At 63.4% G+C, this 112817-nt stretch carries 103 protein-coding genes and 2 tRNA genes (1 of these 105 cut by a window edge); 64 read left to right on the top strand and 41 right to left on the bottom strand.

The window, feature by feature from the left end; all coding sequences use genetic code 11:
• Positions 1-593, top strand: the 3' portion of a protein-coding gene (gene phhA, locus EIC84_RS09850) for a phenylalanine 4-monooxygenase (RefSeq protein ID WP_003068006.1). It extends 292 nt beyond the left edge of the window; 593 of the gene's 885 nt are visible here — the last part of the coding sequence; the start codon falls outside the window, past its left edge; it ends in the stop codon at positions 591-593.
• A gap of 241 nt (positions 594-834) precedes the next feature.
• Entirely contained in the window at positions 835-3282 is a 2448-nt protein-coding gene (locus EIC84_RS09845; RefSeq protein WP_003068003.1) for a DUF3772 domain-containing protein, read from the top strand.
• Here EIC84_RS09845 and EIC84_RS09840 read toward each other — a convergent pair.
• Positions 3222-4229, bottom strand: coding sequence for a triacylglycerol lipase (locus EIC84_RS09840; RefSeq protein WP_050788994.1), 1008 nt, complete (start codon positions 4227-4229; stop codon positions 3222-3224). The genes EIC84_RS09845 and EIC84_RS09840 overlap by 61 nt on opposite strands.
• 185 nt (positions 4230-4414) lie before the next feature.
• On the opposite strand from EIC84_RS09840, the gene EIC84_RS09835 reads away from it, so the two are divergent.
• The 5 genes from EIC84_RS09835 to EIC84_RS09815 all read left to right on the top strand — a co-directional run bounded on the left by EIC84_RS09835 (position 4415) and on the right by EIC84_RS09815 (position 8002).
• Positions 4415-6124: an AMP-binding protein gene (locus tag EIC84_RS09835; protein ID WP_003067999.1), complete on the top strand. Its 1710-nt coding sequence runs from the start codon at positions 4415-4417 to the stop codon at positions 6122-6124.
• A gap of 66 nt (positions 6125-6190) precedes the next feature.
• Positions 6191-6265: transfer RNA gene (locus tag EIC84_RS09830), tRNA-Val, on the top strand.
• Between the two features lie 6 nt (positions 6266-6271).
• Positions 6272-6346 (top strand) — tRNA-Val (locus EIC84_RS09825).
• Between the two features lie 159 nt (positions 6347-6505).
• Entirely contained in the window at positions 6506-6958 is a 453-nt protein-coding gene (locus EIC84_RS09820; RefSeq protein ID WP_003067997.1) for a bacteriohemerythrin, read from the top strand.
• Positions 6959-7039: 81 nt separating this feature from the next.
• Complete coding sequence (locus tag EIC84_RS09815) at positions 7040-8002, top strand: MBL fold metallo-hydrolase (RefSeq protein WP_003067995.1); 963 nt, start codon at positions 7040-7042, stop codon at positions 8000-8002.
• Positions 8003-8009: 7 nt separating this feature from the next.
• Here the strand turns inward: EIC84_RS09815 and EIC84_RS09810 are convergent, their stop codons facing one another.
• Complete coding sequence (locus EIC84_RS09810) at positions 8010-8285, bottom strand: DUF2798 domain-containing protein (RefSeq protein ID WP_003067994.1); 276 nt, start codon at positions 8283-8285, stop codon at positions 8010-8012.
• Complete coding sequence (locus EIC84_RS09805; protein ID WP_003067993.1) at positions 8278-9078, bottom strand: siderophore-interacting protein; 801 nt, start codon at positions 9076-9078, stop codon at positions 8278-8280. Before EIC84_RS09805 ends, EIC84_RS09810 begins: the two co-directional genes overlap by 8 nt.
• Positions 9079-9145: 67 nt before the next feature.
• On the opposite strand from EIC84_RS09805, the gene EIC84_RS09800 reads away from it, so the two are divergent.
• From EIC84_RS09800 to EIC84_RS09790, 3 genes are all read left to right on the top strand, one after another.
• Positions 9146-9589 (top strand): MarR family winged helix-turn-helix transcriptional regulator, encoded by a 444-nt coding sequence (locus EIC84_RS09800; RefSeq protein WP_003067992.1) that lies wholly within the window; start codon positions 9146-9148, stop codon positions 9587-9589.
• A 337-nt stretch (positions 9590-9926) separates the two neighbouring features.
• Complete coding sequence (locus EIC84_RS09795) at positions 9927-12284, top strand: catecholate siderophore receptor Fiu (protein WP_003067991.1); 2358 nt, start codon at positions 9927-9929, stop codon at positions 12282-12284.
• Between the two features lie 198 nt (positions 12285-12482).
• A complete protein-coding gene (locus EIC84_RS09790) occupies positions 12483-13163 on the top strand; it encodes a Fe2+-dependent dioxygenase (RefSeq protein ID WP_003067989.1) in 681 nt (226 codons plus the stop codon).
• A gap of 28 nt (positions 13164-13191) precedes the next feature.
• Here EIC84_RS09790 and EIC84_RS09785 read toward each other — a convergent pair whose 3' ends face one another.
• The 3 genes from EIC84_RS09785 to EIC84_RS09775 form a co-directional block, all read right to left on the bottom strand.
• Complete coding sequence (locus EIC84_RS09785; protein ID WP_003067988.1) at positions 13192-13764, bottom strand: DUF4124 domain-containing protein; 573 nt, start codon at positions 13762-13764, stop codon at positions 13192-13194.
• A 207-nt stretch (positions 13765-13971) separates the two neighbouring features.
• On the bottom strand, positions 13972-16170 hold the full coding sequence (locus tag EIC84_RS09780; protein WP_003067987.1) for a TonB-dependent receptor domain-containing protein: 2199 nt from the start codon (positions 16168-16170) through the stop codon (positions 13972-13974).
• Positions 16171-16526: 356 nt separating this feature from the next.
• Positions 16527-18506: a lytic transglycosylase domain-containing protein gene (locus tag EIC84_RS09775; protein WP_003067986.1), complete on the bottom strand. Its 1980-nt coding sequence runs from the start codon at positions 18504-18506 to the stop codon at positions 16527-16529.
• Positions 18507-18521: 15 nt separating this feature from the next.
• Between EIC84_RS09775 and EIC84_RS09770 the strand changes: the two genes are divergently transcribed.
• Positions 18522-19094: a 5-formyltetrahydrofolate cyclo-ligase gene (locus tag EIC84_RS09770; protein ID WP_003067985.1), complete on the top strand. Its 573-nt coding sequence runs from the start codon at positions 18522-18524 to the stop codon at positions 19092-19094.
• Between the two features lie 18 nt (positions 19095-19112).
• Positions 19113-19373, top strand: coding sequence for a hypothetical protein (locus tag EIC84_RS09765; RefSeq protein ID WP_003067984.1), 261 nt, complete (start codon positions 19113-19115; stop codon positions 19371-19373).
• A 116-nt stretch (positions 19374-19489) separates the two neighbouring features.
• Here EIC84_RS09765 and queC read toward each other — a convergent pair whose 3' ends face one another.
• Positions 19490-20251, bottom strand: coding sequence for a 7-cyano-7-deazaguanine synthase QueC (queC, locus tag EIC84_RS09760; RefSeq protein WP_003067983.1), 762 nt, complete (start codon positions 20249-20251; stop codon positions 19490-19492).
• Positions 20252-20366: 115 nt separating this feature from the next.
• Here queC and EIC84_RS09755 point away from each other — a divergent pair, with 115 nt between their 5' ends.
• From EIC84_RS09755 to adhP, 3 genes are all read left to right on the top strand, one after another.
• Positions 20367-21047 (top strand): glutathione S-transferase family protein, encoded by a 681-nt coding sequence (locus tag EIC84_RS09755; protein WP_003067981.1) that lies wholly within the window; start codon positions 20367-20369, stop codon positions 21045-21047.
• A 59-nt stretch (positions 21048-21106) separates the two neighbouring features.
• Positions 21107-22369: a multifunctional CCA addition/repair protein gene (locus tag EIC84_RS09750; RefSeq protein WP_003067980.1), complete on the top strand. Its 1263-nt coding sequence runs from the start codon at positions 21107-21109 to the stop codon at positions 22367-22369.
• Positions 22370-22606: 237 nt separating this feature from the next.
• Complete coding sequence (adhP, locus tag EIC84_RS09745; RefSeq protein WP_003067979.1) at positions 22607-23641, top strand: alcohol dehydrogenase AdhP; 1035 nt, start codon at positions 22607-22609, stop codon at positions 23639-23641.
• Positions 23642-23703: 62 nt separating this feature from the next.
• Here the strand turns inward: adhP and trxC are convergent, their stop codons facing one another.
• Both trxC and EIC84_RS09735 read right to left on the bottom strand, forming a co-directional pair.
• On the bottom strand, positions 23704-24138 hold the full coding sequence (gene trxC, locus EIC84_RS09740) for a thioredoxin TrxC (protein ID WP_003067978.1): 435 nt from the start codon (positions 24136-24138) through the stop codon (positions 23704-23706).
• Positions 24139-24347: 209 nt separating this feature from the next.
• A complete protein-coding gene (locus EIC84_RS09735; RefSeq protein WP_003067977.1) occupies positions 24348-24548 on the bottom strand; it encodes a DUF2905 domain-containing protein in 201 nt (66 codons plus the stop codon).
• 208 nt (positions 24549-24756) lie between these two features.
• Here EIC84_RS09735 and EIC84_RS09730 point away from each other — a divergent pair, with 208 nt between their 5' ends.
• Positions 24757-25743 (top strand): tripartite tricarboxylate transporter substrate binding protein, encoded by a 987-nt coding sequence (locus EIC84_RS09730; protein WP_003067976.1) that lies wholly within the window; start codon positions 24757-24759, stop codon positions 25741-25743.
• Positions 25744-25763: 20 nt separating this feature from the next.
• On the opposite strand, the gene EIC84_RS09725 is transcribed toward EIC84_RS09730, so the two are convergent.
• Complete coding sequence (locus tag EIC84_RS09725) at positions 25764-26891, bottom strand: class I SAM-dependent methyltransferase (protein ID WP_171832547.1); 1128 nt, start codon at positions 26889-26891, stop codon at positions 25764-25766.
• Positions 26892-26900: 9 nt separating this feature from the next.
• On the opposite strand from EIC84_RS09725, the gene EIC84_RS09720 reads away from it, so the two are divergent.
• The 7 genes from EIC84_RS09720 to EIC84_RS09690 all read left to right on the top strand — a co-directional run bounded on the left by EIC84_RS09720 (position 26901) and on the right by EIC84_RS09690 (position 32493).
• A complete protein-coding gene (locus EIC84_RS09720; protein WP_003067974.1) occupies positions 26901-27686 on the top strand; it encodes an SDR family oxidoreductase in 786 nt (261 codons plus the stop codon).
• 25 nt (positions 27687-27711) lie between these two features.
• Positions 27712-28083, top strand: a complete 372-nt coding sequence (locus EIC84_RS09715; RefSeq protein WP_003050921.1) for a dihydroneopterin aldolase — start codon at positions 27712-27714, stop codon at positions 28081-28083.
• Entirely contained in the window at positions 28077-29072 is a 996-nt protein-coding gene (gene ttcA / locus EIC84_RS09710; RefSeq protein WP_003067973.1) for a tRNA 2-thiocytidine(32) synthetase TtcA, read from the top strand. Before EIC84_RS09715 ends, ttcA begins: the two co-directional genes overlap by 7 nt.
• 83 nt (positions 29073-29155) lie before the next feature.
• Positions 29156-29887 carry a DUF4136 domain-containing protein gene (locus EIC84_RS09705; protein WP_134737309.1) on the top strand — a complete coding sequence of 244 codons (732 nt, stop codon included), beginning with the start codon at positions 29156-29158 and terminating at the stop codon, positions 29885-29887.
• Positions 29888-29989: 102 nt separating this feature from the next.
• Positions 29990-30472, top strand: coding sequence for a DUF2501 domain-containing protein (locus EIC84_RS09700; RefSeq protein ID WP_003068777.1), 483 nt, complete (start codon positions 29990-29992; stop codon positions 30470-30472).
• A gap of 211 nt (positions 30473-30683) precedes the next feature.
• Positions 30684-31325, top strand: a complete 642-nt coding sequence (locus tag EIC84_RS09695) for a histidine phosphatase family protein (protein ID WP_003068775.1) — start codon at positions 30684-30686, stop codon at positions 31323-31325.
• Positions 31309-32493, top strand: a complete 1185-nt coding sequence (locus tag EIC84_RS09690) for a DSD1 family PLP-dependent enzyme (RefSeq protein WP_003068773.1) — start codon at positions 31309-31311, stop codon at positions 32491-32493. Before EIC84_RS09695 ends, EIC84_RS09690 begins: the two co-directional genes overlap by 17 nt.
• A gap of 121 nt (positions 32494-32614) precedes the next feature.
• Here EIC84_RS09690 and EIC84_RS09685 read toward each other — a convergent pair whose 3' ends face one another.
• The 4 genes from EIC84_RS09685 to EIC84_RS09670 form a co-directional block, all read right to left on the bottom strand.
• Complete coding sequence (locus EIC84_RS09685; RefSeq protein WP_003068771.1) at positions 32615-33358, bottom strand: phosphoribosyltransferase; 744 nt, start codon at positions 33356-33358, stop codon at positions 32615-32617.
• Positions 33359-33365: 7 nt separating this feature from the next.
• Positions 33366-34595, bottom strand: a complete 1230-nt coding sequence (locus EIC84_RS09680) for a M20 aminoacylase family protein (RefSeq protein ID WP_003068769.1) — start codon at positions 34593-34595, stop codon at positions 33366-33368.
• Between the two features lie 3 nt (positions 34596-34598).
• Complete coding sequence (locus EIC84_RS09675) at positions 34599-35591, bottom strand: tripartite tricarboxylate transporter substrate binding protein (RefSeq protein ID WP_034362878.1); 993 nt, start codon at positions 35589-35591, stop codon at positions 34599-34601.
• Positions 35592-35783: 192 nt separating this feature from the next.
• Positions 35784-36749: a LysR family transcriptional regulator gene (locus EIC84_RS09670; RefSeq protein WP_237704505.1), complete on the bottom strand. Its 966-nt coding sequence runs from the start codon at positions 36747-36749 to the stop codon at positions 35784-35786.
• Positions 36750-36853: 104 nt separating this feature from the next.
• Here EIC84_RS09670 and EIC84_RS09665 point away from each other — a divergent pair, with 104 nt between their 5' ends.
• The 9 genes from EIC84_RS09665 to EIC84_RS09625 all read left to right on the top strand — a co-directional run bounded on the left by EIC84_RS09665 (position 36854) and on the right by EIC84_RS09625 (position 48008).
• Positions 36854-38050, top strand: a complete 1197-nt coding sequence (locus tag EIC84_RS09665; RefSeq protein WP_003068761.1) for a CaiB/BaiF CoA-transferase family protein — start codon at positions 36854-36856, stop codon at positions 38048-38050.
• Positions 38051-38076: 26 nt separating this feature from the next.
• Entirely contained in the window at positions 38077-39303 is a 1227-nt protein-coding gene (locus EIC84_RS09660; RefSeq protein ID WP_003068759.1) for an acyl-CoA dehydrogenase family protein, read from the top strand.
• Complete coding sequence (locus EIC84_RS09655; RefSeq protein ID WP_003068756.1) at positions 39300-40394, top strand: nitronate monooxygenase family protein; 1095 nt, start codon at positions 39300-39302, stop codon at positions 40392-40394. The genes EIC84_RS09660 and EIC84_RS09655 overlap by 4 nt, the downstream gene beginning before the upstream one ends.
• A gap of 16 nt (positions 40395-40410) precedes the next feature.
• Positions 40411-41388, top strand: a complete 978-nt coding sequence (locus EIC84_RS09650; RefSeq protein ID WP_003068754.1) for a tripartite tricarboxylate transporter substrate binding protein — start codon at positions 40411-40413, stop codon at positions 41386-41388.
• Positions 41389-41462: 74 nt separating this feature from the next.
• Positions 41463-43265, top strand: a complete 1803-nt coding sequence (locus EIC84_RS09645) for a lysoplasmalogenase family protein (protein ID WP_034362934.1) — start codon at positions 41463-41465, stop codon at positions 43263-43265.
• Positions 43266-43641: 376 nt separating this feature from the next.
• Entirely contained in the window at positions 43642-43854 is a 213-nt protein-coding gene (locus EIC84_RS09640) for a hypothetical protein (protein WP_034362932.1), read from the top strand.
• 214 nt (positions 43855-44068) lie between these two features.
• Positions 44069-44479 carry a hypothetical protein gene (locus EIC84_RS09635; RefSeq protein ID WP_003068747.1) on the top strand — a complete coding sequence of 137 codons (411 nt, stop codon included), beginning with the start codon at positions 44069-44071 and terminating at the stop codon, positions 44477-44479.
• An 18-nt stretch (positions 44480-44497) separates the two neighbouring features.
• Positions 44498-47251, top strand: coding sequence for a magnesium-translocating P-type ATPase (gene mgtA, locus EIC84_RS09630; protein WP_003068745.1), 2754 nt, complete (start codon positions 44498-44500; stop codon positions 47249-47251).
• A gap of 40 nt (positions 47252-47291) precedes the next feature.
• Positions 47292-48008, top strand: coding sequence for an MgtC/SapB family protein (locus EIC84_RS09625; protein ID WP_003068744.1), 717 nt, complete (start codon positions 47292-47294; stop codon positions 48006-48008).
• Between the two features lie 19 nt (positions 48009-48027).
• Here EIC84_RS09625 and ruvB read toward each other — a convergent pair whose 3' ends face one another.
• Entirely contained in the window at positions 48028-49122 is a 1095-nt protein-coding gene (ruvB, locus tag EIC84_RS09620) for a Holliday junction branch migration DNA helicase RuvB (RefSeq protein ID WP_003068741.1), read from the bottom strand.
• A gap of 142 nt (positions 49123-49264) precedes the next feature.
• Here ruvB and EIC84_RS09615 point away from each other — a divergent pair, with 142 nt between their 5' ends.
• Positions 49265-49798 (top strand): peroxiredoxin, encoded by a 534-nt coding sequence (locus EIC84_RS09615; RefSeq protein ID WP_003068738.1) that lies wholly within the window; start codon positions 49265-49267, stop codon positions 49796-49798.
• An 18-nt stretch (positions 49799-49816) separates the two neighbouring features.
• Here EIC84_RS09615 and EIC84_RS09610 read toward each other — a convergent pair whose 3' ends face one another.
• Positions 49817-51370 carry a serine protease gene (locus EIC84_RS09610; protein ID WP_003068735.1) on the bottom strand — a complete coding sequence of 518 codons (1554 nt, stop codon included), beginning with the start codon at positions 51368-51370 and terminating at the stop codon, positions 49817-49819.
• A gap of 49 nt (positions 51371-51419) precedes the next feature.
• Complete coding sequence (gene ruvA, locus EIC84_RS09605; protein WP_003068733.1) at positions 51420-51995, bottom strand: Holliday junction branch migration protein RuvA; 576 nt, start codon at positions 51993-51995, stop codon at positions 51420-51422.
• 49 nt (positions 51996-52044) lie between these two features.
• Between ruvA and EIC84_RS09600 the strand changes: the two genes are divergently transcribed.
• The 6 genes from EIC84_RS09600 to EIC84_RS09575 all read left to right on the top strand — a co-directional run bounded on the left by EIC84_RS09600 (position 52045) and on the right by EIC84_RS09575 (position 57009).
• On the top strand, positions 52045-53055 hold the full coding sequence (locus tag EIC84_RS09600; protein ID WP_003068731.1) for a PhoH family protein: 1011 nt from the start codon (positions 52045-52047) through the stop codon (positions 53053-53055).
• Positions 53056-53104: 49 nt separating this feature from the next.
• A complete protein-coding gene (gene ybeY, locus EIC84_RS09595; protein ID WP_003068729.1) occupies positions 53105-53563 on the top strand; it encodes an rRNA maturation RNase YbeY in 459 nt (152 codons plus the stop codon).
• Positions 53564-53584: 21 nt separating this feature from the next.
• Positions 53585-55099 carry a sensor histidine kinase gene (locus EIC84_RS09590; protein WP_003068726.1) on the top strand — a complete coding sequence of 505 codons (1515 nt, stop codon included), beginning with the start codon at positions 53585-53587 and terminating at the stop codon, positions 55097-55099.
• Between the two features lie 7 nt (positions 55100-55106).
• Positions 55107-55733 carry a response regulator transcription factor gene (locus tag EIC84_RS09585; protein ID WP_003068724.1) on the top strand — a complete coding sequence of 209 codons (627 nt, stop codon included), beginning with the start codon at positions 55107-55109 and terminating at the stop codon, positions 55731-55733.
• A 91-nt stretch (positions 55734-55824) separates the two neighbouring features.
• Positions 55825-56319: a heme-binding protein gene (locus EIC84_RS09580; protein WP_003068722.1), complete on the top strand. Its 495-nt coding sequence runs from the start codon at positions 55825-55827 to the stop codon at positions 56317-56319.
• An 18-nt stretch (positions 56320-56337) separates the two neighbouring features.
• The gene (locus EIC84_RS09575; protein WP_003068720.1) at positions 56338-57009 is read left to right on the top strand and encodes an outer membrane protein; all 672 of its coding nucleotides are present in this window, start codon (positions 56338-56340) and stop codon (positions 57007-57009) included.
• A 65-nt stretch (positions 57010-57074) separates the two neighbouring features.
• On the opposite strand, the gene EIC84_RS09570 is transcribed toward EIC84_RS09575, so the two are convergent.
• Positions 57075-58058 (bottom strand): tripartite tricarboxylate transporter substrate binding protein, encoded by a 984-nt coding sequence (locus EIC84_RS09570; protein ID WP_003068719.1) that lies wholly within the window; start codon positions 58056-58058, stop codon positions 57075-57077.
• A gap of 192 nt (positions 58059-58250) precedes the next feature.
• On the opposite strand from EIC84_RS09570, the gene EIC84_RS09565 reads away from it, so the two are divergent.
• Positions 58251-59015, top strand: a complete 765-nt coding sequence (locus EIC84_RS09565; protein ID WP_003068717.1) for a sulfite exporter TauE/SafE family protein — start codon at positions 58251-58253, stop codon at positions 59013-59015.
• A gap of 122 nt (positions 59016-59137) precedes the next feature.
• Here the strand turns inward: EIC84_RS09565 and dbpA are convergent, their stop codons facing one another.
• On the bottom strand, positions 59138-60547 hold the full coding sequence (gene dbpA, locus EIC84_RS09560; protein ID WP_003068715.1) for an ATP-dependent RNA helicase DbpA: 1410 nt from the start codon (positions 60545-60547) through the stop codon (positions 59138-59140).
• A 163-nt stretch (positions 60548-60710) separates the two neighbouring features.
• On the opposite strand from dbpA, the gene EIC84_RS09555 reads away from it, so the two are divergent.
• Positions 60711-62036, top strand: a complete 1326-nt coding sequence (locus tag EIC84_RS09555) for an amidohydrolase (RefSeq protein ID WP_003068713.1) — start codon at positions 60711-60713, stop codon at positions 62034-62036.
• Between the two features lie 46 nt (positions 62037-62082).
• Here EIC84_RS09555 and EIC84_RS09550 read toward each other — a convergent pair whose 3' ends face one another.
• The 3 genes from EIC84_RS09550 to EIC84_RS09540 are packed head-to-tail and all read right to left on the bottom strand — an operon-like array spanning position 62083 to position 65339.
• On the bottom strand, positions 62083-63864 hold the full coding sequence (locus EIC84_RS09550) for a dipeptidase (protein WP_003068711.1): 1782 nt from the start codon (positions 63862-63864) through the stop codon (positions 62083-62085).
• 54 nt (positions 63865-63918) lie between these two features.
• Positions 63919-64368: a D-aminoacyl-tRNA deacylase gene (dtd, locus tag EIC84_RS09545; RefSeq protein ID WP_003068709.1), complete on the bottom strand. Its 450-nt coding sequence runs from the start codon at positions 64366-64368 to the stop codon at positions 63919-63921.
• Positions 64365-65339: a cation diffusion facilitator family transporter gene (locus EIC84_RS09540; RefSeq protein ID WP_034362875.1), complete on the bottom strand. Its 975-nt coding sequence runs from the start codon at positions 65337-65339 to the stop codon at positions 64365-64367. Before EIC84_RS09540 ends, dtd begins: the two co-directional genes overlap by 4 nt.
• A 160-nt stretch (positions 65340-65499) precedes the next feature.
• On the opposite strand from EIC84_RS09540, the gene EIC84_RS09535 reads away from it, so the two are divergent.
• The 3 genes from EIC84_RS09535 to EIC84_RS09525 are packed head-to-tail and all read left to right on the top strand — an operon-like array spanning position 65500 to position 70299.
• Positions 65500-67578: a bifunctional diguanylate cyclase/phosphodiesterase gene (locus EIC84_RS09535; RefSeq protein ID WP_034362872.1), complete on the top strand. Its 2079-nt coding sequence runs from the start codon at positions 65500-65502 to the stop codon at positions 67576-67578.
• A gap of 45 nt (positions 67579-67623) precedes the next feature.
• Positions 67624-69075 carry an AMP nucleosidase gene (locus tag EIC84_RS09530; RefSeq protein WP_003068703.1) on the top strand — a complete coding sequence of 484 codons (1452 nt, stop codon included), beginning with the start codon at positions 67624-67626 and terminating at the stop codon, positions 69073-69075.
• A 9-nt stretch (positions 69076-69084) separates the two neighbouring features.
• Positions 69085-70299, top strand: a complete 1215-nt coding sequence (locus EIC84_RS09525) for a GGDEF domain-containing protein (RefSeq protein ID WP_003068701.1) — start codon at positions 69085-69087, stop codon at positions 70297-70299.
• Between the two features lies 1 nt (position 70300).
• On the opposite strand, the gene EIC84_RS09520 is transcribed toward EIC84_RS09525, so the two are convergent.
• Positions 70301-71893: a GMC family oxidoreductase gene (locus EIC84_RS09520; protein WP_003068698.1), complete on the bottom strand. Its 1593-nt coding sequence runs from the start codon at positions 71891-71893 to the stop codon at positions 70301-70303.
• A 195-nt stretch (positions 71894-72088) separates the two neighbouring features.
• Here EIC84_RS09520 and EIC84_RS09515 point away from each other — a divergent pair, with 195 nt between their 5' ends.
• The 5 genes from EIC84_RS09515 to EIC84_RS09495 all read left to right on the top strand — a co-directional run bounded on the left by EIC84_RS09515 (position 72089) and on the right by EIC84_RS09495 (position 76272).
• A complete protein-coding gene (locus EIC84_RS09515) occupies positions 72089-72937 on the top strand; it encodes a 3-hydroxybutyryl-CoA dehydrogenase (protein ID WP_003068696.1) in 849 nt (282 codons plus the stop codon).
• Positions 72938-73012: 75 nt separating this feature from the next.
• A complete protein-coding gene (locus EIC84_RS09510) occupies positions 73013-73828 on the top strand; it encodes a crotonase/enoyl-CoA hydratase family protein (RefSeq protein WP_003068694.1) in 816 nt (271 codons plus the stop codon).
• Between the two features lie 21 nt (positions 73829-73849).
• A complete protein-coding gene (locus EIC84_RS09505) occupies positions 73850-75175 on the top strand; it encodes a serine hydrolase (RefSeq protein WP_003068692.1) in 1326 nt (441 codons plus the stop codon).
• Between the two features lie 154 nt (positions 75176-75329).
• Positions 75330-75803, top strand: a complete 474-nt coding sequence (locus tag EIC84_RS09500) for a MarR family winged helix-turn-helix transcriptional regulator (protein WP_003068690.1) — start codon at positions 75330-75332, stop codon at positions 75801-75803.
• A 52-nt stretch (positions 75804-75855) separates the two neighbouring features.
• Complete coding sequence (locus EIC84_RS09495) at positions 75856-76272, top strand: organic hydroperoxide resistance protein (protein WP_003068688.1); 417 nt, start codon at positions 75856-75858, stop codon at positions 76270-76272.
• On the opposite strand, the gene EIC84_RS09490 is transcribed toward EIC84_RS09495, so the two are convergent.
• On the bottom strand, positions 76269-76934 hold the full coding sequence (locus EIC84_RS09490) for a 2'-5' RNA ligase family protein (protein WP_003068686.1): 666 nt from the start codon (positions 76932-76934) through the stop codon (positions 76269-76271). The genes EIC84_RS09495 and EIC84_RS09490 overlap by 4 nt on opposite strands.
• Before the next feature lie 178 nt (positions 76935-77112).
• On the opposite strand from EIC84_RS09490, the gene EIC84_RS09485 reads away from it, so the two are divergent.
• On the top strand, positions 77113-78147 hold the full coding sequence (locus tag EIC84_RS09485; protein ID WP_003068683.1) for a serine/threonine protein kinase: 1035 nt from the start codon (positions 77113-77115) through the stop codon (positions 78145-78147).
• Positions 78148-78169: 22 nt separating this feature from the next.
• On the opposite strand, the gene EIC84_RS09480 is transcribed toward EIC84_RS09485, so the two are convergent.
• A complete protein-coding gene (locus tag EIC84_RS09480; protein WP_085960384.1) occupies positions 78170-78640 on the bottom strand; it encodes a hypothetical protein in 471 nt (156 codons plus the stop codon).
• A gap of 20 nt (positions 78641-78660) precedes the next feature.
• Entirely contained in the window at positions 78661-79368 is a 708-nt protein-coding gene (locus EIC84_RS09475; protein ID WP_003068679.1) for a TetR/AcrR family transcriptional regulator, read from the bottom strand.
• A gap of 120 nt (positions 79369-79488) precedes the next feature.
• Here EIC84_RS09475 and EIC84_RS09470 point away from each other — a divergent pair, with 120 nt between their 5' ends.
• Positions 79489-80697, top strand: coding sequence for an MFS transporter (locus EIC84_RS09470; RefSeq protein WP_003068676.1), 1209 nt, complete (start codon positions 79489-79491; stop codon positions 80695-80697).
• A 6-nt stretch (positions 80698-80703) separates the two neighbouring features.
• Here the strand turns inward: EIC84_RS09470 and soxR are convergent, their stop codons facing one another.
• Entirely contained in the window at positions 80704-81171 is a 468-nt protein-coding gene (soxR, locus tag EIC84_RS09465) for a redox-sensitive transcriptional activator SoxR (RefSeq protein ID WP_003068674.1), read from the bottom strand.
• 200 nt (positions 81172-81371) lie between these two features.
• Between soxR and EIC84_RS09460 the strand changes: the two genes are divergently transcribed.
• Both EIC84_RS09460 and EIC84_RS09455 read left to right on the top strand, forming a co-directional pair.
• The gene (locus tag EIC84_RS09460) at positions 81372-81866 is read left to right on the top strand and encodes a RidA family protein (protein WP_003068672.1); all 495 of its coding nucleotides are present in this window, start codon (positions 81372-81374) and stop codon (positions 81864-81866) included.
• Between the two features lie 21 nt (positions 81867-81887).
• Positions 81888-83096 (top strand): MFS transporter, encoded by a 1209-nt coding sequence (locus EIC84_RS09455; RefSeq protein ID WP_034362868.1) that lies wholly within the window; start codon positions 81888-81890, stop codon positions 83094-83096.
• A gap of 113 nt (positions 83097-83209) precedes the next feature.
• On the opposite strand, the gene htpG is transcribed toward EIC84_RS09455, so the two are convergent.
• The 3 genes from htpG to EIC84_RS09435 form a co-directional block, all read right to left on the bottom strand.
• On the bottom strand, positions 83210-85159 hold the full coding sequence (gene htpG, locus EIC84_RS09450) for a molecular chaperone HtpG (RefSeq protein ID WP_003068668.1): 1950 nt from the start codon (positions 85157-85159) through the stop codon (positions 83210-83212).
• Between the two features lie 313 nt (positions 85160-85472).
• Positions 85473-87416: a pseudouridine synthase gene (locus EIC84_RS26320; protein WP_237704504.1), complete on the bottom strand. Its 1944-nt coding sequence runs from the start codon at positions 87414-87416 to the stop codon at positions 85473-85475.
• Between the two features lie 84 nt (positions 87417-87500).
• Complete coding sequence (locus EIC84_RS09435; protein WP_003068662.1) at positions 87501-88232, bottom strand: Crp/Fnr family transcriptional regulator; 732 nt, start codon at positions 88230-88232, stop codon at positions 87501-87503.
• Between the two features lie 226 nt (positions 88233-88458).
• Between EIC84_RS09435 and EIC84_RS09430 the strand changes: the two genes are divergently transcribed.
• The 8 genes from EIC84_RS09430 to EIC84_RS09395 all read left to right on the top strand — a co-directional run bounded on the left by EIC84_RS09430 (position 88459) and on the right by EIC84_RS09395 (position 98440).
• Positions 88459-90384 (top strand): long-chain fatty acid--CoA ligase, encoded by a 1926-nt coding sequence (locus EIC84_RS09430; protein WP_003068660.1) that lies wholly within the window; start codon positions 88459-88461, stop codon positions 90382-90384.
• An 11-nt stretch (positions 90385-90395) separates the two neighbouring features.
• The gene (locus EIC84_RS09425) at positions 90396-91181 is read left to right on the top strand and encodes an ABC transporter ATP-binding protein (protein ID WP_003068658.1); all 786 of its coding nucleotides are present in this window, start codon (positions 90396-90398) and stop codon (positions 91179-91181) included.
• Between the two features lie 10 nt (positions 91182-91191).
• Positions 91192-92121, top strand: coding sequence for a branched-chain amino acid ABC transporter permease (locus tag EIC84_RS09420; protein ID WP_034362866.1), 930 nt, complete (start codon positions 91192-91194; stop codon positions 92119-92121).
• Between the two features lie 17 nt (positions 92122-92138).
• Positions 92139-93203: a branched-chain amino acid ABC transporter permease gene (locus EIC84_RS09415; RefSeq protein WP_003068654.1), complete on the top strand. Its 1065-nt coding sequence runs from the start codon at positions 92139-92141 to the stop codon at positions 93201-93203.
• Positions 93204-93425: 222 nt separating this feature from the next.
• Complete coding sequence (locus EIC84_RS09410) at positions 93426-94742, top strand: ABC transporter substrate-binding protein (protein ID WP_003068651.1); 1317 nt, start codon at positions 93426-93428, stop codon at positions 94740-94742.
• Positions 94743-94930: 188 nt separating this feature from the next.
• The gene (locus tag EIC84_RS09405; RefSeq protein WP_003068648.1) at positions 94931-95770 is read left to right on the top strand and encodes an ABC transporter ATP-binding protein; all 840 of its coding nucleotides are present in this window, start codon (positions 94931-94933) and stop codon (positions 95768-95770) included.
• A gap of 158 nt (positions 95771-95928) precedes the next feature.
• Entirely contained in the window at positions 95929-97176 is a 1248-nt protein-coding gene (locus tag EIC84_RS09400; protein ID WP_003068645.1) for a phenylacetate--CoA ligase family protein, read from the top strand.
• Between the two features lie 274 nt (positions 97177-97450).
• Entirely contained in the window at positions 97451-98440 is a 990-nt protein-coding gene (locus tag EIC84_RS09395; RefSeq protein ID WP_003068642.1) for a tripartite tricarboxylate transporter substrate-binding protein, read from the top strand.
• A gap of 74 nt (positions 98441-98514) precedes the next feature.
• Here EIC84_RS09395 and EIC84_RS09390 read toward each other — a convergent pair whose 3' ends face one another.
• The 3 genes from EIC84_RS09390 to EIC84_RS09380 all read right to left on the bottom strand — a co-directional run bounded on the left by EIC84_RS09390 (position 98515) and on the right by EIC84_RS09380 (position 100811).
• Positions 98515-98835 (bottom strand): DUF1840 domain-containing protein, encoded by a 321-nt coding sequence (locus EIC84_RS09390; RefSeq protein WP_003068640.1) that lies wholly within the window; start codon positions 98833-98835, stop codon positions 98515-98517.
• Positions 98836-98847: 12 nt separating this feature from the next.
• Positions 98848-100119 carry a cyclopropane-fatty-acyl-phospholipid synthase family protein gene (locus EIC84_RS09385; RefSeq protein WP_080554226.1) on the bottom strand — a complete coding sequence of 424 codons (1272 nt, stop codon included), beginning with the start codon at positions 100117-100119 and terminating at the stop codon, positions 98848-98850.
• 74 nt (positions 100120-100193) lie between these two features.
• Positions 100194-100811 carry a hypothetical protein gene (locus EIC84_RS09380; protein WP_003068635.1) on the bottom strand — a complete coding sequence of 206 codons (618 nt, stop codon included), beginning with the start codon at positions 100809-100811 and terminating at the stop codon, positions 100194-100196.
• A gap of 42 nt (positions 100812-100853) precedes the next feature.
• Here EIC84_RS09380 and EIC84_RS09375 point away from each other — a divergent pair, with 42 nt between their 5' ends.
• Together EIC84_RS09375 and EIC84_RS09370 are read left to right on the top strand one after the other, a co-directional pair.
• Positions 100854-102035 carry an aminopeptidase gene (locus EIC84_RS09375; protein ID WP_003068633.1) on the top strand — a complete coding sequence of 394 codons (1182 nt, stop codon included), beginning with the start codon at positions 100854-100856 and terminating at the stop codon, positions 102033-102035.
• Between the two features lie 115 nt (positions 102036-102150).
• The gene (locus EIC84_RS09370) at positions 102151-103836 is read left to right on the top strand and encodes a phosphoethanolamine--lipid A transferase (RefSeq protein WP_237704503.1); all 1686 of its coding nucleotides are present in this window, start codon (positions 102151-102153) and stop codon (positions 103834-103836) included.
• Positions 103837-103912: 76 nt separating this feature from the next.
• On the opposite strand, the gene EIC84_RS09365 is transcribed toward EIC84_RS09370, so the two are convergent.
• The 5 genes from EIC84_RS09365 to EIC84_RS09345 are packed head-to-tail and all read right to left on the bottom strand — an operon-like array spanning position 103913 to position 108210.
• Positions 103913-104683, bottom strand: a complete 771-nt coding sequence (locus EIC84_RS09365) for an ABC transporter permease (protein WP_003068629.1) — start codon at positions 104681-104683, stop codon at positions 103913-103915.
• An 8-nt stretch (positions 104684-104691) separates the two neighbouring features.
• On the bottom strand, positions 104692-105540 hold the full coding sequence (locus EIC84_RS09360; protein ID WP_003068627.1) for an ABC transporter ATP-binding protein: 849 nt from the start codon (positions 105538-105540) through the stop codon (positions 104692-104694).
• A gap of 57 nt (positions 105541-105597) precedes the next feature.
• Complete coding sequence (locus EIC84_RS09355) at positions 105598-106626, bottom strand: ABC transporter substrate-binding protein (protein WP_003068626.1); 1029 nt, start codon at positions 106624-106626, stop codon at positions 105598-105600.
• 53 nt (positions 106627-106679) lie between these two features.
• The gene (locus tag EIC84_RS09350) at positions 106680-107180 is read right to left on the bottom strand and encodes a nucleoside deaminase (RefSeq protein WP_003068623.1); all 501 of its coding nucleotides are present in this window, start codon (positions 107178-107180) and stop codon (positions 106680-106682) included.
• 13 nt (positions 107181-107193) lie between these two features.
• Entirely contained in the window at positions 107194-108210 is a 1017-nt protein-coding gene (locus EIC84_RS09345) for an ABC transporter substrate-binding protein (RefSeq protein WP_003068621.1), read from the bottom strand.
• Positions 108211-108684: 474 nt separating this feature from the next.
• Here EIC84_RS09345 and EIC84_RS09340 point away from each other — a divergent pair, with 474 nt between their 5' ends.
• Positions 108685-109683: an isopenicillin N synthase family oxygenase gene (locus EIC84_RS09340; RefSeq protein ID WP_003068619.1), complete on the top strand. Its 999-nt coding sequence runs from the start codon at positions 108685-108687 to the stop codon at positions 109681-109683.
• 189 nt (positions 109684-109872) lie between these two features.
• Here the strand turns inward: EIC84_RS09340 and EIC84_RS09335 are convergent, their stop codons facing one another.
• The 3 genes from EIC84_RS09335 to EIC84_RS09325 all read right to left on the bottom strand — a co-directional run bounded on the left by EIC84_RS09335 (position 109873) and on the right by EIC84_RS09325 (position 112738).
• Positions 109873-110127 carry an acyl-CoA-binding protein gene (locus EIC84_RS09335; RefSeq protein ID WP_003050754.1) on the bottom strand — a complete coding sequence of 85 codons (255 nt, stop codon included), beginning with the start codon at positions 110125-110127 and terminating at the stop codon, positions 109873-109875.
• A 183-nt stretch (positions 110128-110310) separates the two neighbouring features.
• Positions 110311-111516 (bottom strand): porin, encoded by a 1206-nt coding sequence (locus EIC84_RS09330; protein WP_003068617.1) that lies wholly within the window; start codon positions 111514-111516, stop codon positions 110311-110313.
• Positions 111517-111766: 250 nt separating this feature from the next.
• Positions 111767-112738: a quinone oxidoreductase gene (locus EIC84_RS09325; RefSeq protein WP_003068616.1), complete on the bottom strand. Its 972-nt coding sequence runs from the start codon at positions 112736-112738 to the stop codon at positions 111767-111769.
• Positions 112739-112817 lie beyond the last annotated feature (79 nt).

Here is a 112817-nt window from a genome sequence, read left to right as displayed (position 1 = left end):
TATTCAAGGCAACGGGCTGGGAGATCGTCGGCGTTCCAGGTCTGATTCCCGAGGTACCGTTCTTCTCGCTGCTGGCCCAGCGCAAATTCCCGGTCACGGACTGGATACGCAAGCCCGAGGAGTTTGAATACATCGTCGAGCCCGACATCTTTCACGACCTCTTCGGCCATGTGCCGCTGCTGTTCAACCCCGTCATGGCCGATTTCATCCAGGCCTACGGACAGGGCGGCCTCAAGGCCGCCGAGCTCGGCGCCTGCGAGATGCTGTCGCGCCTGTACTGGTACACGGTGGAATTCGGTCTGATCCGTGAGAGCGGCGGCGTGCGCGCCTATGGCGCAGGCATTCTCAGCTCCGTGGGCGAGCTGGAGTACAGCGTCAACAGCCCGCAGCCGCATCGTCTGCCGCTGCAACTGGAGCGCACCATGCGCACGCTCTACAAGATCGACACCTATCAACAGACCTATTTCGTGATTGATGACATGCCCCACCTGCTGAACCTGGCCGATGCCGACTTTGCGCCGCTGTACGAGCAGCTGCGTCAGCTGCCCACCATTGGCGCCAAGGAGTTGCTGCCCGGCGAGCAGCTGATTTAGTCAGCGGATGTATACCGGCACGCGCCATGGCAAGCGCGAGGTCAAGAGCCGAATTGTCAGATGAGAATTCGGCTCTATTCCTTTCCAGAAAAGCGTATAAAGCTCCATTTTCAATAGCATCCGACGCAGAATATCCAGGCTGCAAGCCCTGCCAGGCTTGGCTGCGCCCTGAAACCCTGCCCGCCGCATTGCACCTATAGTGAGCGCCAGAGGCAAACTGCCGCCCACTCACTTCTTCACAATGCATTACCGCTGCAACCGACTGCTGCGCTGGCTTTTAGCGCTCCAACTTTGCATAGGTCTGGCCGTCGCGGCCGAGCTGCCTGCCAATGGCGATATCCAGACCACCTCCATCGCCCAGATTCAACAGGCATCGAACACGCTGGACAAGGTACGCCAGTCGCTCGATGACGCCGACACCTCCGAAACGCTGCAGGCACTGTCCGAAAAAGCCCTGCAGTCCAAACGCGATGCCGACAATGCCGTCACGGCGCTGGAGCCGCTGCTCAAGCAGATCGACGCCCGCATTGCCCAGTTGGGGCCGGTGGCCGAAGGCAGCGAGGAATCCCCCGAGCTGAGTCTGCAGCGCAAGGATCTGGCGCAACAGCACAGCGAGCTGGACTCCGCGCTCAAGCGCGGCAAGCTGTTGTCCATGGAGGCCAAGCAGACCACGGACAGCATCGAGAAAATCCGCACCCAGCAGTTCAACGCACAGATCGCCCGCAAGGTGGCATCGCCGCTGTCGCCCTCGCTGTGGAAGCAGTTTGCAGAGCATCTGCCGACCGACCTGCAGCGCATTGCGGCCCTGACACGCCAGGGCCAGGCCAGCTTTGCGGCAGCCATTGCCGAACATGGCTGGTCGGCCACGCTGAACGGCATCGCCCTGGCGCTGTTCGTGATGTTTCCGCTGCGTATCGGCCTGCGCTATGCGGGCCGAAAATTTGCGTCCTCCGAACGCGCGCCCAACGGACGGCTGCGCCGCACGGGTCTGGCTGTCTGGATGCTGGTAGTGGGCACGGCCCTACCCGGCCTGGCCAGCCTGGTATTCATCGAGAGCCTGCGCTCCATAGACGCGATTGCACCGCGCCTGCAGACCGTGGCCGATGCCTGGATTCAATCCTCATTTGTCGCCGCCTTCTTCCTCTCCGTCAGCGCCTGCCTGCTGGTGCCCAAGCGTCCGACCTGGCGGCTGCTCAACATCGACGACATCGCCGCCCCTGCGCTCACACGCTTTGCCTGGGGAGCCGCCGGTCTGACCTGGTTCTCCATGATGCTCAACGCGGTAGACATTGCCGCACGCACCAGTGCCGTCAGCAGCGTGGCCCTGGACGGACTGATTGCGCTCGTCTATGCATTGCTCATCATGTCGGTGCTGATGGTCATCAACAAGCAACGCAAGCGCCAGCAACTGGCCGAGCGTGAGAAGGCCGCTCATCATGGTGACGATTACCGGCCTGCGGCAACCAGTCGCTGGCTGATGCTGGCCTGGCTGGGCGGGCATCTGACGGTGCTGGCCGCGCTCATCGCAGCGCTGATCGGTTATCTGAACTTCTCGGTATTCGCAGCCACGCAAATGGTCTGGATCACCGTGGTGGTTCTGGCCACCTCGCTGCTGATGAAGTTTGCCGACGACGTCTTTACCTGGCTGTGCTCCAGCGAGAGCCGTATCGGCCAGGGCTTCGCTGCCGGCACGGGGCTCAAGCCCTCGCGCCTGGAACAGATCGGCGTTCTGCTATCGGCTCTCACGCGTGTCTGTCTGCTGTTGCTGGGGCTGATGGCGCTGATCGCGCCCTTTGGCAACTCCAGCAGCCTGATCGTGCTGGCCGATACGCTGACCAACGGTCTGCCCGTTGGCGACTCCTTCCTGCGCCCCATGACGATCTTGCGCGGCCTGCTGGTGCTGGTGGCGGGGCTGACGCTGTTTGGTGCCTTGCAGCACTGGCTGGTGGAGACCTTTCTGCCCAAGACCGAGCTGGATATAGGCGCACGCAACTCCATCAGCACCGTGGCCCGCTATATGGGCATTTTGCTGTCCGGCCTATGGACGCTGGCCGCCCTGGGCATAGGCTTTGAAAAAGTGGCTCTGCTGGCCAGCGCTTTGTCCGTCGGCATCGGCTTCGGTCTGCAGGCCATCACGCAGAACTTCGTCTCGGGCCTGATTCTGCTGGCCGAGCGCCCCGTGAAGCTGGGCGACCGCGTGCGCATCGGCGATCAGGTCGGCGACATCCGCCGCATCAGCGTGCGCGCCACCGAGATCCAGACCGATGACAAATCCACCGTCATCGTGCCCAACTCGGAGTTCATCACCAAGTCCGTGCAGAACCTGACCATGGATGGCGCGCTGGGCCGCATCTCGATCGCGTTCTCGGTGCCGCTGAACACCGATATCGTCAAGCTGCGCGAGGTGCTGCTGGGCCTTTATGCCGAGCATGAGGCCGTGCTGAGCACCCCGGCCCCCTCAATGTATGTGGACTCCATCAATGGCAGCGTGGTCAACATCACCAGCTTCGGCCATGTCTCCAGTTCGCGCAATGTCTACAGCACGCGCAGCGACCTGCTATTCGGCCTGTTGCAGCGCTGCGCCGAGCAGAAGATCGCCCTGGTTTCCGCGACCGACATCCACCTGATTCAGGACCCGCAGGCCCGTGCCCCGGCGTCGGCTGCGGAGGCGCCCACCTCGGCTGCCTGATACCGCTCCTGCGATCGCTCTTGAGGTCGCGCCTGCAGTTGCGCCTGCAGCTGCAGGCAGTGCTGCCAGACCCGCTGGTCAAACAGCAGCTGCATATGCGCTGCATCGTCGACCTGACGACACTGCGCATTCGGCAAGATCGCAAGGTCGGGGGGGAAGACGATATTGTCGCTGCTGCTGCACCAGCAGCTGAATGGCACATCCTGGGGCGGCGGCCCCAGCCGCTGCAGCCAGTCGCTGCCTTCGCGCATCTCCACGGCCGGCAGGCGCTGCGCAAACCGCGCCAGCCAGGCGCCACCATGCGGCGTGGCCACCGTGACCACATGGGCTGCAAAACGCGCACGCTCACCGGCATCGAGCCGCTTGAGCCAGGCCCGCACCACCAGACCGCCCATGCTGTGCGCAACCAGAAGCGGGGCACGGCCGGTTTGCTGGACCATGGCTTTCACGCATCTGTCGAGATCGTCCACCATGGCATCGACAGGACTGCCATGAGCCGGCTCCAGCGTCACGGCCATGCAGGGAATGCCACGTGCCTTGAGCCTGCGCAGCCAGACGGTCCACACGCCACGGTTGCAGAAATAGCCATGCACCAGTACCACGCCCACCTGCCCTTGCACCTGCTTGCCCTCGCGATCCACAGGCACTCCATCGTGCTCTGCATGCTCGCCAAAAGGAATCTGCCAGCCGAACAGCCGCCAGGCCCAGCGCCACTCGGCAAACCAGGCCCGCAACGCAACCATGGCAGGCGGCAGCGGCAATCCACGACCGCGCAGCACCGCACGCATCATCAGCATCTGCGTGCCGAGCTGCAGCCCGGCTCCGCTCGCAATCAGCCCCGCACCCAGCAGTGCCACAGCCACTGAGCGCGGCCACCAATAGCTGCACCAGAGCAACAGCGCCAGCCAGCTTCCCATCACCACACAGCGCCAGAACCAAGTATTCAAAGCCTGCACCTCCAAGCGCAAGCGTAGCAAGCATGCCGCTCAACGCCTAGGACAAGCCCCCGTAGACCCTGACAGACCGCATCCGCAGAATCAGCCGCAGCGCAGGTTTTTCACGCTGGCCTTCTTTGTTCAACCCGCCGCCCTCTTCCCTGGACGACGAGCGGCTTCTGCAAGGTACCTCTTCTATGGACGCTGCCGCTCCCTGGTTCAAGAACTATCCGCCCAATGTGCCGCACGATGTGCAGCCCGAGCAGTACCGCTCGCTGGTGCACCTGCTCGAAGAAGCCTTCAGCCAGCATGCAGAGCGGCCGTTTTCGGTCTGCATGGACCGCTGGATGAGCTATGCCGAGCTGGACAGGTTATCCGCACAGATGGGGGCCTGGCTGCAGAGTCTGGGTCTGGAGCCAGGAGCGCGCGTGGCCATCATGCTGCCCAATGTGCCGCAGTTCGCCGTCAGCATGGCCGGCGTGCTGCGTGCAGGCTTTACCTGCGTCAACGTCAACCCGCTCTACACCGCGCGCGAGCTCGAGCATCAGCTCAAGGACTCGGGCGCCACGGCCATCATCATTCTGGAGAACTTTGCCCACACCCTGGCCCAGGTGCTGGAGCGCAGCCATATCCGCCATATCTGCCTGACCAGCATGGGCGATCTGCTCGGCGGCCTGTACGGCAGCTGGATCACCTTTGCCGTGCGCCATCTGGCCAAGATGGTGCCGGCCTTCGACCTGCCCCTTGGCTCGGATTCAGGCGCCGGCAGCCAGCAGCGCCAGGTCACCCAGTTCAGCAAGGCGCTGACCGAGGGCGCAGGACGCAAGCTCATCCCCAGCACGGCCACGCTGGACTCGATCGCCTTTCTGCAATACACGGGCGGCACCACAGGCCTGTCCAAGGGGGCGGTACTGACCCATCGCAACATCGTCGCCGCCACGCTGCAGGCCCATACCTGGTTCACCCCTGCGCTGGAAGGCAGGGTCAAGGCCAATGAAACCCATATCGTGGCGGCCTTGCCGCTCTATCACATCTTCGCGCTCACCGTGAGCCTGTTCGCCATGCGACTGGGCGGCAGTCTGAGTCTGATTCCCAACCCACGCGATATCCCGAAATTTGTGAAGGTGCTCAAGAAGCGGCCCTTCCATGTGCTGCCAGCCGTGAACACCTTGTTCAATGCGCTGCTCAACAACCCGGAGTTCCGCCAGCTCGATTTCTCGCAGTTGTTCATCTCCCAGGCCGGCGGCATGGCGGCGTCCGAAGGCACGGCGCGTCAGTGGCAACAGACCACGGGCTGCGCCATGATTGAAGGCTGGGGCATGAGCGAGACCTGTGCCATAGGCACGAACAATCCCGTGACCAACAAGGAGTTCACCGGCACCATAGGCCTGCCTCTGCCCGGCATCTCGATCGCCATCAAGGACGATGAAGGCCACGACCTGCCGAACGGCCAGGCGGGAGAGCTCTGCATCAAGGGCCCCAACGTCATGCACAGCTACTACAACCAGCCTGCAGAGACCGCCAAGGCCTTCACGGCCGACGGCTATATGCGCACCGGCGATATCGGTGTGCTGGACGACGAGGGATACACCCGCATCATCGACCGCAAGAAGGACATGATGGTGGTCAGCGGCTTCAACGTCTATCCAAACGAGCTGGAGAACGTCATCTCCATGTGCCCCGGCGTGCTCGAATGCGCAGCCGTGGGCGTCAAGGACGATCAGCAGGGCGAATCGATCAAGGTCTATGTGGTGCGCAGCGACCCCTCGTTGACGGAAGACCGGGTCATGCGCTACTGCCAGGAGCAGTTGACCGGCTACAAACGGCCACGCTATATCGAGTTCCGCGACGAGCTGCCCAAGACCAATGTGGGCAAGATCCTGCGGCGCGAGCTGCGGTCGAACTGAGTTTTTTCAGAAAATTTACGAGTTTTCCCGAAGACTTCCAAAGTTGCTGCTAGAATTGCGGTCTTCGGGTGATTAGCTCAGCGGTAGAGCACTGCCTTCACACGGCAGGGGTCACATGTTCGATCCATGTATCACCCACCAGTTAAAGCGCGATTAGCTCAGCGGTAGAGCACTGCCTTCACACGGCAGGGGTCACATGTTCGATCCATGTATCGCGCACCAGACAAAGCCTCTTGGATTTCGGTTCAAGAGGCTTTTTCTTTGCCCGCACGGCAGACCGCCCCCCTCTTTTGGAGGATGCCTGCCCACCGATACGGCTTGCATAATGGTCTTCAGAGACAAGCTGCGCACACTCCGAAGCATTCACAAGAAGACATTGCCATGAGCCACTCCGCCACCCTGGTCTGGGGAGACCATCTGCTCATGGGCCACGGGCCCATGGACGAGCTGCACGAGGAATTCGTCGAGCTGATTGCCCTGCTGCAAACCGCCGAAGACAGCGAGTTGCCCAGTCTGCTGCAAGCCATGCAGACCCATCTGCAGCACCACTTTGCCGAAGAGGACCAGTGGATGCTGAGCACCGGCTTCCCGCCACGCGACTGCCATATCGACGAGCATGCGGCCGTGCTCAAGTCAGTGGCAGAGGTCCGCGTCAAGCTCGCCGACGGCGATGTCGCGCTCTGCCGCGATTTGACCAAGGCCCTGGTGGACTGGTTTCCCGGCCACGCTACGCATCTCGACTCGGCCCTGGCGCACTGGCTGTCCAAGCAACGCTTTGGCGGCAAACCCGTGGTGATTCGCCGCAACATCCTGTCTTCGGCCGAATCGCACTGAGCAGCCCGCCCGCGCGACAGCTGCGTGATGAGCGGTCTGCTAGGCTTGTGCAAACAAAGCACCGCACAGGAGACCAGTCCGATGAATGCATCCCCGGCAATGCATGTCCCACTGCCGCCCGGCATGACCGTGCTGGAGCGCGGCTGGCTGTCAGCCAACAATATCGTCTTTGCCGCACAGGCCGGCGATGCCGAAGGTGCTGCCGTCATCGACACCGGCTATGTCACGCACTCCGCACAAACACTGGCGCTGATCGACAGCACGCTGGAAGGTCAGCCGCTGGCGCGCATTCTCAACACCCATCTGCACAGCGACCATTGCGGCGGCAATGCTGCACTACAGCAGGCTTATCCACAGGTGCAGACCTTTATCGCACCAGGCCAGGCCGAGCAGGTGCGCAACTGGGACGAAGCCGCCCTCAGCTACGCCCCCACGGGCCAGGAATGCCCGCGCTTTGCCGTCACGGGCCTGCTGCAGCCCGGCAGCACGGTGCGCCTGTCGGGCCGCGACTGGCAGATCCATGCAGCCCCCGGCCATGATCCGCATTCTGTGATTCTGTTCGAGCCCGACAGCCGCATCCTGATCTCTGCCGATGCACTATGGGAAAACGGCTTTGGCGTGGTCTTCCCCGAGATCGAAGGCATTGCCGCCTTTGACGAGGTCGCCGCGACCCTGGACGTGATCGAGCGCCTGGAGCCTCGCCTTGTCGTGCCCGGACACGGCGGCTTGTTTGGCGATGTGCAGGCGGCTCTGGGCATTGCCCGCAAGCGGCTGGCCGGGTTTGTAAAGGCGCCGGAACGCCATGCCAGCTATGCCGCCAAGGTGCTGCTCAAATACAAGCTGCTGGAGTGGCAAAGCATCAGGGTGCAAGAGCTGAAGAACTGGGTTCATGCCACCCCCTACTTCGGCACTCTGCACCAAGGCTACTTCGATGCCCAAACGGCGCAGCAATGGCTGGACAGCCTGATCGAGAGCCTGGTGGCCAGCGGCGCGGCCGAGCTGCGGCGCGATGCGACCGGCGCCCCCGTCCTGCTCAATCAATAAGGCACGCTCAGTGCTGCACGGTGGCTGCAACCAGCCGCATGACCAGCGGACGCACCAACACCACGCATGCAAGGGCCGAAGGCATGGCCAGTACATAGGCCTTGAGCACCCGCCACCCATAGCCTGCGCCCAGACCGCCGTTGGCAGCCACGATGATGCAGCACATGAGAAACGCCATGATCAGCGCCATGTAGAAGGCAAACACCAGGGGCGTGTAGCGCTTGTGCAGCTTGCGTCGCCATATTGCTGCGGATCGGGAAGGCCTGTCTCCATCTTCAGTCATTCGCGCTCAGTTCCTCGTGGTGGGCAGCCTCGCCCTGCTTCCAGTAGGACGCAATCCGCATGCGCTTGGGATTGGCACCGGGCTTGGCCAGAATGCGCTTGCGCAGATCGGCCATGGCACGATTCTCGCCCGCCGCCCAGACAAAGCCCTCGCCTTCGGGCAGTTCCAGCGCATCCACCGCATCGGCCAGCGAACTCACCCACTGCAGGTCCAGCGCAGCAGCGCTGCTCCAGCGGCGTTGATCGACCTGATTGCCGATCTGCACCCGCACGATGGCGCGGCTGCCGGCCGGCAATTCCGCCAGGCGGCGCTCCATGGCGGGCATGGCGCTTTCATCGCCCAGCAGCACATGCCAGTCCAGATCGGCGGGCACGACCAGGCTGCCGCGCGGGCCGGCCAGACCCAGCCACTGACCGATGGAGGCTGTGCGCGCCCATTCCACGGCGGGGCCCGAGCCATGCTCGGCGAACTCCAGCTGCAGCGTGTTGCGGGTGGCGTCGTAGTTCAGCGGCGTGTAGTCGCGCATGGTGGGGCGCTCGCCGGCTATATGCGGGCGACCGTCGACCATCTGCGGCAGATTGGGCCTGTCCATCCCGGCCTGCGGCAGGATGAGTTTGGTATGGTCGTCAAAGCCCGCACTGGCAAAGCCTGCCAGTTCGGGGCCACCCACAGTCAGGCGTATAAAGCCGGGGCTGAGCTGCTCGCGCGCCAGCAGTTGCACATGGCGCGAGCGGAATTCGTGGCGTACACGCTGCATGATGGACACTGTCTCGGTGTTGGACATGATTTTCATTAAGTTGATAAAGTCCACGAAATATCCATTAATAAGTTGACTAAGTCAACAAACAACCTTTCCCACCATGAGTTCATCCATCGCCGCCGATGTGTTCGAGGTGCTGCACGATCTGCTGCACCTGTTTCGCGCGCGCCTGCTTGAGTCGCTTGAAGCGGTGCAACCGGGGCTGACCTTCAACGAATTCCGCATCCTCATGCACACCGGTCGCCACCCCGGCATCACGCAAAAGGAACTGGTCGAACACAGCCACACCGACAAGGCCCAGATGGCGCGCACCCTGGCCCAGTTGCAGGACAAGGGCTGGCTGGAGCGCTCGGCCAGCGAAGCCGACAAGCGCGTGCGCTGCCTGCAGCTCAGCGCCCGGGGACAGCAGCTGTTCGATCAGCTCAGACACCGGCGCGAGCAGATAGCCACCGAGCTGCTCAGCGACTTTCCCGCGGCCCAGCAAGGCTTGCTGCATGATTTGCTGCTGCAGGCCAGGGACAGCGCCCAGGCTACGCGACCGTAAATACTCTAAAAAGAAGCAGCCAACGCATGCTGCTCGATGATTTCAATGCTCTATCACCTTGAAATACAGATAGAAAAGGCGGTAGTAGCTCTCATATTCGAAGTGAAGCGAGCGCCCGCCTACCCCGACCATGTTGCTATGCAACAACGCCGAGCATGATTCTCCGTAAACTTTCACAAAGTTATATTAAGAATCATTATCATTCGCTGCATTCGTACCCGAGTACGCTTTAGCCAGCCAGGACTTCGCCCGGACGCCACCCGCGTCCGCGCTCGCATCACAAGTGCGGACAGCCCGTACCAGCCAGCCAACTGTCTTCACTTCCAGTCCTTTCAACATGGCTCAATCCAACATCTATATCCAAAGCCGCAAGCATTCCGCGGGCCGCTTGCCTTCCTCCGCCGGCCTGGTCGCCTGTGCCACCGTGCTGGCCGGCGCCACGTTGGCACTGCCAGCGCAAGCCCAGTCCACAGAAACCACGCTCAAGGAAGTCAAGGTGGAAGGCAAGGCCGACACCGGCTACACGCCCGGCCAGCTGTCTTCGCCCAAGTTCACACAGCCGCTGGTCAACACCACACAGACCGTCAACGTCATCAAGGAGCAGCTGCTGCAGGAGCAAGGCGCCACCACGCTGACCGAGGCGCTGCGCAATGTGCCCGGCGCCGGCACCTTCTACGCGGGCGAGAACGGCAACACCAGCACGGGCGACGCCGTCTATATGCGCGGCTTTGACAGCTCCAGCAGCATCTATGTGGACGGCGTGCGTGACATAGGCTCGATCTCGCGCGATATGTTCAACATCGACCAGGTCGAAGTCACCAAGGGCCCGGCCGGCACCGACTACGGCCGCAGCGCCCCCACGGGGGCCATCAACCTGGTGAGCAAGCAGGCCAATCTGAACAACAGCTTCGGCGGCTCGCTGGGCCTGGGCTCGGCCAGCTACAAGCGCGCCAGCATCGACCTGAATCGCGTCGTCAATGCCGAGACCGGCACGGCCGTGCGCCTGAACGCCATGGCGCAGGACGCCAATGTGGCGGGCCGCAACGGCATCGAGAACAACCGCTGGGGCATTGCGCCCTCGTTCGCCTTCGGCCTGAACTCGCCCACCCGCGTGTTCGTGAACCTGTTGCACATCAAGCAGAGCAATGTGCCCGACGGCGGCGTTGCCACCATCGGCCTGCCTGGCTACACCTCCCCCGACGCTGCAGGCTATGCAGGCCGCCGCGCCTTTCTGGATTCGGCAGCACGCGTCAACAGCAAGAACTTCTACGGCACGGCCTCCGATCACGACGATGTGACGGCCACCATGGCCACGCTGAAGGTGGAACATGACTTCACATCCACCACCAAGCTGCGCAACACCACGCGCTGGGGCGAGACCAAGCAGGACTATCTGCTCTCGGCCATCATGGGCCAGGGCTATTCTGCGAGTGGAGTACTGGGCAGCAATGGTCTGCAGACGCCCAACCCCGCCGATCCATCCACATGGTCGATGGCGCGCCTCATCAACACCAAGGATCAGGTCAACCGCATCCTGACCAACCAGACCAATCTGAACACCAGCCTTGCCACCGGCAGCGTGCAGCATGATCTGAGCCTGGGCCTGGAGCTGACACGCGAGGAACAGACCAATTACGGCCTGGCCACCTCGGGCTCGGTACCCAGCCGGGTCAGCGTATACAACCCCGACGCCAGCGTCACTTTGCCTGCCTATGTACGCAACGGCGCCGACAGCAAGGGCAAGACCGACACCGTGGCGCTGTATGCCTTCGACACGCTGAAGTTCAACGACCAGTGGCAGGCCAATCTGGGTCTGCGTCTGGACCGCTACAAGACCTCGTACAACGCCATGGCGGTCTGCGCGGCCACCTCGACCACCCAGCCCTGCGGCAGCAACCCCGTGGGCACCGTGGTGCCCACCACGTCGGACGGCCTGAGCAAATCCGGCACCTTGCTGAGCTGGAAGGCCGGCGTGCTCTACAAGCCAGCCCCCAATGGCAGCGTCTATCTGAACTACGCTCTCTCGCAGCAGCCACCGGGCGGCAGCAACTTTGCGCTGTCGGCCGCGGTGAACAATGCCGCCAACCCCAATATGGACCCGCAAAAGGCCAAGACGCTGGAGCTGGGCAGCAAATGGGAGCTGGCGGAAAAGAATCTGATGCTCAGCGGCGCGCTGTTCCGCACCGAGGTGACCAATGAGATCGTCACCAACTCCGACGGCACCGTGGGCCAGACCGGCAAGAAGATCGTGCAGGGCCTGGAGCTGGGCGTGATCGGCCAGATCAACAAGGCCTGGGGCGTGAGCGCGGGCTACACCGTGCAGAACACCAAGGTCGACACCGGCGCCCTGGTGGCAGCCGACGCCAGCAACGGCCTGACCTATACGCCCAAGAATGCCTTCAGCCTGTGGAGCACCTACCAGTTGCCCTTCGGCCTGACGATTGGCGGCGGCGCGCGCTATGCGGGCGGCCTCAAGCGCGGCACGGACGGTGCCGTGGGCACGCCCAACCACACGGACGCCTACTGGGTGTTTGACGCCATGGCCAGCTACCGCGTGAACAAGAATCTGGACATCCAGCTCAATGTCTTCAATCTGTTCGACAAGGACTATGTGGCGGCCATCAACAAGAGCGGCTACCGCTACTTCCCCGGTATTGCACGCTCGGCCCGTCTGACGGCAAACTTCAAGTTCTGATTGGAAGTTCTCCCCCTGAGGCGCTCCGCGCCTTCCCCCTCTCTGGCGCTGAGCGCCGGAGGGGGACGACATCTTCGCTGCGGGGCGGCCCTTGCTTGATGTCCCTGGCTTGGGCCATGCCAGCTTGAAGGCTGTGCCCTCTTTTTACGCTTTCAGCCCCGCGCCTGCGGGGCTTTCCCGTCCAAGGAAATTCAAGAAATGATGCTGCATATCCCCCAGGTCCTGAGCCGCGAGCAGGTCGCCAGCATGCGTGCCGCCATAGCTGCCGCGGACTGGGTCGACGGCCGCGCCACCGTGGGCAGCCAGGGCGCCCAGGTCAAGCGCAACCGGCAACTGCCCGAGCACTCGCCCGTGGCCCAGGAGCAGGGCCGCATCATCTTGCAGGCGCTGGCAGCCAGCCCGCTGTTCTTCAGCGCCGCCCTGCCCGCGCGCACCATGCCGCCGCTGTTCAACCGCTACAGCGACAGCGAAACCTACGGCCTGCATGTGGACGGTGCGGCACGCCGCGTCGCGGGCTCCGAGCAGTGGCTGCGCACCGATGTGTCCTGCACGCTGTTTCTCTGCGAGCCCGAGGACTACGAGGGCGGCGAGCTGGTCGTGGTCGACACCTACGGCACGCACGAGGTCAAGCTGCCTGCGGGCGACCTCATTCTCTACCCGTCAACCAGCCTGCACCGGGTCGAGCCAGTGACACGCGGCGAGCGGGTCTGCTCCTTCTTCTGGGCCCAGAGCATGGTGCGCGACGATGCACGCCGGGCCATGCTGTTCGAGATGGATCAGGCCATCACGAGCCTGCGCGGAAAGTTCGGCGAAACCGAGGAAACCGTCAGTCTGACCGGCCACTATCACAACCTGCTGCGCATGTGGGCCGAGACCTGAGAGCGTGTTCTGAAACCGGCCGAGCTGCTCAGGGCCTGTGCTTTTCGGCGCAGCCGACCAGGTGGTTGTGCATGCTGGTCATGCACTGGTACATATCGCGCGAGCGGCCCGTAGCGGCCTTGCAGTCGCTGACCGTGGCCTGGGAGCGCAGCTTCACGAAGTTGCCCGCCGAGCTGTCGTACTGAGCCTGGGTGATATAGCCGCCCCTGAGGTTTTTCTGGCCGTTTTCCAGCATGGTCTCGATCTGGCTGCGGATGTTGTCCACCGCCAGCGCGCAGTTCAGCGCCACCTCCTTGCCGTCGACCTTTCTCAGGCCCTGGGCCAGGCCGTCGGCCATTTCCTGAGCGCCCTTGGGCAGCTTCCTGGTGCCGTCGGGATTGCGTGTCTCCGGTCCTTCGCCAAAGCGCCCCGCGCCCGCACCGGAGCTGCCGTTGGGCGAGACCTTTACCTGCGATGCATCCGCCTGCTGCGGCGGCAGCTGCGAGCCGTAATGCGTCTGCCCTTGCACATCCACCCATTTGTAGACGGGCTGTGCCACCAGGGCACCGGCCCAGACCAGTCCCAGCGTGGCCATGAGCACGCGGCCTTTTGCTGCTGACATTGCGACTTCTCCTAACTCACTGCTGGCCTGCCATGCGCAGAACCGGTATTTGTAAAGAAGTGTAAACAATAATCAGAAATATGAAAACAGGAGCTGCCTGCGCTTTTTCGTCCATGGTTTCAGACATAAAACAGTTTGAAACCTATGATTGAACTGCGCTGACAGCTCCTGATTCAGAAGCTCATGCCGCTTGTAAAGCGCTCAGCCTCAGAACTTCATGTTCGCCGTGATCCAGAAGGTACGACCGGCCTGGGTCACGCCCGACACACTCTGGCCGCCCTGGAAATAGCTGTTCACCCAGGTCGGCGTGCCGTTGACGCTCACCTGCTGATACTTGCGGAAGTCCTTGTCGAACAGATTGAAGATGCTGGCGTTGATGCTCAGGCTCTTGTTGACCTGATAGCTGCCTCCCAGATGGAACAGCGCATAGCCCTTGATATCGCCCACGGCGTCATACACGTCCCTGTTGGCCTTGCTCAAGTTGTCGTAGGAGCCGCTGAAGCGCGGACTCTTGCCGCGGTACTCGCCGCGTGCCCACAGACGCCACTGGCTGCTCGGCGTCCAGTCCAGCTGGGCGCTGGCAATATGCTTGGCGGTGTTGGCCAACTGGCCGTTCTTGACGCCTTTTTCGATCACCTCGCTATTGGTCCAGGTGTAGCCGGCCTTGACGGCCCAGTCCTTGGCCAGCTGGGCGCGGCTGCTCAGTTCCAGACCCCAGGTCTTGGCCTTGTCCACATTGATGGAGTAATCGGCCGTGGGGTTGTAAGCGCAGCTGGAGATGTAGACTGAGCCAGGCTTTTTAGGATCACAAGAGCCGCCCGAGGCGATCTTGTCCTTGACATCGTTGTGGAAGAAGGTGGCCGCGCTGGTCCAGCCCGCCTTGTTGTCGAACAGGGCCGACAGCTCCACATTGGTGCTGGTCTCGGGCTTGAGGTTGGGGTTGCCGATGCTGATGGTCTGGCCCTGGCCGGTCACGCCGCTGACACCGTCGATCAGCTGATTCAAACGCGGGGCTTTGAAGCCCTGGCTCACGCCGCCCTTGAAGGTCCAGTTCGTCGTCGCATCCCAGACCAGATAGGCGCGCGGGCTGAACTGGCCGCCAAAGGCATCATGGTGGTCATAGCGGCCGCCCAGCGTGGCGGCCAGACCCTGGCGCAGACGCCATTCGTCCTCGACAAACAGCGACCACATGGTCTGCTTGTGGCTTTGCGGCAGCAGGCCGTCCTTGAGCTTGGCATCCCAGAACTGGCCACCCACGGTCAGCATATGGGCATCGCCCACGGGGGCCACCAGCTTGCTGTCCAGCACCAGATTGGTGGTCTTGAGCTCGCGATCGGCGCCAGCACGCGGGTCGCCCTTGGGCACCGACGCGCCGGGGATGGTGCGGCCAATGGTCTCGGTTTCGGTATGCATCAGGCTGCTTTCCAGCGTGCCGAAGCCCAGGCGGCCGGTATGGCCGATGCTGACCTGATCGCGGTTGAAGCGCAGGGCGTCGCGGTAGCCGGGCAGCTTGGTGGGGTCAGTGATGACCGCATCACGACTGCCCAGACGGCCATCTTCGTTGTTGTACCAGGTGCGGGCCTGGTCCACGTCCAGCCAGATGTCGTGATAACGGCTGGGCGTCAGTGTCAGCTTGGCACCCAGGCTGTGCTGGCGGCTTTGCGCAGGCGCGGGGTTGCGCGCCTGTGCAGGCTGGGCGGCACCAGGAGCCAGCACCCAGTCGGCGGCATCGCGGTTGAAGGTGCTGCCGCGCACGGCCAGACCCAGCAGATCCTGCTTGATGGGGCCGTTGATGTAGAAGCTGCTCTTGTACTGGTTGCCCCATTCGCTGTCTTGCGGAATGCCGGCGCCCACGCTGACTTCGCCGCCCCACTCCTTGCTGACCTTGCGCGTGATGATGTTGATCACGCCGCCCATGGCGTCCGAGCCATAGAGCGTGGACATGGGGCCGCGAATGACTTCGATACGCTCGATGGCCGACATGGGCGGCATGAAGCTGGTCAGTGCGGCGCCGAAGCCGTTGGGCGTGACGTCGCCCGCCACGTTCTGGCGGCGCCCGTCGATCAGGATCAGCGTGTAGTCGCTGGGCATGCCACGGATGCTGATGTCGAGGCCGCCGGTCTTGCCGGTTCCGCCCATCACATCGATGCCTTCCACGCCCTGCAAGGCTTCGGCCAGATCGCGGAAGTTCTTGGTCTCAAGCTCCTGGCGCGTCACGACGGAGATGGAGGCCGGGGCATTTTTCAGCTCTTGCTCGAAGCCGGAGGCCGAGACCACCACCTCCTCCATGGTGGACTCCTTGGCTTGCGCAAAAGCATTGCCCGCGCATGCGGCGGCAGCGGCCAGGGCCAGTAAACGGGGTTGCCAGCGAATATGGCGGGCGCGGCTGAGAGCTGCGTTGGACATGATGACTCCTCGGCCTGCCTCGGGCAGGTCGTTCACAGATACGGGTAGGAAGCGGCGGCCCGGTGGGCCTTCTGGACAGCTGGCAGGCAGCTAAAGGGAGACAAAGCCGAGGTTGTATGTGACGTTATGGGCTCTGACGGTTGCAATTATGTACTTTTGTAAACGCAAACCAGTCTCATTCGCCATCTGTTTGTAGGTTATTCACCTACATGGGTCTTTGCATGCTATTTCACGCGCGCCTCGGCGCGGGCTTTGTTTGAGCACTTGAAGAGTTCAATAAAAAAGCGCTCTACACCTTTCGGGTAGAGCGCTTTTTACTATTAATAAATGAGCAATCAGCTCATCGAAACACCCGCTTATGGCAAGTCCTTCATGGTCTCGGGATCATTGGCCGGGCGCGGGCCTATGGTGCCCAGTCGGCTTTTGAGCGACTGAGGCTGGCCGGTGATCAGCGCCGCATAGTTGGTGGTGTTGGAGAGCACCTTCTTCACATAGTCGCGGGTCTCGCTGAAGGGCACGTTTTCGGCCCAGATGGCGGCATCCAGCGTGGGGCCGTTGCGCCAGTTGCGCGGGCGGCCCGGGCCGGCGTTGTAACCCGCGGCAGCCAGCGCCATAGAACCCTCGAAGTCGTCCAGCGCCAGCTTGAGATAGGAGGTGCCGATGGTGATATTGGTGTCGCGGTCGTTGATCATGTCGGGCGTGAAGCCCGTCATGCCGATCTTTTTAGCCGTCCAGCGCGCCGTGGCCGGCATCACCTGCATCAGCCCCGAAGCGCCCACGCCCGAGCGTGCATCCATGATAAAGCGGCTCTCCTGACGGATCAGGCCGTAGACATAGGCCGGGTCCAGCCCGATATTGCGCGACTTGGCCAGCACCGTATCGTGATAGGGCATGGGAAAGCGCTGCTTCCAGTCGGCAAAAGTCTTGGTGCGCTCGCTGGTGTTGATGCAGCGATCCCAGACCTGGCGCTCGCAGGCTAGATCGGCCGCCGCGTACAGTTCGCGATCTTCCATGCCGCCGGGCTGGTGCAGATTGGTGGAATAGTTCCACTCGCGCACGCCTTCGCTGCGCAGCCCCATGCCGATGGCATACAGGCTGCGGCTCAGGCCGGGGTTGCTGCGCGCCGCCGCTTTTTCCTGCGCCGTCAACGGTGCGGGCGCGGGCGGCACGGTGATGCGCTGACCGATTTCCTCCAGCGCCAGCTGCTCGTAGAAGCTGTGGCTGCCGGCCGTGTCCTCCAGCAGTTGGCGGGCTTCGGCCTTTTCCTCGGCATTGGGGCGGCCCGCCAGCATGGCCTTGGCTTTCCAGTAGGCCCAGGTCGGGTCGGTGCGCTCCGGGCCCATGGCGTCGATGGCGCGACGCACGGCCTTCCAGTCGCCGGCACGCAAGGCGGCACGGGCCTTCCAGCCCAGCAGGTCGTCGCTCAGGTCTTCGTTGCGGCGCACCTTGCCGAAATAGCTATTGGCATCGGGCGAGAGCTTGAAGGCAGCCTGCTTGCCGGCCACAGCCCAGGCCCAGTTGCGCTCCTCGCCGTTGAGCTGGGCGCCCCAGCCGCCGTCGATCTGCGTGGCGGCCGCATCGGGGTCGCTGGCCGCCATGCGGATCAGGGCCAGCAGGGCCAGCTCCTTGCGTTCGCGGCCGCGTGCCTTGCTCTGGCCTGCCAGGTATTTGACGGGCGAGGCAAAGACCTGCGCCACCTGGTCGGCGGCCTCGGGGGCGACGATGGCCACCGCATCACGGGCCGCCTTCTGGCGATTGTTTTCGGTAGCCACACGGGCACGGCGCCAGACATCGGCGTCGGTGATCAGCTTGTTCGCATACAGCTGGCCGGCGGCCGTGGTGCAGCCGTCATCGGCATCCTTCTGTGCCAGCCACAGATCGCGTACCTGCTGGCCCACATTGGGCGCGCCCCGGCCTTGCAAGGCATCGGCGAGCAGGGCGTAACAGGTGACGGACTTGTCGTCGCGCATGCGGAACTTGGGATAGACCTGGCTGAAGGTGTTCCAGTCGCGCTGCTTGCCCAGCAGCAGCAGCCAGTCGTTGCGCAAGCGGTCTTCCTGATAGGTGCCGGCATAGCGGTTCAGAAAGCCCTGGATTTCATCGGGCGAGGCGGTTTCCAGACGGTTCTTGAGTTCCCAGTAAGCGGCCCAAGGTTCGAGGGGGTGACCGGCAGCCTGAGGCAGGAGCTGGGTCAGCGCCGTCTGATTGCGACTGCGGAATGCTTTTTGCATATCCAGCAACACGGCGTCGCCCGGGTTTTGTGCCTGCGCAAAGGGAGCAGCTACAGTCAACAGGGAAGCCGCACAAAGCGGTGTCAAAATCTTCAGCCAGTGCATGGAGGAAATTATCCGATGGACAAAGCAGCGTTACGCCGCAAGTTGATTGAACTGCGCCTCAACCTTCCAGATCGCCTACAACGCGCCGATGCGCTGCAGCAGGTGATGCGCTTTTGGCTGATGGAGCGGCCCGATACCGTGATTGGTGCCTACTGGCCCATCAAGGGTGAATTCGATCCGCTGCCAGCCCTGCATCGCTGGAAGGAAGATGGCGAGCTACAGGGTACTCCACAAAGGCGCAGGATCGGGCTGCCGGTGATAGACAAACAGCGCAAGACGCTGAGTTTTCACGCCTGGTACCCCGGTTGCCCGATGGAGGAGGACGCCTATGGCATTCCCAAGCCCAAGGATACCGAACTGCTGGTGCCCACGCTGCTGTTTGTCCCCTGCGTAGGTTATGCGGCCGGCGGCTACCGTCTCGGCTATGGCGGCGGTTTCTATGACCGTACACTGGCCGAGCTGAGCCCGCGCCCCTTCACCGTGGGCCTGGGCTACACCAATGGCTATGTCGATGACTTCCAGCCCGAGGCCCATGACCAGCCGCTGGACGCCATCCTCAACGACAACGGCGTGGTCTGGCCCGTCTAACCTTTGAATCGCTTTGCCATGAGTCGTCACCGCAAGAACATTCCCCAGCGCCGCTACCGCCAGCGCCCGCCACTGACCGTGATGCAGCTGCCGCTCACGCACCCCGAGGTGCTGCGGCTGCAAGCACATATGCGCCGCCATGGCGCGCTTGGCCTGACACCGCGCCAGCACGATGCCATCTGGGACTTTCTGTTCGAGCGCCCCGAGAGCCAGGCCTGGCTCAGCCAGATGACGGCGCAGATTCAGGCCGGGCAGATCGCCACGCGGCCCAGCGCCTGATCGCGTTCATCGAAAAAATGCTCCTTATTAAGGAGCATTTACTGCATTCAATTAAAGGACTTCATAGCTTTATCAGCCTGAAGTCCTTTTTTATCAAGCGCAAGAAGCTATCAATTTCAAGCTGACTGGCTGGCGCGCCAGTTGTGCCAGCCCGATGCACGCAGCTCGCAAGCCGGGCAGCTGCCACAGCCATAGCCCCACTCGTGCAGCGCATCGCGCGTGCCCTGATAGCAGGTATGGGTCTCGGTGCGGATCAGCTCCACCAGTTCGCTGCCGCCCAGATCCTGGGCCAGTTGCCAGGTCTGGGCCTTGTCCAGCCACATCAGCGGCGTATCGATGCGCAGCCGGCGTTCCAGGCCCAGGTTCAGCGCCAGTTGCTGGGCCTTCATGGTGTCGTCGCGGCAATCGGGGTAGCCCGAGTAATCGGTCTCGCAGACGCCGGTGACGATCACCGTCAGCCCGCGGCGATAGGCCAGCGCGCCGGCCAGCGTCAGAAACAGCAGGTTGCGGCCCGGCACAAAGGTGTTGGGCAGGCCGTCGGCCTGCATGGCAAAAGCCACATCCTCGGTCAGGGACGAGCCGCCAATCTGCTTGAGCACGTCGAGCGACAGCACATGGTCCTCGCCCAGACGAGGCGCCCACAGGGGAAAACGCTCAGCCAGCTGCTCGCGCACACCGGCGCGCACCTGCATCTCCACGCTGTGGCGCTGGCCGTAGTCAAAGCCCAGCGTCTCCACGCGCTCGAACATGGCCAGGGCCTGGGCCAGGCAGGTGGTCGAGTCCTGGCCGCCCGAGAACAGCACCAGCGCGCCCTTGTGGTGACCGGCCCCGGCCACCTGAGCGGCCGGGCTTGCAGAAGAAGTCGAAGTATTTGCCATAGTGCTGCAATTACATCATCCGCCGTGCCACCGAGACATGACTGTGGAATCAAAACACACAGACCGTCAGGCCCAAGCTTGATAAGCTGCTCGACAAACCACACAGGAGTCCGCCATGAAGCTCTATATCGGCAACAAGAATTACTCGTCCTGGTCCATGCGTCCCTGGGTGCTGATGCGCCAAAGCGGCATCAGCTTCGAAGAGCTCACGCTGCGCTTTGACAGCTTTGCACCCGACTCCAGCTTCAAGCTGCAGGCGCTGGCACTCGCACCGACCGGCAAGGTGCCGCTGCTGGTCGACGAGGGACTGATCATCTGGGACAGCCTGGCCATCTGCGAATACCTGGCCGAGCGTTTTCCCGACAAGCATCTGTGGCCGCAGACCGTGGCCCAGCGCGCCCGCGCGCGCAGCCTGGTGGCGCAGATGCACAGCGGCTTCGGCGCGCTGCGCAGCTTCTGCCCCATGAATATCGAAGCCCAGTTGCAGGAAACCGGAGCCCGGCTCTGGGCCGAGCATGCCGATCTGCGCAGCGATATCCAGCAACTCGAAGAGCTCTGGACCCCGCTGCTGAGCGCTGCCAGCGGCCCCATGCTGTTTGGCCAGTTCAGCATTGCCGATGCGTTTTTTGCGCCGGTGTGCATGCGCATCAACAGCTACGGCCTGCCGACCTCGGCCCCGGTACGCGCCTATGTGCAGCGCGTCACCCAGTTGCCAGCCACCCAGGAATGGATTCAGGCAGCGCTGGCCGAGCACGACTTTCTGCAGTTTGAAGAGCCCTATCGCCAGCAGCGCTGAGGCTTGGCTCCCGCGATTGCGGTATCTGCAGGCCGGCTCGCAGCCACTACCATTGCAGCATGAGTGAATTCAAGGTTTTCAAGGTAGGCGGTGCGGTGCGCGATGCATTGCTGGGCCTGCCCGTCAACGATACGGACTGGGTGGTGGTTGGCGCCACGCCGGAGCAGATGAGCGCGCGCGGCTTCGTGCCCGTGGGGCGCGACTTTCCGGTGTTTCTGCACCCCCGGACCCATGAGGAATATGCGCTGGCACGCACCGAGCGCAAGAACGGCATGGGCTATCGCGGCTTTGTGGTCCACACCGCCGCCGATGTGACACTGGAAGAAGACCTGGCGCGGCGCGATCTCACCATCAACTCCATCGCTGCTCCCGCAGACTGGACAGGCAACGGCGACCTCGAAGATCTGGTCGACCCCTACCACGGCCAGCAGGATCTGAAGAATCGCGTGCTGCGCCATGTGACCGATGCCTTCCGCGAAGACCCGGTACGCATTCTGCGTCTGGCCCGCTTTGCGGCGCGCTTCACCGATTTTTCCGTCGCGCCCGAGACCATGGAACTCATGCGCGAGATGGTGGCGGCCGGCGAGGTCGATGCCCTGGTGCCCGAGCGCGTGTGGCAGGAAATCAGCCGCGGCCTGATGGAGGCCCAGCCCTCGCGCATGTTCGAGATCCTGCGCGAATGCGGGGCGCTGGTCCGGCTGCTGCCCGAACTCGACAAGCTCTGGGGCGTGCCCCAGCGCGCCGAATACCACCCCGAGATCGATTGCGGCGTGCATGCCATGATGGTGCTGGACATGTCGGCGCGCCTGCAGGCACCGCTGTCCGTGCGTTTTGCCTGCCTCTGCCATGACTTCGGCAAGGGCAGCACGCCGGCCGATGTGCTGCCCCGCCATATCGGCCATGAGCAGCGCAGCGCCCGCCTGCTGCTACAGGTCTGCGAGCGCTGGCGCGTACCCAACGACTGCAAGGAGCTGGCCGAGGTCGTGGCGCGCGAGCATGGCAACATCCACCGCAGCCATGAACTCAATGCCGCCGCCCTGCTGCGGCTGCTCGAGCGCTGCGATGCCATCCGCAAGCCCCAGCGCTTCGAGGAAGCCCTGCAGGCCTGCGAATGCGACGCGCGCGGACGGCAGGGTTTTGAAGATGCGGCCTATCCGCAGCGCCAGCGCCTGGGCAATGCCCTGAAAGCGGCTCTGGCCGTGGAAACCGGCCCGGTCGCCCAGGCCGCAGCACAGCGCGGCCTCAAGGGCAAGGCCATCGGCGACGCAGTGAGCAAGGCGCGCGAGCAGGCGATTGCCGCCTATCTGGAAGGCGGCGCCTAGCAGCTCGCGCGCCGAGGTCCAGAAGGCAAGGATGTGCGCGGTTTGAGTTAAGTCAAAGAAGCTATGCTGCAGCCATTGCACAGTACGAGACGGCTGCGGCGGTTCGCTCCGCCCGGGCCATGCAGCGGGTCACGAAGCCCGCTGCAACACCCATTCCATACCGGTATGGTTCTTTGACGGGCAAGTGTCCGGCCCACAGGCCACGGCCTTGCCCTCTTGCTTCAAGGAGGTGCTCTGATGTCCTTACCCCAGACCATGAAAGCCGCCGTGGTGCGTTCCTTCGGGAAGCCGCTCACGATCGAAGAAATGCCGGTACCTCGACCGGCAGACGATCAGATCCTGGTCAAGATTGCCGCTTCCGGCGTCTGCCACACCGATCTGCATGCGGCCGAAGGCGACTGGCCCGTCAAACCCCAGCCGCCCTTCATTCCCGGCCACGAGGGCGTGGGCTATGTGGCCGCGGCGGGCAAGAACGTCAAGCATGTCAAGGAAGGCGATCGCGTGGGCGTGCCCTGGCTGCACAGCGCCTGCGGCTTCTGCCGCCACTGCATAGGCGGCTGGGAAACCTTGTGCGAATCTCAGACCAATACCGGCTATTCGGTCAACGGCGGCTTTGCCGATTACGCACTGGCCGACCCCGACTATGTGGGCCATCTGCCGTCCAATGTGAGCTTTATCGACGTCGCTCCCGTGCTCTGCGCCGGGGTCACGGTGTACAAGGGCCTGAAGGTCACCGACGCCAAGCCCGGCGACTGGGTGGTGATTTCCGGCATCGGCGGCCTGGGCCATATGGCTGTGCAATATGCCAAGGCCATGGGCTTCAATGTCGCGGCGGTCGACATCGACGACAGCAAGCTCGCGCTGGCGCGCCAGCTGGGCGCCACCGTCACCGTCAACGCCATGAACACCGACCCGGCGGCCTATCTGCAAAGAGAGATCGAAGGCGCCCACGGCGTGCTGGTCACGGCCGTGTCGCCCAAGGCTTTCGAGCAGGCTCTGGGCATGGTGCGTCGCGGCGGCACGATTTCGCTCAACGGTCTGCCACCTGGCGATTTTCCGCTGCCGATTTTCTCCATGGTGCTCAAGGGCATCACGGTGCGCGGCTCCATCGTCGGCACGCGCCTGGACCTGCAGGAGTCGCTGGACTTTGCCGCCCAGGGCAAGGTCAAGGCCACCGTATCCACCGACAAGCTGGAAAACATCAACGACATCTTTGCCCGCATGCACGAAGGCAAGATCGAAGGCCGCGTGGTGCTGGACATCGCCGCCTGAGCAAGGCTAACCGGCCCCGAACCGGGGCCGGGTGAGCGGGCCGGCTCGCGCGAAGCCGCCGCTCAGATCACCGAGCGCACCCAGCGCACGATCTCCGAGGCAGGCAGTGCCCCGGAGATGCGTGCCAGTTCCTTGCCTTCCTTGAAGACCACCATGGTCGGAATGCTGCGAATGCCCAGCGGTGCTGCAGCCTGTGGATAAGCCTCGGTATCGAGCTTGGCCAGTTGCGCCTGCCCCGCCAGTTGCTGGGCCGCCTGGGCAAAGGCCGGCGCCATCATGCGGCAGGGGCCGCACCAGGGGGCCCAGAAATCCACGACCACGGGCAACTGGCTGCGGCCGGTGTGCCGGGCAAAGCTGTCGTTGTCCAGCGCCACGGGCTCGCCCGTCACCAGCGCCTGGTGGCAGCTGCCGCAATCGGGCTGATTGCCCAGCTGGTCGCTGGCAATGCGATTGGTGGTGTGGCAATGAGGACAGACGTAGTGCAGGGATTCGGACACAGGGGCAACCTTTCTAGGATTTACGCAAACAAGAATGCGACAACGGCCTGCCTTCTGGGACAGTCGCCTTGCCTGAACCCGCTTTGCGTAAGTCGTACTTTCTTTGGCAATGCCTGACGGTGCCAGCAGGCACTGCTCGGGCTCAGGTCCGTATGTGCAGCCAAAGCCTGCAGATTCAAGTCGGCCAGCCTCAGAACGTATTTACGATCTCAGAGCTTCACAAAGCGGGCAATCAGCGCCGCCACCATGCTGAGCAGCACCGTACTGGCCACGGGCAGAAAAAATTCCTTGCCGAACAGCCGAAAGCGGAAGTCGCCGGGCAGACGCCCCAGCCCTATGCGCTGCAGCCAGCCGTGCAGCCCGTTGACGAGCAACAGGGCCAGAAAAATGACGATCAACCAGCGAATCATGAGACTGCAAGTATAGGGGCGCACCGCCCTGGCTACCTGCGCGCCCATGCTGTCAGGCAGCCATTCCGTTTATGCATGACATGCTTCCCAAAGATTGATTGACCTCAATTCCCCCCTCTGCCCATGATGTCCAAGCCCTGCGCCATGCAGGGATCGGGCCCATGCGTCTGCCGTCACGGCCCGCCAACTACAAACAACGAGACATACCGTGCCCCAGACCTTTTCACGCAAACAGTTTCTCCTGACCGTGGCGCTGCTAGGCGCCAGCCTGGCCCTGCCGGCCGCGGCCGACAGCTTCCCCAATCGCCCGCTCAAGCTGGTCGTGCCTTTCTCGCCCGGCGGCAACACCGATGTCGTGGCACGCCTGGTCGGCCAGGGTCTGGCCGAGGCCCTGGGCCAGCCGGTCGTGGTGGAAAACGTCCCCGGCGCCAACGGAGCCATCGGAGCCAGCCGCGTCGCAGCCGCCGCCAATGACGGCTACACGCTGCTGTTCGGCACGGCAGGCACGCAGGCCATCAATCCCAGCCTGTACCGCAATCTCAGCGAGAAAAGCCTGGACGACTTCGAGTACGTAGCTCTGGTGACCTCGATTCCCAATGTGCTGGTGATCAACGAATCAAAAACACCGGTCAAATCGGTGGCCGAGCTGGTGAGCTACGCGCGCGAGCGCCGCACCGGCATGAGCTATGGCTCGCCGGGCATGGGCTCCACCGTGCATCTCTCGGGCGAGCTGCTCAAGAGCGCCGCCAAACTGGACCTGGTTCACGCACCTTACAAGGGCAGCGCTCCGGCACTGACTGATCTGATCGGCGGCCAGATCGATTTCATCTTCGAGAACATCACGCCGGCACTACCCTTCATCCAGGGCGGCAAGCTCAAGGCGCTGGCCGTGACCTCGGCCGAGCGTCTGCCGCAGCTGCCCCAGGTCCCGACCATGAAGGAAAGCGGCTTTCCGTCCTTTGTCACCGCCACCTGGAACGGCGTGCTGGCCCCCAAGGGGACACCACGCGCCGTGGTCCAGCGACTTGAAGCCGCCACGCTCAAGGTGGCCAGCAGCCCCGAGTTCAAGGCCAGAGTCGCGGCCCTGGGCGGCGAGCCCCGCCTGCTCGGCTCGACCGCCTTCCGCGACTTCACGCGCACCGAGTACAAGCACTGGGGCAGCATCATCCAGGCCGCCAAGCTCGAAAAGCAGTGAGCTCGGCGGGCACGCAGACGCTATAGCCGGTGCGTGCGGTCACCCTGCACAAAGCCCAGCGGCGTCCAGGGCTCCACGCCCTTGGACAGGGCAACGACCTTGAACAGCTCGCCCATCTCGTGCTCCATGACCAGCTTGGAGGCCATGGATCTGGCCTTGATGCCGACCGCATCGAGCTTGGGTGCAAGTCCGCAGTTGATGAGAAAGTGCGCCTGATTGGTATAGCCCAGCACGTCGAAGCCCGCATCCTGGGCCGCCACGGCCGTGCCCGTGAAATTGACGTGGGCCGTGATGTCCTTGAGGCCGACCAGCACCAGAGGGTCGTTGTCCACCTGATGCTGGTAGTGGCAGACCAGGGTCCCCATATGGCGCTGCTCGTGGTAGTACTCGCTCTCGCCAAAACCGTAATCGATAAAGAAGGCGGCACCGCGAATCAGGCGCTCGCCCAGGGTGTGGATAAATGCCTCGCCCTGGCGGTGGATTTCGGTCAGAAAATCATGCGGGCCACCGATATCCACAGGCGGGCGCAGTTCGGTGGGACGGTCTTCCCAGGCAAAAGCCGCCTCATCGCCGCCTGCGCCGAGCACCACGCCGCGCTCATGCCATTGGCCTGCGGTGCGCTGCAGCAGTTGCACCGGCATGGCATCCAGCACCTCGTTGCCGATGATCACGCCTTCCATGGCTTCGGGCAGCGCATCCACCCAGCGCACCAGATGTTCGTACTTGGCCAGCGCCAGCTTCTGGCGCGCGCGCAGCGTTCCCGAGAGATCGACGATGGTGTAGCGCTCTGGCAACGCACCCTGAGCCGCCAGCTCGTCGAGGATCTGCAGCGCCAGCGCGCCGGTTCCCGCGCCAAACTCCCAGATCTCGCGGGTATTCGTTTTTTGTAGCGCCTCCCGTAACTGGGACGCCACCAGCTGGCCAAAAATAGGCGAAATCTCCGGCGCCGTCACAAAGTCGCTGCCCGACTCCGGCATGGCACCGAACTTGGCCGTTTCATTGGCGTAATAGCCCAGGCCCGGCGCATAGAGCGCCAGCTCCATGAAACGGTCGAAAGGCAGCCAGCCGCCCACGGCGGCAATCTCCTTGGCAATGCGGGATTGCAAGGCGCTCGTTAAACTTGAGGGTTCTGTCGTCACAACCCGCATTTTCCACGAATGTCCTCACCCGCCCGACCACGCACAGTATTGGTGACCGGTTCCGCCCGTCGCCTTGGACGTGACATGGCCCTGGCCCTGGCCCGCGCGGGCTGGCAAGTGGCTGTGCACTATCGCGACTCCCGCGAGCAAGCCATGCAGACCGTGGCTTCCTGCGCGCAGTTGTCGGGCGACAGCGCGGCTTTTGACGCGGACTTCTTTGACGAGGAGTCGGTGCGCTCGCTGGTGCCGCGTGTGGTGGAGCGCTTTGGCCGCATCGACGCCGTGGTCAATAACGCTTCGCTGTTCGAGCATGACGATGCCCAGAGCTTCAGCTATGTGGCGCTGGAAGCGCACCTGCGCAGCAACACGGGTGCGCCCATATTGCTGTCCCAGGCTCTGCACGCCCATGTGCAGGAGCGCGTGGCGGCGGGCGAAGAGTCGGCCCAGGGCGCCGTGGTCAATGTGCTGGACCAGAAGCTCTGGAACCAGAACCCCGATTTCCTGAGCTACACCCTCTCCAAGGCGGCTCTGGAAGCCGCCAACACCATGCTGGCCCTGGCGCTGGCTCCACGCGTGCGCGTGGTGGGCGTGGCGCCGGGCCTGACACTGACCAGCCATATGCTGAGCCAGGAAAAGTTCGAGGCCCTGCACGCCATGAGCCCGCTGGGACGCTCCTCCTCGTCCGAGGACATTGCCGCCGCCGTGTGCTTTGCACTGGAAAACCGATCCATGACGGGTACCACCATGCTGGTGGACGGCGGCCAACATTTACAGCGCTTCGAGCGCGATTTTTCGATGATGTGAGCCCGTCGAGGCCGCACCCTTTTCCATGACATCCACTTCCGGACAACAGATTCTCACGCTCACCGGGCTGCGCTTCGACGCGAGCCTGGGGATTCTTGCGCATGAGAAACAAGAGCCTCAGCCGATCCAGGTCGACGCCGAACTCAATCTCGGCCCCCAGCCCCTGGCTCCGCGCGATGACGACATCCTCCATGTGCTGGACTACCGCAAGGTGCGCCAGATCATCATCGACGAATGCACCTCAGAGCATGTGAACCTGCTCGAGAGCCTGATCGGCAAGCTGGCCCAGCGCCTGCTGCAGCTGCCCGGCGTGCGCGGCGTGCGTGTGAAAATTGCGAAGCTGGAAATTTTTGACGACTGCGAAGTAGCCATTCGCATCGAAACCGGACAATGGTGAACCCCATGAATGCAGTAAACGACAACCCCTGGATTGCCGAAGAGGCAGAAGCCGCCGATGCTGCGGCCGCAGAGAACGCCAACGGCGAAGAAGCCGCCAAGCCCGGCAAGATCAAGATCGAGCGCGAACAGATCAAGCTCGAGAAGCGCCTGTGCCGCGAAGTGGGCAAGGCCATCCTCGACTACAACATGATCGAGGAAGGCGACAAGGTCATGGTCTGCATGTCCGGCGGCAAGGACAGCTACACCCTGCTCGACATTCTGCGCAAGCTGCAAAAGCGTGCACCCGTGAAGTTCGACATCGTGGCCGTGAACCTGGACCAGAAGCAGCCCGGCTTCCCCGAGCATGTGCTGCCCGAGTACTTCCAGAGCATCGGTGTGGACTACCACATCGAGAACCAGGACACCTACAGCGTCGTCAAGCGCGTCGTGCCCGAAGGCAAGACCACCTGCGGCCTGTGCTCGCGCCTGCGCCGCGCCATCCTGTACAAGGTGGCCGACCAGCTGGGCTGCACCAAGGTGGCCCTGGGCCATCACCGCGACGACATCGTGCAGACCATGATGCTCAATATGTTCTACGGCGGCCGCATGAAGGGCATGCCGCCCAAGCTGGTCAGCGACGACGGCAAGCATGTGGTGATCCGCCCCCTGTGCTATGTGCCCGAGAAGGACACGACGCGCTGGGCCCAGTACCAGAACTTCCCCATCATTCCCTGCAACCTCTGCGGCAGCCAGGACGGCCTGCAGCGCGTGGCCGTGGGCAATATGCTGCGCGAGTGGGACAAGAAGTTCCCCGGCCGCATCGAGAGCATGTTCCGCGCCATGGGCAATATCGTGACCACGCACATGATGGACCCCCAGCTGCACGACTTCAGGAACGCCAAGGCCACGGGCATTGCCGATCCCAACGGCGACATGGCCTTTGACCATGAAGAGCTGCCAACCATGGCCGCCCTGCCCGGCGGGGTACAAGTGGTACAACTGTCCTGAGCGGACTTTTGAACTAAAACCGGACCCTGCAGTCCAATCAAAGGCCCATCCCATGGGCCTTTGTCGTTCTCAGAGAAATCATCATGAACCTGCGCAAAATCTCCTTACGCTGGATCGGCCTTGCGGCCCTGACTGCGACGGCTCTGCTGGCCGGCTGCAGCACGGTGCGTGAGGTCAACAGCACGGTGCAGAGTTTTTCCGCACTGAACACCATCCCTGTACCGGCCACCTACCGGCTGGAGACCCTGCCCTCGCAACAAGGTCAGGTGAACTTCGCGGCCGTGGAAGCCCAGGCCCAGCATGCGCTGGCCCGCGTCGGCCTGACACGCGATGACTCGCGTGCCAGCCTGGTGGTGCAGATCAGCGCCATGGCCCGCTATGCGCGCGACTGGGCCAGCTGGCCCTATTACGACCCCTACTGGGGCCCGCGCTGGGGCTGGGGCATGAGCTACGGGCGCGGCTTCGGCTGGGGCTTCGGCGGCAGCATGATGTTCAACGAGCCGCCGCTGGAGTATTACCGCGCCGTGAGCATCGTCATGCGCGACATCAAGACCCAGCAGATCGTCTACGAAACCTCGGCCCAGCGCCAGGATGTGTGGACCGACGACCCGGCCATCTTCGGCATTCTGTTTGATGCCGCGCTGACGGGCTTCCCCAAGCCGCCGCAGGGCCCGCGCAATGTGCGCACCGTCATCCAGCCGCCGGCAGCGCAGCCTGCCAGCGGCGCGCCTGCAGCCCCCGCGCAGCCCGCCGCACCGGTCACGCCAGCCACCCCGGCCAACGTGGCACCGGCCACCGTGGCGCCGGCACGTTGATTTGCAATCTTCAACAGTTGCCCGGCCTGCCGCGTGCTAACGTGCAGCTCGCTTTGAACCAGGGCGTCTTCCCTGAGCCCTCGCCATGAAAAGGATGAAGTCATGAAGAAATTTGCTCTCTCCAGCCTGCTTTGCGCCACCGTGGCCGCGGGCGCCTTCAGCGCCCATGCCAGCGGCCTCGGCGACGCCTTGCGCGGTCAACTGGGCGGCGGCGCGGCCGAGAGCAGCTCCAGCGCCTCGGGCCTGGGCGGCATGCTCGGCGGCTCCGGAGGCTCTTCGGCACTGTCGGCCCTGGGCCTGGGCAACCTGAGCTCCGGCACGGCCAGCAATGCCGCCGGTGTCCTCACCTACTGCATGAAGAACAACTACCTCAACGCCGACAAGGCCGCCCAGGTCAAGAATCAGCTGCTGGGCAAGCTGGGCCTGGGCCAGAAGGAAGAACCCAAGGATCAGGGCTACCAGAACGGGCTGATGGGCATGGTCACGGGCGCCGACGGCAAGAGCTTCAGCCTGGACAAGGTCAAGAGCAACCTCAAGGAAAAGGCCTGCGACTTTGTGCTGGACAATGCCAAATCGCTGATCTGACACCGAAAGACATGGCAGCCGGCGCTTGAAGCGCAAGCGCTGCAATAGCTAAAGGCTTGCAACCATGGTTGCAGGCCTTTTTTCTTGCCGGCTGCGCCACGATGCAGGCCGAGCGTCGAAAAGTCTGTAACAACAGACCGGGGTACAGGCACACTTTGTTTGCAAGACAATGACTGTTCAATAAAACAACCTACGCTGAACGAGCCAAGACATGCACGCCACGCGCATCATTGCCATCCGGCACGGAGAGACAACCTGGAATGTCGATGGACGCATCCAGGGGCATCTGGATATCCCCTTGAACGACACCGGCCTGTGGCAGGCCGAACAGGCGGCCCAGGCGCTGGCCGACGAGAGCATTGCCGCCATCTACAGCAGCGACCTGCAGCGTGCCCATGTCACCGCACAGGCGATTGCCCAGAGATCCGGTGCACCTCTGCACACCACCGCAGGCCTGCGCGAGCGCTGCTTCGGCGATTTTCAGGGCCGCACCTTCAAGGATGTGGAAGCCACCCAGCCCGAGGACGCCCAGCTCTGGCGCACACGCAATCCGGCCTATGCCCCGCCCGGAGGTGGCGACTCGCTGCAGGCCTTGCGCGAACGCATCTTTGCCACCGTGGACCGGATTGCACGCCAGCATGAGGGCGAGCAGATCGTGCTGGTCGCCCATGGCGGCGTGATGGATGTGCTCTACCGCCTGGCCACGCGCCAGGATTTCCAGACGCCACGCACCTGGGAGCTGAGCAACTGCGCCATCAATCGCCTGCTCTGGACGCCCGACGGCCTGTCTTTGGTAGGCTGGGCAGATACCGCACACCTTCAGCAAGGCAGCCGAGATGAAGCACATTCCTGAGCATTTGCAGACCCTGGTCGGCCAGGCCGTCAAACGCATAGACACGCCCGCGCTGGTCATAGACCTGGACGCCATGGACCGCAATATCGAGCGCATGGCCCGCTTTGCCCAGCAGCATGGCGTGCTCTGGCGCCCGCATGCCAAGCTGCACAAAAGCGCTCATATCGCCCATCTGCTCGAGCATGCCGGCGCCTGCGGCCACTGCGTGCAGAAAGTCAGCGAGGCCGAGGCACTGGCCCAGGGCGGCATCACCAATATCTTCATCAGCAACGAAGTCATCTCCCAAACCAAGCTGGTGCGCGTGGCGGCTCTGGCCAAGGCACTGAATGCCCAGGGCGGACGACTGGCCCTGGCCGTCGATTGCGAGGAAGGCATCACGCGGCTGGCGCGGGCCCTGCAAGATGCGCAGGCAGGCGATGCAGCCATGGATGTGCTGGTGGAAATCAATGTCGGCCAGAACCGCTGCGGCGCAGAGCCCGGCGAAGCCGCCCTGGTTCTGGCACAGGCGATTGCAGCCCAGCCCGTGCTGCGCTTTGCGGGCCTGCAGGCTTATCACGGCGGCGCCCAGCATCTGCGCAGCGCCGAGGAGCGCAAGACCGCCATCGAGCAGGTGCTCAAGCTCGTCAACCGCACGCGCCATGAGTTCGACCGCGCCGGCCTGACCATTCCGCTGATCACGGGTGCCGGTACGGGCACCATGGTCAACGAGGCTGCCAGCGGCATCTATGGCGAAATCCAGCCCGGCTCCTTCCTCTTCATGGACGCCGACTACGCGGCCAACCAGCGCGATGCGGCCCAGCCCCTGTTCGAGCATGCGCTCTACGTCAAGACCCAGGTCATGTCGCTCAGCGGCGATCACGCCGTCTGCGACGCCGGCCACAAGGCCCATGCCATAGACTCCGGCCTGCCCAGGCTGCATGCGCTGGCGCCCGAGAACGCACTGCGCTTTGCCAACGGCGGCGACGAGCATGGCGTGCTGCACCCCGATGCCGACGCGGGCAACCACAGCGGCTGGCTGCCCGCGCTGGGCGAGAGCCTGTGGCTGATTCCCGGCCACTGCGACCCCACGGTCAATCTGCACGACCATCTGATCGGCGTGCGCGGCGGCCGGCTCAAGGGCGTGGTCGAGCGCATCTTCACCGTCGACGGGCGCGGTGCGCTGACCTGATTCGCTCCTGCTCCGGGCCTTGATTGCTATATAAACAAGAGCTTACAACGCATTTCTTAAAATAATTTCAAGGCATAAACAGCATGAAACTCATATATGAAAGGCGCCAGAAGCTCTCTTTTTATGAGCATTCAGGCCACCAGCCGTCGGCACGGCGCTCCATGCGCGGGCAGTCGTAGGCCGCGACCACGGGGATGGCGCTGCCATCGGCACGCACCAATTTCTGCTGCCACTGCGTGCCCTGGCGCATGGCCACGGCAATGGCGGTCACGTTGGCGCCGCAACGCTCCAGCAGTTTGAGGCCGGACACCATGGTCGTGCCCGAACTCACGGCATCGTCCACCACCAGCACGCGCTTGCCAGTGATCAGACTCAGCTGATTGGGGTCGATATAGAGCAGCTTGCCCTTGCCCGGCGTGGTGATGGAGCTGACGGGCTCGCAGAGCTCGTCGCGATACCAGTACTTGCGCGAGTAACCCAGCGGCACATAGCGGCTGCGGCCCAGGTGGCGCGCCACCAGCGGCGCAAAGGCCAGGCCCAGCGTGGGCAGACCGACAACCACATCGAAGTCGTGCGCCCCGGCGCCTTGCGCCATGTGCAACGCCAGTTGCTCAACCACTTCAATGGAAGCCTGGTTGGCAATCAGCGACGCCACGCAGCGGTCGGGGGCGGAGCCGTCGGCCGTGGGCATGCCGCGCAGCGGCAGCAGCAGATAGCGGCCGTCGGGCAATCGGGCCGGATAGCTCTTCGCATAGGGCGGCAGCGGCGACTGGCTCAGCTCGGCCTCGGTGGCGGTGGCTTGCCAGTAGTCGGTCGTGGTATCGAAGCCGGGCAGATCCTGGCCGGAGAGGTTGATTTCACTCATACAAAACTCAGTCGCGGCCCAGATAGCTCTCGGCCAGCTTCACCCAAAACGAGGCAGTGACGGGCAGCAGGTTGTCGTTGAAGTCATAGGCCGCGCTGTGCACCATGCAGCCGCCCTCGCCCATGCCGTTGCCGACGATGAAATAGTTGCCCGGCACGGAATTGAGCATGATGGCGAAGTCGTCGCTGGCCTGCAGCGGCTGCAGATCGGGAATCAACCATGCTTCGCCGAGGAATTCGCGGGCCACACCGACTGCGAAATCGGTAGCCGCCTTGTCGTTCATGACGGGCGGATAACGCCATTTGTAGTCCACCTCGGCCGTGGCGCGGTGCACTGCGGCCTGGGCATGGGCCATGGCCGTGATGCGCTCGCGCAGCTGCTGACGCACCTCGGGGCAGCGCGCGCGAATGGTCACGCGCAGCTCGCAGGTTTCCGGAATCACATTGGGCGCATCGCCCGCATGGATGGCACCGATGGTGACCACGGCCATGTCGTTGGGGTCGATCTCGCGCGAGCGTATGGTCTGCAAAGCCAGCACCAGATGCGAAGCCACGACGATGGGGTCCACGGCCACATGGGGCATGGCGCCATGGCCGCCCTTGCCGCGGATGGTGATGATGGCCGTGTCCGAGCTGGAATACATCACGCCCGAGCGAAAGCCGAACTGCCCGGCCGGGTAGCCAGGCTCGTTGTGAAACGCATAGAGCGCATCACAGGGAAACAGCTCGAACAGGCCCTGCTCCACCATCTTCTGCGCGCCGCCATGGCCTTCCTCGGCGGGCTGAAAGATCAGATGGAGCGTGCCCTGGAGCTGTTCCTTGCGCGCGGCCAGCACCCTGGCTGCGGCCAGCAGCGTGGCCGTGTGCCCGTCGTGGCCGCAGGCATGCATCTTGCCGTCGTGACGGCTGGCATAGGGCAGGCCCGTGGCTTCACGGATAGGCAGCGCATCCATGTCGGCGCGCAGGCCAAGACGTTTGCCGATGTGCTTGCCATTCGGGTGGTCGCAGCAGCGCAGCGTCCCCACCACGCCGGTGTCGCCCAGGCCGCGATGGACCTCGTAGCCCCATTCGGCCAGCCTGGCCGCCACGATATCGCCGGTGCGATGCTCTTCGTAGGCCAGCTCGGGATGGGCATGCAGATCGTGACGCAGGACCAGCATTTCCTGCGCAATGGCTGCCACTTCGGGCAGCACGGGCGGATGGATTTCGGCGTGGACAGGGTTCAGCGGCGCAGCCATGGCTTATTCCGCCTGGATGTTGGCCGACTTCACGATCTGGGCATAGCCGGCTTTTTCCTTCTTCAGGAACTGGACGAAGCTGGCCTGGGTGCCGGAGCCGGGCGTGGCGCCGCCGTCTTCCAGGCGCTTGCGCACATCGGGCATCTTGAGCACGGCATCGAGTTCGGTAGCCAGGCGCGTGACCACGGCCTGAGGCGTCTTGGCGGGCACGAACAGCCCCGTCCAGGTGTTGAGGTCAAAGCCCTTGAGTTCGGCCGTCTCGCCAAAGGTGGGCACGGCGTGGATGGCATCGATGCGCTTGGCCGATGTCACACCCAGACCTTCGAGCTTTTTCTGCTGGATCATGGGCACGGCGCTCACGGTGGTGAGCATGCCCACATCGACCTGACCGCCCATCACGTCGCTGGTGATCTGGGCACCGCCGCGGTAGGGCACATGCACCAGCTTGATCTTGGCACGCTCCTGCAGCATTTCCATGGCCAGATGCAGCATGGTGCCCACGCCCGAAGTGGCGTAGGTCAGCGATCCAGGCTTGGAACGCGCCAGCGCAATCAGCTCGTTGAGATTGTGCGCCGGCAGGCCGGGACGGGCCACGGCGACCACGGGGGCGATGGTGGTCAGCCCCACAGGGGTCAGATCCTTTTCTGCGTCGTACTTGACGGCGGAATTCACCAGCTGGGCAATGCTGATGGGGCCGTCAAAGCCCATGAGCAAGGTGTAGCCGTCGGCCGGTGCCTTGACGGCCTTGCTCACCCCGAGCACACCGCCGGCGCCAGGCACGTTGTCCACCACGATGGACTGGTGCAGGCGCTCGCCCAGCTTCTGGCCGATCAGACGTGCCGTGGTGTCCACATTGCCACCGGCGCTGAACGGCACGATCAGCGTGATGGGCTTGGTGGCGGGCCAGGCATCGGCGGCGGCAAAAACGGGAGCGGAAAAACCGGCCGCAGCCATCAGGGCGGCGGTCGCGACAAGAGAGCGGCGTGGTATGGACATGTACAGGCAGCAGTGGGTCACGAGCACCTTGCCGCAGCATGCGGACGGCAGAGTGCCCGTGCAGGCCGGCGGGTCAAGACAGCTTGCCGACCGGGGAGATGCGCGAAATTATCGGCTCGCTTCTCGCGAAATCTCATAAATAAAACTACTTAGCAATCGATGCTTACCCCTGGAAACCTCTGATCCACAACCTCAAAGCACTGCCTGTCGGGCCATCAAGGCACCGGCGGTCTCGGCTACCAGGGTCGCCACCGCCTTGCCTGCCAGAGTGAAAGGACGCTGACTGCTGGTAGCCAGCACCACATGCTGACGAAATACCCGCTCCGCCAGCGGAACGGCGGCGAGGCTGCCACAGGCCAGCTCCTCGCTGACGGCATGGCGCGGCAGCAGCGTGGCGCAGTCGTGCCGAGCCAGCATGCTCTTGAGGATCACCGAGGAGCTGGCCTCCAGGATCACGTTCAGGCGCACTCCATGTCGGCCTGCGTGCTCATCGAGCAGGTTGCGGATGGCGTTGGGAGGCACCGGCAGCACCAGCGGCAGGCGCTCGAGCGTCTGCAGGGCCATGCTGACCGGCAGGGCCGTATCCGCCGGCGCCAGCATGCGCTGCAGCACACGCTGGCGACCCACCACGCAGATCTGCGCATCGGCAAGCTTGCGGTAGCTGTTGCTGCCTCTGGCCCGGTAGCGGTTCAGGATCGCCATGTCGATGCGGCCCTGGCTCAGCGCCACCTCCATGTCTCCGCTATAGCCCTCTATGACGCGCAGCCGGATCTCGGGAAAGCGCTGCGCCACCTCGCCATACAGTGCCGCAGCCATGAAGCCGGCCACACCCGGCACCAGGCCCAGCGTAACCAGGCCGCTGGGCACACCGGTCAGCTCCTTGCCCAGGCGCACCAGCGCCTCGGCCTCGGACAGCAAAGCCGAAACGCGCGGCAGCATCTGCTCGGCCAGTGCCGTGGGCTTGACGCCGCGTCCCGTGCGATAGAAGAGCGCGCCACCCAGCGCGCGCTCCAGTTCGGCGATCTGCCGGCTCACGGCCGACTGCGCCAGTCCACGCTCGACGGCCGCGCGTGTCAGGCTGCCGCCCTGGATCGCGGCGGCCAGCGTCCTCAGCGACTTCAGTGTCAGCAACTCCAGGGCTTCGGTGGCGTGGGTCATGGCAGCTTCTGCATCCATCTGAAAGCGAGATATCTGATTCTCATATTTCTGGTTGGCTCGCGGCTAGCTGTTTTCTACATTGACCTTCAGGAGACATGCACACCATGAACGGACCTCTCACCGGACTGCGCGTCCTGGACATCGCCACCATCATTGCCGCGCCCTCGGCTGCGGCCCTCCTTGCCGACTACGGCGCCAGCGTCGTCAAGGCCGAGCTGCCCGGCGCAGGCGACGGCATGCGCGACTTCCCACCGCACAAGGACGGCAAGCCTCTGTGGTGGAAAGTGACCAACCGCGGCAAACGCCTGGTCACGCTCGACCTGCGCAAGCCCGAGGGCGCCGCGCTGCTGCTGCGCATGCTGCCCCAGTTCGATGTGCTGATCGAGAACTTCCGCCCCGGCACGCTGGACCGCTGGGGCCTGACCAAAGAGGCCTTGTGGCAGGCCCAGCCCAGCCTGGTGATACTGCGCACCACGGGCTTCGGCCAGAGCGGCCCCTACCGCGACCGGCCGGGCTTTGCACGCTTGTTCGAAGCCATGGGCGGCCTGACCTACATCAGCGGCGAAGCCCAGGGAGCGCCCATGCACTCAGGCTACCCACTGGCCGACAACGTCGGCGGACTGTTCGGCGCAGTAGGCGTGCTGGCTGCGCTGTGGCGCCGCTCCCGCGACCCGCAGGCCCCGGGCGAGGAAATCGACCTATCGCTGACCGAGGCCACGCTCAAGCTGCTCGAGTTCCTGCCCATCCAGCACGAGCAGCTAGGCACCGTGTATCAGCGTTCGGGCAATGCCAACCAGTACTCTGCACCGGCCGCGGTCTACCGCACTGCAGACGGGCAATGGGTATCGCTGTCGGGCAGCACCAATGCCATGTTTGCCAACAACTGCCGCGCCATAGGCCGGCCCGAGCTGATAGACGAGCCATGCTTCGCCAACAACCGTAACCGCGTGCAGCATGCCCAGGAGCTGAACGGCATCTTCGCGGCCTGGTGCGCAGCACATCCGCTGGCGGCGGTACTGGCCGCCTTCGAAGCGGCGCAGGGCACCATCGCCCCGGTCTACGGCATTGACCAGATCGAGGCCGACCCGCACATGCGCGCTCGCCAGGCCCTTTGCGACGTGCCCGACCGGGACTTCGGCAGCGTGCGCATGGCCAATGTCGTGCCGCGGTTTGCCCGATCGCCCGGCAGCATCCGCCACGCCGGCGGTTCACTGGGGCAGGACAACGAAGCGTTCTACCAGGGCGAGCTGGCAATGCCTGCCGCCGAACTGGCCCGCCTGCGCGAGGCAGGCGTCATCTGAGGCAGATCTGAAACAAAGGAGACCCCATGTCGATTCCCGAACCCCACCACCCGCTTGTGCGCCTGTCGCCCGATGAAGCCGCTCTGCTTGAGCGCGTGAAAACTCTGGTGGCCGAGCGCATCGGCCCGGACGCCGACCGCGTAGCGCAGCAGGACGTCTTCGCCTGGGATACCTTCCGGCTGCTATGTCGCGAAGGCATAGTCGCCACCGCGTTCCCGCGCGCGCACGGCGGCAGCGAGGCGTCGATGATGCTGCGCGTGCGCATCATCGAGGAAGTAGCGTCCGTGTGTTCGACGGCCGCTTCGCTGGTCACAGGCACCGACCTGTCCTCGCGCCCCATCGTGGCCGGCGGCAGCGAAGCGCTGCGCAGCGCGCTGATCCCCGACCTGGCCAGCGGCGCACGCCAGTCAGCCTTCGCACTGACCGAACCCGGCGCAGGCAGCGACGTGTCGCGGCTGGGAGCCCACTATGCGCCGGCGCCGCAGGGCGGCTGGACGCTCAATGGCCAGAAGAAGTTCATCACGCGCGCCAACGTAGCCGACATGTTCGTGGTGGTGGCGCGCCAGGCCGACGGACCCGGCGGCGGCCGCGGACTGAGCGCCTTCGTCGTGCCGCGCGACACGCCCGGCATCACGGTATCGCCGGTGATTCCCAAGCTGGGCTGGTACGGCGTGCCGATTGCGCTGGTCAGCTTCGACGACGTGCACATCGCGCCGGAGCACCTGCTCGGCAAGGAAGGCGAAGGCATGGCGCTGGCTCAGGACACATTGCTGCGCGCACGTATCGGCCACGCTGCGATCGCGCTGGGCCGCGCCGCAGGTGCGCTGCAGATTGCCGCCCAGTACGCCAACCAGCGCCAGGTCTTCGGGCAGCCGGTGGGTGCGCACCAGGGCATCCAGTGGATGGTGGCCGAGATGGCGGCCCAGATCGAGGCCGCACGCTGCCTGGTCTACAGCACCGCGCAGCGCTACGACGCGGGCGATGCCGACGTGGCCATCCATGCATCGATCGCCAAGCTGCATGCCACCGACCTGTGCATGCGCATCGTGGTCGACTGCCTGCAACTGCTGGGCGGCAACGGCTACCTCAAGGCCTTCCCGCTGGAGCGCTTCCTGCGCGACGCCAAGATGAACCAGATCGGCGAAGGTACCAGCGAGATTCACAAGACGCTGATCGGCCGCCATGTGCTGCGGCGCGCCGCCGCGCTGCCGCAGCACCCTTGCCTGGACATGGAGCCGGAGCTGTGGACATGAGCAATGCACTGACCAACGACCTCTGCCGCCGGCTGGGCATACTCCTGCCCATCTTTGGTCTGGCCCACCGCATCGAAGTGGCCGCAGCGATCTCACGGGCCGGCGGGCTGGGCGTCTATGCCGCCGCGCGTGACGGCCCGCACGAGCTGCAGAAGAAGCTGCGCCAGCTGCGCGAACTGTGCCCGGACCACCCGGTGGGCGTGGACCTGCTGCTGCCCACCGGCCTGCCCGAACACGACGACCGCGTAGCCGTGGCTGCCGCGCTGCCGCAGGAGCACAGGGATTTCGTGCAGGGCCTGTTCAGGCAATACGACGTGCCGCCGGCCACCGAGGGCAACTTCTTCTCGCAATACGTACGCTCGCAAAGCCTGTTCGAGGAACAGGTGGACGCCATTGCGGGTAGCGATATCGATGTATTTGCCGCCGGCGTCGGCACGCCGGTGGAGGCGCTGACACGCATCAAGGCGCGCGGCCTGCACACCATCGCCCTGGTCGGCAGCGTGCGCCATGCGCAGAAGGCGATCGCAGCCGGGGCCGACATCCTGGTGGCCCAGGGCTATGACGCGGGCGGCCACACAGGGCCCATCGGCACCTTCACGCTGGTGCCGCAGATCGTGGCGGCAGCCGAGGGCCGGCCAGTCATCGCGGCCGGCGGCATCGGTACCGGGGCACAGGTGGCGGCCTCGCTGGCCCTGGGCGCGCAGGGTGCCTGGCTGGGCACGCTATGGCTGGGCACGCGCGAGCACGAGATGCCGCAGGCGCTGGCGAAGAAGCTGATCGCGGCCGACAGCGAAGACACGGTGATCACGCGCGCCCACAGCGGCAAGCCCTGCCGCGTGCTGCGCAGCGCGTTCAGCGACGCCTGGGCACAGCCCGGAGCACCCGAGCCACTGTCCATGCCCTACCAGCAGGCTCTCACCGGCGATCTGCTGGCGGCGGTGGAACAGCACCAGATCGGGCCGCTGATGTACGAGGCCGCGGGGCAGAGCGTGCACTGGCTGCGCGGAATCGAGCCCGTGGCCGCCGTGATGGACCGCCTGGTGACCGAGACACGCCAGGCCCTGCAATCAATGGCGGGTTACATCGCCTAGAACCGGAGAGACAAGCATGGACCGTCGGCAATTCCACCTTCACCTGTTGCTGGCCGGCCTGGTGCCCGGCATGGCCCGCGCCGGCATCGCGCCGAGCCCGGACGGCTACCCCGATCGACCGATCCGCATCGTGGTGCCCTACCCCGCAGGCGGCGTCGTCGACGTGGTGCTGCGCGCCGTCTGCGACCCGCTGTCCAACGCACTGCCGCAACGCATCGTGATCGAGAACCGTCCCGGTGCCGATGGTCGCATCGGCCTGGATGCAGTGGCCAAGGCCCCGACCGATGGCTACACGCTGCTGGGCGTAGCGCCGATCCTCGCGGTGGGCGAGCACCTGATGCCCGAGATGAAGGCGCGCAGCAAGGACTTCGTGGGAGTGTGCGGCGTGGCCGCGCCGCCGACGGTGTTCGTGGTGCACGACACGGTGCCTGCCAGGACGCTGAAGGAGTTCGTCGCGCTGGCTGCCGCCAGACCGGGCGAGTTCAACGCAGCCAACCCCGGCACCGGCAGCTCCATCCACCTGGCACAGGAACTGTTCTTCGAGCGCACCGGCATCCGCTTGACCAACGTGAGCTACAAGGGCCAGCCGCCGGCGCTGCTGGACCTGGGCTCCGGCCTGCTGCAGTTCGCGCTGATCTCGCAGAGTCTGGTGCTGCCGCTGATCCAGTCCGGCAAGGTACGGGCTCTGGCTGTCAACGCCGCAGCGCGCACGCGCTCGCTGCCCGAGGTGCCCACCATCGCACAGGCCGGCTATCCCGATATCCTGGTGCAGTCCTGGTACGGCATTGCCGCACCGGCGAAGACGCCCACACCGGTGGTCGAGTGGCTGAGCCAGCAGTTCCAGCGCGCGCTGGCGATGCCTGAAGTGCGCGCGCGGCTGGCAGCCACCGATGCGGAAATCCTGGCGCTGGATGCGGCACGCTTCACCGAGCTTATCGCCGTGGAGACCAGGCGCTGGGGTGCGTTGATCCACAAGCGCGGCATACGGTTGTGAGCGCCTGCGCCAAGAGCCGCAACTAGGGAAGATGCGAGGCGCCGTGCGCCACGCCCTGCCCACAATCGATGACCATGCTCTCCCCCAGCCAAGTCATCGTTTTGGCCACGCCGGTCTTTTTCGCACTGATTGCCGTGGAATGGATCATCAGCCTCAGACGCGGGCGCAATGCCTATGCGCTGGCCGATGCCATCAGCTCGCTGAACCTGGGCATCCTGAGCCAGACCAGCGCCGTCTTCACCAAGCTGCTGACGCTGGGCATCTACACCGTCGTGGCCAGCCATGTGGCTCTGATCGAGGCCGATGCCTTCTGGCTCAGCCTGCCGGGCTGGCTGCTGGCCCTGCTGTTCTACGACCTCTGCTACTACTGGCTGCACCGCATGGGCCACGAAGTGGGCGTGCTCTGGGCCGCCCATGCCGTGCACCACCAAAGCCAGGCCTACAACCTCTCCACCGCGCTACGCCAGACCAGCTCCGGCGCGCTGCTGGGCTGGATCTTCTACCTGCCCATGGCCTTGGCAGGCGTGCCGCCACTGGTGTTTGCCGTGGTCGGGCTGATCGACCTGCTCTACCAGTTCTGGGTGCATACCGAGCAGGTCAGGAAGCTGGGCTGGTTCGACCGCTGGTTCTGCGCGCCCAGCAATCACCGCGTGCACCATGCCGTCAACGAGCGCTATCTGGACCGGAACTACGGCGGCATTCTCATCGTCTGGGACCGGCTCTTCGGCACTTACAAGACCGAGGACGACGAGGAGCCCTGCGTCTACGGCACACGCGGCCTGCTCAAGAGCTGGGACCCGCTCTGGGCCAACTTCAGCGTCTACCGCCAGCTGGCGCATGACAGCTGGCATGCACGCAGCTGGCTGGACAAGCTTCGCGTCTGGTTCAAGCCGCCGGGCTGGCGGCCAGCCGATGTGGCTCAGCGATTTCCCAGGCCCGTCTTCGATCTGGACGAGCACCGAATCATCTATTCGCCTCCCATGAGCACTGCGCTGCGCTGGTTTGCCGGCCTGCAGTTTGCAGCACTGGTTGCGGGCACCTCGGTCTTTCTCTGGCATGCCGACCAGTCACCGCTGGCCGCCAATCTGATCTGGTTCGGCGTGCTCCTCACTGGGCAATGGGCTCTGGGCGCTGCCATGCAGGGACGCATCAGTCTGTGGCTGGCACTGATGCTGCAAAGCGGCGCACTGGCCACGGCCACGGCAGCGCTCGGTCTGCAGCAATGGCATTGGCTGTTCAAGCCTACCACCATGGCTTTTGCTCTTATATACATAGCTTCCTGCGCAATTCAGACAATGAAATCAATGCAAAACCTGCCTCAAAAGCATGTTCAACTGCTGCTGGCAGCTATTGTTTTTTCCATGGCTGGCGATGTCTTCCTGATGCTGGACGGACAGCTGCCATCCAGTCTGTTCATTCCCGGTCTGGTCAGCTTTTTGCTGGCCCATGTCTGCTACGTTGCGCTATTCAAGTTCGATATGCCCTGGTTTGCCGACCGCCGCGCTCTACTGCTGGTGGCTGCGATCGGCGCAGCCATGTATGTCTTTCTCTGGACCCATGGCCTGCCTGCCGCCCTGCGTCTGCCCGTGGCCGCCTATGTCGGCGTCATCGCCTTGATGGCGACGCAGGCCTGGGGACGCTACCAACTCCTGCAAAGCCGTCCCGCACTACTGACCGCACTGGGCGCCAGCTTTTTCATGCTCAGCGACTCCATCCTGGCCATCAATCGTTTTGTGCAGCCGCTGCCCTGGTCGTCGGTGAGCGTGCTCGGCAGCTATTACACCGCACAGGCCCTGATCGTCTGGGGCTGTGTGCGCCAATGGGCCGAGCCTGCAAGCCGCCAGGCCCAGCCGCAATTGCAACTGAAAACCACCTAGGGTTGACCCTGAACCCGGTCTGGGCCGATAATTGCCAGATCGCAATTTCAGGAGTCCCCCGTGGACAGTGCCAGTTCAACCAGTGACAAACAGCGCGCCGCAATGGCTTCGCTGCAGGCTGACTGACCGACTCCCGTGATGGGGGCGGCCATGTCGGTCGGCTCTCATCCATTGCTGCGTTTCCCCTTGGATCCTTGCGCCCGGCCGGCGCATCAGGGTCATGGCGCGTGCCTACAGCATGCCGCTCATGCACCTCAGACTCCAGGCGCTGCTTTTCACTGACCGCGTGCCTGTGGCTGCCTTGATGCTGCCCCTGCTCACGCCGCTTGACGGCCCTGCTTCACGGCGGTCCTCCTGGTTCGCCAAGGAGAAAGCCATGACCACACCGTTCGTTCGCCCCGCCATGCATCGCCTGCAGCCTGCTGCGGCCGCACCTCGCCCTGGCGCCGCCGGCCCGTGCATGGCTGCGCCCCAGGCACAGATGCAGGCACAGGCCCCATCTGCCATGGAGCATGCCATGCACCTGGACCTACAGACCAGCTGGCCCACGCACCGCATCCGCAGCTTCCTGAGCCTGCAGCCACGCTGAGCGCGCGCAGCCGCCCTCCCCGCCCATCCGTCAGAAAGGAGTTCCGCCATGGACCCTGATCCGAGTCGATCTTGCCCTGACTTCGCCCCTGATGTCCGGCCGCGCACGCCTGCGGCCTGTCCATTCCTTCCCAAGGCCCCGGCCGGGAGGCCCGTGCACGTCCATTGACGGACAAGTGCCGGGCTTCTTTCGGCCGCAATGAAAGAAGCCCGCCATGCAACACATCATCACCCCGCTGCGCGCCACTCCCGCCGCTCCCGCCACTCCCGCCACTCCCGCCGCCCCACGCGCCAGCACGTCCCGCACCAGCACACTACAGCTGGCACTGCAAGCCGCCATTGCGGCACGCCACACCGGACAACTGCACACCCTGCTGCAGCAGCACGGTCCCGACCTCTTCGCCCATGCCCTCGTGGCGCTCACGCAGCGCCAGCAGGCCGACGTTCTGTCCCTGCTGGCGGCGCAGGAGCGCGCCGAGGTGTACCGCCATCTGCCCGTCCATGCCCGGCGCCAATGGCTGCAGTCGGCCACCGTGGCCCGCCTGCCACTGCGCCGCCGCCTGCTGTGCGCCTGCCAGCGCAACTGGCACTGGCTGCGCACCACCCTTCGTTCGAGCCAGGCCTGAGCCACCGGGGAGGTCGCCATGAAAAACCTCAAGCACCTGTTCCAGGCCTTTCTGCGCAGCCGCCACGCCCTGGGGCTGTTTCGGCGCAACGCCCTGCCCTCGGGCACGGCTGTGCACCGCTCGGTGTCTCCCGCCCTCACGCGGGAGTTGCTGCGCGCCTCGCGCGACGACATCGCCACCGTGCTGGCGCGCACCGGCTCCAGCGAGGACGGATTGACGCGCGAGCAGGCCCGTGCTGCGCTCACGCGCTTCGGTCCCAACGAGGTGGAGCACGAAAAGCCCCTGCCCGCCTGGCTGCACCTGTGGTACTGCTACCGCAACCCCTTCAACCTGCTGCTGACGCTGCTGGCCGTGGTCTCTTATGTCACCGAGGACATGAAGGCCACGGTGGTCATCGCCTCCATGGTGCTGCTATCCACGCTGCTGCGCTTTGTGCAGGAAGGCCGCTCCAACCGCGCCGCCGCGCGGCTCAAGGCCATGGTCAGCAGCACGGCCACGGTGCTGCGCCGCAACGGCGGCCCCCATCTGCCAGCCGACGCCGAGGCCCCCGACGCCCAGCACAGCGGCTTCGGCCAGCAGGCGCGTCGCTACGAGGTGCCGCTGTGCGAGGTCGTGCCCGGCGACTTCGTGGTGCTGTCGGCCGGCGACATGATTCCCGCCGACTGCCGCGTGCTCAGCGCCAAGGACCTGTTCGTGAGCCAGTCCGCCATGACCGGCGAATCCTTGCCTGTGGAAAAGCGCGCCGACGCGGGAGCCTCGAATGGCGCAGGCGTGCTCGATGCCAGCAACCTGCTGTTCATGGGCACCAACGTGGTCTCGGGCACGGCGCTGGCCGTGGTTCTGAGCACGGGCAACCGCAGCTACTTCGGCACCATCGCCACGAGGGTCACGTCCAATGAGCGTGCGCCCACGGCCTTCGAGACCGGCGTCAACAGCGTCAGCTGGCTGCTGATCCGCTTCGCGGCCGTGATGGTGCCCGTGGTGCTGCTCATCAACGGCTACACCAAGGGCGACTGGGCCGAGGCCTTCCTGTTCGCGCTGTCCGTGGCCGTGGGCCTGACGCCCGAGATGCTGCCCATGATCGTCACCTCCACGCTGGCCAAGGGCGCCGTGGTGCTGTCGCGCCGCAAGGTCGTGGTCAAGCGGCTGGACGCCATCCAGAACTTCGGCGCCATGGACGTGCTGTGCACCGACAAGACCGGCACGCTGACCCAGGACCGCATCGTGCTGGAACGTCACACCGACGCCTTTGGCCAGCCCTGCGACGAGACGCTGCGCTTTGCCTTCCTCAACAGCCACTACCAGACCGGCCTGAAGAACCTGCTGGACCGGGCCGTGCTCGAGCATGTGGAACTGCACACCCAGATGCGCGTGGCCGAGGACTACCGCAAGGTGGACGAAATCCCCTTCGACTTCGAACGCCGCCGCATGTCCGTGGTGGTGGCCGAGCGCAACCACCACCACGAGCTGATCTGCAAGGGCGCGGTCGAGGAAATCCTGGGCGCCTGCACCCACCTGCGCGAGGGCGACAGCACACGTCCGCTGGACGAGGAGCAGTTGGCCCGCGTGCGCCGCGTGACGCGCGAGCTCAACCGAGAGGGCCTGCGCGTGGTCGCTGTGGCCATGAAAGAAGTGCCACCGCAGAAGAGCGACTACGGCGTGGCCGACGAGTCGGAGCTGACCCTGATCGGCTACATCGCCTTCCTGGACCCACCGAAGGAAACCACGGCCGAGGCGCTGGCCGCCCTGGCCGCGCACGGCGTGGCCGTCAAACTGCTGACCGGCGACAACGAGCTGGTGGCCGCCAAGGTCTGCCGCGATGTGGGCCTGCCCGCAGACCACATCATCCTGGGCACACAGATCGAGCACATGAGCGACGAGAAGCTGCGCCAGACAGTGGAGCAGTTCCAGCTGTTCGCCAAGCTCACGCCGCTGCACAAGGAGCGCGTCGTGCACGCGCTGCGCGCCAACGGCCACATCACGGGCTTCATGGGTGACGGCATCAACGACGCCCCGGCCCTGCGTGCGGCCGACATCGGCATCAGCGTGGACAGCGCCGTGGACATCGCCAAGGAAGCCGCCGACATCATCCTGCTGGAGAAAAGCCTGATGGTGCTGGAACAGGGCGTGATCGAGGGCCGGCGCACCTTCAGCAACATGCTGAAATACATCCGCATGACGGCCAGCTCCAACTTCGGCAACGTGTTCTCGGTGATGGTGGCCTCGGCCTTCATCCCCTTCCTGCCCATGCTGCCGCTGCACCTGCTGGTGCAGAACCTGCTGTACGACCTCTCGCAGATCGCCATCCCCTTCGACAACGTGGACGACGAGCTGGTGCGCCAGCCGCTGCGCTGGAACCCTCAGGACCTGGGTCGCTTCATGCTCTTCTTCGGGCCCATCAGCTCGCTGTTCGACATCCTGACCTTCGCGCTGATGTGGTTTGTCTTCGCGGCCAACACGCCCGAGCAGCAGACGCTGTTCCAGTCGGGCTGGTTCGTCATCGGGCTGCTCACGCAGACGCTGATCGTGCACATGATCCGCACGCCCAGGATCCCCTTCCTGCAAAGCCGCCCGTCCTGGCCGCTGCTGCTGGCCACGGCGGCCGTGATGGCGGCTGGCATCTTCCTGCCGATGGGGCCGCTGGCCGGCTACTTCAAGCTGGAGGCGCTGCCGCCGGCCTACTTCCCGTGGATGATTGCCATATTGCTGGGATACGCTTGTCTGGCCACGCTGCTCAAGCGCGTCTACATCCGCCGCTACGGCTGGCAGTGATGCCCCCTTCAACACATTCACCAGGAAAGCCCGGAACCCCATGCAGGCCCTCCAGAACTTCAACCCCGGCGCCATGCTGGACACCTTCGTCAGCCTGACCACGGCCTTCGTGTTCGGCGCCCTCATCGGCCTGGAGCGCCAGGTGCGCCAGCGCACGGCGGGGCTGCGCACCAACACCCTGGTTGCCGTGGGCGCGGCCGTCTTCGTTGACCTGGCCGTGCGCCTGGGCGGGGCCGAGGGCGCCACGCGCGTGGTGGCCTACGTGGTCTCCGGCGTGGGCTTTCTGGGTGCGGGCGCCATCATGAAGGAAGGGGCCAACATCACCGGGCTGAACACGGCGGCCACGCTCTGGGGCTCCGCCGCCGTGGGCGCCTGCGCGGGCGCCAGCCTGGTGGCCGAGGCCGGCCTGGCCACGCTGTTCGTGCTGGCCAGCAACACCTTGCTGCGTCCCGTGGTCAACCGCATCAACCGCCGCCCGGTGAATGACGAATCGACGGAATCGACCTACTACGTCTATGCCATCTGCCACCGGGGGGCTCAGGGCGATGTACGCGAGCAGATGCTGGAGTTGCTGGAGAACGCCAGCTACCCCGTGCGCGGCGTGGAAACCCATGCCTTCGGCCCGCAGGACACCGAGATCGAGGCCATGCTCTACGCCACCTCGGTGGACTCCGACGAGCTGGACAGCGTGATAGCCGCCATCGAGGCCCTGCCCGGCGTGCTCCAGGCCTTCTGGAACGCCGGCACGGAGGAATGAGCCGACAGGCCTGCGACGCTCAGGAAGCGTCGTCGCCCGGCACCGGCAATCCGAGATGGCGGTACGCCGCCTGGGTCGCCATGCGCCCGCGCGGCGTGCGCTGCAAAAAGCCCTGCTGGATCAGATAGGGCTCGATCACGTCCTCGATGGTGCCCGACTCCTCGCCAATGCTGGCGGCGATATTGTCCAGCCCTACCGGGCCGCCGTCGAAACGATGCACCACGGCTTCGAGCAGCTTGCGGTCCATGATGTCAAAGCCCTGGGGGTCCACATCGAGCATGGCCAGCGCCCTGTCGGCAATCTCGCGCGTGATGCGGCCGTCGCCCTTGACATCGGCATAGTCGCGCACGCGGCGCAGCAGGCGATTGGCAATGCGCGGCGTGCCGCGCGAGCGGCGCGCGATCTCGAAGCAGCCTTCCGCGTCAATCGGCGCATTGAGCAGTCCGGCGCTGCGCCTGACGATGCGCGAGAGCTCCTCCGAGGTATAGAACTCCAGCCGCGCCACGATGCCGAAGCGATCGCGCAGCGGGTTGGTGAGCATGCCGGCGCGCGTGGTCGCGCCCACCAGCGTGAATGGCTGGAGATCGAGCTTGATGGAGCGTGCAGCCGGACCTTCGCCGATCATGATGTCTATCTGATAGTCCTCCAGCGCCGGGTAGAGGATTTCCTCGACCACCGGGCTCAGGCGGTGAATCTCGTCGATGAACAGCACATCGTTGGGCTCGAGATTGGTGAGCAGTGCCGCCAGATCCTTGGGTTTTTCCAGCACCGGGCCGCTGGTCTGGCGCAGGTTCACGCCCAACTCGGCAGCGATGATGTGGGACAGCGTGGTCTTGCCCAGGCCCGGCGGGCCGAACAGCAGCACATGATCGAGCGCCTCGCTGCGCTTCTTGGCAGCGCCGATGAAGATCTCGAGCTGCTCTCGCGCCTTGGCCTGGCCCACATATTCGTCGAGCTGCTTGGGGCGCAGGGCACGCTCCAGCGCCTCTTCGCCCTGGGACGAATGCCCGGCCGAGACCATGCGCGGCGCAGCCGCCTCGGGGTCGGCGGCCGCGCTTCTGGCCTTGCGTGCAGGTGCGGGGCTGGCCGCAAATTCGTCCACATGAATCGTCATGGCGGCAATTGTGCCCCAAGCATGACAGGGACACTGATTAAAAATACAGGGGAAAACAAAATCCCACAGTTGCAGTGCCCCACATTGACGGCCGGCCCCTGGCTTTGCGCACAATGACGGCAAAGATCCGAGGAGCTTTTTCATGCGTATTCACACCCTGGCCTGTACGGCCGCCCTGCTTTGCCTGTCCGTCGCTGCCCAGGCTGCGCTCAAGGCCGGCGATGCAGCACCTGGCTTCAAGACGCCCGCAGCCGTTGCCGGCAAGGCTTTTGACTTCGATATGGCCGAGGCGCTCAAGAAAGGGCCGGTGGTGCTGTATTTCTTCCCCAAGGCTTTCACCCAGGGCTGCACGCTGGAAGCCCATGCCTTTGCCGAAGCCACGCCCCAGTTCGCCGCCATGAAAGCCACGGTGGTGGGCATGTCACATGACGATATCGACACCCTCAAGCGCTTTTCCACCGAAGCCTGCCGCGACCAGTTTGCCGTGGCTTCGGACCCTCGGGCCGTCACCATCAAGGCCTATGACGCGGGTGCTGCCGCCAACCCTGCCAGGGCCGACCGCATCTCCTATGTGGTGGGCCAGGACGGCAAGGTGAAGTTCGCCCTTGTCAGCAGCGACCCGCTGGCCCATGTGGAGCAGACCAAGGCGGCCGTCAGGCAGTTGCAGGGGAAATAGGCCCTGCCCGGCCCTCGGTCACTGCGCCAGCCAGTTTCCGATCTGGCTGCTGAAGGTCCGGTCGAAGCGGCTGTAGACGTCGGAGCCCCCGCTGACCGTACACGAGCTGCTGCCGCCGGACAACGTGCCCACGACGCGTCCGCCCGCAAACATGGCCGAGCCACTGCTGCCGCCTTCGGTCACGCCCTTGCTCCAGCCGACGTTCACAAAATCGCTCTGGGCATTGCCCGGGCTGCAGGTGATGCTGCCGGCGCCCAGGCTGCAGTTTCTGTAGCTCTGCACTTGGCCTTCGCTGTATTTGAGCAAGTCGCCCTGCGGGTGATGCAGTCCGTAGATGGCCGTCCCCGTCACCGCCGTTCCTCTCGCATCCCAGCCGGCCAGCGTCGCACCGGCAGGTGGCACCTCATTGAGTCGCATCAGCGTGGCATCGGTCACAGCGGTCGAATACAGCAGCGTGGCACCGCGCTGCAGCGCCAAGGTGCTTGCATTCGGCTCGAAGCTATTGCAGCTTGCCGAACGGAAAAACCAGTCCGTGCGCAGCGAAGTGGCGGCTGCCTGCGTCGAGATGCAGTGACTGGCCGATAGAAAATACGGCGTGTAGTCCCGCTTGGTATTGTTCAGCAGGGAGCCCGTGCAGTAGTAGTAGCGGTTGTCGGGGCCCACATAGGTCATGCGCGCCACGGCATTGCGCTCGACCGCGTACTGATCGGCGCAGCTGGCATCGAGCTCGCAACCCGCGGCATCGCCCACATTTCTGGGCACAAGGCTATCGCGCAGCTCCAGCTCCACGGGCAAAGCCAGGTTGACATAGGCATGGGTGAGCGTGGGTATGGCAATGCGCAGCTGCGATGTCGACAGCCCCGCAGGCAGTGCGATCTCCAGCGTGACCTCATCGGCGCCCAGGTCGGGGGTCCACCAGATGCCAGCCGCCCGGGTGTCGCCGTCGGCGCGACGGTTGCGCGCAATGGCCTCGTTGATGGCCTTGCCCGTGGTCTCGAACCCGGTCTTGCTGCGATCCTTGCGGTACAGCCTGAGCTCGGCGGCATCGGGCATGGCATCGACCACCAGCCCCAGCCGCAGGCCATGGGCGCCGGTCGATGTGATGCTGATCGCCGCCACCTGTCCGCCGTCCGGTGCCCCGGCCCATCGCAACGTACGTGCCATGTCGCCTGCGGACTGCAGCGAAGACAGCGCCCGCGGCGCCCCGATCTGCATGGGCACACCAGGCATGGGCATGACCGGCAAAGGCGCGTCGTTCCACTGCGGCAATGCCAAATCGACGGCCTTGGGTCGCACGGCCACGGATGCCACGGCCACGCCTCTGGCCGAAGCCGCAGTCTGGGCGGCAGGCACTATCAGCGAATCCAGCACATAGGCCGTGGGCGGACCCGGCGGAGGACTGGTCTCTGCGACGCCCGCACCATTGCCGCCGCCGTTACCGACACCTGCGCCGCCAGGGCCTGGGTCCGGAACACTGCCTCCGCCCCCTCCGCCGCCGCAAGCGGTCAGCACCACCAGCATCAGGCTTGCGCATAGAGAGGGAATGCGCCTGCCCTGTATCCACCAATGCATATCGTGTTCTCCTGCAGTTCACGATCAGACTGGCACAGGGCCAGCGAAGCTATTTGGTCAAAGCCTTGAGCGCGAGCTTAATGCCCTCGCTCACCCCTACATCGGGTGGGAGTTTCTTGAGGGCGGCCGAGGCCTCCTTGTCCGAGTAGCCCAGCGCCATCAGTGCCTGCAGAATATCGTTCTGGTCGTTGTTATTGGCAAACAGCGACTGCGCACCGGTATCCGCGCCGATCTTGCCCTTGAGCTCCAGCAGCAGCCGCTCGGCGGTCTTCTTGCCGATGCCGGGCACCTTGACCAATCGCCCTGCTTGCTGCTGCGATACCGCGTCCGCGAGATCATCGATGCTCATGCCGCTGAGCACGGCCAGTGCCATGCGCGGTCCTATGCCGGTGATCTTGATGAGTTCGCGGAAGGTCTGGCGCTCGCGGGCCGTTGCGAAGCCGAACAGCAGCTGGGCGTCTTCCCGCACCACGAAATGGGTCAGCAAGGCTACCTTGGCACCATTGGCAGGCAAGTTGTAGAAGGTGCTCATGGGCACCTGCACCTCATAGCCCACACCGGCACAGTCCACCAGGACTTCGGGCGGGTTTTTTTCCAGCAGCGTTCCAGTCAATTTGCCTATCATTGAAATCCTTTGCCGCACCGTGCGGCGATTCTTTTGAGAAATTATCCGCGTGATCCTGCGCCATACCTTCACACCCCATAACAATACGCGCCTGACCCATCTCTGCGGCCCGGCAGATGCGCATCTGCGCACCATCGAAATCGCGCTGGGCGTCAAGATCGCTCACCGCCACGAGCAGTTCAAGATCGACGGCCCCAAGGCCAAGGCCAATGAGGCGCTGGAGCTGCTTCAGGCTCTCTATGAGATCGCCGACTACGTGATTGCAGAAGATACGCTGCAGCTCATGCTGGCCGGCGATGTCGAGATGCTGGAGGCCGACCTGACGGCTCCGCAGCTGACCACGCGCCGTGCCGATCTGCGCGCCCGCACGCCCAACCAGGCGCTGTATCTGGAAAACATCGCCAATCACGACATCAGCTTCGGCATCGGCCCGGCCGGCACGGGCAAGACCTATCTGGCCGTGGCCTGCGCCGTGGACGCGCTGGAGCGCAGCGCCGTGCAGCGCATCGTGCTGACCCGGCCCGCCGTGGAAGCCGGCGAACGCCTGGGCTTTCTGCCCGGCGACCTGACGCAGAAGGTGGACCCCTATCTGCGCCCGCTGTATGACGCGCTCTACGATCTGATGGGTTACGAGAAAGTGCAGAAGGCCTTCGAGCGCAATGCGCTGGAGATCGCTCCGCTGGCCTTCATGCGCGGACGCACGCTGAACAACGCCTTCGTGATCCTGGACGAGGCGCAGAACACCACGCCCGAGCAGATGAAGATGTTTCTGACCCGCATCGGCTTTGGCGCCAAGGCCGTGGTCACAGGCGACGTGAGCCAGGTCGACCTGCCCAAGGGAGCACCCAGCGGACTTGTCGATGCCGAGCGCGTCCTCAAACGCGTCAAGGGCATCTCCATCAACCACTTCACCAGCGCCGACGTGGTGCGCCACCCGCTGGTGGCCCGCATTGTGGACGCCTATGACGCACGCGGCCGCGTGTCCGAAGGCACTTCGGCGCCCAAGCACCGCAGCAGCCCCCGTTCGGCCCGCCCGCTGCCAACGGCAGACGAACTTTAATCAAAATCAATAGCTACTAGCACTTACCTCATAAGGGCTAAAAGCCAAAATGACCTTAAATCAACTGCAACTATCGCTGCAATTCGGCCCCAGCGCCGAGGCCGCCGCCCATCGCGAACTGCTGAGCCGCAGCCGCGTCACGCGCTGGATCCGCCATGCGCTGGCCGTGGATGCCGAGATCACCGTGCGCATCGTGGATACAGAGGAAGGCCGCAAGCTCAATCGCGAGTACCGCAAAAAGGACTACGCGACCAATGTGCTGACCTTCGACTATCATCAGGAGCCGACCGTGATGGCCGATCTGGTGCTCTGCGCCCCCGTGGTGGAGCGCGAGGCCCAGGAGCAGAACAAGAGCCTGGAAGAGCATTACGCCCACCTGCTGGTGCATGGCACGCTGCATGCCCAGGGCTGGGACCACGAGACCAGCGAGGAAGACGCCGAAGAGATGGAGGCTTACGAGACCGACATCATGAAGGAGATGGGTTACGAAGACCCTTACGCCAAATAATCCGCGACAACACCGGCCATCATGATCATCCCCCACTGGCGCCGCCCCCTGGCCTGGCTGCTAGCCTGGGCCCTGGTGGCCATTGCGGGCGCAGGCTGGCTCATGCATGCGCGGTTGCTGGCCCTGGAGGATGCATTCGTGACGGATGCACGCATCGTGCATCGGCTGCTGAGCCAGCGTGCCGTGCAACACGATGCGGTGATGGCCATGCTGCCCCTGCTACAGCCACCTGCGGAAGGCCGCAGTGCCAAGGCGGCCTTGCCGCTGCCGCGCCTGCCAGCCGCCTATCCGCAGATCATCGAGGTACTGCGCCGCCTGCCGGACAGCAGCTGGCCGGCTGACTGGCCTCATGACCTGGGTGCCGCGCTGGATATGGCAGAGGCCCGCTCGCTGCAAAGCGGCCATGCCGAACTGGCCTGGGCCGACCTGCCCAAAGGCCGGGTATGGCTGGCGCTTGCCGGCCCAGCCGCCGACCACGCCCTGCTGCTGGATCTGCATGCCACCATTCCCTGGGACGAGTGGCCCATGGATGCCCAGACCAGTCCAGTGCGCGTGCGGCTTAAGTATCAGGGCCAAGCCTTTACCGTGCAGGCCGGGCGGCGTCTGGAGCATGGCTGGAATTACGACTTTCACAAGCTGCTGGCCTCGCAGAGCCAGCCCTTCGATGTGGTGCTGGAGCGCGACGTGGGCTGGAGCGAGCTGCCCTGGGCCACCATGCTGGCCTGGGTGGCGGCCAGCGCTGCAGCACTGGCCGCACTGCGCACCCTGCTGCGCCAGCGCGTGACAGCACGCCGGGCAGAAGAGCTGCTGCGTCTGGGCCAGGTCGCCCGTCTCAACCAGCTCGGCGAACTGGCCGCGGGTATGGCGCATGAACTCAACCAGCCGCTGACCGCGCTGCTGGCCAATACCCAGGCGGCACAGCGCCTGCTGGGCGATGAGGAGCCAGATCTGGACATGGCGCGCCATGCCATGAGTCAGGCCGTGGCCCAGGCAAGGCGCGCCAGTGCCGTCGTGGGGCGCCTGCGCCGCGTGGTCGAGCGGCCCGATCTGTCGGGCCAGGTCCAGGCTCTGCCCCTGTCCACCGCCGTGCATGATGCACTGCACCTGCTGGAGCCCGAGCTGCGCCGCCGCAGCATTGCCGTGCAGGTGGATGCACCCACAGACCTGCCGGCCGTGCGTGCCGAGCCTGTGGCCTTGCAACAGATCATCCACAACTTGGTGATGAACGCGCTGCAGGCCATGGAGCAGACCGAGCCCGGCCAGCGCCGCTTGCGCCTCACACTGAGCCCCCAGGGCGCGCGAGTCCTGCTGAGCGTGCGCGACACCGGCCCCGGCGTGGCGCCCGAGGCGCGAGCGCGCCTGTTCACCCCGTTCTACACCACACGCTCCGGCGGCCTGGGATTGGGCTTGTCGCTGTCGGAAAGCCTGGCGCAGGCAATGGGAGGCGAGCTCACTTTGGCGCCCTCCTCTCCTTCGCCTGCCGACGGGCCTGGGGCCGAATTTCATCTGCAGCTCCCGCTGGCCCACCTGCCTTGAACGCGACATGACCTCTTCCCTCTCGCCCCTGATTCACCTTGTGGACGACGATGCCGCCGTGCGCGACAGCCTGGCACTGCTCATAGGCACGGTAGGCCTGCGCGTCCAAACCTGGTCCGACCCGCATGTCTTTCTCGCCGAGTTCGACCGCAGCGACGTGGGCGCCATCGTGCTCGACGTGCGCATGCCCGGCACCAGCGGGCTGGCTGTGCTGGACAGGCTGGTGGCGCAAGGGGTGGATCAGCCTGTGATCATGCTCACGGGCCATGGAACCGTGGAGATGTGCCGCCGCGCCTTCAAGGCCGGGGCTGCAGAATTCCTTGAGAAACCGGTCGATGACGAGCTGCTCATCGAGGCGCTGCAGGCCTCCGTGCGCCAGCATGTGCGCTCGCGCGAGCGCCACCAGGCCGACCGGCAGGCGCGCGAGCGTTATGCACAGCTCTCGAGCCGCGAATGCGAGGTGCTGGGCCTGATCGTGGAGGGGCTCACCAACAAGGAGATCGGCCGCGCGCTGTCGCTCTCGCCGCGCACGGTGGAGACCCACCGCGCCAACCTGTTCGCCAAGCTGGAGACCGACTCGCTGGCCATGCTCATCCGGCGCTACGCGGCCCTGGTCGAGGACGCCGCTCCGTAGTTCTACGGAGGTAGGCGCGTAGCCTGCCGCATGGACGCCCGGGTGGCGTTTTTCTACAGTTGCGTTCATACCCATCCACCCGGAAAAACGTATGAAACACACTCTGACACTTGCCGCCCTGACTCTGGCCATGCTGACCGCCGGCACCGCCAACGCCCAGGGCGTGCGCACGGAAAAGAATATGTCGCTGGAGCTGGCCAACCAGATCGCCGCCCAGTCCGTCTCGGCCTGCGCCGCCAGCAGCTATGCCGTGACCGCCACCGTGGTCGATCGCGCCGGCGGCGTGCGCGCCGTGCAGCGTGCCGACAACGCCGGCCCACACACCGTGGAAGCCAGCCGCGAAAAGGCCTTCACCTCGGCATCGGCCAAGGCGCCAACGCTTGCCATCATGGAAAACTCCCAGAAGAACGCCGGCGCAGCCAACCTCAAGGACATCCCCGGCTTCCTGCTGCTGGGCGGCGGCGTGCCCGTGAAGGTGGGCAATGAGGTGATCGGTGCCGTGGGCGTGGCCGGTGCGCCCGGCGGTCATCTGGACGACCAATGCGCACAGGCCGCCCTGGCCAAGGTGCAAGACCTGCTGAAGTAATCGGATCTAGGATTTTTCGTGAAATTTCAACGCCTTGCCCCCCTGCTGATCCTGGCTGCTTCAGGCAGCGCTTTTGCCGACGATAGCTACTACGGCGCCCTGCGGATCAATTCCGCACGCTACCAGGCCCACGACATGGACTCCAGCGCCCGCCCCGGCCTGGGCCAGTTCGTGCCTGGCGACGAGTCGAATACCGCCACAGGTGGCTCCCTGGCCCTTGGTTATCAGCTCCCGTCGAACTGGCGCGTGGAAGCCGAGTACACCCTGCCCAAGAACAACGAGTTCACCAGCGGCTCTACCCGCTTCCCCACCAGCTTCAACCACCACCAGATCCGCTCGCAGCGCCTGATGGTCAATGCATACAAGGATTTCCCCCTGAACTCCCAGTTCTCGCTGTACGGAATGGCCGGCCTGGGCCTGGCACGTCTGGAGTCTAGCGGCTGGCAGGGCAATCCGGGCCGTCAGTACATCAGCGACACCCAGAACAATCTGGCGTATTCCGTGGGTTTTGGCGTCAGCTATTCGCCTGTCCAGAAGCTCAGCATCGATCTGGGCTGGCGCTATGTCGACATGGGCAAGGCCAAGAGCGGTGCCAACAACTTCGCCAACGTCCGCGGCCTGCAGGACGAGCAGATGCGTGCCAAGCTGACGGCCAGCGAAATCTCGATCGGCCTGCGTTACAGCTTCTGACCCAGTCCTCTAGAGCAAAGAAAAAGCGGCCCTCGGCCGCTTTTTCTGCTGATGCGTAAAGCCGTTTACTCGACGCTCAGGCCAATGCTGCGCACCAGTTGGGCAACGCGCACATCTTCGGTCCTGATCTGTTTGGCAAACACTTGTTGGCCCTCACCCACGGGGGTGATGCCCTGCTGCAGCAGACTCTTGCGCAGCTCGGGGTCCCTGAGCGCCTTGTCCGTGTCCTGGGCAATGGCCTGAACCACGGCAGCGGGCGTGCCCTTGGGTGCGAACAAACCGAACCAGGCACCGGCCTCAAAGCCCTTGTAACTCTCGGCCAGGGTCTGCACCTGGGGCAGCAGTGCATGGCGCTGCAGGCCGGACACGGCCAGCGCCGTGAGCTTGCCGCTCTGGATCTGGGTAAGCGCCGGAGCAACAGCAATCAGCATCACATCGACCTGGCCGGCCAGCACATCCTGCAGGCCCTGAGGGCCGCCGCGATAGGGAATATGCGTGGCGAAAAAGCCTGCGCGCTGCTTGAACTGCTCCATGGCCAGATGCTGGGCGCCCCCCGCGCCCGAGGAGGCATAGTTGATCTTGCCCGGGTGGGTCTTGGCATAAGCCACAAAGTCCTGCAAGGTCTTGAAGCCCTTCCTGGGATTGGCCACCAGCACGAAGTCGGACTGGCCCAGCTTGGTCACCGGCACCAGGTCGTTCTTGACGTCATAGGGAAGGTTGCGCTGCACATTGGGCATGATGGTGATGGCGCTGTCGCCGCCCACCAGCAGGGTGTAGCCATCAGGCTGGGCCTTGACCACGGCATCCACGGCCGAGACACCGCCGGCCGCGCCCTTGTTTTCCACCACGATGGCCTGCTTCCAGTCCCTGCCCACCAGATTGCCCACCTGACGGGCCAGCAGATCCGGGGCGCTGCCGGGGCCGTTGGCCACCACCAGCTTGACGGAGCGCGCAGGAAACTCCGGCTGCTGAGCCATGGCTGCGCCCGATACACAGCTTGCAGCCAGCATGGCCCAGGCGGTGCGGGAAAGGAAACGGGGCAGATTCACGGCAAAACTCCTTAACTAAGGAGTTGATTGTCAAAACAATCACTTATTCCTCAAAATACTGTTTTCACATTCTTTTATTTCCAAAAATAATTAACCACGCAAGAAAAAGAAAAGAGGTGACGCGGGCCAGCGCCTAAGATCGACCCCAACCACAAGGCGCAATGCCGATAGAGAAAATCAGGAGACAAGAACATGGAGAACCTGGGCCACCTCGCCCTTTTGCTGGCCGCCGCTTTCACGGCCGGCGCGCTCAACGCCGTCGCCGGTGGCGGCAGCTTTCTGACCCTTCCCGCACTGGTCTTCACCGGCGTGCCACCCGTGATTGCCAATGCCACGGGAACCGTGGCCCTGCTGCCAGGCTATATGGCGGGCGCCTGGGGTTTCAAGGACGATATGCAATCCCCGCCAGGCCTGTCCATGAAACAGGTGGTGGCGCTGTCCCTGATCGGCGGCTCTGCGGGTGCGGCGCTGCTGCTGTTCACGCCCGACGCCACCTTCCGCAAGGTCGTGCCCTGGCTGCTGCTGGCCGCCACCGCCATGTTCGCCTTCGGCCCGCAGCTGCGCGCCTGGGCTGCGGGCAAGAATTCCGCTCATGCCACCCCATCGATGGCCAAGGCCGCTGCAGGCATGCTGATCGTGGCCATCTATGGCGGCTACTTCAACGGCGGCCTGGGCATTTTGCTGCTGGCCTTGTTCGGCCTGCTGGGCCAGACCTCGCTCAACGCCATGAACGGCATGAAGAACCTGGTCTCGGCCCTGCTGACGGCGATTGCCGTGGTGATCTACGCCGTGGGCGGCATTGTGGAGTGGAAGCTGGCCCTGGTCATGATGGCGGCCGCCACCCTGGGCGGCTATCTGGGAGCGCACGTGGCGCGCAAGATTGCGCCCCATGTCCTGCGCTGGGGCATTGTGGCCACGGGGCTGGTGATGGCAGGGCTGTTCTTCGCCAAAGGCTGAAGCGGCGTCCAAAGCAAAAAGCCTTCTCGTGACCGAGAAGGCTTTTTTGTGAGCATCCCGCGCTTTGTGGGAAAGCGCTGGAGATCAATTTGATGGACGGTGCTTAGAACGTGTTGACGTGCTTAGAGCAGCCGCGCCTTGACGGTCTTGCCCTTGACCTTGCCACCATTGAGCTTGGCGCAGGCCGCCGAGGCGATCTTGCGATCCACGGCCACATAGGTGGAAAAGTCGTTGACGCTGATCTTGCCGATCTGCTCGCGGCTGTAGCCGAAGTCGGCGCACATGGCGCCCATCACGTCGCCTGCGCGGATCTTTTCCTTGCGCCCGCCGATGATCTGGATGGTCATCATGGGCGGCAGCAGCTCGCCACCGGCGGCGGGCGTGAGCTCTTCCACGGGGAAGAACTGCGAAGCCCGGCCTTGCAGCTGCTCGATCTTGCCCACGCTGCCCATCTCGTCCATGGACACCAGATTCAGCGCCAGCCCTTCGGCATCGCCACGGCCCGTGCGGCCGATACGGTGGATATGGACCTCGGGGTCGGGCGTGACATCGACATTGATGACGGCCGACAGATCGGCAATGTCCAGACCGCGCGCCGCCACATCGGTAGCGACCAGCACGCTGCAGCTCTTGTTGGCAAACTGCACCAGCACCTCGTCGCGCTCGCGCTGCTCCAGCTCGCCGAAGAGGGCCAGAGCGCTGAAGCCCTGAGCCTGCAGCTCGCTCACCACGTCGCGGCATTGCTGCTTGGTGTTGCAAAAGGCAATGCTCGACTCGGGGCGGAAGTGCGCCAGCAGCTTGGCAACGGTGTCCACCTTGTCACGAGCGCCAACCTCGTACCAGCGCTGTGCGATCTTGCCGGCGCTGTGCTGGGTCGCGACCTTGACGGTCTGAGGATCGCGCATGAAGCGGCTGGCCAGCGAGGCAATGCCATCGGGGTAGGTCGCCGAGAACAGCAAGGTCTGACGATCCGCCGGGCATTGGCGCACCACGGTTTCGATGTCGCCGAGAAAGCCCATGTCCAGCATGCGATCGGCCTCGTCCAGCACCAGGGTCTTGAGGTTGCCGATGTCGAGCTTGCCGCGCTCCATAAGATCCATCACGCGCCCGGGTGTACCGACGACGATGTGCGCGCCGTTTTCCAGCGAAGCGATCTGGTTGCGCGAGGGCACGCCGCCATAGACGGTGACGACCTTGATGTTGTCCTGCGCACGCGCCAGGCGGCGGATTTCGGTGGCGACCTGGTCGGCCAGTTCGCGCGTGGGACACAGCACCAGGGCCTGGACGGCAAACCAGCGCGGGTTCAGGCGGTCCACCATGGGCAGGCCGAAGGCAGCCGTCTTGCCGCTGCCGGTGCTGGCCTGGGCGATCAGGTCCTTGCCCTGCAGGGTCAACGGCAGGCTGGCGGCCTGGATGGGCGTCATCTGCGCATAGCCGAGCTGCTGGAGGTTGGCCAGCATTTCGGGGGACAGGGGCAGCGCCGAGAAAGCGGTGGAATCAGAGGCCTGGGCGGCGCTGGTGGAGGTATTCATGGGAGCGGATTATCCCGGGCCTGCGCCGCAAAAGCCTTGAGCCATCGCTATTCACGGTGTCGTTTGCGGGTTGCCCCTCTTCAATTCGAGCCGGCCATGCTCCTAGTCTGAAAGCGCGGTCTTCAATGGCCGCCTCTGTTTGAAGCCAACCACAGACCCTCACATGCACCCTAGCCTTACCCGCAAGTTCTGCGCCGTCGCCACGCTGGCCTTCACCCTGGGCTCGACCCAGGCAGCAGAGCTGGATCCCCAGCCGCTCAAACCCCAGCTGCAGCAGCTGATCGCCCAGATGTATCCGCAGTTGCGCGGCATCTACGAAGACCTGCATGCCAACCCCGAGCTGGGTTTTCAGGAAACACGCACCGCCGCCAAGCTGGCTGCCGAGATGCGCAAGCTGGGCTTTGAAGTCACCGAGGGCATTGGCAAGACCGGCCTGGTCGCCATCTACCGCAATGGCGCGGGCCCCACCGTCATGGTACGCACCGAGCTGGACGCCCTGCCCATGGAGGAAAAAACCGGCCTGCCCTATGCGAGCAAGGCCAAGGCCCAGTACAACGGCAAGGAGAGCTTTGTCGCCCATAGCTGCGGCCACGACATGCATATGACCAGCTGGTTGGGCACGGCGCAGGCGCTGCTGGGCCTGAAGAAGCAATGGAAGGGCACGCTGATGTTCGTGGCCCAGCCCTCCGAGGAAACCGTGACCGGAGCCAAGGCCATGCTGGCCGACGGTCTGTTCAAGAAATTCGGCAAACCCGACTACGCTTTTGCTCTGCATACCGGCTCCATGCCCTACGGCATGGTCGGCTATGTGGCCGGGCCGGCGACCTCCAACTCGGACTCGCTGGACATCACGTTTCACGGCCGTGGCAGCCATGGCTCCATGCCCGACAAAGGCATAGACCCCGTGCTCATGGCCTCGCGCTTCGTGGTGGATGTGCAAGGCGTGATCAGCCGCGAGAAAGATCCCATGGAGTTCGGCGTGGTCACCGTGGGCGCCTTCAACTCGGGCAGCGCGGGCAATATCATTCCCGACCAGGCGCGGCTGCTCGGAACAATCCGCAGCTACAAGAGCGAGGTGCGCACCAGAATGCACGAAGGCATTGAGCGCACGGCCAAGGCCGAAGCCGCCATGTCGGGCGCTCCTGCCCCCGAGATCAAACTGACCAAGGGCTCGGATGCAGTGGTCAATGACGCGGCACTGGTAGACCGCACGGTCAAGCTGTTCAAGGCCGCACTCGGCGACCGCAATGTGATCCCCATCTCACCCATCACGGCCAGCGAAGATTTCTCGGACTTCATCAATCAGGGTGTGCCATCCATGTTCTACACCCTGGGCGTGTACGACCCCAAGAAGGTGGCCGAGGCCAGTCAGCCCGGTGGCAAGCCGCTGCCCTTCAATCACTCACCCTTCTTCGCCCCCGAGCCAGAACCCACGTTCAAGACCGGCGTGGAAACCATGACCCTGGCGGTCATGAACGTGATGCAGTAACCGCAAGCCAGCCCCGCCATCGGGGCTGCGCCTTGCCTTCAGCGCGTCACTGCATCTGCTTCAGATTGCCGATGCGCACCAGCATCTCGGTGAACATCTGCATGTCCGTGCGCAGATCCGGCAGCTCCTGGTACTCCAGCGCATTGTGGGCCGTGTACTTCTTGCCGGGCATGGCCGGGCCGAAGTTGATGGCGTTGGGCATGAGCTTGGCCGTGGTGCTGCCTGCGGTCGGCACGGGCCTGGCGTCCAGTCCCGTAGTGTCGCCAAAGATATTGAGCAGGGTGCTCAGCCATGCGCCCTTGGGGTCGCGAGCCATCCAGTTGCCCTGGGTGTACTGCACGCTGACCGGCACCTTGGCCGCCTCACTCCAGCGGGCAATGCCCTGCTCCACCTCGGCGCGCAGCTGCTCCGGCGTCTTGCCCCGCGGCATGCGCGCATTGGCCGTCACCTCCAGCTTGCCGTCCGCGGACTTGATGAGATTGGGCGACAGCGTGAGCGGCCCCATGAAATCATCGGCATAGGCAATGCCCAGCTGCCGGCCCAGATAGTCCAGGCCGAACACGCCATTGATATAGCGCACGGCCTGGCTGTACTGATTGGGCTGCACCAGTGCTGCGCCCTGCTCCGGCATCAGGCTCTGCTGCAGGAACAGCGCCAGGCGCGGCACGGGATTCACCCCCTCCTCAGGGCGCGAGCCGTGAGCGGAAGCACCGCTGACCTTGACTGTGACCTGCCCCTCGGCGCGCTGCACATCGATGGAGAACTTCCCCTGCCCCTCATGCCTGCGCACAAAGTCGTCCTTGTCCTTGGACAGCCGCTGCGCGATCTGATCCAGCGCAGCTGCATCGGTGGCAGAGACGGAGGCGGAGGCCGTCTGCGCAATGGAGTTGGCCGAGGCGGCGCCGGCCATGGCGGTGATGGCGGGCTTGGCGGCATCCACGGGAACATCCGCAAACAAGGCCTTGAGCGCGCCCGTGCCCTTTTCAGCGACCACGGCCGGGTACTTGCTGTCCAGCACGATGTTGTACTGCGGCAGCGAGGTCTTGCTCTGGTAGTACTTCATGGCATCGCCGCCGGTTTCCTCGGTAGTCTCTATCATCAGACGAATGCTGCGCGACAGCGGCAGACCGCTGTCCTTGACCGCCTTCATCGCATACAGCACGGTGGCGATGGAGCCCTTGTCGTCAATCGTGCCGCGCCCATAAAGCCGATCGCCCACGCGGGTGACCTGAAAAGGGTTGATCTGCTTGCCGTCCAGCACCCACTCGGCGGCCACCACCGGCACCACATCGGCATGGGTCAGGATGCCGAACTCGGCGGCCTCGCTGGCGCGGCTCGCCGCATCGGCTGGCAGCGTCACTTCAAAAATGCGGTTGTCCACATTGCGAAAGCGCAGCCCGAACTCGGTGGCCATGGATGCCACGAGCTTGCCGAAGTCCAGGATGGCCGGACTCTCATGCGGGGGCACCTTGGGATCGCGCACCGTGGGCAGCGCCACCATGCGCTGCAGGCTTTCCAGCACCGCTGTCTCCTGTGTCAGACGGTTGTACACACCCAACAATCGCGCGATATCCGCGAGCTCGCCATCCGACAGCGTCTGGCCGCGCGTGTATCGCTGCACGGCTGGCGCCACACCCGGCTCGGCCCTGGCAGCCTGCTGCGCAAAGGCCTTGAAGGATTCGGGCGGGGTCGGGGCGGACGATGCGATCAGTGCGTCCAGCGCGGGTTTCTTCAAGGTCTGCGCCTGGATGGGCAGACTGGCGCTTGCCAGACCCAGAATCAGGCCGGCGGCTATGAGGGACAAAGAGGAATTGCAGGATTGCTTCATGAACAGCTCTTGGTGGAATCGTGGTGACGGATGGGTTCGCAGGCCCGGAACTGCCTAGGCCTGCGGCTCCATGCGCATGGGAATGGTGACGGGTCCGTCATTGACCAGGTGCACCTGCATGTCGGCGGCGAACTCGCCGGTCTGCACCTGAGCGTGGGCAAGCCTGGCCTGGTCCACAAAGTATTCGTAGAGGCGTCGGCCTTCGTCGGGCGCGGCGGCTGCGGTAAAGCTGGGGCGATTGCCGCCTCTGGTGTCGGCCGCCAGCGTGAACTGGCTGACCACCAGCAGTCCTCCGCCAATGTCCTGCAGGCTTTTGTTCATCTTGCCGGCCTCGTCGCTGAAGATGCGCAGCTTGAGCATCTTAGCCAACAGCTTGTCGGCCTCGGCCTCGGTATCGCCGCGCTCGGCACAGACCAGCGCCAGCAAGCCCTGGTCGATCTGGCCCGTAATACGGCCGTCGACCTCCACGCGCGCCTGCTTGACGCGCTGAATCACACTCATCATGTACTCAAACCTTCCTTGGCCGCACCCTGTGCTTCGCCGCCCTGCTCTCCATCGGCCACTTCGCTGACCGTGTTCATGCCCATGGGCAGCAGCTCGATGCGGGCATACAGGCCTGGAATGGCCTGCAGCAGCGCGGCTTCAATCTCGGAGCGCAATTGTGCCGCTCGCTGCACGCTCCACTGGCCGGGAACATGCATGTGAAAGTCCACAAAGCTGCGCTCCCCCGCCTGGCGGCTGGAGATATTGTCAAAGTTCACCCCCTCGTTGCTCTTGACATAGCCGTCCAGCAAAGTGTCAATCTTGAGACGCTGCGGCGCGTCCAGCGCCTGATCCATCAGTCCTTGCGAGGACTGCCAGACCAGTTGCACCCCCTGCACGCAAATATGCACAGCCACTGCCAGAGCCACCAGTGCATCCACCCACAGCCAGCCCGTCAAGGCGGCGGCCAGCAGCCCGACCACCACGCCCACCGAAGTCCAGACATCGGTCAGCAAATGCCGCGCATCGCCCTCCAGCGCCATGGAGCGGTATTTGCGTGAAGAGCGTAGCATGACCCAGGCCAGCAGCCCGTTGAAGACGGTGCTGAGCAGCGACAGCATCAGGCCCCAGCTCAATTGCTCCAGTGGTTGCGGGCTCCACAGCCGCGACAGCGCCGCCCAGGCAATCGCCAGGCTGGCGCCTATGACCAGCACGCCCTCGAAACCGGCCGAGAAGTACTCTGCCTTGTAATGTCCATAAGGGTGCTCGGTATCCGCCGGTCGCTTGGCCACGGTCACCATGGTCAGAGCAAACATGGCTCCGGCCAGGTTCACAAAGGACTCCAGCGCATCGGACAGCAGGCCTACCGAACCGGTCAGCCACCAGGCCAGGGTCTTGAGCACAATGGTGAGCAGTGCCACCACCACGGAGAGGCGCAGCAAATTGTGCGGCTGCAGCCATTGTGAATATGTTGAGACGTCAGATTTGGACATGTTCAGGTTCTACAGCCTCTATATCACCAAGTGCTTTGATACATCAATAGTCTTTGCAAGTTGTCTATAAAGCAACCCAGAATCCCTTATCGTGATGGACATGTCATGGTCGAGGCTGACCTGATTCCTATATAAATACTCCCAGAAAAAAGGGAGGCGCATGCCTGATACGTTGATAGCACAGCAACCGAGGGATGAGGACGCCATTCTTCGACTGGTGGCCGATACAGCGCCCGCTATGCTGGCTTATTTTGATGCCGACACACGCGCCTGTCGTTTTGCCAACGCGCGCTATGCAGAGCACTTTGGCCACACCATGCAAACCATAGTGGGCATGGATGTGCGTGACATTGTGGGCGAGCTGGTCTGGACACAGATCGAACCTTATCTGGACTCCGTGGCCGTCGACAACACTCAGACGCTGCGCTACACCCGCCAGGTCGAAAACGAAATTGGCCGGCTGCAGCACATCGAGGCAGTGCTGCGCCCTCACGAGGAAAAAGGCGTACTCAAGGGCGTTGTGGCGCTGATGACCGATGTCAGCCACCACCATCTGGCGACACAGCAGATACGCGACAGCGAAGAGCGCATGCGCAAGTTCGCTGCCATCACCACCGAGGCCATCGTGCTGCATCGTGACGGCATCATCACGGACGGCAATGACGCACTGGCCCGGCTGGTTGGCTACTCGCTTGGCGAACTGCGCGGCACGCCGGTTCTCGATTACGTGGCACCTGAAGCGCGCCTGCGGGCGCTGCAGAACATGCGCAGCGAGCGAGAAGATCGCCTCGAGTCCGTGATCATGCACAAGAACGGCCAGCTAATCCCCGTAGAGATAGAGGCCTGCACCATGCCTGGAGAAAAGGACAGGCATCGCATCGTCCTGCTGCGCGACCTGACCGCAAGCCTTCAGACCCGGCAGCACATGGACTATCTGACCCAGCATGACCTGCTGACACATCTGCCCAACCGAGCGCGTCTCAACCATTTGCTGGCCGATGCCATCGCCAGGGCTGCCGGCGAGCAATCACGACTGGCGGTGCTGTCACTGGACCTGGACCAGTTCAAGGCGGTGAACGATTCGCTCAGTCATCAGGCAGGGGATCTGCTGCTGTGCGAGCTTGCAAAGCGGCTCCGGAGCACTGTGGGTGCTCAGGACATCGTGGCCCGCACCGGCAGCGACGACTTCGTGGTCGTGCTGCCCGACAACCCCGGCCTGCTGGAGACCGAGGCCCTGCTGACTCGACTTCGGGCCACAGCAGAGGCTCCCTATCTGATCGAGGGTACCCAACTGGTGATTTCCGTGAGTGTCGGCATCGCCATGTATCCCAAGGACGGGAAGTGTCCGGCGTCCCTGCTGAGCAATGCCGAGGCCGCCATGCAGATGGCCAAGAGTCGCGGCCGCAGCTTCTCCCAGTTCTACACTCCTGCACTCGAAAGCCGGGCCACACGCATGCTGATGCAGGAGCAAATGCTGCGCAACGCCGTGGAACGCGGTGAGTTCGAGCTGCATTACCAGCCGCAGACCCTCATGCAGACCGGCGAGCTTTCAGGCTTTGAAGCCCTGGTGCGCTGGAAGCACCCGCACCGCGGCCTAGTCTCGCCCGACGAGTTCATCGGCTTTGCTGAAAACCGGGGGTTGATCGCGGCCGTGGACCGCTGGGTGCTCTATCAGGCCTGTCGTCAAGCCCGTGCCTGGCAGCAACAAGGCTTTCCCGCCATCCCCGTGGCCGTCAACCTGTCGGCACAGGAATTCCGCCAGCGCGATGTAGTCAAGGAAGTGGCGCAGGCACTGGCCGACACGGGGCTGGACGCCTGCTATCTGCACATCGAGGTCACAGAAACCACGCTGATGCTCTCGGGCAATCAGATGCAGCAGACTCTGCATGCCCTCAAGGCACTGGGCGTGGGACTGGCAATCGACGATTTCGGTACCGGCTACTCGTCTCTTGCCTATCTGCGCAAGCACCCCATAGACCGACTCAAGATCGACCGCTCATTCGTGACCGATCTGCCCCACAACCCTGATGCGGCCGCCATTGTCAATGCCATCGTGCAGATGGGCCGTAGCCTGCATCTGGAGATTCTGGCCGAGGGTGTGGAAAGCACTGAACAGCTGCAACTTCTGAGGGAGATGGGCTGTGCCATGATGCAAGGGTTTCTCGTGTCAGCGCCATTATCTGCCGAGCAGGCTTCGGCATGGATGTCGCAACACTGTCAACTGCTACAAAGACAATAGTGCATGGCCTCGAATACACCGACACCCTCTCATAAAAGCAGCAGCATGTTTCATACGGATGCCCCTCAGGCATTGGCCCATGTGCAGCAGCTGTACCGCGAGCAAATCGATCATCTGCGAGCTGCCATGCAGCGTTTCGTGGCGGGTGAAACTCCGGCCGCGCCCATTCATGCCTACTACCCGTTCGTACGCATCAAGACCACCACGGTGGCGCAAGCCGATACCAAGCTGACCTACGGCTTTGTGGAAGGCCCGGGCACCTACGAGGCCACGCTGACCCGGCCCGACCTGTTTGCCAGCTACTTCGGCGAGCAACTGCGCCTGCTGATCCTGCACCACCAGGTCCCCATCGAAGTGGGCCTCAGCGACAACCCCATCCCGATTCATTTCTCGTTCGCCGACAACGACCATATCGAAGGCTCTCTCTCGCCAGAGCGCCGCATGCTGATGCGCGATGTGTTCGATCTGCCCGATCTGGAATCCATGGACGACGGCATCGCCAACGGCACCTGGCGCGCGGCGGCAGGCGAGGCCCTGCCTCTGTCGCTGTTCACCGCCCCGCGCGTGGATTACTCGCTGCACCGCCTGCGCCACTACACAGGCACGGCCCCCGACTGGTTTCAGAACTTCGTGCTGTTCACCAACTACCAGTTCTATATCGACGAATTCATCCGCCTGGGCCACGCCGAAATGGCCAAGGAGGACAGCGAATACATTGCCTTTGTCGAACCCGGCAATGTGGTGACCCGCCGCGCAGGCCTGCCTGCAGAAGCCGTCGACGAACTCGGCACGGCGCCGCCGCGCCTGCCGCAGATGCCGGGATACCACCTGGTGCGCGCGGACAACAGCGGCATCACCATGGTCAATATCGGAGTGGGCCCGGCCAATGCCAAGACCATCACCGACCACATCGCCGTGCTGCGCCCCCATGCCTGGATGATGCTGGGCCATTGCGCAGGCCTGCGCAACAGCCAGCAGCTGGGCGACTATGTGCTGGCCCACGCCTATGTGCGTGAAGACCATGTGCTGGACGAAGAGCTTCCTCTATGGGTGCCGATTCCTGCGCTGGCCGAAATCCAGGTCGCGCTGCAGCAGGCCGTGGCCGATGTGACCCAGATGGAGCGTGCCGATCTCAAGCGCATCATGCGCACCGGTACCGTGGCCAGCACCGACAACCGCAACTGGGAACTGCTGCCCGACAACCTGCCCCAGCGCCGCTTCAGCCAGAGTCGAGCCGTGGCGCTGGATATGGAGTCGGCCACCATTGCCGCCAACGGCTTCCGCTTCCGCGTGCCCTATGGCACCTTGCTGTGCGTGAGCGACAAGCCGCTGCACGGCGAAATCAAGCTGCCTGGCATGGCCAACCATTTCTATCGAGAGCGTGTGGACCAGCACCTGCGCATCGGCATGCGTGCCGTCGACATACTGCGCGAAGGCGGCTCCGACCGCCTGCACAGCCGCAAGCTGCGCAGCTTTGACGAAGTGGCCTTCCAGTAAAGCCCAGCCATGCCGGAAACCGACCCGTTTTCCATGACATTGATGGTGGCCGTCAATTTGATGACGGTCGCTTTTGCACTGCCATGGTTTATGGGTCAGCAAATGAGCCGCGCGACCAGAAATGCTCAGCAATTCCTGCTTTTGCAGGGGCTGGCCTGGTTGCTCGTCTTCTGCGCCGGGCATGTACTCCCCTTCACATGGAATGCGCTGCTGTCGATATCCAGTGCCGCTGCTGCAACCGGCGCACTGTGGCAGCTGCATAAAGCACTCAAGGGTTGGCTTGGACCTCGCAACAAGATACTCACCCGCTCCCTGGCCGTTCTGTGCCTGCTGACACTTGCGGGCGTGCTGGTTCTGATCGAGAGCAAGCCCTACCGGTTGGCCTGGTTCAATATCAGCTACGGCTTGAGCCTTGTCACTCTGGTCTGCCTGACCTTATCGCCTCAAACCAACTCGGCCACGGCCTGGCGTTATCTGCTATTGGGTGCTGGCCTTTGCATCGCAAGCATTCTGCTCATACGCGGCTACTTCACCTTGAACGCTCCCTGGCTGCGCAGCTTTGCAGAGGAACCCAGCCCACATATGCTGCTTTCGTGGCTGATCCCCATGGGTTCCGCCATTCTTTTCGTATCGATCCTGATGGCCTGCCGTGACGAAGAAGTCCGCCAGCGATCCGCAAACGCACCAGAAGACAGCCTGACCGGCCTGCCGCTGCGCCAGGCCATCAAGAACCAGGCCCGCTTCATGCTGAACAGAGCTCGACGCGAAGGCCTGCCGCTGGCCTTGATTCTGATCGACATGGATCACTTTTCCCGGGTCAACAGCCGCCATGGCTATCAGGCCGGAGACGCGGCGCTGCAGCTCATGTCACGCACTCTGCGAAAGCAGATGCGCGGCGACGAGGTCGTGGCCAGATGGCAGGGTGAATCCTTTTGCCTGCTGATTCACGCCGATCAATTGGGTGCCAGGTCGCTGCTGACCCGCATCCAGTCCGCATTCCAGATCGGCGCGCAGTACGAACTGCAGATGGATCTGGACTTCAGTGCGGGTTGTGCCCTGGTCCCCTCAGCCTGGAAGAGCCTGAGCCTCAACGAGCTGGCCAGCCATGCCGGCACCGCCCTGCAACATGCCAAGAATCAGGGCCGGGGAAGGGTGGAATGCACCACTCTGACGCCTCCGCCCGGCGAGGATCATGCCCCCTCCGACTTGGCTCCGCTGGCCTGAGTCAGCACTCGGCCTTGATCAGATCTGCCGCCTTCTCGGCGATCATGATGGTCGGCGCATTCGTATTGCCGCTCACGATGCGCGGCATGACCGATGCGTCGACCACGCGCAGCCCTTGCACGCCATGCACCCGCAAGCGTGCATCGACCACATCCTTCACGCCAGGCCCCATGCGACAGCTTCCCACAGGGTGATAGATGGTGTCGGCGTAATTGCGGATGAACTGCTCGATCTCCGCATCGCTGCGCGCCTGTGCCGAATACTCCAGCTCCCGCCCCTCGAAACGGGCCAGCGCAGGCTGCCCGAGAATTTCGCGCATGCGGCGTACGCCGCGCACCAGGCGCTGCATATCGTCGGCCTCGGCAAAGAAGGCAGGGTCTATGAGCGGCATGGCTCTGGCATCGGCAGAGGCCAGCTTCACGCTGCCCCGGCTCCTTGGCTGCAGCAGACAGACATGGCAGGAATAACCGTGACCCAGCACCGTCTTGCGACCGTGGTCGACCAGCTTGCCCACCACAAAATGCAGCTGCAGATCGGGTGCACGCTCCTGCGGCCCGCTGCGGACAAAGCCGCCGGCCTCGGCAAAGTTGCTGGTCAGCATGCCCCGGCGCTCATTGCGCCAGCGTCCCATGCCCTGCCAGACATTCCTGAGGCCGGCAAACGACAGGCCAAAGCTGTCCGTCATCTGCGGGCCGTCCACCACCTGCACCACATCGGGGTGGTCATGCAAATGCTCGCCCACACCGGGAAGGTGATGCACGACATCAACGCCTGTTTGCTGCAGGTGCTCGCCCGGCCCTATGCCAGAGAGCATCAGCAGCTGCGGCGACTGCAGCGCCCCCGCACAAAGCAAGACCTCGCGCCGGCAGCGCAGCTGCCGGGTCTGACCACCCTGCACATACTCCACTCCGACAGCTCGGCGACCTTCCATCAGCACCCGCAGCACCTGCACACCGGTCAGGATTTCCAGATTGGGCCTGCTGCCTCGCACCGGTGTCAGATAAGCCTTGGCGGCACTGCAGCGCTCGCCCTTGTGATGCGTGACCTGATACAGACCCACGCCCTCCTGAGCAGTGCCGTTGAAGTCGAGGTTGTGCGCATGACCGGCCTGCACGCCCGCGCGCACAAAGGCCTGGGCCAGCGGGTTCGGGTCGCAGAGATCGCTGACATGCAAAGGGCCGCTGGCACCATGCAGCGCATCCGCGCCACGCGTATTGCATTCGGCCTTCAGAAAATAGGGCAGAACATCGCTCCAGCCCCAGCCTGGATTGCCCTGAGCGCTCCAATATTCGTAGTCCGCGGGCTGGCCGCGCAGATAGATCATGGCATTGATGGAGCTGGAGCCGCCCAGCACCTTGCCGCGCGGCTGGTAGCCCCGCCGACCATTGAGGCCGGCCTGCGGCACTGTGCTCATGGCCCAGTTGAAGTTTTTCTGCTTGGCCATCAGCGCCAGCCCTGCCGGGCAGTGGATGAGCACGCTTTTGTCTTCGCCACCGGCCTCCAGCAAGGTCACGCTGACCTGCGAGTTCTCGCTGAGCCTGGCTGCCAGCACCGCACCAGCGGAGCCGCCTCCCACTACCAGATAGTCACGCATGTCCGCACTCCTTTTGCCGCAAATTCTGACCAGAGGTCTGCAGCGGCGAAACGCGGAAAAACACGGTCGTGCAGAAAAAATACTGTCATCGTGATGACTCTTAACACCCTAACCATGCCCGACTAGGGTCAAACCCGGTCAGAACCGGGATAACATTTTCCCGTTCAAACGCACTTATCTGAATGGAGACAAAAAATGGCAATCCAAACCGTAGGCATCATCGGCGCCGGCACCATGGGCAACGGCATCGCGCAGGCTTGCGCCGTGTCTGGCATCGACGTGGTGATGGTGGACATCTCCGAGGCCGCCGTGCAAAAAGGCCTGGCCACCGTGGCCGGCAGCCTGGACCGCCTGATCAAGAAGGAAAAGATCAGCGAAGCCGACAAGAACGCAGCGCTGGCACGCATCAAGACCTCGACCAGCTACGACGATCTGAAGTCGGCCCAGCTGGTGATCGAAGCCGCCACCGAGAACTACGAGCTCAAGGTCAAGATCCTCAAGCAGCTCGATACCCTGCTGGCACAGGACGTGATCGTTGCCACCAACACCTCGTCCATCTCCATCACCCAGCTGGCAGCTGCCACGCAGCGTGCCGACAAGTTCATCGGCATGCATTTCTTCAACCCCGTGCCCATGATGGCCCTGGTGGAGATCATCCGCGGCCTGCAGACCAGCGACGCCACCCACGATGCCGTCAAGGCCCTGTCGGAAAAACTGGGCAAGTCGCCCATCACCGTCAAGAACGCTCCCGGCTTTGTGGTCAACCGCATTCTGGTGCCCATGATCAACGAGGCCTTCCAGGTGCTCAGCGAAGGCACGGCCTCGGCCGAGGACATCGACGCCGGAATGAAGCTGGGCTGCAACCAGCCGATTGGCCCGCTGGCCCTGGCCGACATGATCGGTCTGGACGTCTGCCTGGCCGTGATGGAGGTCTACCTCAAGGAATTCGGCGACAGCAAGTACCGCCCCTGCTTCCTGCTGCGCGAAATGGTGGCTGCCGGTCGTCTGGGCCGCAAGACCGGCCAGGGTGTTTACACCTACTAAATCGCCGGCCTCCAGGTCTTGTGCGCGACTGCGGCGGCTGCGACAGCCGTCTAAGGTTGCAGCAGGAGACCTGCCATGCAAATCGACCATCCCAGCCCTCCGCCCGAGGGCTGCATTTCTTGTGAAGTCCGCGGCCATGTGCTGCTGATAGGCATCAACCGCCCAGCCAAGCGCAATGGCTGGACGCCGGCCATGTTCCAGCAACTGGCAGAGGCCTATACCCGGCTCGACGACGAGCCAGAATTGCGCGTGGGCCTGCTCCATGCTTTCGGCGAACATTTCACGGCGGGACTGGATCTGCCTGTCATCGCCGAGTTCATGAAAAGCGGCCAGAAGGTCATCCCTGCAGGTCTCGTGGAGCCTCATGACTATGGCCTGCCCGGCTACCGCCGCCGCACCAAGCCCATGGTCGCAGCCGTCAAGGGCATCTGCTTTACCGTCGGCATAGAGCTGATGCTGGGCGCCGATATCGTCGTCGCAGCCGACAGCAGCCGCTTTGCACAGATGGAAGTACAGCGCTGCATCATGCCCACGGGCGGCGCCACGCTGCGCATGCCCGAGCGCGCCGGCGTGGGCAATGCCATGCTGCATCTGCTGACCGGCGACGCCTTCGATGCAGCCGAAGCCCTGCGCTGCCACTTTGTGCAAAAAGTGGTGCCTGCAGGCCAGGAACTGGACGAAGCTTTTCGCATTGCCAAGCGCATTGCCGCCCAGGCGCCGCAGGCCGTGGTGGCCACGCGCCTCAATGTCCTCAAGGCCATAGAGCTGGGCCAGGCCGCCGCCGTGGCCGATTTCATCCCCGTGCAGCAGCGCCTAGCCAACAGTGAGGACGCCGCCGAAGGCGTGCGCTCCTTTATCGAGAAACGCCCAGCCCGTTTTACCGGTCGTTAACCCCAAGTCCAAGAGGTGATGATGAGCTTGAAGTCTTTTTCGCGCAAAGCGCTTGTGCCACTTGCGCTGACAGCTATGGTTTCTGTAGTCTATGCACAGGCTGCCGCGCCCGCGTTGCCCGACCCGGCCAGCACCAGCGTGCAGGCCATGGGCTGGATGCAGGGCTTTCCGCCCGCTGCCGACAAGCTCATCACCTTCGACAACCCCCTGGGCAATACCTTTCCACGCAATCGCTGGACCTTCTCGCATATCCGCGAAATCACGCCCACTGCCAATGTGTGGCGCGGTCCCGGAGCACCCAGCGCCCTGCGCTCGGCTCCGGTCGACATCGAGCAGGTGCGCTTCAAGGTCATGGGCACGGGCGAGGAACTGAGCTTTGTCCAGGCACTGGATCGCAACTACACCGATGGCATTCTGGTCATGCACAAGGGCCGCGTGATCTATGAGAAATATCTTGGCGCACTGGAGCCGCAGCGCCCGCACCTGGCCATGTCGGTCACAAAGTCCTTTGTCGGTACCCTGGCCGCCTTGCTGGCCCACGAGGGGCTCATCAAGCCCGAGGCACCGGTGACCGACTATCTGCCCGAGATGAAGAACACCGCCTATGGCGACGCCACGGTGCGCCAGGTGATGGATATGACGATCGGCGTGAAATACTCCGAGAACTACGCCGACCCCAAGGCCGAAGTCTGGGACTACGCCCGTGCCGGCGGCATGATGCCCCAGGGCAAGGACTATGCCGGCCCCAGGAGCTTCTACGAATTTCTGCAGACCCTGCAAAAAGAGGGCGAGCATGACCAGGGCTTTGCCTACAAGACGGCCAACGCCGAAGTCCTGGCCTGGATCGTGCGCCGCGCCAGCGGCAAGCCTCTGGCCCAGCTGCTGTCCGAACGCATCTGGAGCCGCATCGGAGCCGAGCAGGACGCCTACTTCATGGTGGATCGCATAGGTACGGAATCGGGCGGCGGCGGGCTCAACACCACGCTGCGCGACCTGGCCCGCTTCGGCGAGCTGATGCGCAACGAAGGCCGCGCCGCCAGCGGCCAGCAGGTGCTGCCCAGGGCCGTGGTCCAGGACATCCGCCGCGGCGCCGACCCGGCCAAGTTCGTGAAGGCCGGTTATGCCACGCTGCCCGGCTGGTCGTATCGCAATATGTGGTGGGTCTCGCACAACCCCAACGGGGCCTATATGGCGCGCGGCATTCACGGTCAGGCCATCTACATCGACCCCAAGGCCCAGATGGTGGTGGTGCGCTACGCCTCCCACCCGATTGCTGGCAATGCGGGCATAGACCCGACCAGCCTGCCCATGTACCAGGCGCTGGCCGATGCACTGACCACCCGTTAGGCACTTGCCCGCTAGGCACGAGACAGCCTCAGCCGCGACAGGCTCCGCTCACGGAGCCTGTTTGCATTGCACCAGACCTCTGCACTGTCTCCTGCGGTTTGGTGATCTGCAAATTAAATTGCATACAATTTAATTGTCTGCAATAATTCAACCCATGCGATCCGATGACGACCTTCTCCCCGACGGCTCCGAGCTGCTGCGCCTGGACAATCAGGTCTGCTTTGCGCTGTACTCGGCATCGCTGGCCATGACCAAGCTCTACAAACCCTTGCTGGATGCCATAGGCCTGACTTACCCTCAGTATCTGGTCATGCTGGTGCTCTGGGAAGGCGACCAGCTCACGGTCTCGGAACTGGGCGAACGTCTTTACCTGGATTCAGGCACGCTGACGCCCTTGCTCAAGCGACTGGAGAGCGCAGGCCTGCTGGCACGCCAGCGCGATGCACAGGACGAACGTCGCGTGCGCATCGCCCTCACGGATACCGGCCGGGCACTGCGCGCCGAAGCCGAAAAAATACCTGCCTGCGTGCTTCGGAGCACGCAGTGCACCCTGCCCGAACTGCAGGCTCTCACGGGCCAGCTCGGCACACTGCGCGCACGGCTGGCACCGCGCCGCAGCCACTCCTGACGATTTCCTCCACCCGCCCGCATTGCCGGGCAATCTCGCAAAGGAAGACACCATGGCCCAACTCGACAAGGTTCTCTACACCGCCCACGCCCACACCACCGGCGGCCGCGAAGGCGCTTCGCGCACCGATGATGGCCGTCTGGACATCCAGCTGAGCTCGCCCGGCGGCGCCGGCAAGGGCACCAATCCCGAGCAGCTGTTTGCTGCCGGTTACTCCGCGTGCTTTATCGGCGCCATGAAGGCCGTGGCCGCTCGCCAGAAGCTGACCCTGCCTGCCGACCTGTCGGTAGACGCAGAAGTCGATCTGGGCCCCGTGGGCGAAGTGTTCGGCATCGCCGTGCGCATGAAGATCAGCCTGCCCGGCATGGACAAGGCTGCGGCCCAGCAACTGGTGGACGCCGCTCACAAGGTCTGCCCCTACTCCAACGCCACGCGCGGCAATATCGACGTGACGCTGACCATCGCCTAAAGCGGCTCAGGCCACAGGGCACCGGGCGCTGCAACATAGCGCCCGGTGCCCAGTTCGAAGATGCCTTCAAGCGTCAGCGGCCCGGCAATATCGGCCGCCGCATAGCGGGCCAGCGCCAACACCCTTACCTCGAAGACCGGCAAGTCCTGGATCAGTGCCAGCAACTTGTCCACAGCCTCTCGCAGTGGCAGCCGTCTCGCATAGTGGCCCAGGGTCACATGGGGTACATAGCGCCAGCCCGGCGCGGGCTCCATGGGCACCAGCGCCTTATGCAGGCGCTGCAAGCATTCCTGCCCCCGGCCGACGCCCAGATAAGGCACGGTGGTGAAGCTGCCAGCCCCCGCGACTTGCACGGCAAAAGGGCGCAGCCGCAGGCTTTGCAGCATGGCGACATCGGCGCGCAGCGCCAGCCGGTCATATTCCCGCGCCTCATGCCTGTCCCCGCCCCTGCACAGCCCCCTATAGGCCAGCGTGATATGCGGCTGGCGCGCATGGCGCGGCAACAGGGCATCACCGAGTCTGGATCTGGCCTGCTGCAGCAAGGACTCCAGGTCAGGGCCTTGCAGCATCACCACCCAGACGGCGCACCAGGGGCAGCCTTTGTGCCACTCGGCAAAATCCCGGTCCTCGCAGGGCTGTGAAAGTTCTTCGCTCTCTTGCATGCGGGCAGTGTGCCAGCTTCGGCTACATGCGCGGCACCCGCTCGGTTTCCCAGGGATTTCCGGCCGTCAACATCAACCTGAGAATCAGGCAGCAGCTATCAAATCAAAAGCAATTTTGCCGACGCATGCGCTATGCCGTCCGGTTCGCAAGAGCCTGTTTGAGCCTGACAATACTGCGATGAGCGATACCCAAGACCCATCTCACCCTTATGCAGACCTCACGCCGGACTGCGTGATCGATGCGCTGTGCAGCACGGGCCTTGTGCCGGACGGGCGGCTGACGGCGCTGAGCTCCTATGAAAACCGCGTCTATCTGGCCCACCAGGACGAGGGCGACAAGGTCGTCGCCAAGTTCTACCGCCCCGGCCGCTGGAGCCGCACCCAGATCGAGGAAGAGCACGCCTTCTCCCAGGAGTTGGCGGACGGGGAAGTTCCCGTGGTTGCGCCGCTGGTGCTGCAAGGGCAGACCGTGCATGAGCATGCGGGCTTTCTGTTCAGCATCAGTCCCTGGCGCGGCGGGCGCCGCCCCGAGCTGGACGACTGGGAGGTGCTGGAATGGACAGGCCGCTTTCTGGCCCGCATCCACACCGTGGGTGCCGCCCAGCCCTTCACCCATCGCCCGGCGCTGAACCTGAAAAGCTTTGGCTACGAATCCATGCACTACCTGCTCGAACATGAGGTCGTGGCGCTCGAAGTGCGCAGCCGCTGGCAGCAGGCTTGCGACAAAGCTCTCTCATTAATAGCACCATCCGCTGACGGATTAAGCGCCGCAGGCCATTTTGGCTTGCATTCTGCAACGCAAATTCGCCTGCATGGCGACTGCCACCCGGGAAACATTCTCTGGACGCCGCTGGATGACGAAGGCCACGGCGGCCCGCATTTTGTCGATCTGGACGATGCACGCAGCGGTCCTGCCGTGCAGGATCTGTGGATGCTGCTCTCGGGCGACCGGGGCCAGCAGACCCAGCAGCTGTCGGCCCTGCTCGAAGGCTATGAACAGTTCCGCAGCTTCGACCGGCGCGAGCTGGCACTGATCGAGCCGCTGCGCACCCTGCGCCTGCTGCATTACAGCGCCTGGCTGGCGCGCCGCTGGCAGGACCCGATCTTTGCCATCAACTTCCCCTGGTTCGGCAGCACAGACTACTGGCAGAGCCAGGTAGACATGCTGAACGAACAGATCGAAGCCATGCAGCAGGAGCCACTCTACGCCTAGGGCGGTCCATACCTGCAAAGAGCTAGCAGCGCCCCTGCAAGCGGCATTCGGGCACGAGCTGCCCGCGTGCATCGCGCCATTGCACGGCATCGCTGCTCTGCGCGGGGGCCGGCGGCGGCGCGGGCTGCGCCTGCGGTGCCTGCGGTGCCTGCGGTGCCTGCGGGCGGTTGGGATCATGCAGCACGGTGGAGGATCCCACCCCGACACCCACGCTGGCACCGCCCACACCAGTGGAAGCGCCGACACCAGCACTTCCCAGCACCTGCCCGCGCTGATTGACGCCTACGCCCACACCGACAGGCCCGACGCCCGTGCCGACGCCTGCGCTGAGACCGCCGCTACCCAGACCCACGCCCACGGAAAACGGCCCCACCGGAATCCCGACGCCCACTCCGGCCCCGACGGAGCCGCAGGCGGGCAAGGCCAGCACCAGAGCAGCGGCGCAAACCGTGCTCAGGATTCTGTGATGACCGGGCTTGATGGTGACTGGCATGGAATTCATCTCACTGACTCTCACTGACGTTTGACAGCCGCATTGTCACCGGCCGTGCCCGCAAAAAGGTTATCAATCAGTAGCTCGACCAGCGGCTTGAGGGCCAGTTTCTGCGAGCCCTCGGAGGCCAGCAGGTTGTTGTGCACCAGCGCCATCCAGAACGGGCTGGCCAGCAACTGGGCACTGCGGCTGACCGAGCGGGTCTTGAGCTCACCCTCTTTCACGGCCAGCGCCAGCAAGTCCTGCACATAGTTCTGCCAGGCATCAAAAGCCAGCTCTTTGTACAGTCTGGCCAGCTCGGGCGCATGCCGTGCCTCGCTGAGCACCAGGCGTGCCAGCATGCCACGCTCGCTGCTGTCCACGGCCTCCAGCGTCGGCAGCAGACTGCGGCGCAGTAAGGAGCGCACCGTTTCGCCCTTGCGGCGCCGGAGCGGCTGATAGACGGCCGAGTGCCGCAGCGCATGCTCCACCACACCCCGCAGCAGCTCGTCCTTGGAGGGGTAGTAGAGATACAGCGTGCCCTTGGCCACCTGCGCGCGGCAGGCAATGCGCTCCATGGTGCTGCGGGCCACGCCACACTCCACGAACTCGGCCAGTGCGGCCTCCGCAATCTGCTGACGGGTCTGCGCTGTCTTGTCGAGACTAGGGCCACGCGTGCGCCGCTGACGCTTTGCCTGGGTGCCGATATCCGGGTCTGCGCAAGGGGCAGCCGCTGCGCCATTCGCCATGCGCTGAAATCCTTTTCTAGAATTCATAAAATTGACCAATTAGTCATTTTTAATAATTTTAGGCCAAGCCGACTTGCCCGCACCGGGCATGCGGATGACTGCTCCACCAAAGCCTTCCCAATGCAATCCCGTCTGAGCCCCTATGCCTGGGTGTGCTTTTCCATGTGCGTCGGCGTCATGGGAACGGCGCTTGCCAGCCCGCTCTACCCACTCTACCAGCAGGCCTGGGGGCTGCAACCCAGCCATATCACGCAGATTTTCGTGACCTATATGCTGGGCGCCTTGATCAGCCTGCTGTTTCTGGGCCGTCTGACCAACCTCTTCGGTTTTCTCAAAGTGCTGCGCCTGGGACTGATGGTGATGACCGTGGGCGTCATCGGCTCGGCCCTGTCCTGGAATGCCTGGAGCCTGGGTGCCTCCCGCTTCGTCATCGGCCTGGCTTCGGGCCTGATCACCACCTCGGCTTCCATAGGCATGACCCAGCTCAACAACAAGGGGGACCTGCAGCGTGCGGCTGCGACCACCAGCCTGACGATTGCCTTCGGCTTCGGCCTGGGGCCCGTGGTGGGCGGCCTGATAGCACAATGGGTGCCATTCCCCCTGGTCAGCAGCTATCTGCCGCCCATCGCACTGAGCTTTCTGGGCATCCATGCGCTGTTCAAGATCCAGCTGCCGGCGACCAGTGCGCCTGTCCACAACGCTCCCGGCCTGACGCTGAAAGATGTTCTGCCCAGCATCTCCCAGCCGCGCAAGCCCTTTCTCTACCACTATGCGCTGGGCTGCATGGCGGCGTTCTCCGCCTTCGGTATGTTCAGCCTGTTTGCCGCCATGGCCCCCAGCTTCATGGCCCAGATGCTGCCCTGGCACGGACCGGCAGTCTCTGGCCTGTCCATTGGCGTCATCCTGTTTCTGTCGGCCGGCATCCAGCTCATCGCCCGGCCCTACCCCACCAAGCAACTGATCATCATCGGCTTCTTCGCCCTGGCGGCGACCAATGCCCTGCTGGTTCTCAATCTGTTTGCCGGCTCGCCATGGCTGTTCGCTCTGAGTGTTCTGAGCATGTCCTGCGGTCATGCACTGTGCAATCTGTCGGGCATGGCCGTGGTCAACAAGGTCTCCAAGCCCGTCAACCGCACTGGCCTGCTTTCCACCTATCTGGTCGTGGGCTATGTAGGCACCATCGTCCCCATCCTGGGCATGGGCTGGCTGTCCGACCATATCGGGCTGACGGGCGCACTGATAGCCTTCTGTGCCTGTCTGGGCCTGCTGTCCGCACTGCTTGGCATCATCAGCGCAAGGGCACGCGTGCTGCCCGTTCCGCGCCAGTAGGCACGACTATCTGAAATGCGGGCCGGCTCCCTGCGCCGCCAGACAGTCATGGTCGTTGCGCAGCGGGCAGGCCTGCAGAGACAGGCAACCACAGCCTATGCAGGAATCGAGCTGATCCCTGAGCTGAGTCAGCATCGCGATGCGTGCATCGAGCTGTGCCTGCCAATGCAAGGACAGGCGACTCCAGTCGGCCTTGCCGGGCACGCGGTTGGCCGGCAGATGGGCCAGTGCCTGCGCGATCTCGGCCAAAGGCACTCCCATGCGCTGGGCCACCTTGATCACGGCCACCCGCCTCAGCACCGCTCGTGCATAGCGGCGCTGATTGCCTGCGGTGCGCGCACTCTCGATCAGGCCCTGCTTCTCATAGAAATGCAGGGCCGATACCGCCACCCCGCTGCGGCTGGCGACCTCTCCCACACTGAGATCCGGCATTCCCTCAGCCTCGGCCACCAGGCCGCTGCCGCATCCATTCATATCGCCAGCCTCTTCACACTGCACAGTCATCTCCCGCTGCTTCCCGTTGTCCCTGCCTGGCCGCCATGACCGCAATCCTGTGTGGTCATACAAACCGCTTGACCTCAAGCTTAGTTGAGGTTGAACAATTCCAGCAGCTTCCGAGACAAAGGCCTGCCGCTGACGGGCCCTGCCGAAGCCGCCTTGCCTGAAAGACTTTCATGGACGCCAAGCCCAGTTTCATTGCCCAAGCCCCTTCCCCGCAACCGTGCTATCTGCAGCCCGCCGGTCTTTATGACAGCCTGCCCAATGGCTACACCCACGTGGTCACCGTCCAGGAGCCGCTGCGCTGGCTCTTCGTCTCGGGCCAGGGCGGAGAAAACGCCCTGGCCGAGCTGCCAGACAGCTTTGCCCGGCAGGCTGCGCAGGCTCTGGCCAATATCAAGACCGCCCTGGCCGCCGGCGGCGCGGACATGGGCCATGTGCTCAAGCTCACCGTGCTCATCGTCGATCATTCGCTGGAGCGCTTCGAGCACTGGCAAAGCGCCGTGAGACAGCATTGGGGCAGCGGCGAGGCCGGCGACCAGCGGCCGCGCTTTCCGGCCTGCACGCTGATTCCCGTGCCCAAGCTGGCCCTGCCCGGCATGCTGATCGAGGTGGAGGCCACGGCGGCCCTGCCCATGGCGGTGGGCGCCAAAGCCGCCACTCCCGCCTGACACCCTGCACCTGAACGCCTCATGAAGACCACAACACCAGCGGCCACTACCGTCCTCTCCAGAACCACCCTGCTGCTCATGGCCACGGCCTGCGGTCTGTGCGCCGGAGCCAACTACTTCAACCAGCCCTTGCTCAACTCCATGGTCCGGCATCTGCAGATCAGCGATGCCCAGGCCTCCAGCACCGTGACCATGGCCCAGGTCTCCTACGGCCTAGGGCTGCTGTTTCTCGTGCCGCTGGGCGATATGCTGGAGCGCCGCCGCCTGGTTCTGACGCTGATGCTGCTGGCCGCCTGCGGCATGCTGCTCTCGGGTATCAGCGGCCTGGCAGGCAGTTTTGCGCTGCTGGCTGCCGGCACGCTGATGGCCGGTGTCTTCTCGGTGGCCGCCCAGGTACTGGTGCCCATGGCGGCCACCTTCGCCGCCCCCGGCACCAGCGGCCGCGCCGTAGGGCTGGTCATGAGCGGTCTGCTGATCGGCATTCTGGCCTCGCGCAGCGTGGCGGGGATCCTGTCCGATCTGGGCGGCTGGAGCACCGTCTACTGGGCAGGTGCCATCGCTACGGCCTTCATGGCCCTGCTGCTGGCACGTGCCCTGCCCAAGGCGGCTCCCGCCGCTCCCGTCAGCTATGGCGAAGTCATGAAGTCCCTGGGGGACTTGCTGCGCCGGCATCCGCGCCTGCGCAGCCGCGCGCTGATTGGCGGCACCGGCTTTGCCACCGTGAGCGTGCTGTTCTCCACCATGGCGCTGCTGCTGGCCGGGCCGGGCTTTGAACTCTCGGATCTCATGATCGGCCTGATCGGCATAGTCGGCATTGCCGGCGCACTGATGGCCAATGTGGCAGGCCGCATGGCCGACAAAGGGCTGGAGCAGTCCACCACGCTGGCCGGCGCCATTCTGATGCTGCTGGGCTGGCTGTGCCTGTGGCTGGGCGGCAGCAGCATCTGGTGGTTCATGCTGGGCCTATTGGTGGTCGACGGAGCCTTGCAGGCCCTGCACATCAGCAACCAGAACGTGGTCTATGCATTGGCGCCCGAAGCCAGATCGCGCATCAATGCCGTCTATATGACCACGTACTTCCTCGGCGCCTCCCTCGGTTCGGCACTGGGCTCCTGGGCCTGGCTGGTACATGGCTGGACCGGCACCAGTCTCATGGGCGGCCTGCTGGGCCTGCTCACCCTGACCATGGTGCTCTGGGATCGCAGCCTGCTTGAACGTTCACGCAGCTAATCAATTTTGATAGCTGTTAGCACTCTACCCATAAGCGATACAGCCAGAAATCATGAAAAAATCCCCGCAGAGCCACCACTCTGCGGGGATTTTTATCGGGGAGAACGAACCGCTCAGGCCAGCAGTGCGTTCACACGCTTGACATAAGCAGCCGGATCTTCGGGCATGCCGCCCTCGGCCAGCACGGCCTGGTCGAACAGTATCTGGGCCAGATCGTTGAAGTGGACCGAGCCGTCCAGCTTCTTGACCAGGGCGTGATCGGGGTTCACTTCCAGCACCGGCTTGGACTCGGGCGCTGCCTGGCCGGCCTGCTTGAGCAGTCGGGCCAGTTGCAGGCTCATTCCGCCGTCGCTGACCACCAGGCAGGCGGGCGAGTCGACCAGGCGGCTGGTGGCGCGCACGTCTTCGGCACGGTCCTTGAGTGCTTCCTTGAGCTTGGCCAGCACGGGCTTGAAGGCTTCGGCGGCTTCCTCGGCGGCCTTCTTCTCTTCCTCGTTCTGCAGCTTGCCCAGATCCACGGCGCCCTTGGCCACGGACTGCAGCGGCGTGCCGTCAAAGTCGTGCAGATAGTTGAGCGCCCACTCGTCCACGCGATCGGTCATCAGCAGGACTTCGATGCCCTTCTTCTTGAACACTTCGAGCTGCGGGCTGTTCTTGGCCGCAGCCAGGGTGTCGGCCGTGATGTAGTAGATCGCGTCCTGACCTTCCTTCATGCGTGCCTTGTAGTCGGAAAACGAGGTGTTCAGGCCTTCGTGCGTGGTGGTGGCAAAGCGCAGCAGCTTGGCAATGCGCTCCTTGTTGCCGAAGTCCTCGCCCAGGCCTTCCTTGAGCACGGCGCCGAACTCGTTGTAGAACTGTGTGAACTTGCCTTCCTTGGCCTTGTCCTCTTCGCTGACCACGTCCTGCACGCCATCGGCAGCCTCGGCCGCAGCTTCGTGCCTGTCGTGCCGTGCCAGGTCTTCCAGCATCGACAGCACGCGCTTGGCCGAGCCATCGCGGATCAGGCGCACATCGCGGCTTTCCTGCAGCAGCTCGCGGCTCACGTTCAACGGCAGGTCGGCGGAGTCGATCACGCCCTTTACAAAGCGCAGGTACTGGGGCATCAGCGCTTCTGCATCGTCCATGATGAAGACGCGCTTCACATAGAGCTTGATGCCGGCGTGCTTGTCGCGCTGGTACAGGTCGAACGGGGCCTTGGCGGGGATGTAGAGCAGCTGCGTGTACTCGGTATTGCCTTCGACGCGGTTGTGGCTCCAGGTCAGCGGGTCCTCGAAGTCATGGCTGATGGCCTTGTAGAACTCCTTGTACTGCTCTTCCGTGATGTCCTTCTTGGCGCGGGTCCACAGGGCGCTGGCCTTGTTCACGGTTTCCCATTCGCCGGTCTTGACCATCTCGCCGGGCTGATCGTTCTCGCCTTCCTTCCACTCTTCCTTTTCCATCAGGATGGGCAGGCTGATGTGGTCGGAATATTTGGAGATGACCTGCTTGAGCTTGTAGCCGTTGAGAAACTCCTCGGCATCTTCACGCAGGTGCAGGATGATGCTGGTGCCGCGCTGGGCGCGTTCGATCTGCTCGATCTCGAAGTCGCCCGTGCCGCCGCTGATCCAGCGCACGCCGGCCGATGCCGGAGCACCGGCGCGGCGGGTTTCCACGGTGATCTTGTCGGCCACGATGAAGCCCGAGTAAAAGCCCACGCCGAACTGGCCGATCAATTGCGAATCGGCCTTCTGGTCGCCGCTGAGCTTTTCCATGAAGGCCTTGGTGCCGCTCTTGGCAATCGTGCCCAGATTGTCGATGGCCTCCTGCTCGCTCATGCCGATGCCGGTATCGGTGATGGTCAGCGTGCGGGCAGCCTTGTCGAAGGAAACGCGCACTTCCAGCTCAGGCTGATCGCCGTAGAGGCTGGCATCGCCCAGCGCCTCAAAGCGCAGCTTGTCGCAAGCATCCGAAGCATTGGAGATCAGCTCGCGCAGGAAGATTTCCTGGTTGGAATACAGCGAATGCGTGACCAGGTGCAGCAGCTGGGCCACTTCGGCCTGGAAGGAATGGGTTTGCTTTGTCATGTCTTTGTGAGCGAAAAACTGAAAATCAAAAGCCGCCCGGAGAACCTCTCAAGGCGATTCGCAGTCATAGCTAGGGCCTGCCCCTGATATTTCAAGGGCTATTCGGGCAAGAAAAAAGCGCAAGCGCTTATTCAAAAAGAATAGCTACTTGCGCTTATCAATAAAGGGGCATAGGCCAATTTCACTGAAAAACTGGCGCACCCCACAACCGGAGACAGCGAGCAAGGGCCTGGGCGGCCCCGCCGTCCCGCAGCGAGGCTGTCGTCCCCCTCCCAAAGAGAGAGGGGGAAGGCGCGAAGCGCCTCAGGGGGTGTCAGAAGTTTTCATGCGCAGCCAGATAGCGCCATTGGCCGGTGGGCAGATTGCCCAGGGTCACGCCGCCGATGCGGATGCGCTTGAGGCCCACGACCTTGAGGCCGACCTGTTCGCACATGCGGCGAATCTGGCGCTTCTTGCCTTCGGTCAGCACAAAGCGCAGCTGCTCTGGGTTTTGCCAGTCCACCTGGGCCGGCTTGAGCGGCTGCTCGTCCAGCGACAGGCCGTGGCGCAGCAGAGCCAGCTTTTCCTCGGGGAAGACGGACTGCACATCCACGTCGCGATCGCCGAAGGTCACTCGCACCAGGTATTCCTTGTCGACTTCCGAGTCCTCGCCAATGATCTGGCGCGCCACGCGGCCGTCCTGCGTCAGCACCAGCAGACCCACGGAGTCGATGTCCAGACGGCCGCAGGGAGCCAGGCCCTTGAGCTGGCTGAAGTTGAAGCGCGTCTTGCTGCGGTCTTCGTTCCAGCGGTTCTCGTTGGTGATCAGCACCACGGCGGGCTCATGGCCGTCCTCGGCCTGACCGCTGACATAGCCCATGGGCTTGTTCAGCAGGATGGTGACCTGCTGGTCCTGGCGCTCCTGAGCCTTCTGGTCGATCTCGATCCTGTCGCCGGGCACCACGTTCTGGCCCATGGTTGCGACTTCGCCGTTGACTGTGACCCAGCCGTTTTCCACCCACTCATCGGCTTCGCGACGAGAGCACATGCCCATGTCGGCAATGCGCTTGTTGATGCGCACGGCACCGGGACGGTCGTCCTGACGCGCTTCGGCTTCGGGAGCACGCTTGACGGGAATCGCACGGTCCGAGCCATCGGCTGCGGGGCGATAGGTGCGAATACCGGTGGTGGGGCGACGGGTCGCCTCCGACACAAACGAGCCGGGGATATGGCGCTTTTCCGGCTCGCCACCACGCTCGTCGCGGCGGCGTTCGCCACGGCGCTCGTCATTGCGACGGTCGTCACGGTCAAAGGAGCGGCCTTCGGGACGGTCACCGTAGCCACGGTTCTGCGGACGATCACCAAAGTCGCGGCCTTGCGGGCGATCACCACCTCGGCGCTCGCCATCACGGGACTGGTATTCGCGGCGTTCGCCACCTTCGGAGCGGTCTGGGCGACCAAAACCACGGTTTTGCGGACGGTCACCAAAGTCACGACCTTGAGGACGCTCATCGCGGCGGCCTTCAAAGCGATCACCGCCACGACGTTCGCCGTCGCGTGGACGGAATTCACGGCGCTCGCCACCTTCAGAGCGCTCAAAACGGCCCTGTTCAGGACGGCCAAAACCGGACGAACGTGGACGGTCGCCAAAGTCACGACCGCCTTGCGGACGGTCATCACGGCGGTCGTCACGAGGACGGAATTCACGACGCTCGCCGCCTTCGGAGCGCTCAAAGCGGCCCTGGTCGGGGCGGCCAAAACCGGACGAACGTGGACGGTCACCAAAGTCGCGGCCGCCTTGAGGGCGGTCATCACGGCGGTCGTCACGAGGACGGAACTCGCGGCGCTCGCCACTGCGATCACCATCACGCGACTCGCCATAGGGGCGGAAACCACGGTCACCGCCGCCAAAACGGCGCTCGCCGCCTTCGTCGCGATCGGCGCGGGGACGGCGCTCATCGCGCTGCGAGAAGCCGCCGCGACGTTCACCGTCGTCACGAGCAGGACGGCCGCCGTCCGGTCGACCAAAGCCGGAAGCGCGGGGGCGCTCGTCACGCTCACGCTGAGGGCGTGCGCCGCGCTCGCCACGCGGGCCTTCGCCGCGCGAGCCGCGATCGGTGCCGCCTGCGGGCCTGGAGCCACGGGCTGCCGCAGGCTTTTCGGCCTTGGCTGGCTTGGCCGGTGCACGCAAAACAGGGCGCGCCGACGAGGAATCCGAGGGCGCGGAGGATTTGCCAGCACCAGGGGCGCCGGACTCTTTAGGAGGTTTGACTGACATTTGGGCGTAATTGTCTCGCGACGCGCGGGCGCGAGGCGAGAGTTATCCACAATTCCAGCGCGGAGCTAGGTTATAGGGCGTACCTCAGGCAAGCGCCTTGCGCGACGCGCAGAACTCTCCATGCCGCAGTGCCTCCAGGTCCAGTACGCGCAGGCCACCATACTCGATCTGGATCACGCGCTCGCGCTGCAGCACGGACAAGGCCTCGTTCACACGCTGACGCGACAGGCCGACCAGATTGGCCAGCTCCTGCTGGGTGATGCGCAGAATCTGCCCCACGCCGGGATAGAGCAAGGGGTTGAACAAGGCGGCCAGAGTGCGCGCCACGCGCAGATCGGGATTGCTCATGCGGTCGATCTCGCGCGCCGCGATGAACTGGCCCAGGCGCTCGTTGAGCTGGTTCATCACAAAACGGTTGAAACCTATGGAATGATCAAGCAGCCAGTGGAACATGTCTATGGGCAGGCCGCCCACAACAGTCTTGCGGATGGCCTGCACGTTGTAGCGATAGGGCTCGCGCTTGATGACCGTTCCCTCGCCAAACCAGCCGCCGGGAGGCAGGCCGGCCAGCGTCATGCTGACTCCGTCGGCGCTTTCGGTGTTCATCTTGAGCAGGCCGTCGACCACGCCAAACCAGTAGGTAGGCGGGCGACCGGTGCGGCAGACATAGTCACCCGGCTCGGCATCGCCGACGAGCAGCACGCGTGCCACGTTTTCACGCTCTATGGGCAACAGAACGGGCCACCAGGGAATGCCATCGAGTTCTGAGCTCAAAGGCTTGCGCCGCCTTTGATGCAGGGACAGTTCTTGACTCATGCCCAGAAGCATTGCCAAAGCCGCGCTGGCGCAACAGCGGGATTTCCACGAGGCAGCAAATGCGCCATTTTCAGCAGCATTTGTTACAGCGGATTTTCACTATGCAGGCTTTCCCTCAAATTGTCGTCAAACAGACATCCTGACGTCAAAGTCGCTCATAGCATGTCTGCAAGACTTTCGTGAAGGGTAGCCGCGACGGCTCCAACCCCAACCAAGAGGATCAGGCATGACAACCACGTTCCCGCAACTGCTGCTCAAGCACGCGACAGAACGCCCCGATGCGCCCGCCCTGCGCGAAAAGGAGTATGGCATCTGGCAAACCTGGAGCTGGCGCGAAGCCGCACAGACCGTGCGCCACATGGCCTGCGGCCTGCGCGCACTGGGGCTTGAAAGTGGCCAGAACCTGGCGTTCATCAGCGATAACCGGCCCCATGTCTACATGGGCTTTCTGGCCGTTCAGGCCTGTGGCGCAGTGCCCATTCCGCTGTACCAGGATGCCGTGGCCGCCGAGATGCGCTTTGTGATGGAGGACGCGGAGATCGCGTTCGCCTTCGCCGAGAACCAGGAACAGGTGGACAAGCTGCTGGAAGTGCGCGAGAGCGTTCCCGGCATTCGTCACATCATCTATGACGATCCGCGCGGCCTGCGCAAATATGACCAACCCGGACTCATCAGCACCGATGAGCTGCTGGCCAAGGGCAAGGAATGGGATGCACGGCACGCGGGAGCCTATGAGGCCATGGTCCAGGCTGTCTCGCCAGGCGATGTCTCGGTCATCCTCTACACCTCGGGCACCACGGGCAAGCCCAAGGGGGTGTGCCAGACCCACGCCAGCTTTGGCGAATCTGCCCGCGGCGGCGTGCAGACCGATGGCCTGAATGCTTCGGACAATGTGATCTGCTACCTGCCGCCGGCCTGGGTGGGAGACCATCTGTTCTCGTTTGCGCAATGGCTGGTGGCGGGCTTCACCATCAACTGCCCGGAATCCGCCTCGACCATCGCCATCGACCTGCGCGAGATCGGACCCAGCTACTACTTTGCTCCGCCGCGCATATTCGAGGGCATGCTGACCTCGGTTTCCATTCGCATGGAAGATGCCTCGCCGCTCAAGCAATGGATGTATGCCAAGGCCATGGAGGTGGCACGTCGCGTAGGCTCGGACATTCTGGACGGCAAGAGCGTCAGTGCCATGGATCGCTTCAAATACCAGTTGGGCAGCTTGTTCATCTACGGGCCGCTGCGCAATGCTCTGGGCCTTTCGCGCATCCGCGTGGCCTATACGGCAGGCGCTGCCATCGGCCCCGAGCTGTTTCGCTTCTTCCGCTCCATCGGAATCAACCTCAAGCAGCTCTACGGTCAAACCGAAACCTGTGCCTATGTCTGCCTGCAGCGCGACCGTCAGGTGGAACTCTCCAGCGTGGGCCAGGCGGCTCCGGGCATCGAGCTCAAGATTGCCGACAATGGCGAGGTGCTGGTCAAGGGTGTGTCAGTGCTCAGGGAGTACTACAAGCGTCCCGACGCCACGGCCGAGGTGATCGACGCCAGCGGCTACTTCCATACCGGCGATGCCGGCGTGATCGACGCCAACGGCCAGTTGCGCATCATCGACCGCGCCAAGGATGTGGGCAAGACCAGCCGCGGCGCCATGTTCGCGCCCAACTACATAGAGAACAAGCTCAAGTTCTTCCCGCATATCAAGGAAGCCGTTTGCTTCGGCCATGGCAAGGACGAGGTCTGCGCCTTCATCAACATCGACTACGAGGCCGTGGGCAACTGGGCCGAGCGCCAGGGCCTGCCCTACGGCGGCTATGTGGACCTGGCCAGCAAGGCCAAGGTGCTGGAGCTGGTGGCCGACTGCATAGACAAGGTCAACGCCGACCTGGCCAGCGAGCCCGGCATGGCCGACACCCAGGTGGCGCGCTTTCTGGTGCTGCACAAGGAACTGGACCCCGATGACGACGAGCTGACCCGCACCCGCAAGGTACGCCGCAACTTCATCGCCGACAAGTACGGCGTGCTGGTGGATGCGCTCTACACCGGCAAGCAGCAGCAGTTCATCGAGACCCTGGTGAAGTTCGAGGACGGCCGCACAGGCAGCGTCAGCGCCACGCTGACCATCGTCGAAGCCAAGCTCCACCCGGCTGCCGCCTGAGAGGAATTTTCATGAATACAAGAACCAGCGGCGAAGTGATTCTGGACATCAAGAACATCAGTCTGCGTTTCGGCGGCGTCAAAGCCTTGACCGATATCTCGTTCAATGTCAAAGAGCACGAAATCCGCTCCATCATCGGCCCCAACGGCGCCGGCAAGAGCTCCATGCTCAACTGCATCAACGGCGTCTATACACCGTCCGAAGGCTCCATCACCTTTCGCGGCCAGACCTTCAGTCATATGAACAGCCGCCAGGTGGCCGAGATGGGTGTCGCACGCACCTTCCAGAACCTGGCGCTGTTCAAGGGCATGAGCGTGATCGACAACATCATGACCGGCCGCAACCTCAAGATCAGGAGCAACATCCTCATGCAGGCCCTGCGCATCGGCCCTGCGCAACGCGAGGAAATGCAGCACCGCGAGTTCGTCGAGCACATCATTGACTTTCTCGAAATCCAGGCTTATCGCAAGACTCCCGTGGGCCAGCTTCCCTATGGCCTGCAAAAGCGCGTGGACCTGGGCCGGGCCCTGGCCATGGAACCTCAGGTTCTGCTGCTGGACGAGCCCATGGCCGGCATGAATGTGGAAGAAAAGCAGGACATGTGCCGCTTCATCCTCGATGTGAACGAGGAGTTCGGCACCACCATCGTGCTCATCGAACACGATATGGGCGTGGTCATGGACATTTCGGACCGTGTCGTGGTGCTGGACTATGGCAAGAAGATCGGCGACGGCGCTCCCGATGAAGTACGCAACAACGAAGACGTGATCCGCGCCTATCTGGGCGCAGGCCACTGAAGGAGCAGTCATGGGATTTTTCTTAGAGACATTGTTCGGCGGCCTCATGGTGGGCACGCTGTATGCACTGATCGCCATCGGCTTTGTGCTGATCTTCAAGGCCTCTGGTGTCTTCAACTTTGCGCAAGGCGCCATGGTGCTGTTTTCGGCCCTGGCCATGGCGCGCTTCTCGCAGTGGATTCCCGGCTGGCTGGGCCTGGAGCCGGGGCTGGTCGGCAACCTGCTGGCCATCGTCGTCACCCTGGCGCTGATGGTGGGCGTGGCCTGGGTGATCGAGCGTCTGGCCCTGCGCCATCTGGTCAATCAGGAGCCCATTACCTTGCTGATGGCCACACTGGGCATTGCCTATTTGCTCGATGGCCTCGGCCCCATGGTCTTCGGCAGCGAGGTCTACAAGATTGACGTCGGCATGCCCAAGGACCCCGTCTTCATCATGGACAGCCTGTTTCAGGGCGGCGTGATGATCAGCCTGGAAGACCTGTATGCGGCCTGCATCGCCGCCATCCTGGTGATCTGCCTGAGCCTTTTCTTTCAGAAGACCAAAACCGGACGCGCGCTGCGTGCCGTGGCCGACGACCACCAGGCCGCCCAGTCCATCGGCATTCCGCTGTCGCGCATCTGGGTCATCGTCTGGTCGGTGGCCGGCGGCGTGGCTCTGGTCGTCGGCATCATCTGGGGCAGCAAGCTGGGCGTTCAGTATTCGCTGTCGCTGGTGGCCCTGAAGGCCCTGCCCGTGGTGATTCTGGGCGGCCTGACATCACTGCCCGGCGCCATCATCGGCGGCCTGATCATCGGCGTGGGAGAGAAGCTCTCCGAGGTCTACATCGGCCCCATGGTGGGCGGCGGCATCGAGACCTGGTTTGCCTATGGTCTGGCCCTTTGCTTCCTGCTGGTACGACCCCAAGGTCTGTTCGGCGACAAGATCATTGACCGCGTCTGAACGGGGAGAACAAGAATATGTTTTATCGTGAAAACGGCCAGTTCAAGACCAGCTACGCGGCAGACCAGCAGATCTTCGGCGTCGCGCAGGACCGCTGGGTCATCCTGCTGGTGCTGGCCTTTGCCTTCCTGGCCATTCCCTTCATTGCCAGCGACTACACCTTTCAGGCGATTCTGATTCCTTTCGTCATCATGTCGCTGGCGGCGCTGGGACTCAATATCCTCGTCGGCTACTGCGGCCAGATTTCGCTGGGTACCGCCGCCTTCATGGCCGTGGGTGCCTATGCGGCCTACAACCTGCAGGCCCGCATTGAAGGCATGCCTTTGCTGGTAGCACTTCTGGGCGGTGGCGTGGTGGCCATGGCGTTCGGCGTGGTGTTCGGTCTTCCCAGCCTGCGCATTCGCGGCCTGTATCTGGCCGTGGCCACGCTGGCCGCCCAGTTCTTTGTGGACTGGCTGGCGACCCGCGCGGCCTGGGTGACGAACAACTCCTCTTCCGGCTCGGTCAGCGCCAAGCCCCTGGCCATTCTGGGCTGGGCCATCGACACGCCCATGGAAAAGTACCTGCTCTGCCTGGCAATTCTGTGTCTGCTCGGCCTGGCCGCCAAAAATCTGGTGCGCAGCTCTGTAGGACGTGAATGGATGGCCATGCGCGACATGGACGTGGCAGCTGCAGTGATCGGCATTCGCCCCACCTACGCCAAACTGTCGGCCTTTGCGGTCAGCAGCTTTATCGTCGGCGTGGCCGGCGCGCTCTGGGGCTTTGTCCACCTGGGTGCCTGGGAACCCGCGGCCTTCAGCCTGGACCGCTCGCTGCAGCTGCTGTTCATGATCATCATCGGCGGCCTGGGCTCGGTCGTGGGCAGCATCTTCGGCGCCGCCTTCTTCGTGCTGCTGCCGCTGCTGCTCAACCAGGTGCCCCACTGGCTGGGCCTGCCGCTGTCCACTGCCACGGCGACCTATCTCGAGCACATGATTTTTGGTGCGCTCATCGTGTTCTTCCTGATTGTGGAACCCCACGGATTGGCCAAGCTCTGGGCCACGGCCCGTCAGAAGCTGCGCGTCTGGCCGTTTCCGCATTGATATGAAACACCTCCTGAGTCGCTACGCGCCTTCCTCCTCTCTCGCTTCGCGGGAGGAGGACGACATCCTCGCGGCGGGACGCCCCTTGCTCGATGTCTCTGAGATGGCTGTTGCCAAATCCAAAGACAGTTTCCAATGCTTGAGCCCTAGCTCTTATTAATCAAGACACCGCAGAGTGCCTGCAACCGGGACAGCGTCCCATACAACCCAAGGAGACAGTCGATGATGTTCAAGAAAGTTGCGATTGCTGCCGCTGCTATTGCTGCAGGCATGGGAGCCTTGATGGCCTCGCCTGCGGCTCAGGCCCAGGAGCAGTTCGTGCCTCTGCTGGTGTATCGCACGGGCCAGTTCGCGCCCCTGGGTATTCCATGGGCGGACGGCAAGCAGGATTACCTCAAGCTGGTCAATGCCAAGGGTGGCGTCAACGGTGTGAAGATCAAATTCGAGGAATGCGAAACCGCCTATGACACGGCCAAGGGTGTGGAATGCTACGAGCGCCTCAAGAACAAGGACGGCGGCGCCTCGGGCTTTGACACCCAGTCCACCGGCATCACCTTTGCCGTGACCGACAAGGCTCCCGGCGACAAGGTGCCGGTGGTCACTCCGGGCTATGGTCTATCCCAGTCCGTGGACGGCAAGGTCTTCGAGTGGAACTTCCCGCTGCTGGGCAACTACTGGACAGCCGCCGACTCCATCGTGCAGGACATTCTGAAGAAGGAAAAAGGCAACCTCAAGGGCAAGAAGATCGCTCTGGTCTATCACGACTCGCCTTATGGCAAGGAGCCGATTCCGCTGCTGGAAAAGCGCGCCGCCAAGGATGGTTTTGAGCTGATCAAGCTGCCCGTGACCGCCCCCGGCGTGGAGCAAAAATCCACCTGGCTGCAGATTCGCCAGAACCGCCCCGACTATGTGCTGCTGTGGTCGGCCGGCGTGATGACTCCTACGGCCGTGCGTGAGGCGCAGGCCACGGGCTACCCACGCGAGAAGATGTATGCCGTCTGGTGGGGCGGCTCCGACCATGACGTCAAGGACATCGGTGCCGGCGCCAAGGGCTACAACACGGTAACCATCCACAACACGGCCGAGAGCGACAAGGTGCATGGCGACATCAAGTCCATGCTCTACGACAAGGGTCAGGGCACGGCCAAGGACGCCAAGGAACTGGGCCAGCTGGCACATACTCGCGGCATGGTGATCTCCATGCTGCAGGTAGAGGCCATCCGCACCGCTCAGGAAAAGTTCGGCAAGGGCAAGGTCATGACACCCGAGCAGGTGCGCTGGGGCCTGGAGAACCTGAACATGACGCAGGAACGCCTGAACGAACTGGGCTTCGGCAAGATCATCCGCCCCTTCAAGACCAGCTGCGACAACCACCTGGGCGCCGATTGGGCCCGTATTGCCACCTGGGATGGCAGCAAGTTCAAGGTGACTTCCGACTGGTACCAGGCCGACAAGTCCATGGTCGATCCGCTCTACAAGGAATTTGCGGAAAAGTACGCCAAGGAAAAGAACGTCAAGGTAAGAACCTGCACCCCCTGAGGCGATTCACGCCTTCCCCCTCACTGGCGCCAAGCGCCTGAGGGGGACGACGGCGCGGCCTGCCCAGGTCCTTGCTTGATGTCTCTGACCAAGGCCCGCCTCGTCGCAACCGGATTTATAAAAATCAGCCTCGAGCGCTTATCCATAAAGTGCAGACAGCTATCTATTTTGAGTTATCAGGTGACCGCATGACCGATATCGCGCACACAGTTTCCACTTCTGCCCAGACCGCACCGCTGGTGGAAGTCAATGGCATCGAGGTCATCTACAACCATGTGATCCTGGTGCTCAAGGGCGTCTCGCTACAAGTACCCCACCAGAGCATCGTGGCTCTGCTGGGCGGCAATGGCGCAGGCAAGACCACCACGCTGCGCGCCATCTCCAACCTGCTCAAAGGCGAGCGCGGCGAAGTCACCAAGGGCGGCATCACGCTAGAGGGCGAGCAGATCGCCAACCTCTCGCCGGCCGACCTGGTCAAGCGCGGTGTGGTGCAGGTCATGGAAGGCCGGCACTGCTTTGCCCACCTGAGCATTGAAGAAAACCTGCTGACGGGCAGCTACACCCGTACGGACAAGGGCGAGATTGCCGCCAATCTCGAGAAGGTCTACAACTACTTCCCGCGCCTCAAGACCCGGCGCACCAGCCAGGCGGCCTACACCTCGGGCGGCGAGCAGCAGATGTGTGCCATTGGCCGTGCGCTGATGAGCAACCCGCGTATGGTTTTGCTAGACGAGCCCTCCATGGGCCTGGCGCCGCAGATCGTGGACGAGGTCTTTCACATCGTCAAAGACCTCAACAGCAAGGAAAAAGTCACCTTCCTGCTGGCCGAACAGAACACCAACATGGCGCTCAAATACGCCGACTACGGCTACATCATGGAAAGCGGGCGCATCGTCATGGACGGCTCCGCCAAGGATCTGGCCAGCAACGAGGACGTCAAGGAGTTCTATCTGGGCGTGGGCGGCGGCGAACGCAAGAGCTTCAAGGACGTCAAGAGCTACAAACGCAGAAAACGCTGGTTGGCTTGATGGCGGCCCCCTGAGGCGCTTCGCGCCTTCCCCCGAAGGGGACGACAGCCTCGCTGCGCGGCGGTGCTTGCTCGCTGTCTCTGGCTTGGTGCGCGCCAGTTTTTAGCTTGCGCCATTGACTTCCGTTTTGCTTGCAGATTTTCTCTACAGGATTTGCCATGAGTGATTTCTACGATGCCCTGGAAACCCGCAGCCCCGAACAGCGCGAAGCCGACTGCATGGCCAGCCTGCCGCTGCAGATTGCCCATGCACAGCAGCGCTCCAGCGCTTTTGCCGAAATTCTCAAAGGTGTGGATGCATCCCGTATCACCAGTCGCGCAGCGCTGGCCACCTTGCCTGTGACGCGCAAGAGCGAGCTGCTGGAGCGCCAGGCCGCACAGCGTCCGCAGCAGATTTTTGGCGGATTCAATGCCATTGGCCTTGGCCACGACATGCCCAGGCTGTTTTCCAGCCCCGGCCCCATCTACGAGCCCGAAAGCCGCCGCCCCGACTACTGGCGCATGGCCCGCTCCATGTACGCCGCAGGCTTCAGGGCTGGTGAGCTGGTGCATAACTGCTTCAGCTATCACTTCGTGCCCGCCGGATCGATGATGGAAACCGGCGCCCAGGCCCTGGGCTGCACGGTGTTTGCGGGCGGCACGGGCCAGACCGAGCAGCAGGTGCAGGCCATGGCCGATCTGCGGCCTGCGGCCTATGTGGGTACGCCCAGTTTTCTGAAAATTATTGTGGAAAAGGCCCTGGAGATGGGAGTGAAGCTGCCCAGCCTGACCAAGGCCATGGTCAGCGGCGAAGCCTTCCCACCCTCGCTCAGCCAATGGATGCGCGAGCATGGCATAGATGCCTACCAGAGCTATGGCACGGCCGATCTGGGCCTGATTGCCTATGAGACTAGCGCCCGTGAAGGTCTGGTGCTGGACGAGGGCGTGATCGTGGAGATCGTGCGCCCCGGAACCGGCGACCCTGTGGCGGAGGGCGAGGTGGGCGAGCTGGTCATCACCACGCTCAACCCCGACTATCCGCTGATCCGCTTTGGCACGGGTGACCTCTCGGCCTATCTTCCGGGAACCTGCCCCACGGGTCGCACCAATGCCCGCATCAAGGGCTGGATGGGCCGCGCCGACCAGACCACCAAGGTGCGCGGCATGTTCGTGCATGCCAAACAGGTGGCCGAGGTCGTCAAGCGCTTTCCGCAGATCGTCAGGGCCAGGCTGGTGGTGACGGGTGAGATGGCCAACGACCAGATGCAGTTGCTGGTTGAAACCACGGAAACCGCACCGGGCTTTGCCCTGCAGGTGATCGACGCCTTGCGCGAAGTCACCAAGCTGCGTGGCGAAGTGCAGATGGTGTCTCCCGGCAGCCTGCCCAATGACGGCAAGGTGATCGAGGACGCGCGCTCCTATCAGTGAAGCTCTGAAGAGCTGCCGGCATTCGACTGGCTCTGCGACCTAAAGGTTTTGTACTGGGACTTGAGCTTGGCCAAGCCCCTGCACATGTGTCGCCAATACGCGACAGGCAATCGGTTTGCTTTAACGCAAATGCAATGTGATCGCCCGCTCCATCAAGGGATAACACTTAGAAAATAACAAAAACCCCACAGATTAGCGCTACCTAGAATCCGGCTTTACGTCACGACAAGTCAACCGTCCTGGTCTGCTTGCACATTATTTTTAGGGAGACACTGTGAAAACTATTTTCAAGATCGCCACCATCGCTCTGGCCGCTACCGCAGCCATCAGCAGCCATGCCGACAGCTACCCAGCCGCTGGCAAGACGATCACGATCATCGTGCCTTTCACGGCAGGCGGCCCCACCGACAAGGTGGCTCGCGACCTGGCCGAATCCATGCGCAAGCAGCTTAACAATGCCACCATCGTCATCGACAACGCAGACGGTGCCGGCAGCACGATTGGCACGGCCAAGGCCGCACGTGCACGCAATGACGGCTACACGCTGCTGCTGACGCATATCGGCATGTCCACCATCCCGACGCTGTACCGCAAGCTGTCCTTCAACGTACTCAACGACTTCGAGTACGCCGGCATCATCAACGATGTGCCCATGACGCTGATCGGCCGCCCCACCCTGCCCGCCAAGAACTTCGCCGAAGTCAAGGACTGGGTCAGCAAGAACCAGGGCAAGGTGAATCTGGCCAACGCCGGCGTGGGCTCGGCATCGCACCTGTGCGGCCTGATGTTCCAGGCCTCGCTGCAGCAGGACATGACGCCCGTGCCCTACAAGGGCGCAGCTCCTGCGATTGCCGATCTGATGGGCAACCAGGTGGACCTGCTGTGCGACCAGACCACCAACACCACTTCGCAGATTGCCGCCAAGAAGGTTCAGGCCTATGCCGTGACCACTGCCAAGCCTCTGACCACGCCTGCACTCAAGGACCTGCCCACGCTGCAGTCCCTGGGCCTGAAGGACTTCAACGTGACCATCTGGCACGGTCTGTACGCGCCCAAGGGCACGCCTGCCGATGTGGTGCAGAAGATCAACGAGGCCATGAAGGCTTCGCTCAAGGACCCCGAGTTCATCAAGCGCCAGGAAGCCCTGGGAGCCGTGATTGCCACCGACGACCGTACCAACCCTGCGGGCCACAAGAAGTTTGTGGAAGCCGAAATCGCCAAGTGGGGCAAGGTCATCAAGGCCGCCGGCATCTACGCCGACTGAGAACGCACGATCCGTTCAACGCAAAAAAGCCTGCATCTGCAGGCTTTTTGCATGGGGCGACCGAAGAAGGCCGCTTACCAGGTCACTTCCTTGCCATCGGCGGCGCTGCGCCTGAGCATGTCGACAAAAGGCACGATGCGCCGGCCAAGGGCCACGCCGTCCTGATTTGCAGGCACGGCATCCTCCTCCTGCGCTTCGTCTTGCGGCTGCGCACGTCTGGCCGCATCTTCGGCGGCAGCAGCCTCCAGCGCGACGATGGCGGCCGGAATCTGCTCCACGGTGATGATGCCATGCACCTCATCGGGAGACTTGCCGATGATTTCCAGCAGCTTGCGGCCGTTGGCGTCCAGCATGATGAGGTCTGCCGTGGCACGCGATTTGAATTTGTAGGGCATGGAGCGATTCCTTCAACGGTAGATGTATTCGCGGTTGAAAGGATAGCCGCTCTGCGCACCCGCCATCGCACCGCTGCGCAGATCGCCATCGGGTTTGCTGCACAGCATCTGATGCAACGCAATCCAGCCATGCTCGAAGCCCATGGCCGAGCCCGCCAGATAAAGACGATAGGCACGCAAAGCCTTGGCGGCCTTTTCCTCGGCGTACTGGGCTTGCAAAATGCTTTGAGCTTCGCCCAGCCTGGCCTCCAACCCATCCGACCAGGCCCAAAGCGTGCGCGCGTAATGCGGGCGCAAGTTCTCGGTATCCACCATTTCCAGTCCGCTGGCCGCCAGATCATGCAGCACGCGGCTGACATGCATGAGCTCGCCACCGGGAAAGATGTAGCGGTTGATGAACTCGCCCATGCCGGCACCCAGCTCCACATTGCTGACACCGCCCGCCGTGATGCCATGGACCAGGGCCAGTCCGCCGGGCCTGAGCATGGAATAAATGGTTTCGAAGTATTCCTGCAGATTGGCGCTGCCCACATGCTCGAACATGCCGACCGAGCCGATCTTGTCGAACGGCGCCACATCGCCCATTTGCCGGTAGTCGCGCAGCTCGACCTGAACCTTGCCCTGCAGGCCCTTCTCGGCAATCAGACGCTGCACATGATCGAACTGGTTGCGCGACAGCGTGATGCCATGGGCCTGCACGCCGTAATGCTCGGCCGCCCAGAAGATCAGCCCGCCCCAGCCGGAGCCTATGTCCCAGAAGCGCTCGCCAGGCTGGAGCTTGAGCTTTTTGCAGATGTGATCGAGCTTGGCCTCCTGCGCCTGCGCCAGGCTCATGCCCTGCTCCTTGTAGTAAGCGCAGGAATAGACGCGGCGCGGGTCCAGCCACAGTGCGTAGAAGTCGTCGGAGAGATCGTAATGAAACTGAATCTGCTCGGCATCGCGGGTCAGCGTGTGCATGGCCAGCGACCTGGCCTTGGAGACCGTCTGCCCCAGCCAGGAGGGCGTACGACTGACCGGATCACCGCGCAGCAGCCCGGCCGCTGCCGCCATGATGTCGCGGGAGCTGCCCTTGACCTCCACCCAGCCTTCGACGATGGCCGAACCAATCGAGCCGATCTGGCCGTCCAGCAGCGCCGCAACAGCCTTGGGAGAACGAAAAATGAGTTGAACCGCACTGTGTTCAGGCCCGATACGCTCGCCCGAGGGAAGCTGTATCGATGCAGTCACAGGAAGTCTTGCTAGCAGCGGCTCCAATGTGCTCAACAGGTTTTTCATGAAAACCATTGTTCACATCGACTATGGCAGGGTCAAGACGGAAAACATCCCTGCCGAAAACTGCCTCCAGGTCTGGCAGAGGATCAGTTACGGGCTTTCACCAGCCTGTCGTAGGCCTTGAGGGTGGCTGGGGCCACAGACTGCAGCACTTGTTCATAAGCCGTCTTGTGACGCGCCAGCAAGCGCATGGAGGCAACGGTGCGACTGCGGCAGAACCAGTGGCAGGTGTGTTGCATCAGCATCAGCTCGGCCGTCATGGTGAAGGCTCGGCGCTTGCGCTCCTCCTCGTCAGCCGCATCCCCCACACGGGCGGCCGCCAGCGCCTGGGCATGAAGCTTCATGGTCTCGCGCACATCCATGGTGGCCGAAGGCAGAACCCTGGTCATATAGGGCAGCGCCAGCGGCAGGGTACTGGCACGCGTCTGCTCGGCCGGCAGGGTGGCGAACTCATCCGCGAAACGCTGAAACTGGCTCACCAGACTGCTCTCGGTATTGGCCAGCACGGGCCAGATCTGTTCACGCCTCTGCGCATCCTTCTCGCCGATGACACGTAGATATCCCTCCATCAGATTGGCCATGAGCTTCTCGATCTGAAAGCGTGCCAGATGCTGGGCCAGAAGCTGGGTGTGCTGACGCTGCTCCTGCTTCTTGAGCACGTAGAGCACGGTGGTGACAATGATGGCGAGCGTTAGAAAATCCATGAAGCGAAACCAGACAGGCGGACAAGCGCAATGAGAAAAAGGATGAGTGTAGTCAGCCTGAGGGCTTTGCTGGGAATTAGTGCCGCAATTGCAGGCCTGACGGGCTGCAGCAGCGCCGGCTATTACTGGCAAGGTTTCAAGGGACAGATGCAGATTCTTCAGGCTGCACGACCTATTGATGACTGGCTCGCCGAAGACAGTACCTCCGCAGCACTGCGTCAGCGCCTGCAGACCGCGCAACAGATGCGCCGCTTCGCCAGCCGGGAGCTGGCTCTGCCCGACAACGCCAGCTACACCCGCTACGCCCAGCTGCAGCGTCCGTTTGCAGTCTGGAACGTGGTGGCGGCCCCGGCCTACAGCCTGGAGATGCACCAATGGTGCTTTCCCGTCACCGGCTGCATTGCCTACCGAGGCTACTTCAGCAAGAGCGACGCACAGGCGCAGGCACTGACGCTTCAGTCACAGGGGTTGGAAACCAGCGTCTATGGCGTGCCTGCCTACTCCACGCTGGGCTATCTGAACTGGCTGGGCGGCGACCCCTTGCTCAGCACCTTCACCTCCTGGCAGGAGGGCGACTTTGCCGGCCTGCTGTTCCACGAACTGGCCCACCAGCTGCTGTATGTGAAGAACGACACGGCCTTCAACGAATCCTTTGCCACCACGGTGGAGCGCATGGCCACACCCTTGTGGCTGCACAGCCATGCCAGCGCCGCCACGCAGCAGCGCTGGCAGCAGAGCCTGCAGCGACGCGAGCTATGGCAGCAGCTGACGCGCGAGACCCGTCAGCGCCTGCAACAGATTTATGAACAGAAAAATACTGAAGCCCTTGATGCCAAAGCGCTGGAAGCCATCAAAAGCAAAGTATTTGACGAATTCCGCGCCACTTATGCTCAGCTCAGAGCGCAATGGATTGCCACTGACGAGCCCCTGCTGAGCAGCCTCGCCCTGCGCGAGCAATATTACCGGCGCCTGACCCAGACCGACGAATGGGTGGCCCAGTCCAATAACGCCAGTTTCGGCGCCCTGGCCGCCTATGACGACTGGGTGCCTGCCATGACTCGCTGGTGGCTGCAACTGCGCGGCGAAGGCCCGGCCACTCCCGAGACCTGGCGCAGCTTCTATGCGCAGATGCGCGAGCTGGCAGCCTTGTCCGCTGAAGAGCGCAAGCTGCGGCTATGCACCCAATGGGGAGAAGCTGCAGAAACAGCGACTCAGTGCCAATAAATACTTCAAATTGACATAAAACAATTTTTTACAAGGGTTCGCCACATAGGAGGCTTCAGCGGTTTTTAAGAAAGTCCCGCCAGACTTCTTCGATACCTATTTTTTGCCGTCTGCCGTGGCTACCCAAGACTCCGCTTCTGCCCCATTCTTCAAGGGGCTTTTTCAACCTCGCACGCCTCAGTTCATCGCTCTGGCCCTGGCCATCTGGCTGACACTGACAGCCAACTGGGCCCTGTGGCTGCGCCTGCCTTCACTGGATGGCTATCACGGCAGTCTGGTCCTGCTGGCCCTGCGGGTTGCACCGCTGGTGCTGGGCGCCAGCCTTCTGCTGACCTCTTTGTTTGCCTGGCCGCGCTTTACCAAGCCGTTCTGGGTTGCACTGCTGCTGGTGGCGGCCAGCTCCCAGTACTTCATGGTCAGCTACGGCACCGTGATGGACAAGGGCATGATTCACAACATCCTGCAGACCGATGCACGCGAAAGCTCGGACTTGTTCAACATCAAGCTGCTGGCCGAGGTGTTGATCATCGCCATACTGCCAGCCATCTGGCTTTGGAAAACGCCGCTCAAACGCGCCAACAGCGTCTGGCGCAATATGCTGCGCACCGCTTGGCTGCTACTGGGCGGCATTGCCCTGATAGCCGCATCGCTGATCGTTTCCTACCGCGATCTGGCCCCCGTGGTGCGCAACAATCTTTGGCTGCGCTATATGATCAACCCCATCAACCCCGTGTTGTCCTCCGCCTCGGTGGCCCTGGATCCTCTACTCAACAAGCCCAGGCCCTTTGACAGCATCACGGGTGGCGCAGCTCTGGGCGCCAGCTATGCCGCAGCCCAGAAACCGCCGCTGCTGGTGCTGGTGGTGGGCGAGACGGCACGCTCAAAGAACTTCAGCCTCAACGGCTATGAGCGCGATACCAACCCCGAGCTGGCCAAGCGCGATGTGCTGAGCTGGCGCAATGCCCACTCCTGCGGCACCAGCACTCGCGAATCGGTGCCCTGTATGTTCTCCAACCTGGGCCGCGAAGGCTTTTACGCCTCCAAGGTCGAGCATGACAACCTGCTCGACGTTCTGCAGGCCGCCGGCCTGGCCGTACTTTGGGTGGACAACCAGGCAGGCTGCAAAGGCGTGTGCAAGCGTATCCCCATGGCCAATACCGCCGACAGCGTGAATACATCGACTGGCAAGGCCCTGTGCGCCCAGGATGGCGAATGCCTGGACGCTCTGCTGCTCAGCGGCCTGGACGAGCGCATCGCCAAGCTGGATCCCGCACGCCGCGCCAAGGGCCTGGTACTGGTCATGCACCAGATGGGCAGTCACGGCCCCGATTACTTCAAACGCTCCACTGCAGACCTCAAGGCTTTCAAGCCCGAGTGCGCCACCAATGCACTGTCCAGCTGTTCGCAGCAAAGCGTGGTCAATGTCTACGACAACTCCATTCGCTATACCGACCACTTCCTGGCCCAGACCATAGACTGGCTCAAGACCCAACAAAACCAGTTTGAAACCGGCATGTTCTACATGTCAGACCATGGCGAATCGCTGGGCGAGCTCGGTGTCTATTTGCACGGCATGCCTTACGCCATGGCGCCCGACGACCAAAAACATGTGCCCATGATTGCCTGGCTGGGAACGCTGGGTGCGCGCACCGGCCTGAATCAGGCCTGTCTGAGCAAGACTCTGGACCAGCCGCTCTCGCACGACAACCTGTTCCATACGGTGATGGGATTGATGGATGTCACTTCTCCAACCTACAAGCAGCCTCTGGATGCATTTGCCAGCTGCCGCACGGCCAGCTAGCCATTGACTGCGCAGCACAAAAAAAGCCTGCCGGATGCACGATCCGGCAGGCTTTTCCGCTTTCAGCAGCTGCGTATCACTCGCCCTGAGAGCCGCGGCGCGCCCAGCCCGTGGTGTGCTTTTCCAGCAGGTTGAACAGCTCGTACATCACCATGGCCATGGCTCCCACCACGATCAGCCCCGCAAAGGCCAGGCCCATCTGCATGGAAGAGCCGGCGGAGACCAGCAGATAGCCGATACCCTCGTTGGCAGCCGTCATCTCGCTGACCGTGGTGCCTACGAAGGCCAGCGTGATCGCGACCTTGAGCGAGCCGTAGAAATACGGCAGGGAGCGCGGCAGGCCGACCTTGATCAGCACGTCCCAGCGCTTGGCTCCCAGCACGCGCAGCACATCCTCCAGTTCGGGCTCCAGCGTGGCCAGACCCGTGGCGATATTGACCATGATAGGGAAAAAGCTGATCAGAAAGGCCGTGAGAATGGCCGGGCCTGCGCCGATGCCGAACCAGACCACCAAAATCGGCACGAACGCTGCCTTGGGCAAGGCGTTGAAAGCCGTCATCAGCGGGTAGAAGGCCGCATAGGCCAGACGCGAGGAGCCGATCAGAAAGCCCAGCAGCACGCCCACCACGATCGCCAGGGCAAAGCCTGCCATCGTCACCCAGTAGGTGCGCCAGGCATGCATGGCAATCGTGCCCGCAAACTCATAGAGCTGATGGCCTATGGCCCAGGGGCTGGGGAAGATGAACTCCGAGACGCCTAGGCCCGAGCAGATGATCTGCCAGAGCAGGACGATCAGCAGCAACAGCAGCCAGGGAGCCCAGCGCTCGGCGGTTTTTTGATGTTTCATGATGCGCCTTATTGAGGAATGGCTGCAGCGGTTTCGGGGCCGCTCTTGCGCAGGGCGCCGATATGGCCGCGCAGCTCGTAGACGATGTCCGAGAACTCGGGGGTGTAGGTGACCTCCAGATCACGCGGGCGCGGCAGGTCGATGTCGCGGCGCACCACGAAGCGGCCCGGGCTCTTGCTCATCACATAGACGGTATCGGCCAGGAACACGCTCTCGCGCAGATCATGGGTGACCAAGATCACATTGAACTTCTGCTCGGCCTGAAGGTCGCGCAAGATGCACCACAGCTCTTCGCGGGTAAAGGCGTCAAGCGCGCCAAAGGGCTCGTCGAGCAGCAGCATCTGCGGCTCGTGAATCAGGGCGCGGCAGATGCTGGCGCGCTGCTGCATGCCGCCGGAAAGCTGCCAGGGAAACTTGCGCTCATAGCCTGCCAGACCCACCTTGCCCAGCAGCTCTATGGCACGCGCCTCGTATTCCTTGCGCTTTTGCTTGAACTGCGAACGGTGCGGCTCCACGATCTCCAGCGGCAGCAGCACATTGTCCAGCGTGGTGCGCCAGGGCAGCAGCGAGGAGGACTGAAACGCCATGCCCGAGATCTTGAGCGGCCCTATCACGCGCTGGCCATCGACCGTGATGCGCCCCATGGACGGCATCTTCAGGCCCGTGGTGAGCTTCATGAACGTGGACTTTCCGCAGCCCGAAGGACCGACGATGGCGATGAACTCGCCGCGCTGCACCGTGAGGTCGATGGCCTCCACCGCAAAGTGGTTGGCCTGCAGCAGCTCTTCGTTATAGGCCAGCCAGACGTCTTTGAATTCGACGAAGGGCCGGACAGCTTCTGTATCTGATGACTTCATAAAAACAGGCTGTAGCGCCTGTCACACAGACGCATAAAGCTATCAATAAATGAGCAATTACTTTTTGGGAAAGACGTCAAGATCCGCGATTGGCGGCAGAAAGCGGCCGTTCCAGAGCGTCTCGGGGTTCACGCGTGTCTTGGTCGCATAGACGTCCGAGATCTGGGAAGCCATCAGCGCCATGCGTGTGGAGCTGACCTGGCCAAAGCCCTCGCCACGCGCGTCGGCGGTGTTGATCACGGTGTCGATCGCCAGCTGCAGACGGCGGGTTTCGAGCGCCGTGTTGACGATGCCGTCGCGCTCCTTCACATAGGCAATGGCGGCACCGGGGTTGGCCATGACTTCCTTGGCGCCCTTGCTAAAGGCCTTGAGGAAGGCACGCACGGCTTCGGGGTTCTCGCGCACCAGCTTGGCGCTGGCGATGATGGCGTTGCCATAGAGCTTGACGCCGTTGTCGGCAAACGGCATGACTGCCACATCGGCCGCCTTCACGCCCCGCGCCTCCAGGTTCAGCAGCGAAGTAAAGGTAAAGCCCGTGATGGCATCGATATCGCCGCGCACCAGCATGGTCTCGCGCAGCGGCGGATCCATGGTGGTCCATTGCACATCGCCGACTTTGTTGGCCTTGGCAAACAACGGAAAGCCGCGTCGGCCTGCATCAAAGACCGGCGCTCCCAGCTTCTTGCCCGTCAGGTCCGCCGGCTTGGCGATGGCGCTCTTCTTGAGCGCCATGACCGAGGCCGGCGTGTTGTTGTAGACCATCATCACGGCCACGGGCTTGTCCTTGACTTCGGGGTTGTTGGCATGAAACTCCATGAGCGCGGCCAGATCGGCAAAGCCCATGTCGTAGGAGCCCGATGCCACTCGCTGGATGGCACCACCCGAGCCGCTGCCGGCATCCACCGTCACATTGAGCCCTGCGGCCTGGAAATAGCCCTTGGCGACTGGCTGCAGAAACAGCGCCGCAGGTCCTTCGAAACGCCAGTCGAGCTGGAATTTGATGGGCGTTGCGGCAAAGGCTGCCGTGGCGCTGGCAAAGCTGCCCAGGGCCAGAACGGATTGCAGGAACAGGCGCTTGGTTTGCATGGTGGCTTCCCTCTCTCTATGTCAATGAATTGCGGTTGAATGCGTGCCGGGGCTCAGACTTTCCAGGCGCCCTGGTGTGAACTGCTGGCCTCTTCGATCAAGGCCGGCCCGATACATTCGATGGCGTGCGAAGCGGTCTGAAACACATCGCGGCAGGACAGCTCGGCATCCTTCTGATCGAGCCGCTCGCCACGGAACACGCGCAGCCGCTCGGCATCGATGCCATAGACCACGCGGCCGATGGCGGACCAGAAGATCGCGCCGGCACACATCACGCAGGGCTCGGCAGACGAGTACAGCGTGGCGACGGCCAGCTCATCGCGGGAATGCAGGGGGCTGGCCAGGCGGATGGCGGACAGCTCGGCATGGGCCGTGCAATCGCCGCTCTCGCCGTTGGCATTGCTGGCCCGGGCCAGCACGCGTCCGTCGGCCGCCACGATCAGCGCTCCAAACGGCCGGTTGCCGCGCTCGCGTGCCGTATCCGCGAGCGCAATGGCTTCGCGCAAATAACAGCCATCGGCGTCATTCAAGGCCTGGGCTTGAGGCAATGACATGCTTGGTTCCTCCTCAGGCCTTGAGCATGCGCGCCGACCTGGCGGGCAGCATGCTGCTGTTGAACAGTGCGTCGGCAGATGGCGTGGTCTTGAGCGCAAAGGTCTGCACCACGCTGTCCAGCTGCTGCTCCATCAAACGCTTGCTGAAGTCGCCCAGTCCATGGCTTTTCGTGTCTGCTGCTGCCACATACTGTGCGGTGATGGACCAGCGCTCCAGCTCCAGCTTCTCATCGAGAATCGGCTCGCGCTGGCGCACGGCGGCAATGCCTGCTGCGGGGTTGGCAAGGCATTCCACAATCGCACGGTTGGTGGCGCGCAGGAAGGCGGCCACGACCTGCGGCTTCTCGGCGATCAACTGGCTGGACGCGAGAATCGCATTGCCATACAGATGAACGCCGGCATCGCTGTAGCGCAGTATGGAAAGCTCCTCGGGCTTGAGGCGCGCAAAGAGCGACACCGCCGAGTCATGGAAATAGGTGGCGGCATCCACATCGCCACGCACCATGACGTTGTCGCGTGCCGAGAACTCCGTCGTCGACCAGGCAAACAGATCGGCGGGCAGATTCCTTCGCCGCGCCACCATGGGCCAGGCACGGCGCGTGGACTCCACTGCCGCTGCAGCCACCTTCTTGCCCTTGAGACTTGCGAAATCCGAAGTGATGCCTCTGTCCTTGCGCCCGATGATCACAAAAGGCGCGCGGTTGTAGTACTGGTAGACGGCCTGCACGCGAGGTGTGCCGGCGTTTTGCGCATTGAACTCGATCAGCGAACTGACATCGCCCAGTCCGAGCTGGTAGGCACCGCTGGCGATACGAGTAATCGAAGCCACCGAGCCCGCCCCTACGTCCAGACTCACATCCAGCCCTTCATCGCGGTAGTAGCCGTTTTGCTGTGCCAGAAAGAACGGCGCCGTCTGGCCGTTGACGCGAAAATCCAGCGTGAATTTCAGCGGAGTCAGCGACTTGCCCTGGGCATGAACCCAGGGTGCGCCGCAAAGAGGCAGGGCAGCAAGGAAATGGCGACGTAGCATGGTGGAACTCTCAGGTCTCTGGCGACAGGAACGCCAGCAGCTGCCGCTGCTGACAGGACTTGAGCAATTTCCGGGCACTGCACGCGGATGCAGGCTGAACGCTTCTACTCGTTCAACCTTCTAGCAATTGGCGTGCCTGCTTTGGGTTGCGCCTTGCCAGGTATCAACAAAGTGCATGCAAAAGAGATGGATGCATGGATTCATGCACGGCAATGCACCAGATTGAAGTCATGCACCAAAACCAAGAGTGCCCGCGCCCTGGAAAATGGCTGGCACGCTGTTTGCTGCACTCAAATCAAGAGTAGAAGCGTTCAGCACGGTGCTCTGACCTTTCCTCGGTCAGCAGCTTCGCGGGTCATTGCTCTTGAAGTGGGTGCGGCAGCCGGCCGTGCCTGGTATCCACACTTCAGATGCCCGCAGCCCCAAGCCTCACTGGCAACGCCGGTGCCTGAAGTCATCGCAAGAGAGATTCTTATGCAGACCATGACCAGCCACTCTTACAGCCTTGGCGAACTGAACAAGGAAGCCCACATGGGCGGGCAAGGTGCAGAAACCTCGGCGCGCGAAGTTCGCGTCATAGACATCAGTGACTTCGAGCAGCGCAAGCAGGAGATTGCCGAGCAGATCTGGAGCGCATCGGTGGAAATCGGCTTCTTCCAGGTTTCCGGCCACGGCATTGCCCAGGCCGATATCGACGCCGCGTTCTGCAGAGCCGAGCAGCTATTCGCCTTGCCGCCCGAAACCAAGGCTCAATGGCCGCTGTCGCGCAATGCAGGTTGGGAGCACAAGGCACAGATTCGCCCTTCCACGCGCACTCCCGACCAGAAAGAGTCCTATCAGGTTACACGCCCGCGCATGCAAGGCTTGTGGCCCAGCGAGCAGGAGTTGCCCGGCTTCAAGCAGGCTACTCTGGCCTTTGAGCATCAATGCTGGCAGGTTGGCATGCAACTGCTGTCCTGCTTTGCCTACAAGCTGGGCTTTGACGATGAATTCTTCACCCGCGCACATGACCCCGCCGTGCCCAGCTACCAGAGCACGCTGCGCATGCTGCATTACTTTGCAGTGGACCCTGCTCTCAAGGACGAAATCGGCCTGTGGCGTGCAGGCGCACATACGGACTTCGACTGCCTGACGCTGTTGTTCCAGCGCGCCGGCCAGGGTGGGCTACAGGTGCTGCCCGGCAAGGAGGCCGAGACCCAGCAATGGACGCCCGTGAAGCCCGTGGATGGCGTCATCACCTGCAATATCGGCGACATGCTGATGCGCTGGAGCGACGACCAGTTGCCCAGCAACTTCCACCGCGTGCGCAACCCTCAGCCCCATGAGTACCAGGGGGCCCGCTATAGCCTGGCCTTCTTCTGCCAGGCCAATGAGGATGCGGTGATAGAAGGGCCGGCCAAAAAATATCCGCCCATCACAGGGGCGGAATATTTGCGTCAGCGCATCAGCGCCAATTTCTCGAACAGGTACTGACACCCCCTGAGCAGCCCTGCCGCTTCCTCCAAGGGGACGACACCTTCGGGGCGGCCCTTCCTCGGTGTCCCTGGCTGGGGGGTGCGCCAGGTTCCAGCCCTCCGTCTTTGGTGCAGTGTGATGTGGTCCGAATTGAAACGACAAAGCCCCGGAGCCCGGGGCCTTGTCGGCGATCAGGGGTGGCGCGGATCAGCGCAGCGACTCGATGAGATCGATGTACTGCTGCTTGGCCTCATCCGGCGTTGTGCCTTCCAGCTTGGCCCAGGCATCCCACTTGGCGCGGGCCACCATGTCGGTGAAGCTGGGCTTCTTGGCTTCGTTGTCACCCTCGGTCGCCTGCTTGTACAAGGCATAAATCTTGAGCAAGGTGGCGTTGTCGGGACGCTCGCCAAGCGAGGTGGAATTCTTGACGGTCTCTTCAAACCGGGCGTTCAGATCGGACATGAAAGGTCTCCTGGGCTTTAATAGTCGAGGCCAGTGTAGCCAAAAATCCGGAAAATTAGAACGACCGTTCTTTTTATTTCACAAAGTACTGCAACGCCGGCAAGCAAGCAGCCCTTTGCGGCACGCACTCCCTCAAATCCGCCTCTTCGTGATTCGCCTCGCGGCAGCAGCAACGGACTGCCTTCAGAACATCATGCGCAGACCCGCATCAAAGCCCAATGCGCTGCGTGGCTGCATGCCGGGGCTGTTGCTGTAGGCCGGTTGCGGCATGATGACCGGGCTGCTGACGGCCAGCGGCGTCACACCCATCACCGCAGGATTGTTGTGTCCATTGCTCACGCTGATGCGCGACACCGTGGTGTAGAGCGCCGTGCGTTTGGAGAGGTTATGCACATAACCCAAGGCCAGCTTGTTCACCGATGCGTCGCCGGCTCCCTGCCCATTTTTGAATTGCACCCTGGCCACCGACGCCCTGAGCTGATGCAGTCCGACAGGGATTTGCACACCAGCCAGAAGCCCGTCATAGCGGTCTGTGGCCCGCACATCGCTGCGCGCATTGCGCACCTGCGACCACTCGCCCAACACACGGACCGGACCGAAGTTGTACGAACCTCCCAGGTTCAAGGACTTGATGGTTTCCTTGCGGCCGTTGAAAGTGCCCAGCATGCTTTCGCCATAGCCCAGCGCAATATCGGTGGGGCCGCTGGCCCAGCCAATGCGCCCACCGGCATAGCGGCCGCGCCTGGCATCATTTTCCGGGAAGGCATACATCAGCTGACCATAAATTCCGCCCAGCCCTGTAGGCAGGTGGTAGCCGATGGAATTGTTGGCGCGCAGATAATTGTCCGTGCCTGCCGACAAACCGTTTCCCAGCAAGCGTTCGGGCAGCGTACCGCTGGTCTGCGTACTCAGCGCACGGTTGATGGCCAGGTTGCTGCTGACCACCGCCAGCAAATTGACGCCCACGCCGTTGACGGAATAGGGATCAAAGGCCCAGTCATTCAGAAACGACGGTGTGTGATCACGCCCAAGGCGCAGCTCGCCCCAATTGCCCGCCAGGCTGACGGTGGAGCGTCGCCCAAAGTTCAGCGCGCCGCCGCCCGTGTCGTTGGTCACTGGCGCTTCCAGCCACATGCTGGCAGACATTCCAGCACCCAGATCTTCAACGGCACGAACACCCAGACGGCTGGCCAGATTACCCGAGGGTGACAGCGCCCATATACCTTGGCTGGCCGTGCGGCCGGAGCCATCCCAGGAATTGCTGCGCACCATGTAGCGGCTGACGCCCGCATCCATGACACCGAACAGCGTCACGGATGACTGAGCGCTGGCCAGGCTGCTGGCGGACAAGGCAAAAAGACTCCAGATATAGCGTGAAATACGTGGCATTTCATGTCTCCTTTTCGTTATGAATTCGCGGTATTGATCCGCGAAATCACTCTAGAAAAGGAAGGCTGCAGCTCTTGTGCAGTTGATGCCATTCATTGCTTATTTGGTGCCATGATCCCAAGGTGAAATCCCTAGGAATGTCGCCCTGCCGCATGGCCAATGTCAGACAGAAAAAAGCCGGCGCCTTGGAAAAGGCACCGGCACGGATTTTCGCAATGGTTTTACCCGCCCAATATTTGCGCCCAGCAGCTCATGGCACAAGTACCGTGGCCCCCACAGTCTTGCGCGCTTCCAATGCACGATGGGCTTGTGCCGCCTCGGCCAGGGCAAACTCCTGCTGAGGCTCGCTCACGATGCGCCCCGCCAGCACGTGCTCAAACAGCTCTGCAGCCATCTCCAGCATATGTGAACGGGGCTGGATGTAATGCATCATGGCCGGCCTGGTCATCCAGATCGAGCCTTTGGCGGCCAGCAGCGATGAGTCCACCACCACGGAGCCGGAAGAGGTTCCGTTGCTGACCAGCGAGCCACGCGGCTGCAGGCAATCGAGCGAGTCCATCAATGTGTCCTTGCCTACCGAGTCGTACACCACGGGAACGCCCTTGCCTGCCGTGATTTCCTTCACTCGCTCGACGATGTTTTCACGCGAAGTCACGATGGTGTGCGCGCATCCGTTCGCCCTGGCCAGCTCGGCCTTCTCATCCGTGCTGACCGTACCAATCATGTTGACCCCCATGGCGCGGGCCCACTGACAGGCAATCAGGCCTACACCTCCGGCAGCTGCGTGATAGAGAATGGTTTCACCGCCTTGCAGCGGATAGACCTGACGGAACAGATACTGGGCCGTCATGCCTTTCATCATGAGTGTGGCTGCAGTACGGTCTGAGATTCCGTCGGGCAACGGAATCAGCACTTCTGCAGGCATCACACGCGCCTGTGCATAAGCGCCTTGCGGACCGATCAGATAGCCAACGCGGTCACCCACCCGGATATCCGTCACACCCGTTCCGACGGCCTCGACCACACCGACGGCATCCGAACCCAACCCGTTGGGCAGGGCCAACGGATAACGCCCGGAGCGGAAGTACACATCGATGAAGTTGAGCGCGATATAGCTATGCCGCACACGGGCCTGGCCTGGGCCGGGGTCTCCCACAGCAACGTTTTCCAGTCGCAGAACTTCTGGACCGCCAGTCTCGTAAAAGCGAATGGCCTGAGTCATGAAATGCTCCTGTATCTATTGAGGTGCAGCAAGCGCTGCAAAGCAAAATCCGGGCATCCTCAGTCGCAGACATGCCCGG

Origin of the sequence: Comamonas sp. A23 (assembly GCF_004522605.1) — a bacterium.
Lineage (GTDB): Bacteria > Pseudomonadota > Gammaproteobacteria > Burkholderiales > Burkholderiaceae_C > Comamonas > Comamonas thiooxydans.
Note: the sequence above shows the minus strand (reverse complement) of the source record. Positions and strands in the feature narration are given on the sequence as shown.

Bases quoted from the DNA above. Each gene is read 5' to 3' on its own strand.
- EIC84_RS09845 (WP_003068003.1), top strand. From the start codon at position 835: ATGCATTACCGCTGCAACCGACTGCTGCGCTGGCTTTTAGCGCTCCAA.
- EIC84_RS09835 (WP_003067999.1), top strand. From the start codon at position 4,415: ATGGACGCTGCCGCTCCCTGGTTCAAGAACTATCCGCCCAATGTGCCG.
- EIC84_RS09820 (WP_003067997.1), top strand. From the start codon at position 6,506: ATGAGCCACTCCGCCACCCTGGTCTGGGGAGACCATCTGCTCATGGGC.
- EIC84_RS09815 (WP_003067995.1), top strand. From the start codon at position 7,040: ATGAATGCATCCCCGGCAATGCATGTCCCACTGCCGCCCGGCATGACC.
- EIC84_RS09810 (WP_003067994.1), bottom strand. From the start codon at position 8,285: ATGACTGAAGATGGAGACAGGCCTTCCCGATCCGCAGCAATATGGCGA.
- EIC84_RS09805 (WP_003067993.1), bottom strand. From the start codon at position 9,078: ATGAAAATCATGTCCAACACCGAGACAGTGTCCATCATGCAGCGTGTA.
- EIC84_RS09800 (WP_003067992.1), top strand. From the start codon at position 9,146: ATGAGTTCATCCATCGCCGCCGATGTGTTCGAGGTGCTGCACGATCTG.
- EIC84_RS09795 (WP_003067991.1), top strand. From the start codon at position 9,927: ATGGCTCAATCCAACATCTATATCCAAAGCCGCAAGCATTCCGCGGGC.
- EIC84_RS09790 (WP_003067989.1), top strand. From the start codon at position 12,483: ATGATGCTGCATATCCCCCAGGTCCTGAGCCGCGAGCAGGTCGCCAGC.
- EIC84_RS09785 (WP_003067988.1), bottom strand. From the start codon at position 13,764: ATGTCAGCAGCAAAAGGCCGCGTGCTCATGGCCACGCTGGGACTGGTC.
- EIC84_RS09780 (WP_003067987.1), bottom strand. From the start codon at position 16,170: ATGTCCAACGCAGCTCTCAGCCGCGCCCGCCATATTCGCTGGCAACCC.
- EIC84_RS09775 (WP_003067986.1), bottom strand. From the start codon at position 18,506: ATGCACTGGCTGAAGATTTTGACACCGCTTTGTGCGGCTTCCCTGTTG.
- EIC84_RS09770 (WP_003067985.1), top strand. From the start codon at position 18,522: ATGGACAAAGCAGCGTTACGCCGCAAGTTGATTGAACTGCGCCTCAAC.
- EIC84_RS09765 (WP_003067984.1), top strand. From the start codon at position 19,113: ATGAGTCGTCACCGCAAGAACATTCCCCAGCGCCGCTACCGCCAGCGC.
- queC (WP_003067983.1), bottom strand. From the start codon at position 20,251: ATGGCAAATACTTCGACTTCTTCTGCAAGCCCGGCCGCTCAGGTGGCC.
- EIC84_RS09755 (WP_003067981.1), top strand. From the start codon at position 20,367: ATGAAGCTCTATATCGGCAACAAGAATTACTCGTCCTGGTCCATGCGT.
- EIC84_RS09750 (WP_003067980.1), top strand. From the start codon at position 21,107: ATGAGTGAATTCAAGGTTTTCAAGGTAGGCGGTGCGGTGCGCGATGCA.
- adhP (WP_003067979.1), top strand. From the start codon at position 22,607: ATGTCCTTACCCCAGACCATGAAAGCCGCCGTGGTGCGTTCCTTCGGG.
- EIC84_RS09735 (WP_003067977.1), bottom strand. From the start codon at position 24,548: ATGATTCGCTGGTTGATCGTCATTTTTCTGGCCCTGTTGCTCGTCAAC.
- EIC84_RS09725 (WP_171832547.1), bottom strand. From the start codon at position 26,891: ATGCGGGTTGTGACGACAGAACCCTCAAGTTTAACGAGCGCCTTGCAA.
- EIC84_RS09720 (WP_003067974.1), top strand. From the start codon at position 26,901: ATGTCCTCACCCGCCCGACCACGCACAGTATTGGTGACCGGTTCCGCC.
- EIC84_RS09715 (WP_003050921.1), top strand. From the start codon at position 27,712: ATGACATCCACTTCCGGACAACAGATTCTCACGCTCACCGGGCTGCGC.
- ttcA (WP_003067973.1), top strand. From the start codon at position 28,077: ATGGTGAACCCCATGAATGCAGTAAACGACAACCCCTGGATTGCCGAA.
- EIC84_RS09705 (WP_134737309.1), top strand. From the start codon at position 29,156: ATGAACCTGCGCAAAATCTCCTTACGCTGGATCGGCCTTGCGGCCCTG.
- EIC84_RS09700 (WP_003068777.1), top strand. From the start codon at position 29,990: ATGAAGAAATTTGCTCTCTCCAGCCTGCTTTGCGCCACCGTGGCCGCG.
- EIC84_RS09695 (WP_003068775.1), top strand. From the start codon at position 30,684: ATGCACGCCACGCGCATCATTGCCATCCGGCACGGAGAGACAACCTGG.
- EIC84_RS09690 (WP_003068773.1), top strand. From the start codon at position 31,309: ATGAAGCACATTCCTGAGCATTTGCAGACCCTGGTCGGCCAGGCCGTC.
- EIC84_RS09685 (WP_003068771.1), bottom strand. From the start codon at position 33,358: ATGAGTGAAATCAACCTCTCCGGCCAGGATCTGCCCGGCTTCGATACC.
- EIC84_RS09680 (WP_003068769.1), bottom strand. From the start codon at position 34,595: ATGGCTGCGCCGCTGAACCCTGTCCACGCCGAAATCCATCCGCCCGTG.
- EIC84_RS09675 (WP_034362878.1), bottom strand. From the start codon at position 35,591: ATGTCCATACCACGCCGCTCTCTTGTCGCGACCGCCGCCCTGATGGCT.
- EIC84_RS09670 (WP_237704505.1), bottom strand. From the start codon at position 36,749: ATGACCCACGCCACCGAAGCCCTGGAGTTGCTGACACTGAAGTCGCTG.
- EIC84_RS09665 (WP_003068761.1), top strand. From the start codon at position 36,854: ATGAACGGACCTCTCACCGGACTGCGCGTCCTGGACATCGCCACCATC.
- EIC84_RS09660 (WP_003068759.1), top strand. From the start codon at position 38,077: ATGTCGATTCCCGAACCCCACCACCCGCTTGTGCGCCTGTCGCCCGAT.
- EIC84_RS09655 (WP_003068756.1), top strand. From the start codon at position 39,300: ATGAGCAATGCACTGACCAACGACCTCTGCCGCCGGCTGGGCATACTC.
- EIC84_RS09650 (WP_003068754.1), top strand. From the start codon at position 40,411: ATGGACCGTCGGCAATTCCACCTTCACCTGTTGCTGGCCGGCCTGGTG.
- EIC84_RS09645 (WP_034362934.1), top strand. From the start codon at position 41,463: ATGCTCTCCCCCAGCCAAGTCATCGTTTTGGCCACGCCGGTCTTTTTC.
- EIC84_RS09640 (WP_034362932.1), top strand. From the start codon at position 43,642: ATGACCACACCGTTCGTTCGCCCCGCCATGCATCGCCTGCAGCCTGCT.
- EIC84_RS09635 (WP_003068747.1), top strand. From the start codon at position 44,069: ATGCAACACATCATCACCCCGCTGCGCGCCACTCCCGCCGCTCCCGCC.
- mgtA (WP_003068745.1), top strand. From the start codon at position 44,498: ATGAAAAACCTCAAGCACCTGTTCCAGGCCTTTCTGCGCAGCCGCCAC.
- EIC84_RS09625 (WP_003068744.1), top strand. From the start codon at position 47,292: ATGCAGGCCCTCCAGAACTTCAACCCCGGCGCCATGCTGGACACCTTC.
- ruvB (WP_003068741.1), bottom strand. From the start codon at position 49,122: ATGACGATTCATGTGGACGAATTTGCGGCCAGCCCCGCACCTGCACGC.
- EIC84_RS09615 (WP_003068738.1), top strand. From the start codon at position 49,265: ATGCGTATTCACACCCTGGCCTGTACGGCCGCCCTGCTTTGCCTGTCC.
- EIC84_RS09610 (WP_003068735.1), bottom strand. From the start codon at position 51,370: ATGCATTGGTGGATACAGGGCAGGCGCATTCCCTCTCTATGCGCAAGC.
- ruvA (WP_003068733.1), bottom strand. From the start codon at position 51,995: ATGATAGGCAAATTGACTGGAACGCTGCTGGAAAAAAACCCGCCCGAA.
- ybeY (WP_003068729.1), top strand. From the start codon at position 53,105: ATGACCTTAAATCAACTGCAACTATCGCTGCAATTCGGCCCCAGCGCC.
- EIC84_RS09590 (WP_003068726.1), top strand. From the start codon at position 53,585: ATGATCATCCCCCACTGGCGCCGCCCCCTGGCCTGGCTGCTAGCCTGG.
- EIC84_RS09585 (WP_003068724.1), top strand. From the start codon at position 55,107: ATGACCTCTTCCCTCTCGCCCCTGATTCACCTTGTGGACGACGATGCC.
- EIC84_RS09580 (WP_003068722.1), top strand. From the start codon at position 55,825: ATGAAACACACTCTGACACTTGCCGCCCTGACTCTGGCCATGCTGACC.
- EIC84_RS09565 (WP_003068717.1), top strand. From the start codon at position 58,251: ATGGAGAACCTGGGCCACCTCGCCCTTTTGCTGGCCGCCGCTTTCACG.
- dbpA (WP_003068715.1), bottom strand. From the start codon at position 60,547: ATGAATACCTCCACCAGCGCCGCCCAGGCCTCTGATTCCACCGCTTTC.
- EIC84_RS09555 (WP_003068713.1), top strand. From the start codon at position 60,711: ATGCACCCTAGCCTTACCCGCAAGTTCTGCGCCGTCGCCACGCTGGCC.
- EIC84_RS09550 (WP_003068711.1), bottom strand. From the start codon at position 63,864: ATGAAGCAATCCTGCAATTCCTCTTTGTCCCTCATAGCCGCCGGCCTG.
- dtd (WP_003068709.1), bottom strand. From the start codon at position 64,368: ATGATGAGTGTGATTCAGCGCGTCAAGCAGGCGCGCGTGGAGGTCGAC.
- EIC84_RS09540 (WP_034362875.1), bottom strand. From the start codon at position 65,339: ATGTCCAAATCTGACGTCTCAACATATTCACAATGGCTGCAGCCGCAC.
- EIC84_RS09535 (WP_034362872.1), top strand. From the start codon at position 65,500: ATGCCTGATACGTTGATAGCACAGCAACCGAGGGATGAGGACGCCATT.
- EIC84_RS09530 (WP_003068703.1), top strand. From the start codon at position 67,624: ATGTTTCATACGGATGCCCCTCAGGCATTGGCCCATGTGCAGCAGCTG.
- EIC84_RS09525 (WP_003068701.1), top strand. From the start codon at position 69,085: ATGCCGGAAACCGACCCGTTTTCCATGACATTGATGGTGGCCGTCAAT.
- EIC84_RS09520 (WP_003068698.1), bottom strand. From the start codon at position 71,893: ATGCGTGACTATCTGGTAGTGGGAGGCGGCTCCGCTGGTGCGGTGCTG.
- EIC84_RS09515 (WP_003068696.1), top strand. From the start codon at position 72,089: ATGGCAATCCAAACCGTAGGCATCATCGGCGCCGGCACCATGGGCAAC.
- EIC84_RS09510 (WP_003068694.1), top strand. From the start codon at position 73,013: ATGCAAATCGACCATCCCAGCCCTCCGCCCGAGGGCTGCATTTCTTGT.
- EIC84_RS09505 (WP_003068692.1), top strand. From the start codon at position 73,850: ATGAGCTTGAAGTCTTTTTCGCGCAAAGCGCTTGTGCCACTTGCGCTG.
- EIC84_RS09500 (WP_003068690.1), top strand. From the start codon at position 75,330: ATGCGATCCGATGACGACCTTCTCCCCGACGGCTCCGAGCTGCTGCGC.
- EIC84_RS09495 (WP_003068688.1), top strand. From the start codon at position 75,856: ATGGCCCAACTCGACAAGGTTCTCTACACCGCCCACGCCCACACCACC.
- EIC84_RS09490 (WP_003068686.1), bottom strand. From the start codon at position 76,934: ATGCAAGAGAGCGAAGAACTTTCACAGCCCTGCGAGGACCGGGATTTT.
- EIC84_RS09485 (WP_003068683.1), top strand. From the start codon at position 77,113: ATGAGCGATACCCAAGACCCATCTCACCCTTATGCAGACCTCACGCCG.
- EIC84_RS09480 (WP_085960384.1), bottom strand. From the start codon at position 78,640: ATGCCAGTCACCATCAAGCCCGGTCATCACAGAATCCTGAGCACGGTT.
- EIC84_RS09475 (WP_003068679.1), bottom strand. From the start codon at position 79,368: ATGGCGAATGGCGCAGCGGCTGCCCCTTGCGCAGACCCGGATATCGGC.
- EIC84_RS09470 (WP_003068676.1), top strand. From the start codon at position 79,489: ATGCAATCCCGTCTGAGCCCCTATGCCTGGGTGTGCTTTTCCATGTGC.
- soxR (WP_003068674.1), bottom strand. From the start codon at position 81,171: ATGAATGGATGCGGCAGCGGCCTGGTGGCCGAGGCTGAGGGAATGCCG.
- EIC84_RS09460 (WP_003068672.1), top strand. From the start codon at position 81,372: ATGGACGCCAAGCCCAGTTTCATTGCCCAAGCCCCTTCCCCGCAACCG.
- EIC84_RS09455 (WP_034362868.1), top strand. From the start codon at position 81,888: ATGAAGACCACAACACCAGCGGCCACTACCGTCCTCTCCAGAACCACC.
- htpG (WP_003068668.1), bottom strand. From the start codon at position 85,159: ATGACAAAGCAAACCCATTCCTTCCAGGCCGAAGTGGCCCAGCTGCTG.
- EIC84_RS26320 (WP_237704504.1), bottom strand. From the start codon at position 87,416: ATGTCAGTCAAACCTCCTAAAGAGTCCGGCGCCCCTGGTGCTGGCAAA.
- EIC84_RS09435 (WP_003068662.1), bottom strand. From the start codon at position 88,232: ATGAGTCAAGAACTGTCCCTGCATCAAAGGCGGCGCAAGCCTTTGAGC.
- EIC84_RS09430 (WP_003068660.1), top strand. From the start codon at position 88,459: ATGACAACCACGTTCCCGCAACTGCTGCTCAAGCACGCGACAGAACGC.
- EIC84_RS09425 (WP_003068658.1), top strand. From the start codon at position 90,396: ATGAATACAAGAACCAGCGGCGAAGTGATTCTGGACATCAAGAACATC.
- EIC84_RS09420 (WP_034362866.1), top strand. From the start codon at position 91,192: ATGGGATTTTTCTTAGAGACATTGTTCGGCGGCCTCATGGTGGGCACG.
- EIC84_RS09415 (WP_003068654.1), top strand. From the start codon at position 92,139: ATGTTTTATCGTGAAAACGGCCAGTTCAAGACCAGCTACGCGGCAGAC.
- EIC84_RS09410 (WP_003068651.1), top strand. From the start codon at position 93,426: ATGATGTTCAAGAAAGTTGCGATTGCTGCCGCTGCTATTGCTGCAGGC.
- EIC84_RS09405 (WP_003068648.1), top strand. From the start codon at position 94,931: ATGACCGATATCGCGCACACAGTTTCCACTTCTGCCCAGACCGCACCG.
- EIC84_RS09400 (WP_003068645.1), top strand. From the start codon at position 95,929: ATGAGTGATTTCTACGATGCCCTGGAAACCCGCAGCCCCGAACAGCGC.
- EIC84_RS09390 (WP_003068640.1), bottom strand. From the start codon at position 98,835: ATGCCCTACAAATTCAAATCGCGTGCCACGGCAGACCTCATCATGCTG.
- EIC84_RS09385 (WP_080554226.1), bottom strand. From the start codon at position 100,119: ATGGTTTTCATGAAAAACCTGTTGAGCACATTGGAGCCGCTGCTAGCA.
- EIC84_RS09380 (WP_003068635.1), bottom strand. From the start codon at position 100,811: ATGGATTTTCTAACGCTCGCCATCATTGTCACCACCGTGCTCTACGTG.
- EIC84_RS09375 (WP_003068633.1), top strand. From the start codon at position 100,854: ATGAGTGTAGTCAGCCTGAGGGCTTTGCTGGGAATTAGTGCCGCAATT.
- EIC84_RS09365 (WP_003068629.1), bottom strand. From the start codon at position 104,683: ATGAAACATCAAAAAACCGCCGAGCGCTGGGCTCCCTGGCTGCTGTTG.
- EIC84_RS09360 (WP_003068627.1), bottom strand. From the start codon at position 105,540: ATGAAGTCATCAGATACAGAAGCTGTCCGGCCCTTCGTCGAATTCAAA.
- EIC84_RS09355 (WP_003068626.1), bottom strand. From the start codon at position 106,626: ATGCAAACCAAGCGCCTGTTCCTGCAATCCGTTCTGGCCCTGGGCAGC.
- EIC84_RS09350 (WP_003068623.1), bottom strand. From the start codon at position 107,180: ATGTCATTGCCTCAAGCCCAGGCCTTGAATGACGCCGATGGCTGTTAT.
- EIC84_RS09345 (WP_003068621.1), bottom strand. From the start codon at position 108,210: ATGCTACGTCGCCATTTCCTTGCTGCCCTGCCTCTTTGCGGCGCACCC.
- EIC84_RS09340 (WP_003068619.1), top strand. From the start codon at position 108,685: ATGCAGACCATGACCAGCCACTCTTACAGCCTTGGCGAACTGAACAAG.
- EIC84_RS09335 (WP_003050754.1), bottom strand. From the start codon at position 110,127: ATGTCCGATCTGAACGCCCGGTTTGAAGAGACCGTCAAGAATTCCACC.
- EIC84_RS09330 (WP_003068617.1), bottom strand. From the start codon at position 111,516: ATGCCACGTATTTCACGCTATATCTGGAGTCTTTTTGCCTTGTCCGCC.
- EIC84_RS09325 (WP_003068616.1), bottom strand. From the start codon at position 112,738: ATGACTCAGGCCATTCGCTTTTACGAGACTGGCGGTCCAGAAGTTCTG.